108 protein-coding genes and 4 tRNA genes (1 of these 112 only partly in view) are annotated in these 114285 nt (G+C 68.8%); 81 read left to right on the top strand and 31 right to left on the bottom strand.

All coding sequences use genetic code 11. The features are described 5' to 3' along the window. The 24 genes from A4X17_RS03915 to A4X17_RS03805 form a co-directional block, all read left to right on the top strand. Positions 1-134, top strand: partial view of a hypothetical protein gene (locus A4X17_RS03915; RefSeq protein ID WP_197479011.1) — the 3' end only. The gene continues 160 nt to the left of window position 1, outside the view; 134 of the gene's 294 nt are visible here — the last part of the coding sequence; the start codon falls outside the window, past its left edge; the stop codon is at positions 132-134. Further along, positions 88-1569 (top strand): terminase large subunit domain-containing protein, encoded by a 1482-nt coding sequence (locus tag A4X17_RS03910; protein ID WP_197479010.1) that lies wholly within the window; start codon positions 88-90, stop codon positions 1567-1569. The genes A4X17_RS03915 and A4X17_RS03910 overlap by 47 nt, the downstream gene beginning before the upstream one ends. After that, positions 1566-2969, top strand: a complete 1404-nt coding sequence (locus tag A4X17_RS03905) for a phage portal protein (RefSeq protein ID WP_064294357.1) — start codon at positions 1566-1568, stop codon at positions 2967-2969. Before A4X17_RS03910 ends, A4X17_RS03905 begins: the two co-directional genes overlap by 4 nt. Then, positions 2956-3615 (top strand): hypothetical protein, encoded by a 660-nt coding sequence (locus A4X17_RS03900; RefSeq protein WP_064294356.1) that lies wholly within the window; start codon positions 2956-2958, stop codon positions 3613-3615. Before A4X17_RS03905 ends, A4X17_RS03900 begins: the two co-directional genes overlap by 14 nt. An 82-nt stretch (positions 3616-3697) precedes the next feature. Beyond that, positions 3698-4168 (top strand): hypothetical protein, encoded by a 471-nt coding sequence (locus A4X17_RS03895; RefSeq protein WP_064294355.1) that lies wholly within the window; start codon positions 3698-3700, stop codon positions 4166-4168. Between the two features lie 15 nt (positions 4169-4183). Beyond that, positions 4184-5080: a phage major capsid protein gene (locus A4X17_RS03890; protein WP_064294354.1), complete on the top strand. Its 897-nt coding sequence runs from the start codon at positions 4184-4186 to the stop codon at positions 5078-5080. Between the two features lie 165 nt (positions 5081-5245). Next, entirely contained in the window at positions 5246-5719 is a 474-nt protein-coding gene (locus A4X17_RS03885) for a hypothetical protein (RefSeq protein ID WP_064294353.1), read from the top strand. Next, the gene (locus A4X17_RS03880) at positions 5716-6123 is read left to right on the top strand and encodes a DUF6093 family protein (RefSeq protein ID WP_064294352.1); all 408 of its coding nucleotides are present in this window, start codon (positions 5716-5718) and stop codon (positions 6121-6123) included. The genes A4X17_RS03885 and A4X17_RS03880 overlap by 4 nt, the downstream gene beginning before the upstream one ends. An 8-nt stretch (positions 6124-6131) precedes the next feature. After that, positions 6132-6533 carry a hypothetical protein gene (locus A4X17_RS03875; protein WP_064294351.1) on the top strand — a complete coding sequence of 134 codons (402 nt, stop codon included), beginning with the start codon at positions 6132-6134 and terminating at the stop codon, positions 6531-6533. A 16-nt stretch (positions 6534-6549) separates the two neighbouring features. Continuing rightward, entirely contained in the window at positions 6550-6939 is a 390-nt protein-coding gene (locus tag A4X17_RS03870; protein ID WP_157583315.1) for a hypothetical protein, read from the top strand. Between the two features lie 56 nt (positions 6940-6995). Beyond that, entirely contained in the window at positions 6996-7157 is a 162-nt protein-coding gene (locus tag A4X17_RS19125; RefSeq protein ID WP_157583312.1) for a hypothetical protein, read from the top strand. After that, entirely contained in the window at positions 7147-7638 is a 492-nt protein-coding gene (locus A4X17_RS03865) for a hypothetical protein (protein ID WP_157583310.1), read from the top strand. Before A4X17_RS19125 ends, A4X17_RS03865 begins: the two co-directional genes overlap by 11 nt. Before the next feature lie 81 nt (positions 7639-7719). Further along, complete coding sequence (locus tag A4X17_RS03860) at positions 7720-8319, top strand: hypothetical protein (RefSeq protein WP_064294348.1); 600 nt, start codon at positions 7720-7722, stop codon at positions 8317-8319. 101 nt (positions 8320-8420) lie between these two features. Continuing rightward, entirely contained in the window at positions 8421-8726 is a 306-nt protein-coding gene (locus A4X17_RS03855; RefSeq protein ID WP_064294347.1) for a hypothetical protein, read from the top strand. A gap of 22 nt (positions 8727-8748) precedes the next feature. Continuing rightward, a complete protein-coding gene (locus tag A4X17_RS03850) occupies positions 8749-11433 on the top strand; it encodes a phage tail tape measure protein (RefSeq protein ID WP_157583308.1) in 2685 nt (894 codons plus the stop codon). After that, positions 11433-12335: a hypothetical protein gene (locus A4X17_RS03845; protein ID WP_064294345.1), complete on the top strand. Its 903-nt coding sequence runs from the start codon at positions 11433-11435 to the stop codon at positions 12333-12335. Before A4X17_RS03850 ends, A4X17_RS03845 begins: the two co-directional genes overlap by 1 nt. After that, positions 12335-13438: a hypothetical protein gene (locus A4X17_RS03840; RefSeq protein ID WP_064294344.1), complete on the top strand. Its 1104-nt coding sequence runs from the start codon at positions 12335-12337 to the stop codon at positions 13436-13438. Before A4X17_RS03845 ends, A4X17_RS03840 begins: the two co-directional genes overlap by 1 nt. Continuing rightward, on the top strand, positions 13435-14334 hold the full coding sequence (locus A4X17_RS03835; RefSeq protein WP_064294343.1) for a hypothetical protein: 900 nt from the start codon (positions 13435-13437) through the stop codon (positions 14332-14334). The genes A4X17_RS03840 and A4X17_RS03835 overlap by 4 nt, the downstream gene beginning before the upstream one ends. Positions 14335-14396: 62 nt before the next feature. After that, positions 14397-14939 carry a hypothetical protein gene (locus A4X17_RS03830; protein WP_064294342.1) on the top strand — a complete coding sequence of 181 codons (543 nt, stop codon included), beginning with the start codon at positions 14397-14399 and terminating at the stop codon, positions 14937-14939. Positions 14940-14941: 2 nt separating this feature from the next. Then, the gene (locus A4X17_RS03825; RefSeq protein WP_064294341.1) at positions 14942-15826 is read left to right on the top strand and encodes a peptidoglycan recognition family protein; all 885 of its coding nucleotides are present in this window, start codon (positions 14942-14944) and stop codon (positions 15824-15826) included. A 28-nt stretch (positions 15827-15854) separates the two neighbouring features. Beyond that, positions 15855-16307, top strand: a complete 453-nt coding sequence (locus A4X17_RS03820) for a hypothetical protein (protein WP_064294340.1) — start codon at positions 15855-15857, stop codon at positions 16305-16307. Continuing rightward, positions 16304-16675 carry a hypothetical protein gene (locus tag A4X17_RS03815; RefSeq protein ID WP_064294339.1) on the top strand — a complete coding sequence of 124 codons (372 nt, stop codon included), beginning with the start codon at positions 16304-16306 and terminating at the stop codon, positions 16673-16675. Before A4X17_RS03820 ends, A4X17_RS03815 begins: the two co-directional genes overlap by 4 nt. A 103-nt stretch (positions 16676-16778) precedes the next feature. After that, positions 16779-17081, top strand: a complete 303-nt coding sequence (locus tag A4X17_RS03810) for a hypothetical protein (protein ID WP_064294338.1) — start codon at positions 16779-16781, stop codon at positions 17079-17081. 34 nt (positions 17082-17115) lie between these two features. Then, complete coding sequence (locus A4X17_RS03805; protein WP_064294337.1) at positions 17116-18729, top strand: SGNH/GDSL hydrolase family protein; 1614 nt, start codon at positions 17116-17118, stop codon at positions 18727-18729. A gap of 58 nt (positions 18730-18787) precedes the next feature. Here the strand turns inward: A4X17_RS03805 and A4X17_RS03800 are convergent, their stop codons facing one another. The 5 genes from A4X17_RS03800 to A4X17_RS03780 all read right to left on the bottom strand — a co-directional run bounded on the left by A4X17_RS03800 (position 18788) and on the right by A4X17_RS03780 (position 20597). Next, positions 18788-19570 (bottom strand): SGNH/GDSL hydrolase family protein, encoded by a 783-nt coding sequence (locus A4X17_RS03800; RefSeq protein WP_082915898.1) that lies wholly within the window; start codon positions 19568-19570, stop codon positions 18788-18790. Between the two features lie 27 nt (positions 19571-19597). Continuing rightward, the gene (locus A4X17_RS03795; RefSeq protein ID WP_064294336.1) at positions 19598-19888 is read right to left on the bottom strand and encodes a hypothetical protein; all 291 of its coding nucleotides are present in this window, start codon (positions 19886-19888) and stop codon (positions 19598-19600) included. A gap of 291 nt (positions 19889-20179) precedes the next feature. Further along, positions 20180-20252 (bottom strand) — tRNA-Phe (locus A4X17_RS03790). 78 nt (positions 20253-20330) lie between these two features. After that, positions 20331-20404, bottom strand: a tRNA-Asp gene (locus tag A4X17_RS03785). 117 nt (positions 20405-20521) lie between these two features. Beyond that, positions 20522-20597, bottom strand: a tRNA-Glu gene (locus tag A4X17_RS03780). A 291-nt stretch (positions 20598-20888) separates the two neighbouring features. On the opposite strand from A4X17_RS03780, the gene A4X17_RS03775 reads away from it, so the two are divergent. Then, positions 20889-22184 carry a M23 family metallopeptidase gene (locus A4X17_RS03775; protein WP_082915904.1) on the top strand — a complete coding sequence of 432 codons (1296 nt, stop codon included), beginning with the start codon at positions 20889-20891 and terminating at the stop codon, positions 22182-22184. An 87-nt stretch (positions 22185-22271) separates the two neighbouring features. Here A4X17_RS03775 and A4X17_RS03770 read toward each other — a convergent pair whose 3' ends face one another. Next, complete coding sequence (locus A4X17_RS03770) at positions 22272-22763, bottom strand: inorganic diphosphatase (protein ID WP_064294335.1); 492 nt, start codon at positions 22761-22763, stop codon at positions 22272-22274. Positions 22764-22892: 129 nt separating this feature from the next. On the opposite strand from A4X17_RS03770, the gene tilS reads away from it, so the two are divergent. From tilS to A4X17_RS03715, 11 genes are all read left to right on the top strand, one after another. Next, the gene (gene tilS / locus A4X17_RS03765) at positions 22893-23900 is read left to right on the top strand and encodes a tRNA lysidine(34) synthetase TilS (RefSeq protein ID WP_064294402.1); all 1008 of its coding nucleotides are present in this window, start codon (positions 22893-22895) and stop codon (positions 23898-23900) included. A gap of 61 nt (positions 23901-23961) precedes the next feature. Beyond that, the gene (gene hpt, locus A4X17_RS03760) at positions 23962-24513 is read left to right on the top strand and encodes a hypoxanthine phosphoribosyltransferase (protein ID WP_064294334.1); all 552 of its coding nucleotides are present in this window, start codon (positions 23962-23964) and stop codon (positions 24511-24513) included. 154 nt (positions 24514-24667) lie between these two features. After that, positions 24668-26686: an ATP-dependent zinc metalloprotease FtsH gene (ftsH, locus tag A4X17_RS03755; protein ID WP_064294333.1), complete on the top strand. Its 2019-nt coding sequence runs from the start codon at positions 24668-24670 to the stop codon at positions 26684-26686. A 5-nt stretch (positions 26687-26691) separates the two neighbouring features. Next, positions 26692-27354, top strand: a complete 663-nt coding sequence (gene folE / locus A4X17_RS03750) for a GTP cyclohydrolase I FolE (RefSeq protein ID WP_082915896.1) — start codon at positions 26692-26694, stop codon at positions 27352-27354. Positions 27355-27358: 4 nt separating this feature from the next. Further along, positions 27359-28162: a dihydropteroate synthase gene (folP, locus tag A4X17_RS03745; RefSeq protein ID WP_064294332.1), complete on the top strand. Its 804-nt coding sequence runs from the start codon at positions 27359-27361 to the stop codon at positions 28160-28162. Further along, positions 28155-28544, top strand: a complete 390-nt coding sequence (folB, locus tag A4X17_RS03740; RefSeq protein ID WP_079003845.1) for a dihydroneopterin aldolase — start codon at positions 28155-28157, stop codon at positions 28542-28544. The genes folP and folB overlap by 8 nt, the downstream gene beginning before the upstream one ends. Beyond that, on the top strand, positions 28544-29104 hold the full coding sequence (gene folK / locus A4X17_RS03735) for a 2-amino-4-hydroxy-6-hydroxymethyldihydropteridine diphosphokinase (protein ID WP_064294330.1): 561 nt from the start codon (positions 28544-28546) through the stop codon (positions 29102-29104). Before folB ends, folK begins: the two co-directional genes overlap by 1 nt. After that, complete coding sequence (locus A4X17_RS03730) at positions 29101-29580, top strand: DUF3180 domain-containing protein (RefSeq protein ID WP_064294329.1); 480 nt, start codon at positions 29101-29103, stop codon at positions 29578-29580. The genes folK and A4X17_RS03730 overlap by 4 nt, the downstream gene beginning before the upstream one ends. Further along, positions 29537-30151 carry a PH domain-containing protein gene (locus A4X17_RS03725; protein WP_369808444.1) on the top strand — a complete coding sequence of 205 codons (615 nt, stop codon included), beginning with the start codon at positions 29537-29539 and terminating at the stop codon, positions 30149-30151. Before A4X17_RS03730 ends, A4X17_RS03725 begins: the two co-directional genes overlap by 44 nt. Then, the gene (locus tag A4X17_RS03720) at positions 30148-31962 is read left to right on the top strand and encodes a PH domain-containing protein (RefSeq protein ID WP_064294328.1); all 1815 of its coding nucleotides are present in this window, start codon (positions 30148-30150) and stop codon (positions 31960-31962) included. The genes A4X17_RS03725 and A4X17_RS03720 overlap by 4 nt, the downstream gene beginning before the upstream one ends. Next, positions 31959-32672 carry a Rossmann-like and DUF2520 domain-containing protein gene (locus A4X17_RS03715; protein WP_064294399.1) on the top strand — a complete coding sequence of 238 codons (714 nt, stop codon included), beginning with the start codon at positions 31959-31961 and terminating at the stop codon, positions 32670-32672. Before A4X17_RS03720 ends, A4X17_RS03715 begins: the two co-directional genes overlap by 4 nt. A 71-nt stretch (positions 32673-32743) precedes the next feature. Here A4X17_RS03715 and A4X17_RS03710 read toward each other — a convergent pair whose 3' ends face one another. Beyond that, the gene (locus A4X17_RS03710; RefSeq protein ID WP_082915894.1) at positions 32744-33241 is read right to left on the bottom strand and encodes a DoxX family protein; all 498 of its coding nucleotides are present in this window, start codon (positions 33239-33241) and stop codon (positions 32744-32746) included. 217 nt (positions 33242-33458) lie between these two features. Here A4X17_RS03710 and lysS point away from each other — a divergent pair, with 217 nt between their 5' ends. The 7 genes from lysS to A4X17_RS03680 all read left to right on the top strand — a co-directional run bounded on the left by lysS (position 33459) and on the right by A4X17_RS03680 (position 44710). Next, entirely contained in the window at positions 33459-34979 is a 1521-nt protein-coding gene (lysS, locus tag A4X17_RS03705) for a lysine--tRNA ligase (RefSeq protein WP_064294327.1), read from the top strand. A 41-nt stretch (positions 34980-35020) separates the two neighbouring features. Continuing rightward, positions 35021-35167 carry a hypothetical protein gene (locus tag A4X17_RS19120; RefSeq protein WP_153303387.1) on the top strand — a complete coding sequence of 49 codons (147 nt, stop codon included), beginning with the start codon at positions 35021-35023 and terminating at the stop codon, positions 35165-35167. A 100-nt stretch (positions 35168-35267) separates the two neighbouring features. Then, on the top strand, positions 35268-35465 hold the full coding sequence (locus tag A4X17_RS03700; protein WP_213014309.1) for a hypothetical protein: 198 nt from the start codon (positions 35268-35270) through the stop codon (positions 35463-35465). A gap of 78 nt (positions 35466-35543) precedes the next feature. After that, on the top strand, positions 35544-37013 hold the full coding sequence (cls, locus tag A4X17_RS03695; protein WP_157583306.1) for a cardiolipin synthase: 1470 nt from the start codon (positions 35544-35546) through the stop codon (positions 37011-37013). Positions 37014-37152: 139 nt separating this feature from the next. Then, positions 37153-40692: an SdrD B-like domain-containing protein gene (locus tag A4X17_RS03690; RefSeq protein ID WP_064294326.1), complete on the top strand. Its 3540-nt coding sequence runs from the start codon at positions 37153-37155 to the stop codon at positions 40690-40692. 179 nt (positions 40693-40871) lie between these two features. Next, positions 40872-42008, top strand: coding sequence for a hypothetical protein (locus A4X17_RS03685; protein WP_064294325.1), 1137 nt, complete (start codon positions 40872-40874; stop codon positions 42006-42008). Positions 42009-42181: 173 nt separating this feature from the next. Beyond that, entirely contained in the window at positions 42182-44710 is a 2529-nt protein-coding gene (locus A4X17_RS03680; protein WP_064294324.1) for an ATP-dependent Clp protease ATP-binding subunit, read from the top strand. Between the two features lie 127 nt (positions 44711-44837). On the opposite strand, the gene A4X17_RS03675 is transcribed toward A4X17_RS03680, so the two are convergent. Beyond that, on the bottom strand, positions 44838-45764 hold the full coding sequence (locus A4X17_RS03675) for a Ppx/GppA phosphatase family protein (protein ID WP_064294323.1): 927 nt from the start codon (positions 45762-45764) through the stop codon (positions 44838-44840). A gap of 287 nt (positions 45765-46051) precedes the next feature. Between A4X17_RS03675 and A4X17_RS03670 the strand changes: the two genes are divergently transcribed. From A4X17_RS03670 to A4X17_RS03650, 5 genes are all read left to right on the top strand, one after another. Continuing rightward, complete coding sequence (locus tag A4X17_RS03670) at positions 46052-47428, top strand: glucose-6-phosphate dehydrogenase (RefSeq protein ID WP_064294322.1); 1377 nt, start codon at positions 46052-46054, stop codon at positions 47426-47428. Between the two features lie 255 nt (positions 47429-47683). Next, complete coding sequence (locus A4X17_RS03665; protein ID WP_064294321.1) at positions 47684-48202, top strand: amino-acid N-acetyltransferase; 519 nt, start codon at positions 47684-47686, stop codon at positions 48200-48202. Positions 48203-48462: 260 nt separating this feature from the next. Then, a complete protein-coding gene (locus A4X17_RS03660; protein WP_064294320.1) occupies positions 48463-53376 on the top strand; it encodes an ExeM/NucH family extracellular endonuclease in 4914 nt (1637 codons plus the stop codon). Positions 53377-53486: 110 nt separating this feature from the next. Next, entirely contained in the window at positions 53487-54152 is a 666-nt protein-coding gene (locus tag A4X17_RS03655) for a hypothetical protein (RefSeq protein WP_064294319.1), read from the top strand. Between the two features lie 123 nt (positions 54153-54275). Continuing rightward, on the top strand, positions 54276-54683 hold the full coding sequence (locus tag A4X17_RS03650) for an SseB family protein (RefSeq protein WP_064294318.1): 408 nt from the start codon (positions 54276-54278) through the stop codon (positions 54681-54683). Positions 54684-54853: 170 nt separating this feature from the next. On the opposite strand, the gene radA is transcribed toward A4X17_RS03650, so the two are convergent. Next, the gene (gene radA / locus A4X17_RS03645; protein WP_064294317.1) at positions 54854-56230 is read right to left on the bottom strand and encodes a DNA repair protein RadA; all 1377 of its coding nucleotides are present in this window, start codon (positions 56228-56230) and stop codon (positions 54854-54856) included. Positions 56231-56339: 109 nt separating this feature from the next. Between radA and A4X17_RS03640 the strand changes: the two genes are divergently transcribed. Continuing rightward, a tRNA-Ser gene (locus A4X17_RS03640) sits at positions 56340-56429 on the top strand. A 99-nt stretch (positions 56430-56528) separates the two neighbouring features. Continuing rightward, the gene (locus A4X17_RS19115; protein ID WP_157583304.1) at positions 56529-56801 is read left to right on the top strand and encodes a hypothetical protein; all 273 of its coding nucleotides are present in this window, start codon (positions 56529-56531) and stop codon (positions 56799-56801) included. Here A4X17_RS19115 and A4X17_RS03635 read toward each other — a convergent pair. Both A4X17_RS03635 and A4X17_RS03630 read right to left on the bottom strand, forming a co-directional pair. After that, positions 56768-57058 carry a hypothetical protein gene (locus A4X17_RS03635; protein ID WP_064294316.1) on the bottom strand — a complete coding sequence of 97 codons (291 nt, stop codon included), beginning with the start codon at positions 57056-57058 and terminating at the stop codon, positions 56768-56770. The genes A4X17_RS19115 and A4X17_RS03635 overlap by 34 nt on opposite strands. A gap of 24 nt (positions 57059-57082) precedes the next feature. Beyond that, entirely contained in the window at positions 57083-57325 is a 243-nt protein-coding gene (locus A4X17_RS03630) for a hypothetical protein (protein WP_064294315.1), read from the bottom strand. Positions 57326-57503: 178 nt separating this feature from the next. Here A4X17_RS03630 and A4X17_RS03625 point away from each other — a divergent pair, with 178 nt between their 5' ends. From A4X17_RS03625 to A4X17_RS03610, 4 genes are all read left to right on the top strand, one after another. Further along, positions 57504-58469, top strand: coding sequence for a nuclear transport factor 2 family protein (locus tag A4X17_RS03625; protein ID WP_064294314.1), 966 nt, complete (start codon positions 57504-57506; stop codon positions 58467-58469). A 198-nt stretch (positions 58470-58667) separates the two neighbouring features. Further along, on the top strand, positions 58668-59045 hold the full coding sequence (locus A4X17_RS03620) for a hypothetical protein (RefSeq protein WP_147427080.1): 378 nt from the start codon (positions 58668-58670) through the stop codon (positions 59043-59045). A 52-nt stretch (positions 59046-59097) separates the two neighbouring features. Next, positions 59098-59466, top strand: coding sequence for a hypothetical protein (locus A4X17_RS03615; protein ID WP_064294312.1), 369 nt, complete (start codon positions 59098-59100; stop codon positions 59464-59466). A 9-nt stretch (positions 59467-59475) separates the two neighbouring features. Then, positions 59476-59739, top strand: a complete 264-nt coding sequence (locus A4X17_RS03610) for a DUF1653 domain-containing protein (RefSeq protein ID WP_064294311.1) — start codon at positions 59476-59478, stop codon at positions 59737-59739. Between the two features lie 18 nt (positions 59740-59757). Here the strand turns inward: A4X17_RS03610 and A4X17_RS03605 are convergent, their stop codons facing one another. Next, positions 59758-60075, bottom strand: a complete 318-nt coding sequence (locus tag A4X17_RS03605; protein WP_064294310.1) for a hypothetical protein — start codon at positions 60073-60075, stop codon at positions 59758-59760. 71 nt (positions 60076-60146) lie between these two features. On the opposite strand from A4X17_RS03605, the gene A4X17_RS03600 reads away from it, so the two are divergent. Continuing rightward, on the top strand, positions 60147-60497 hold the full coding sequence (locus A4X17_RS03600; protein WP_064294309.1) for a DUF6804 family protein: 351 nt from the start codon (positions 60147-60149) through the stop codon (positions 60495-60497). Between the two features lie 56 nt (positions 60498-60553). Then, a complete protein-coding gene (locus tag A4X17_RS03595) occupies positions 60554-61837 on the top strand; it encodes an FAD-binding protein (protein WP_064294308.1) in 1284 nt (427 codons plus the stop codon). Between the two features lie 200 nt (positions 61838-62037). On the opposite strand, the gene A4X17_RS03590 is transcribed toward A4X17_RS03595, so the two are convergent. The 4 genes from A4X17_RS03590 to A4X17_RS03575 form a co-directional block, all read right to left on the bottom strand. After that, positions 62038-62700, bottom strand: coding sequence for a pentapeptide repeat-containing protein (locus tag A4X17_RS03590; protein ID WP_064294307.1), 663 nt, complete (start codon positions 62698-62700; stop codon positions 62038-62040). Positions 62701-62782: 82 nt separating this feature from the next. Beyond that, on the bottom strand, positions 62783-63088 hold the full coding sequence (locus A4X17_RS03585) for a hypothetical protein (RefSeq protein WP_064294306.1): 306 nt from the start codon (positions 63086-63088) through the stop codon (positions 62783-62785). A gap of 9 nt (positions 63089-63097) precedes the next feature. Next, on the bottom strand, positions 63098-63367 hold the full coding sequence (locus A4X17_RS03580; RefSeq protein WP_231884283.1) for a hypothetical protein: 270 nt from the start codon (positions 63365-63367) through the stop codon (positions 63098-63100). Between the two features lie 16 nt (positions 63368-63383). After that, positions 63384-64877 carry an SDR family NAD(P)-dependent oxidoreductase gene (locus A4X17_RS03575; protein ID WP_064294305.1) on the bottom strand — a complete coding sequence of 498 codons (1494 nt, stop codon included), beginning with the start codon at positions 64875-64877 and terminating at the stop codon, positions 63384-63386. A gap of 193 nt (positions 64878-65070) precedes the next feature. On the opposite strand from A4X17_RS03575, the gene A4X17_RS03570 reads away from it, so the two are divergent. Together A4X17_RS03570 and A4X17_RS03565 are read left to right on the top strand one after the other, a co-directional pair. Further along, complete coding sequence (locus A4X17_RS03570; RefSeq protein WP_064294304.1) at positions 65071-68682, top strand: DEAD/DEAH box helicase; 3612 nt, start codon at positions 65071-65073, stop codon at positions 68680-68682. Positions 68683-68745: 63 nt separating this feature from the next. Then, entirely contained in the window at positions 68746-70482 is a 1737-nt protein-coding gene (locus A4X17_RS03565) for a sodium:proton antiporter (protein WP_064294303.1), read from the top strand. A gap of 396 nt (positions 70483-70878) precedes the next feature. On the opposite strand, the gene A4X17_RS03560 is transcribed toward A4X17_RS03565, so the two are convergent. The 9 genes from A4X17_RS03560 to A4X17_RS03520 all read right to left on the bottom strand — a co-directional run bounded on the left by A4X17_RS03560 (position 70879) and on the right by A4X17_RS03520 (position 80160). Further along, a complete protein-coding gene (locus A4X17_RS03560) occupies positions 70879-71118 on the bottom strand; it encodes a hypothetical protein (RefSeq protein WP_064294302.1) in 240 nt (79 codons plus the stop codon). Between the two features lie 113 nt (positions 71119-71231). Beyond that, positions 71232-72215 carry an SDR family NAD(P)-dependent oxidoreductase gene (locus A4X17_RS03555; RefSeq protein WP_064294301.1) on the bottom strand — a complete coding sequence of 328 codons (984 nt, stop codon included), beginning with the start codon at positions 72213-72215 and terminating at the stop codon, positions 71232-71234. A gap of 103 nt (positions 72216-72318) precedes the next feature. Further along, on the bottom strand, positions 72319-73086 hold the full coding sequence (locus A4X17_RS03550; protein ID WP_217634971.1) for a polyprenol monophosphomannose synthase: 768 nt from the start codon (positions 73084-73086) through the stop codon (positions 72319-72321). 77 nt (positions 73087-73163) lie between these two features. Then, positions 73164-73835 carry a class F sortase gene (locus tag A4X17_RS03545; RefSeq protein ID WP_064294300.1) on the bottom strand — a complete coding sequence of 224 codons (672 nt, stop codon included), beginning with the start codon at positions 73833-73835 and terminating at the stop codon, positions 73164-73166. After that, positions 73832-75016 (bottom strand): glycosyl hydrolase family 8, encoded by a 1185-nt coding sequence (locus A4X17_RS03540; protein ID WP_064294299.1) that lies wholly within the window; start codon positions 75014-75016, stop codon positions 73832-73834. The genes A4X17_RS03545 and A4X17_RS03540 overlap by 4 nt, the downstream gene beginning before the upstream one ends. Before the next feature lie 2 nt (positions 75017-75018). Beyond that, complete coding sequence (locus A4X17_RS03535) at positions 75019-75867, bottom strand: DUF4397 domain-containing protein (protein ID WP_064294298.1); 849 nt, start codon at positions 75865-75867, stop codon at positions 75019-75021. An 80-nt stretch (positions 75868-75947) separates the two neighbouring features. Beyond that, positions 75948-77978, bottom strand: coding sequence for a glycosyltransferase family 39 protein (locus tag A4X17_RS03530; protein WP_064294297.1), 2031 nt, complete (start codon positions 77976-77978; stop codon positions 75948-75950). Further along, positions 77975-79495 (bottom strand): glycosyltransferase family 2 protein, encoded by a 1521-nt coding sequence (locus A4X17_RS03525; protein WP_064294296.1) that lies wholly within the window; start codon positions 79493-79495, stop codon positions 77975-77977. Before A4X17_RS03525 ends, A4X17_RS03530 begins: the two co-directional genes overlap by 4 nt. Next, positions 79495-80160 carry a GtrA family protein gene (locus A4X17_RS03520; RefSeq protein ID WP_064294295.1) on the bottom strand — a complete coding sequence of 222 codons (666 nt, stop codon included), beginning with the start codon at positions 80158-80160 and terminating at the stop codon, positions 79495-79497. The genes A4X17_RS03525 and A4X17_RS03520 overlap by 1 nt, the downstream gene beginning before the upstream one ends. A 297-nt stretch (positions 80161-80457) precedes the next feature. Here A4X17_RS03520 and A4X17_RS03515 point away from each other — a divergent pair, with 297 nt between their 5' ends. From A4X17_RS03515 to A4X17_RS03505, 4 genes are all read left to right on the top strand, one after another. Then, positions 80458-80820, top strand: a complete 363-nt coding sequence (locus A4X17_RS03515; RefSeq protein WP_064294294.1) for a hypothetical protein — start codon at positions 80458-80460, stop codon at positions 80818-80820. Continuing rightward, positions 80817-81650 (top strand): SDR family NAD(P)-dependent oxidoreductase, encoded by an 834-nt coding sequence (locus A4X17_RS03510; protein ID WP_064294293.1) that lies wholly within the window; start codon positions 80817-80819, stop codon positions 81648-81650. The genes A4X17_RS03515 and A4X17_RS03510 overlap by 4 nt, the downstream gene beginning before the upstream one ends. A 71-nt stretch (positions 81651-81721) precedes the next feature. Further along, positions 81722-81895 (top strand): hypothetical protein, encoded by a 174-nt coding sequence (locus tag A4X17_RS19110; RefSeq protein WP_153303389.1) that lies wholly within the window; start codon positions 81722-81724, stop codon positions 81893-81895. A 58-nt stretch (positions 81896-81953) separates the two neighbouring features. Beyond that, complete coding sequence (locus A4X17_RS03505; protein WP_064294292.1) at positions 81954-82943, top strand: SDR family oxidoreductase; 990 nt, start codon at positions 81954-81956, stop codon at positions 82941-82943. Between the two features lie 35 nt (positions 82944-82978). Here the strand turns inward: A4X17_RS03505 and A4X17_RS03500 are convergent, their stop codons facing one another. Continuing rightward, a complete protein-coding gene (locus tag A4X17_RS03500) occupies positions 82979-84583 on the bottom strand; it encodes an AMP-binding protein (protein ID WP_197479009.1) in 1605 nt (534 codons plus the stop codon). Positions 84584-84655: 72 nt separating this feature from the next. On the opposite strand from A4X17_RS03500, the gene A4X17_RS03495 reads away from it, so the two are divergent. Both A4X17_RS03495 and A4X17_RS03490 read left to right on the top strand, forming a co-directional pair. Beyond that, positions 84656-85558, top strand: a complete 903-nt coding sequence (locus tag A4X17_RS03495) for a hypothetical protein (RefSeq protein ID WP_064294290.1) — start codon at positions 84656-84658, stop codon at positions 85556-85558. A gap of 2 nt (positions 85559-85560) precedes the next feature. Then, positions 85561-86223, top strand: coding sequence for a TMEM175 family protein (locus tag A4X17_RS03490; protein ID WP_064294289.1), 663 nt, complete (start codon positions 85561-85563; stop codon positions 86221-86223). Positions 86224-86308: 85 nt separating this feature from the next. Here the strand turns inward: A4X17_RS03490 and A4X17_RS03485 are convergent, their stop codons facing one another. Together A4X17_RS03485 and A4X17_RS03480 are read right to left on the bottom strand one after the other, a co-directional pair. Further along, positions 86309-87082 (bottom strand): DNA-formamidopyrimidine glycosylase family protein, encoded by a 774-nt coding sequence (locus A4X17_RS03485; protein WP_064294288.1) that lies wholly within the window; start codon positions 87080-87082, stop codon positions 86309-86311. Between the two features lie 80 nt (positions 87083-87162). Beyond that, positions 87163-92007 (bottom strand): ATP-dependent helicase, encoded by a 4845-nt coding sequence (locus A4X17_RS03480; RefSeq protein WP_064294287.1) that lies wholly within the window; start codon positions 92005-92007, stop codon positions 87163-87165. 152 nt (positions 92008-92159) lie between these two features. Between A4X17_RS03480 and A4X17_RS03475 the strand changes: the two genes are divergently transcribed. Further along, positions 92160-92729 carry an NUDIX hydrolase family protein gene (locus tag A4X17_RS03475; RefSeq protein ID WP_064294286.1) on the top strand — a complete coding sequence of 190 codons (570 nt, stop codon included), beginning with the start codon at positions 92160-92162 and terminating at the stop codon, positions 92727-92729. A gap of 37 nt (positions 92730-92766) precedes the next feature. Here the strand turns inward: A4X17_RS03475 and A4X17_RS03470 are convergent, their stop codons facing one another. Continuing rightward, positions 92767-93261 carry a GNAT family N-acetyltransferase gene (locus A4X17_RS03470; protein ID WP_064294393.1) on the bottom strand — a complete coding sequence of 165 codons (495 nt, stop codon included), beginning with the start codon at positions 93259-93261 and terminating at the stop codon, positions 92767-92769. Between the two features lie 109 nt (positions 93262-93370). After that, positions 93371-94951 carry a DEAD/DEAH box helicase gene (locus A4X17_RS03465; protein ID WP_064294285.1) on the bottom strand — a complete coding sequence of 527 codons (1581 nt, stop codon included), beginning with the start codon at positions 94949-94951 and terminating at the stop codon, positions 93371-93373. 478 nt (positions 94952-95429) lie between these two features. On the opposite strand from A4X17_RS03465, the gene A4X17_RS03460 reads away from it, so the two are divergent. The 15 genes from A4X17_RS03460 (at position 95430) to A4X17_RS03390 (ending at position 113210) form a co-directional block, all read left to right on the top strand. Beyond that, positions 95430-97448 (top strand): glycoside hydrolase family 127 protein, encoded by a 2019-nt coding sequence (locus A4X17_RS03460; RefSeq protein ID WP_139205335.1) that lies wholly within the window; start codon positions 95430-95432, stop codon positions 97446-97448. A gap of 77 nt (positions 97449-97525) precedes the next feature. Beyond that, positions 97526-99220 carry an ABC transporter substrate-binding protein gene (locus A4X17_RS03455; RefSeq protein ID WP_064294284.1) on the top strand — a complete coding sequence of 565 codons (1695 nt, stop codon included), beginning with the start codon at positions 97526-97528 and terminating at the stop codon, positions 99218-99220. 45 nt (positions 99221-99265) lie between these two features. After that, a complete protein-coding gene (locus A4X17_RS03450; RefSeq protein WP_064294392.1) occupies positions 99266-100201 on the top strand; it encodes an ABC transporter permease in 936 nt (311 codons plus the stop codon). Further along, positions 100198-101193 (top strand): ABC transporter permease, encoded by a 996-nt coding sequence (locus tag A4X17_RS03445; RefSeq protein WP_064294283.1) that lies wholly within the window; start codon positions 100198-100200, stop codon positions 101191-101193. Before A4X17_RS03450 ends, A4X17_RS03445 begins: the two co-directional genes overlap by 4 nt. Next, complete coding sequence (locus A4X17_RS03440) at positions 101190-102071, top strand: ABC transporter ATP-binding protein (protein WP_064294282.1); 882 nt, start codon at positions 101190-101192, stop codon at positions 102069-102071. The genes A4X17_RS03445 and A4X17_RS03440 overlap by 4 nt, the downstream gene beginning before the upstream one ends. Next, positions 102068-102946 carry an ABC transporter ATP-binding protein gene (locus A4X17_RS03435; RefSeq protein WP_064294281.1) on the top strand — a complete coding sequence of 293 codons (879 nt, stop codon included), beginning with the start codon at positions 102068-102070 and terminating at the stop codon, positions 102944-102946. Before A4X17_RS03440 ends, A4X17_RS03435 begins: the two co-directional genes overlap by 4 nt. Then, entirely contained in the window at positions 102943-104256 is a 1314-nt protein-coding gene (locus A4X17_RS03430; RefSeq protein ID WP_064294280.1) for an alpha/beta fold hydrolase, read from the top strand. The genes A4X17_RS03435 and A4X17_RS03430 overlap by 4 nt, the downstream gene beginning before the upstream one ends. Continuing rightward, on the top strand, positions 104253-105743 hold the full coding sequence (locus tag A4X17_RS03425; RefSeq protein ID WP_369808443.1) for an aminopeptidase P family protein: 1491 nt from the start codon (positions 104253-104255) through the stop codon (positions 105741-105743). Before A4X17_RS03430 ends, A4X17_RS03425 begins: the two co-directional genes overlap by 4 nt. Before the next feature lie 41 nt (positions 105744-105784). Continuing rightward, a complete protein-coding gene (locus A4X17_RS03420; RefSeq protein WP_064294279.1) occupies positions 105785-106462 on the top strand; it encodes a GntR family transcriptional regulator in 678 nt (225 codons plus the stop codon). Positions 106463-106580: 118 nt separating this feature from the next. After that, positions 106581-107777, top strand: coding sequence for an FAD-binding oxidoreductase (locus A4X17_RS03415; RefSeq protein WP_064294278.1), 1197 nt, complete (start codon positions 106581-106583; stop codon positions 107775-107777). Then, on the top strand, positions 107777-108127 hold the full coding sequence (locus tag A4X17_RS03410; RefSeq protein WP_064294277.1) for a (2Fe-2S)-binding protein: 351 nt from the start codon (positions 107777-107779) through the stop codon (positions 108125-108127). The genes A4X17_RS03415 and A4X17_RS03410 overlap by 1 nt, the downstream gene beginning before the upstream one ends. Next, on the top strand, positions 108124-109641 hold the full coding sequence (locus A4X17_RS03405) for an NAD(P)/FAD-dependent oxidoreductase (protein WP_064294276.1): 1518 nt from the start codon (positions 108124-108126) through the stop codon (positions 109639-109641). The genes A4X17_RS03410 and A4X17_RS03405 overlap by 4 nt, the downstream gene beginning before the upstream one ends. Before the next feature lie 41 nt (positions 109642-109682). Continuing rightward, positions 109683-110597: a dihydrodipicolinate synthase family protein gene (locus tag A4X17_RS03400; protein WP_064294275.1), complete on the top strand. Its 915-nt coding sequence runs from the start codon at positions 109683-109685 to the stop codon at positions 110595-110597. Positions 110598-110652: 55 nt separating this feature from the next. Continuing rightward, positions 110653-111654 (top strand): proline racemase family protein, encoded by a 1002-nt coding sequence (locus tag A4X17_RS03395; protein ID WP_064294274.1) that lies wholly within the window; start codon positions 110653-110655, stop codon positions 111652-111654. Between the two features lie 26 nt (positions 111655-111680). Further along, on the top strand, positions 111681-113210 hold the full coding sequence (locus tag A4X17_RS03390; protein ID WP_064294273.1) for an aldehyde dehydrogenase (NADP(+)): 1530 nt from the start codon (positions 111681-111683) through the stop codon (positions 113208-113210). 34 nt (positions 113211-113244) lie between these two features. Here the strand turns inward: A4X17_RS03390 and A4X17_RS03385 are convergent, their stop codons facing one another. Beyond that, positions 113245-113772, bottom strand: coding sequence for a hypothetical protein (locus A4X17_RS03385; RefSeq protein WP_231884282.1), 528 nt, complete (start codon positions 113770-113772; stop codon positions 113245-113247). Positions 113773-113845: 73 nt separating this feature from the next. On the opposite strand from A4X17_RS03385, the gene A4X17_RS03380 reads away from it, so the two are divergent. Continuing rightward, positions 113846-114285, top strand: a 440-nt coding sequence (locus A4X17_RS03380; protein ID WP_064294271.1) for an EVE domain-containing protein, incomplete at its 3' end; no start/stop codon positions are given.

Raw genomic sequence — 114285 nt, 5'->3', positions numbered from 1 at the left:
GTGATCTTGCTTCGTTGACGCGGCGGCAGATGGAGATCTCGAAGGAGATCGAATCGTTGAAGCGTCAGCGTGTCGAGGAGTCGAAGAATGGTAGCGAAGTCACCGACAGCGCCTTCGACGCTCAAGCTATCTGAGGTTGCCCGTCATGTTGTGATGCCTGAGGGGATTGTGACGACGGCGTGGCCGCGGGTTGTGGATCAGTGCTCGAAGATGGGCGTTGAGTTCGATTCGTGGCAGCACGGCTTGGGCACGATCGCTTTAGGGAAGCGCAAGGACGGCAAGTACGCGGCGACTGTCGGCGGTGTTGTTCTGAGCATTCCTCGACAAGTAGGCAAGACGTTCTTCGTTGGCATGATCGTGATTGCCCTGTGCATCCTGTTTCCGGGCATGACGGTGCTGTGGTCGGCGCACCGGACGAAGACGGCTACAAAGACGTTCTCGTCGTTGAAGGGCATGACGTCTAAGCGGAAGATCAAGCCGTTCATGCTTGAGCCTCGCAACACGAACGGTGAGCAGGAGATCCGGTTCCGTAATGGTTCTGTGATCATGTTCGGCGCTCGTGAGCAGGGTTTCGGCCGTGGTTTCGATGAGGTTGACATTGAGGTGTTCGACGAGGCGCAGATTCTCACGGAGAAAGCGCTCGAGGACATGGTGGCGGCGACGAACCAGTCCCGCCAGGAGGCCGGCGCCCTACTGTTCTTCATGGGCACCCCGCCTCGCCCGACTGACCCTGGCGAGGAGTTCACGAACCGTCGAGCGAAGGCGTTGGACGGCAAGTCCAAGAACATGGTCTACGTCGAAATGTCGGCGGATCCTGATGCCGACCCGGACGACCGAAAGCAGTGGGTCAAAGCGAACCCGTCGTTCCCTCACCGCACTCCGGTCGAGTCGATGGAGCGGATGCGGGAGAACCTCACGAACGAGGACTCGTTCAAGCGCGAGGCTCTGGGCATCTGGGATGCAGTCAGCTCTGCGCAGGTCATCGACGAGGTGTCGTGGGCGAATCAGGCAGATGCATCGTCTATGGCCATCGATCGTCTGACGATCTCGGTTGAGGTTCCCCCGGGCCGCGGGTATGCGGCCGTTTCGCTCGCCGGCCTGCGTGCCGACGGTCGTTGGCATGTGGAGTTGTACGAGGAGCGCAAGGGCGTCGATTGGGCTATCCCGTATGTCGTCGAGCGCGCGTCTCGGAACCGTCTCCATGCGGTTGTTGCCGATGAGCTGTCTGGGCTTGTGGAGGAGCGGCGCGGTCGTCATTACCTGATCGGCACTGACGTCTTGGTGACGTTGGCTGCGAGGGAGGGCAAGGACATGGCGATCGCTTGCTCCAAGTTCTATGACGGCATTTTGGATGGTTCGGTGTTCCACACGGATCAGCCGCAGGTGAATGTGGCCCTGTCGGTTGCGACGAAGCGTCCTCTTGCTGGCTCGTGGGCTTGGAACCGTAAGGATGCCATGTCGAACATCAGTCCGATCGTCGCGGAAACTCTTGCCCTTTGGGGTGCTCAGAATGACAACGTGAAGCGTCCTACGCGGCGCACTACTTCGAGGACGGCGGTGATGCTTTGACGTACGAGAAGATCACTGTCCCGGGGCTGACTGAGGACGAGAATGGGACGCTGAACACGCTTGCGGAGCAGCTTGAGTCGAAGCGGCGCCGGAATGAGTTGCGTTCGGCGTATTACGACGGCAAGCGGGCGATCACGAGCATTGGTGGTGTCATTCCGCCGCAGTATGCGCAGATTGGTATCGCGCTCGGTTGGGCGGCGAAGGGTGTTGACGGGCTTGCTCGTCGGTGCAACCTGGACAAGTTCGTTTGGACTGATGGTGACCTGGATCAGCTTGGTATGTCGGCGCTCGAGGACAGCAACTTCCTGCTGTCTGAGATCGCGCAGGCTCGGACCGATTCGCTGATCCACGGTGTCTCCTACTTGGTGACGACGCGGGGCGCCGAAGGAGAGCCCGCAGCTTTGGTGCACGCGCGCGATGCTCTGAGCGCGACCGGTGAGTGGAATGTTCGTACTCGTCGGCTGCAAAACCTGCTTTCGGTGACGAGTCGCAAGGACAACAAGATTGACGGTTTCGTTCTGTATTTGGACGGGCTGACGATCGTTGCTGACGTGGTTGATGGCAAGTGGGAGGTGTCACGGTCCGCGCATTCGTTCGGGGTTCCGGCTGAGCCTCTTGTGTACCGTCCTCGTTCGTCTCGACGGATGGGCAAGAGCAGGATCAGTCGACCGTTGATGTCGCATCAGGATTCGGCTTTGCGTGCTCTGGTGCGTCTTGAGGCGCACATGGACATCTACACGATCCCGAAGCTCATCATGTTGGGTGCCGATGAGGGGATCTTCAAGAACGCTGACGGGACATCGAAGACGTCCTGGCAGGTTGCTTTGGGGCGCGCGTTTGGCATCCCGGACGATGAAGAGGCCACGAATCCGCGGGCTGATGTGAAGCAGTTCTCAGCCGAGTCTCCCGAACCGCACCTCGCAGACCTGAACGCGCTCGCGAAGTTGGCTGCGCGCGAGACGGATCTGCCCGATGCGGACTTCGCGCTGAGTGATATGGCGAACCCGACGAGTGAGGGTTCGTACATCGCGGGTCGCGACAACTTGATTGCTGAGGCCGAGGGGGCGATGGACGATTGGTCCATTTCGATCCGGCGCAGTGTCACTACGGCGTTGGCTATCCAGAATGGCGAGTCGAGTGTGCCCGAGAGTTGGGCTTCGATTGATACGAAGTGGCGTTCGCCGTTGTACCTGTCCCGTTCCGCTGCTGCTGACGCTGGTGCGAAGCAGATCGGCGCCGTGCCGTGGCTTGCTGAGACCGAGGTTGGTCTCGAGCTGCTCGGGCTTGATGAGCAGCAGATCAAGAGGGCGATGGCTGACAAACGGAAGGCTTCGGGGCGTGCTGTGCTAGCTGCCCTGCAGCCGGCTAAGCCTCCGGTGCAGTCGGATGTCGGCGCGTGAGTCTCGTGCGGCTCTGCAACTGGTTACGGCTGAGGCTGTCGCGTATGCGACGGAGCTCGCGAACCGTGTTTCGGGGTCGCCCGAGGTGCGCCGCGCAGCGTTGCTCGACGGTGTGCCTGAGCTGATTGCGTACTACTCGGAGGGATCGGCGGCTTTGGCTGCGGACTTCTACGAGGAGGAGCGCGAGCTCGCGGAAGTTCGGTCACGGTTTGCTGCCGAGGCTGTGGTACTTGACCGGACCGTGAAGATCCGTCGCGCTATCGCTTGGTCGACCGCACCGTGGTTCGACGACTCAGGTGACTCTGCTGACGGACGACTGGCTGAGGTTGTGCAACTCGAGACGGCTCGACCGTATCGGGACACCATCACCACGAACCGTCGTCAGGACCCGGATGCGGTGGGTTGGCGCCGGGTCACGGCCGGCGGGTGCAAGTTCTGCCGCATGCTCGCCGACCGTGGCGCTGTGTACAAGGCAGATACGGCCCGGTTCGCTGCCCATACCAATTGTCACTGTGTCGCCCAGCCAGTCTTCACGACCAATGACACAGGAGTTGAGGCGTCCGTTGTCCAGTACCGGGCATCGCGTCGCTCAAGAAGCCCGGAGCAGCGTGCTGCGCTCCGTGAGTACCTCGACTCCTTCTACTAAGACTTCCCCGAATTGGGGAGAGCGCTACGGCCGCGTTTCAAGGCCGGTCTGATGTCCGACGGGACAGAAACGGAGAACCGGAATGCCCGAGAACGAAGCAACCTCAAGCGGCGCTGAGACAGGCGCTGAGGGGGGTGGGCAGCAGGAACAGTCGCTCACACAGGCTGACGTTGACCGCATTGTGAAGGACCGCGTAGCACGCGTCCAAGCGAAGTATGCGGACTACGAAGACCTGAAGGTGAAGGCAGAGGGCGCGAAGACCGTCGAGGAGAAGCTTGCTGAGCTTGAGGGCAAGTATTCGGCGGCTGAAGCGCGTGCTCTGCGCAGCGATGTGGCCGCGAAGTATGGCCTGAGCGTGGAAGATCGCGACCTGTTCTTGACCGGTACGGATGAGGCAACTCTGACGGCGCAGGCGAAGCGTCTCGCTGATCGAGAAGCAGACCGGAAGAAGCAAGGCAATGTTGCACCCAAGGAGGGTGCGACTGACACGACTGGTGGACCGACCAAGGATCTTCGTGAGTTCACGAAGGGCTTGTTCGGCGCTGCCGACTAACCGAAAGGCACAATCATGGTTGCACTCGCAACTGGATCGCTCTCGATCCCAAAGCAGAAGCTCGACCCGTGGCTGGGCAAGATCCAGTACGGCTCCACCGTTGCCACACTCTCGGCACAGACCCCGATGACCTTCGGCGAGGGCGAGTCGTGGACGTTCGACATCGGTGAGGCCGAGTACGTCGCTGAAGGCGCGCAGAAGGGCGCTTCGACGGTCACCTCGACCACGAAGGCAGTCAAGCCCTTCAAGTTCCACAAGACGCTTCGTTTCAACGAAGAGGTTCTGTGGGCTGATGAGGACCGTCAGCTCGAGGTCGTGGACGAGATCCTCGCACTCATCCAGCCGGCGCTCTCTCGTGCGCTCGACTTCGGCGTGTTCCACGAGATCAACCCGACTGGCGGCGCTGTCGTTGCTGCCATGAACGGCGGCATCACGGACACCACCAACCTCGTCGAGTACGCGGCTGCGGATAAGCCGTACGTCAGCCTCGACGCGGCCGACAGTCTGGTTCTCGCGGATGGCTTCGTGCCCCGCGACATCGCGCTCGACCCGACGTACGCTGCGAAGTTCTCTTCGCTGCGCGGGATCAACTCGGAGCAGAAGCTGTACCCGAACTTCCGCCTCGGTATCGAGACCAGCGAGCTTGACGGCCACCGCGCTTCCGTGTCGAACACGGTTCGCGGCACTGGTGTCCTCGCGGTGGACACGAAGGTTCTCGGCTTCGTCGGTGACTTCTCTGCCATTCGTTGGGGCATCCAGAAGTCGATCGGCCTCGAGCTGATCAAGTACGGCGACCCGGATGGTGGCGGTGACCTCAAGCGCAACAACCAAGTCGCGTTCCGCGCTGAGGTCGTGTACGGCTGGGGTATCGCTGACCTCAACGCGTTCGCCAAGATCCACGACCTCGTCTGATCGTGGTTCGTCTGAAGAACGTCACGACAGGTGCTGTCGTGAGTGTTCCTGAGGAGAAAGCCGCACGGCTTGGGTCCGAGTGGGAGCCAGCGGAGACGCCGGTGAAGCGTGGTCCTGGTCGTCCGAAGAAGTCCGACGAGTCCTAACTGGGGAAAGGGGGCGGTTATGGCTGTGACTCCCAGCATGATTGCGGTTGCTCTTGGGCAGGCCGCCCCCGAACCTGGCTCAGTCACTGAGCAGCAGTGGGAGATGTGGATCGCCGACGCGGAGATGCTCATCGAGGACCGTAGGACGTCGTTCACGCCGCCTCGGGAGCTGAGTGAGGCGAAGGTTGACTACGCCGTACGTGAGGCTGTCGTATCGCATGTGAAGAAGCCTGACGATGCGACGCAGGTAACCGTGTCTGTGGATGACGGTTCCACGTCGAAGACGTTCCAGTCGGGCAAAGGACGAGTCACCGTCGATGGATGGTGGGACTTCCTAGGTCTGTCCGATGCGGTATCTGGTGCGTTCTCGGTTGACATGCTCGGGTTCGCGAACGTGCATCTTCCGTGGTGTGCGTCGATGTTCGGTGCGCTCTACTGTTCGTGCGGGGTGGACATCGCGGGCACACCCATCTATGAGGGCGGCGAGCCGTGAGCCTCGGGCAGGACATCGACGCGACGCTGCCGTTCCTTCGGGGGCAGGCTGAGTCGCGGATGAAGGAAACGGTGGTGTTCTCCCGGGTGACCGGTGAGGTGACGACGGACCCTGAAACGCTCGAGGTTGTTGAGGTTCGCGAGACGGTCGCCACGACGGTGGCGCGGATCAAGTACCGCACGCTGAACGTGCAGGACCGCGACCAGGGCACCCAGTTGATCGCCCTGCAGTCCCCTGAGGTGCATGTGCCGTTTGGCGCGGCTCCAACAGTGCGAACGGATGACCGGGTGCAGGTTACTGCTTCGGAGGATCCGACGCTGGTTGATCGTCTGTTCCGGGTGACTGGGCGTCCGCAGGCTGGTCAGACGACGGCGCATCGGTTTCCGGTGGAAGAGATCAGCTAGGGGTTGTCATGGCGAGCATTGAGTTCGATTTCTCTGAGGTGCTGAATCTGACGGCTGCGATTGAGGGTGCGCCGGAGGAGGCGATTCCGAAGATCCGTCAGGCGGTGGAGATCACTGCCCGTCATGTGAAGGACGATTGGCGTGATGATGCGCGCCGGCAGAACCGGGGACAGTCGAAGTACTACGCGGGCTCTGTCGACTACGACATGAAGCTGGACACTGACGGCGAGATCGGTGCTGAGGTTGGTCCGAAGCCTGGCGGGCGTTGGGGTCAGGGTTCTCTCGGGTTTCTCGAAGACGCGAACGGTGTTGGTGCTCGTCCGCAGAAGTCGGGTCAGAAGGCTGCCCGGAAGAACGAGGATGATTTCCAGCGTGGTCTAGAGCGGGCGGTGGCTGATGTCCTCGAGTAGGCCGCATTATCTGGCTGTGAAGTCGATGATTCAACGGGACGCGGCTTTGGCTGTGTCTGAGGTGATTCGGTTGAACGCTGACGGGAATCCGTACCGCGGTTCGTACATCATCTTGTGGCCGGCTGGCCCGGAGACGATTGATGATGGCCGGTTGTCGAAGAATCAGGCGTTGGATTCGGATGCCGAGTATGTGATGGACGGCCAGTGTGTCGCCGTAGACGCTCTCGGTGTTCTGAGTGTGATGGACCGTCTGGTTGCTCAGGTGATCGGTCAGCGTCCTGTGGTTGAGGGTCGTAACTGTGATCCGATCCGCGTGACGGTTGATCCGGTCGACATTGACTCGAAGGTGTTGCCGCCGTTGTTCTACGCACGGTTCGAGCTCTCGTTCTGGTCCCGGCGCCCCTGACCCAACCTGTCTACTTGCCCCGCCTTGTGCGGGGTTTTCGTGTTTAAGGAGATCCCATGTCTGCAGAGATCGTGACCGTCTACGACAACGACGGGAATGAGGCCCGAGTGAGCCGCGAATGGCTCGACCGTTGGCCCGATGACTTCACGGAGAAACCTCCCGTGAGTAAGGCCGCGTCCGCGGCACACAAGAAGAAGGAGATCACTGATGGCGCTTGAAACCGCTGAAGCATCAGTAGCGTCCGATGGCAATCTCCGGATTGCTTTCGTGCCGTCTGGAAATGCCAAGTCTGTTGCCGTCCTGGCTGCAGTGACCACGAAGGCTCTGACGTACTCGCTGACGCCGTCTGGGTTCAACCGTGCGATCACGGAGAACTCGATCGATGACCCGCGTCTGACGCTGAAGATCACGCTGTCTCGCCCGGGTACGTCCTCGCAGACGCTCGAGCTGCAGTACGTGTACGGCGGCGCCTCTGAGGTCGCACGGCCGGCGCTGGTTGAGGGCACGTCTGGGTTCATCGTGGCCCGGTACAGCCTCCCGAACGCGACGGATTGGGCGGTCGGCCAGAAGGTCGATGTGATCCCTGTGCAGGCAGGTAAGCAGCGCAAGGACGCCCCGACTGCGAACGGGATCCAGACGATCACGCAGTCGTTCTACGTCACCGGCATCCCGGAGGACGACGCGCTGACTGTCGCGTAACGGTTCCTGCGCGGGCGGTCCCACCAGAGCCGCCCGCGCAGGTCTCAACTCATCTGGTGAATCTGGTGAAGGAGTAACACTGTGGTGACTTTTCAGGAGCGGTTGGCTGCGCGGAAGAATGCGCGCCCGTTCAAGGATGTTCAGGTGTTGTTGGATGACCATTTGCAGGGTGAGCGTGAACGGCTCGAGGCGGAACTGGCGAAGCTTGGGAACGTCAGCGACAAGCGGCTCGCGTCGAAGTCGCCGGCCGATGAGATCCAGGAGCAAATCGACGCCCTGTACAAGGACGACAACGGTCTCATCACGCTGCGGTTCCGCCGCATCCCCGGGAACGTCTGGGCGCGGCTGACGTCACGTAACCCTGCCCGCCTGGACTCGCCGGTTGACCGCCAGTACGGGTACAACATCGACGGCGTCTGCGAGGCCGCTGTCCGATACGTAGACGCTGATGGTGCCGCATACGCGTGTGTGATCGACAACGGTGAAGAGATCACGTTGAAGGTCGAAGAGAAGACGATCCACAACCAGAAGCCTGTCGACGAGTGGGGCGACCTACTTGCGGGGCTGACTGGCACGGAAGTGCAGGACATCCGTGATGCGGTGTGGGAGCTCAACGAGTATTCGACGCAGAAGCGTATCGCTGAACTGGTAAAAGCCTCAGGGGCAGCGACGCGCTCCTAGCTGATGTGGCTCTTGCCGCGCGTCTCGGAGTCGCCCCTCGGCGGCTTTGGGGGTGGGAGCCTTCGACGTTTACGGAGCACGTCTATGAGGACGGTGTTCTGGTGGGGACGGTTTCGTTCCCTGAGCCGGAGTTTGACGACGAGCAACGTTCGTTGTTGCTGGCTTACGAGATTCACCAGTCGCAGCTCGGGCCGCATGGGTTCCTGATGCCGGAGACGACGTCTCCTGATGCCGACCCGAACAACCCGGAGGGCACGATCCGGTTCTACGCGGATCCTGTGCCGACTGTGGATTACGCCGAGAAGGCGAAACGTAACGCGGAAGACGCGTACCGGAAGATGTACGAGGGCGCCGACATGGCTGGCCTGATCTTCCGGGTGCACCGCGAAGAGCGAAACCAAACCTAAACACTGACAGATCGGAGAAATCGTGGCCGATCGTGTCGTGCGTGTACGCCTCACCGCTCAGGTCGCTGAGTATGTGCAGGGCATGGAGCAGGCCGCGGATAGCACCCGTCGGGTGGGCGACGCTGCAGCATCGTCGGCAGAGCGCGCTAGGGCGTTGGACACCGTTGGCAAGTCGATGCTCGCCATCGGGACGATCGCCGCTGTAGCTGTGGGTATTGCGGTGTCGAAGTTCATGGAGTTCGACCAGGCCATGTCGAATGTTGAGGCTGCGACGAATGAGTCCGCGGACAACATGGATCGGCTGCGTGAGGCTGCTCTGGATGCTGGTGCTCGGACGGTGTTCTCGGCTACTGAGGCTGCGAACGCGATTGAGGAGTTGGGGAAGGCTGGCGTTTCGACGCAGGACATCCTCGACGGTGGACTCGACGGGGCTTTGGATCTTGCTGCGGCTGGCGGGCTTGGTGTTGCTGAGGCTGCTGGGATCGCCGCTGTGGCCCTGAAGACGTTTGGTCTTCGCGGTACGGACATGGCCCATGTGGCTGACTTGCTGGCTGCTGGTGCGGGTAAGGCGATGGGTGACGTCACTGACCTGTCCGCAGCACTGAACCAGGCTGGCCTGGTTGCTGAGGGCACGGGTCTGTCAATTGAGGAGACCACTGCTGGGCTTGCTGCGTTCGCGTCTGCGGGCCTGTTGGGGTCGGATGCGGGTACGTCGTTCAAGTCGATGTTGCAGCGCCTCACACCGCAGTCTGCGGAAGCGAAGAGCAAGATGGAAGAGCTCGGGATTTCGGCGTATGACGCACAGGGTCAGTTCGTTGGCCTGTCTGCGTTCGCCGGCAACCTGAAGGAATCACTGAAGTCTCTGACGCCGGAACAGCGCAACGCTGCCCTCGCGGTGATCTTCGGTTCCGATGCTGTCCGTGCCGCGAACGTTCTCTACAACGAGGGCGCCGAGGGCATTGACGAGTGGACGACTGCAGTCAACGACCAGGGGTACGCGTCCGAGCAGGCAGCGAAGCGTCTCGACAACCTGTCTGGTGATGTTGAAGCGCTGGGTGGAGCGTTCGACACGGCCCTGATTCGTACTGGGTCGGCGGCGAACGAGTCGCTGCGTCAGATCGTGCAGTCCGCGACCGGTGTTGTGGATGCGATCGGTGACCTGCCCGGTCCTGTGCTCGGTGTCGGTCTCGCGCTAGGTGGTGTCATCGCGGTCATCGGCCTGGTCGGTGGCGCCGCGCTGGTGGCTATCCCGAAGATCGCTGAGTTCAAGGCGGCAATGGCAACCCTGAACCTCAGTGGTGGCCGTGCAGCTCTCGGGCTGGGGTTGGCGTCTGGTGCGCTGCTTGCAGCCGGTGTGGCGTTCTCGATCTGGGCGGCACGTCAGGCTGAGGCAACGTCACAGTCGAACGAGTTCCAGGCGTCCCTCGACAAGTCCACGGGTTCGCTGACCGACTACACCCGGAACCTCGTGTCGAAGAAGCTCGCCGAGAAGGGCGCATACGAGGCTGCGAAGGAAGCCGGTGTCAGCCAGAAGGAACTCACGGACGCTGTCATTGAGGGTGGCGACGCCCTCGACAGCGTGCTCAAGAAGTTCGGCGACAACAACACCCCGGCAACGTTCTTCACTGGTGTTGGTATCCGTGCCGGTAACGCGTCGCAGGCTGTCCGTGACCTCAACAGCGACCTGAACACTGGCAAGGAGAACTTCAAGGATCAGGCTGCTGCTGCGGACGATTCCGCGAAGTCGCTCGAGCAGATCCAGGGTGTCGCGGTTGAGACGTCGGATGCGGTCAATGACCTGTCCGATGACATCCGCAACTTCGGTTCGGCACAGTTCGACGTCGAGGAATCCACAGCTGGACTGTACGAGGCGTTTGATTCTCTGAAGGAGAACCTGGATGCTGGTTCGGCGTCGCTCGATGTGACGACTGAGGCTGGCCGGCAGACGCAGTCAGCGATGCTCGACACTGCTCGAGCTGCAAACGAGAACGCCGCGGCCATTGCGTCGGTCGGTGGCACGAACGATGAGATCGCTGGTGCTTTGAACGCTGGGCGTCAGCGAATCATCGACGCCCGCATTGCCCTTGGTGATTCAGCGCAGGCTGCCCAGGCATACGCGGACAAGCTCATCGCCACTCCCGCGACTGTGCAGACGTCGGTGACCCTGACGGGCACGGATGCTGCGGTCGCGAACTTGGAACGGGTGAAGGACGCCATCCGAGAAACCATCAGGCTCATCGACAGCATGCCGTTGTTCGGTGGTAGTTCTGGTGGATCGCAGGCGGGGCGGGCAACTGTTGCTCAGGCGAACGGCGGCGTTCTCGATTTCTACGCGAATGGTGGTCTGCGTGAGAACCATGTGGCACAGATCGCCCCTGCTGGTTCGTTCCGGGTGTGGGCTGAACCGGAGACAGGTGGGGAGGCGTACATCCCGCTCGCTCCGGCGAAACGTGCACGGTCGTTGGATATCTGGCAGGAGACAGGTCGCCGGCTCGGAGTTGATGGTTACGCGGGTGGGGGCATGTACGCCCCGGACCGGTACATGAACGCATCGTCGGGCACGCCGCAGATCACTATCAGCGCACCAATCATGACCCCGCAGGGCGACCTGATCGGGCTCGTTGAGGGTGTGGTTGAGAGCGGCCTGACGATGACGTTCGCGGCACAGAAGCAGGCTCGAGGGTCTGGCTATAGGACGGGGATCTGATGCCTGAGGACGGTCTCTATGGTGTCCCAGGTGGGGCGATTCTGGTTGAGCCGGGACTGTACTCCACGTCGAACTTTGTGGAGTCACCGATCCCTGGCTTGTACGAGGTGATGGGTCCGCTGATGGTGACGGCGTTGCCTGACGCTGACCCGTCGCCTCGTATCCGCATTGACCTGGATGGGTTGCCGGCGAACGCGCGTGTGACGGTGTTCCGGTTCTGGGATTCCTCCGAGGGCACTGTTCGCGGGGCGTTGAACGCGTTCGCTGACGGCAGCTTCACGATCATCGACTACGAAGCCCCCATCGGCACTCCGGTGTCATACCGGGCGGCGATCTACGTTGATGGTGAGTTCGTGGAGTACACGAACACGGCGACGGCCACGTTGGCGGAGAATCCGTCGTACGCGTGGGTCTCTGACCCGCTGGCCCCTGGGCGTGCTGTTCGGGTGGAGTTGCGGACCGATTTCGCGGAGAAGTTGACGCGGCGTCGGGAAGTGACGAAGCACCGTGTTGGGTTCCGGACGATCGCGTTGTCTGGGCCGATGGGGTTGCTTGAGAACGTGCAACTGTCGTCGCAGGTGAAGACGCTTGAGGATGCTGCGAAGTATCAGGAAGTCCTCGACGCGGATGTGGTGTTGGTGCGTGCACCGAAGCTGCTCAGGTTGCCGGTGCTGCTGTACGTGTCCATTGAGACGGTCAACGAGATCGCTCAGGACGTGCAGTACGGCGGCGGTTGGGTGGTGTGGGACATCTCAGCTGATGAGGTTTCCCCGTCGCCGTTGAACATCACCATCCCCGTTGTGACGTATGGGACGTACTCGGCGGTGTTCCCCACGTACGCGGACTTCAACGCCGCGTACTCAACGTATGTCGATGCTCTTCGAAACCCACCGGGGGACTAATGGTGCTGCAGCTTGAACCTGAACTCCTCGCCGCGTTGGAGGAGAACCACGAACCGGGTTGGCGTGCGGATGCGTTCTACGGTCCCACGTTGACGGCAGCTGATGTGCCGTTGACGTGGGATGGGTCGTTGACGTTCGCTGGTGACGCGCAGGTGCAGGGTCGTGGGACGGTTCGGCTGGCTCGCGACAATGACTCGTTGGTGCCGAAAGCGAAGACTGACCCGCTGGCGCCGTTCGGTCAGGAACTGGCGATCACCCGTACGGTGACGGTCGGGTCGAAGACGTGGGATATCCCGATGGGGAGGTTCCGCATATTCGAGGTGCCGTCGATGCGCGAGTACCTGCGGCTGTACCCGTCGCAGGCTCAGGTCATCGGGTGGGATGCTGAACTGTCCCTCCGCGACCGGTTCGAGGCGATCATCGCCGACGACTTCCTGCAGACCGAAGCCCCGAAGCCAGGGAATACGGTGTGGCAGGAGATCCGCCGGCTGTCCCCGTACCCCATCGTGCAGTCGCTTCCGGATGCGACGATCCCTGCCGGGGTGGCGTACAAGTCCCGCATCGACGCCATTGAGGTGTTGATGGCAGCGTTGGGTGGGGTTCCTCACCTGACCCGTCAGGGTGCGTTGACTGCCCGGCCCGCTGACGTGTGGTTGACGGCAACGGAACCGGTGGCGACGGTGAAGGGTGTCATCGACCTGGACGATTCGTTGTCGATGGACTTCTACAACCAGGTTCAGGTGACGTCCTCGACGGGCGGCAATGATCTGGTTGCTGTGGCACGCATCACCGACATGTCGAACCCGATCGCTGTTGGCCGGCCGATCGGTGGGCGCACGTACCGGTATTCGTCTCCGCTGTTGGACACGCAGGAGAAGGTGAACGCTGCGGCGAAGACGGTTCTCGCTCGAGTGTCGGGCCGTCAGTCGCGTTCTGTGCGGGTGTCGTGTCTTCCTCGTCCTGACTTGGAGCTCGGCGACTACATCAAGGTGGTCGATGAGGGTCAGGGCCGTGAGGTGGTTGGGGAGGTGACGTCGATGACGTTCCCGATGAATCCGACTGATGCGATGACGGTGGAGCTGATCGCTGCGGAGACACGATGAGTGCGCTCGCTGACCTGGTTCGGAAGGATGCTGAGACGCAGGAGGCGGCGAATGCTGCAGCCCGTCAGGGCATGTCGTCGTACACGCAGGGTGTGTGCATGTCGGTTGACTGGGTGAATTCGTTGGTGGTGGCGAACATCAAGGGTGCTGAGGTTTCGGTGCCGATGGTTGGTTCTGCCCCGTTCCCCGCGGACCGGGTGCTGATCGGGTATCTGGGCGCGTTGCCGGTGTGTTTGGGGCCGATCCCGAAGTCTTCGACGGGGACGGTGACTGCTGACCCGGTTGGGTCGCTGGTTGCTGTGACCACCGACGATTCACAGGCGCGCGTGTTGCCGTTCGTGCAGGGGTACACGCCCGCTTTGGGGCACCGGGTGATTGTTGACTGGCCGGCGAACGGTGTGGTCATCGGTCAGATCTCAGCTGACCCTGCAGGTGTGATCCCTGTGGTGCCGCCGTCTGCTGGCGTTGCGCCGTCTGGTGGGTCTGGGGTGTTCTTGCCGACCGATTCGGCGACGTGGCGTGGCGGTTGGGTGGACAACCTGTTCGGGGTGTCTGAGTCTCGGCGGGGTTTCTACTGGTACGGGTTCCAGATCAGGGACACGATCCCGAACACGGCAACGATCAACAGTTTCGGGATGACCGTCCAGGAGGACTGGAACCGGCTGTCGAGCGTGACGTTGACGCTTCACAGCGATTCGTCGCGCACTGGTGCACCACCCAACCCGTTGGACACGTTCAACGTCTCGGGCGGGTCTGGCCTGAAACCTCTCCCTCTGCCGTGGGCTGCTGCTCTGCGTGATGGTACGGCGTTCGGTATCGGGTCTGTTGAGGATTCCGGTTACCTGCAGTGGCAGTCGTCGGCGACGTCTGGTGGGTTGTCCATCAGCTGGTCGTAACCCTCTTTCCTGTTTCGTTCTGTCGCGCCTCCATCGTGGGGCGCTTTTTCTTTGGAGGTTTCATGGCTGGCACGACACCGAAGGGTTTGCCGACTCGGGCGAACACGGATCCGGCTGACTTTGCTGCGGATTTGACGGCGATCGCGAGTGCTGCGGACGCGAAGTTGGATCCGGCTGTTGCGACGTTGGCTGAGTTGCCGGCGTTGGGGAACTGGTTGGGCCGTCAGGTCAGTGTTGCCGGTAAGGGCGTGTATGAGGTCACTGCGCTCCCGGGGACGTGGACGCCTGTGGGTGTGCAGTTGTTGGGGAACAACGGTCTGATGGCTGGTTCTGGGTCTCCTCGGGCTGCGTTCATGCAGACCGGGTACCAGGTGGTCACGACGTCGGGTTCTGGTGGTTTCACGTTGCCGTTCCCGACACCGTTCCCGAATGGTGTGTTGGCGATGTCGGTGGTGAATGGTGACCCTGACGCGACACCGGGGTATTCGGTGGGTGTGATTGTCGGGTCGGTTTCGGCGTCTCAGTTCGGCATTCGGGTGCGTAACGCGGCTGGTGCTGCGTTCGCTGGTTCGTATCGGCTCATCTGGACAGCGTGGGGGTGGTGAGCATGACCATCAGCGCACTCACCACACAGGCGTACGTCACCTCGCAGAAGTCCTCTCGGGGCGATCGGACCATTGACCGGTTCATCCAGCATCATGCGGTCTCTCGAGACTGGCGTGCAGTGCTCGGTCTGATGATGGGCGCGAAGGAAGTGTCTGCGAATTACATCATCGGCAACGACGGCGAGATCATCTCGGTGGTCCCGGAGGAGTTCCGAGCATGGACTTCTTCATCTGCTGAGTGGGACGGCCGTGCGATCACCGTCGAGGTGTGCAACGAGACCCTCGCTCCGGCTTACACGATCAGCGCTGCCGCTCAGGAGTCCCTGTCCGCGCTCATGGCTGACGTGTCCAAGCGGTACGGCTTCCCGCTGGTTCGTGACGGCGCCGACTCCACAGTCCTCGGGCACCGGGAGCTGTACCAGTTCTACGGCGCCTCCTACGCGACCGCCTGTCCAGGCGGGCTACCCATCGACGCGACTGTTGTGCGCGCGAACACCATCAAAGCGGGTAAGCCCGCACCCCGGAAAGAGGAGGACGACATGCCCAAGACGCAGCTCATCCGCAACGCCACCCCGACAGACAAGACCTTCGGCCGTGTCGCCGCAGTGAACCCGGCGACGGGTTTCTACTTCGGCCTGCCGAACTGGGAGTACCTGCCGCTGCTCACGAAGTACGGCATCATCGACCAGCCTGTTGGCGCAGACGGTCAGCTCCGGAACCTGGCACCCACTGACGCGCGTGATGTGCCGGCGAACGAGTTCAACTTCGTCGTGAACCTCGCAGCCACGGTCCGAGCCGCGAACGAGTCTGCTGGTGCCGTGGATGCGGCCCTTGCTGACGACTTCGCGAAGCTGGCCCCGACTTCTGCCGCGAACGCGATCAAGTAGCCCGCTTCCATCCCGGGAGGGGGATCCCATGTTCAAACGATTGTTCGCCGCGTCCATCTGGGCGTCGGGCAACATCCGGCCTGAGGATTGGCGGTTCCGTGGGATCTTCCGGGTCGTCCTGCCAGTCGGCAACCTCATCTTCCTGTACTTCGGGGTCGTCGGGTTCGTGCGAGGGGTGGGATCGGTGACTGATGCGACGTCCACCATGTACGCGGCGTTCTGGTCCGGCGCGATCGCGCTGACGTCGTTGGCGTGTCTGGTCGGGGTGTCGTTCCCGAAGCTGGGGAGGCTCGAGCTGGGTGCGAAGCTCGTTCTCATCGGCCTGGTGGCGTCCTACGTCGCCGTGTTGACTGCCAGGAGCTTCGAGATCCCCGGTTCGCAGGCCACCGCCGGCCTCATGTCCGCGTTGGTCGTGTTGCCCATCTGGCGCGTCTTCGACCTTGGCATTCAGCTGCGTAAGAGCAAGGCGGTGGAGAAGTGACCGGCGCGGAGATGATCTCCGCGGCCGGCCTCATCGTCACAGCTCTTCTCGGGCTGGGCGTGTACATCAACAACAAGCGGTCGAACCGCACTGCGGAGACCCGCAACCAGGTGGATGCCGGGTCGCAGTTGTTCGACAACAACATTGAGCTCGCCGAGTACGTGGACAAGCGCATCGCGATCGCGTTGCAGCCGGTGCAGGCGGAGCTTGATGCATTCAAGGAGTGGAAGAAGTCCACGAACGCGATCATCCGCCGGTTCTTCCGGCAGCTGATCACGTGGGATCGGAATGGCCGTCAGGGTCAGATGCCGATGCCGTCCGCTGAGGACATGACTCAGTTGGAGATCGAGGATCTGCACGCTGATTGAGCGGGCTTCGGAGTGCTGTTGACACCCCGAAGCCCTACCCCCTGCAGGAGGGTGAGCGCGAGCTTACCCACTTCCACCCATCACCGATATAGGAGACATCCCCATGAGCAAGCACGCAGCAGTCCCCGAGATCTGGTTCAAGTCCCAGCGGGTCATCCGCACGGTCCTCGTGAACCTGATCGTCATTCTCCCCGTCGTGAACATCTCACTGCCGCTGGTGGTCGATGCGTTCACCGGCAATGGCGTTCCGGCTGAGGTCACCGTCCTCGTCAACGCGATCGTCGCCGGGATCCTCGTCGTCACTGGTGTGGTGACCCGCATCATCGCGATCCCCGCAGTGAATGGCTTCCTGACGAAGCTCGGTGCCGGTTCGGTTCCGAAGTCTGCTGTCGAGACGTCTGTCTAACCCCTACCCGCACGTATCCCTTGAAGGGGGCAGCATGGTCAACTATCTCGTATCCGTCGACTCCGAAACGAAGGAGCTGCCCGATAGCGTCAAGAATGCGCTGCCCTTCAACCCGCAGACCATCGTGGACGCACGTGTCGACGGTGGCAATGTGTGGCTCGTCAGGGACAACGAGTCTGAGATTCCTTTGGGCGACCTCACGGGTCCAGCAGGGCCGAACACTGTGCCCACTGAGACCGCCATCGCGACCGCCCTGACCAACCCCGGCGCGCCTCGAGATGCACTCGAAGCTGCTGTAAACGCCGAGCTGGTGGATGCGCTTGTACCGTACCCATCTATGGTCACCGCGGGCGAGAACTTCGCGGCTAAGGTCGACCTCCTCGCGGACAACATGGCGGTCGGTCTCGCAGGGGACTCGACCGGAGACGAGAACGCTGAGTGGTTCCGCCGTGGACATGAACTGTGGCTGCCGTTGAACCCTGCCCTCGCGTGCGACTACACGCGCTGGGACATCGCAACGGAGACCAACTCGCCGGCAATCGCCTTGCAGACGAGCACGGGCTCGCTTGTTGTTGCTGCTGAGGACTCGTTCTCGAGGACCGCAGCCGACCTCATCGGATCTGGGTCGCCCGAGGCTGGCAACAGTTGGTCGGGCGAGACGGGGAAGTTCTCTGTCGATGGTTCCGCGGCGGTCGTCACTGCAGCGCCGGGAAACGTGCAGGCAGTCGGAACCGTCCAGGGTGGCGATCGCCTCAGCACGTGGAGCGTGACCGTTGACACGAACGCGAAAGCTGTCGGCGGCGTACTCAACCTGCATGCGGGTGCGAGCGCAAGCAACCGAGTTTGGGTGTATATCTCCATCGCTGCATCCGGGGCAGTCACATGGGGCATTCAGAAGCAGATCGCTGGCGTCTTCGCTAACGTCGTCAATGGAACAGGGACGCCGCTCACAGCATCATCGGTTCAGACCGTTCCTGTGACACTCCGTCTCAATGGCACAACCGTGACCGCCACCCTGAACGGGGTCAGCGTCACGGCGACACTTTCCGCAGGTGACGTGTCAGCCCTCGCGACGGCGACCAACACCTACATCACGACTACCGGTGCTGGCGCGGTCGGATGGAAGATCGAATCGGTGAAGGTCGTCGTGACGGTCGCGCCTAAGAAGCTGACGATCTACAACGCCTCGAAGGCAGGATCGACGCTGGATTACCAGGCCGCTCACATCGCCGCGATGTTCCCCGCACCGCTTGACCTGTTGTTCATCTCGTCCTGCCACAACTACGGAAGCGACAGCGCGGAGGTCTACCTGACCAAGGTCCTTACCTTCATCGATGCGTTCCGTGCCATCCACCCCGAAACAGGAATCGTCGTCGTTGCACAAAACCCGGAGTTTCCGCCGAATGCTACGCACGAGGCTCACCGGAAGCGCCTGGCCAGTCTCCGAGGCTTTGCCAAGCGGCATAACTTCGGCTACCTTCCCGCCGCTGAGGCGTTCCAGAAGCGTCCGGATGGCGGCGTGGCTGCGGTTCGCGTGGACGGGGTGCATCCCAAGGCAGCCTTCGAGCTCGCCGACCCAAACAATGGCTCATACATCTGGGCCGCTGCGCTCCGGGACTGGTATACGAAACTGTCGCTCCTAGTGTAGATGCGACAAACGCCCCTCGCGGGCCTCCGTAGAGGCCCGCGAGGGGCGTTTTGTCGTTCTATCCAAGGATGTTCCGCAGCGCTTCGATCGTCTTGTCAGCAAGGTACCGGTGCCCAGCGGTGCTTGGGTGACCTGCCGCAGTCTCGTCGATGACGGATTGATAGTTCTCCGCTGTGATCCAGTTCTCGGCGATGGGGGAGACGTAGTGGATGCCAGCGGAGCGGGCGGCTCCGCGAAGATCATTATCGACCGAGGAGAGGTTCGCCTCTACTGGCAGGGCAGAGGGTGCCGGGCCAAGGAGGACGATCTGCGTCGTCGGGTACTTCGACCGGACAGCTGCGAGCGTGGCGTCGATCGCCTCGCCAAGCGTGCTCTGGTCTTGGAATGCATCGTTGATGCCGCCCTGCATGATGAACAGAGATGGCTCGGCGTCGGGTAGCTCGGCGATCCGCTGCGCGTATGTACCTTCAGCATTCGGGCCTGCATTCAGATAGCCAGTTCCCGAGACTCCACGCACTGACGTCTCCCATCCCATGTCCGCGCCGGTGAGGTAGGCGTAACCCTCGGAGGACGGTGTGGCGGCGTACCCTGCTGTCCATGAATCACCGAAGATGATGACGCTCGCACCTGCTGGCGCGTTGATGGGAGGCAGCGCCGGGTCGGTGTTAGCCGTACCGAAGCTCGGGATGGGGCGCTGCTCGCCGTTCGAGGCGACCGTGCGAGTGTTGCCGAGGGCTATCCCGGTGAGTGCGACCGCCGCGACCGCCAATAGCGCTAGGAATATGTACTTCACGTTGGCGTCGAACCATGATGCAGGCGTGTGGCGTCGGCGTTTCCCCATGCGACGAATCCTAGCCCCGCGACGCGGTCAGATGCGCCGCCGCTGCACTCCGTCGCCGTCGATCCCGTTCGGTGGCCCGTCACGCCCGTCACGCTTCGTTGGCAGGTCGTACCGCACGAAATCATCCGCCTCAGCTAGTGACCCCTTCGTCCCCATCAGCACCCGCGCACCCGCATCCAACGCCCAACGCGACACGAAGAACACATCCTCACCACGACCGTCACGGCGACGTTGGATGATCGCCTTCGGATTCACCGGGTCGTTGCGCATCACCAACCACGTGTCCTGGTCGTAACGGATCGGATTCGGACGAGTCACACGCGCCCGATCGTGTTGACCGCGATAAAGATGATGAGGGCGATCAGGATGAGGCCGGCGACACTGCCGATGATCTTCGTCGACAGGGGACGCTTACTCGATGGGTCAGTCATGGGTGGAGCCTAGCCGCGGGGGACGACATGCAGCCAGGGGCGCATCTATCCCGAGTTGCACGAAAAGCTACTTTCAGTGAATCGGATACACGCACGGATACACCGGGACGTTTTGCACCGCTCACCTGGGAGAATGAATAAGGCCCCAATCTCAGTAGAAGCCTGAGAGAGGGGCCAGTGGCTCCGACGGGCGTCGATCCCGTGACCTCACGATTTTCAGTCGTGCGCTCTACCAACTGAGCTACAGAGCCGAGTACATCAGCTGCACGAACGGCGACGATGTCTCAAAAGCAGAAGCCCTCCCTTGCGAGAGGGCTTCCGACCTTTTGCGACCCTGACGGGACTTGAACCCGCGACCTCCGCCGTGACAGGGCGGCACGCTAACCAACTGCGCTACAGGGCCATACATGTTGAATTGCTGGTGATACGAACTGCGGTGATGCTGGTGTTCCTCGGTGCTTCTCGCAGTCGCGCAGACTCACTATACCTGAATCCGAGCGGCTGTTTTTCCAGTAGTCGGTGGTGACCCCAACGGGATTCGAACCCGTGCTGCCGCCGTGAAAGGGCGGTGTCCTAGGCCGCTAAACGATAGGGCCGCGAAGCCCTGAAGCTTCATGACTACCGAGCGACAAGCATACGGATGAAACCGCCGAATCCAAAATCGGGTTCGCGGAGCTGCGGTCGGCACTCCATGCCGGATGTGGCGACAGGCGCCGAATGACCACTGCACGGCCCCCGGCCGGGGTTAGCCTCTGGCGTGGACCACTCCCGGATGCCGCGGCCGACGGGGGTGTCTGCAGCCAGTCCCGACCCCCGTCGGGCTAGCGTGGACAGTGGTACCGATGTGACCGATGTGACTGCAGCGAACCGAGATGGGCCCCTACTTCATGAGCAAGAAGCTTGCCGGCGCTTGGCGCCGAAGCCGGACGACCAACGCCGGATCGGCGTCCTCCGTGCGGTGGCGAGGACGCCTCACCGCCGCCATCGTCATGTCGCTCGCGATCGTCGGCTCGTTCGGCGTCGCCGGTCCGGCGTCAGCAGCCGACTACCCCTCGTGGGATGACGTCCAGGCCGCGAAGGGCAACGAGGCCGCCAAGGCCGCCGAAGTCACGAACATCAAGAACTTCATCGTCCAGCTGCAGGACGAACTGCAGGTCGCCCAGGACGAGGCCGAGAAACGCGGTACGGAGTTCCAGGCCGCTGAGGAGGCCTTCTTCGAGGCCGACGCCCGGGCCACCGCGATCCAGTCGCAGGCCGACGCCAAGACGACCGAGGCCGACACCGCCACGAAGCAGGCCGGTCGGGTCGCCTCGCAGCTCTACCGATCCGGCGGCGCCGACCTCAGCCTGAGCCTCTTCCTCGACGGCGAGAGCAAGGGCGCGACCGACCTCCTGTCCAAGCTCGGCAATATGAACCAGGTCGCCGAGCACAGCAACGGCGTCTACGAGCAGGCGGTCGCCGCACGCAACACCGCGGCTGCGCTCGGTGAACAGGCCGGTGTCGCCCGCGACGAGCGCGAGTCCCTGCGTCAGGCCGCCCAGGTGGCGATGGAGGCAGCACAGGCGGCTGCGTCCGCGGCAGCCGACAAACTGGAGCAGAACCAGGAACTGATCGTCACACTCAACGCCCAGCTCAGCGCTTTGCAGGACTCCACGGCGAAGACCGTCAAGGACTACGAGGCGGGCGTCGCGGCCGCGAAGGCGAAGGCCGCGGCCGAAGCCGCCGCGCGGGGACAGAGCGCCGACGGCGGTCAGCTCAGCAGCCAGGGCTGGGCTATCCCGGCCTCCGGCAGCATCTCGGGCACCTACGGCTACCGCGACCCGATCTCCACCGGCGGCGGCAGCTCGGGCAGCTTCCACCGCGGCACCGACATCGCGGGCGGCTGCGGGATCCCGATCTACGCGGCGACCGGGGGCACCGTCAGCTACGCCGGCTGGTACGGCACCTACGGCAACTTCATCCTCATCGAGCACGGGGCCGGCGTCTCGACCGGCTACGCACACATCGTGAACGGTGGCATCCAGGTCGCTGTCGGCAGTCAGGTCTCCGCCGGACAGGTCATCGCCTACGTCGGCACGACCGGTGCCTCGACCGGCTGCCACCTGCACTTCGAGGTCCGCATCAACGGCAGCGCGATCGACGCGCAGCCGTTCATGGCCGACCGCGGTGCGCCGCTCGGCTGATCGAGCACCTCGACCCGCACGACGAAGCGGCCGACACCCGAGGGTGCCGGCCGCTTCGTCATGCGGGGTGCGGAGGTCCGCAGGGGGTCAGTGACCCTCCGCCTTGAGCTTGTCGAAGCCCGCGAGGATGATCTTCTCGGCCGCAGCGGCGTCGCCCCAGCCGTCGATCCGCGCCCACTTGCCGGGCTCGGTGTCCTTGTAGTGGACGAAGAAGTGCTCGATCTCGTCGCGCGTCGCCTGCGGGATGTCGTTCAGGTCCTGGATGTGCGACCAGCGCGGGTCCTTGTACTGCACGGCGATGACCTTGTCGTCGCCGCCGCCGTCGTCCGTCATGTGCAGCACACCGACGGGGCGGACCTTGATGCCGACGCCCGGGAAGGTCGGGAAGTCGAGCAGGACCAGGACGTCGACCGGGTCGCCGTCCTCGCCGAGGGTGTTCTCGAAGAAGCCGTAGTCGGCGGGGTAGACGAAGCTCGTGAACAGGACGCGGTCCAGGAAGACCCGACCGGTCTCGTGGTCGATCTCGTACTTGTTGCGGCTGCCCCGCGGGATCTCGATGACGGCGTCGTACTCGGCCATAAGCCTGCTCCTTGCGCGGTTGGATGACGTGGAGTCGGCGCGGTCGCCGACGAGGACCAACCATAACCGATGCGTCCCGGAGCGAACGGTGTGGGGAGGCGCTCGGCGCGGTGCAATAGCGTGGTCCGCGTGAACGACGTCCGACCCCCGCTCCACCCGTCCGTCGCCGCCCTGCGGAAGGCGGTGCGCGATGCGATCGCGGGCACGGCGCCAGCGGCGTCACGTGACGTCGCCGGTGCCGACCTGCTCGTCGCGCTGAGCGGTGGTGCCGACTCGCTCGCGCTCGCCGCCGCGACCGCGTTCGAAGCCGGAAAGGTCGGTCTACGGGCCGGCGCCGTGATCGTCGACCACGGATTGCAAGCGGGCTCGGCCGACGTCGCGGCGCGTGCCGCGGACCAGGCGCGTGCCCTGGGGCTCGACCCCGTCCTCGTCCGCGTCGTCGAGGTGGGCTCCGAGGGTGGACCGGAGGCCGCGGCACGGGCGGCCCGGTACACCGCGCTCGACGCCGCCCGGGTCGAGGTCGGTGCGTCCCTGGTGCTGCTCGCGCACACCCTCGACGACCAGGCGGAGACCGTGCTCCTCGGCCTCGCTCGCGGGTCGGGCACGGGTAGCCTGCAGGGCATGGCGCCCGTCTCCGGTCCACTTCTCCGGCCACTGCTCGGGATCCGACGCTCCCAGACCCGCGAGGCGTGCGCGTCCGAAGGACTCGAACCGTGGCACGACCCGCACAACACCGACGACGCCTACGCGCGGGTCCGGGTCCGGGAACGGGTCCTGCCGGTGCTCGAGGCGGAGCTCGGACCGGGGATCGCCGAGGCCCTCGCCCGCACCGCCGACGCCGCCCGGGAGGATGCGGACGCCTTCGAGGAGATGATCGAGGAGACCATCGAGGAGCTCGTCGAGCACGCTGAGGCCGGGATCTCCGTCAGCGCCGGGGCACTCGCCGCCAATCCGGCGGCGCTCCGCCAGAGGATCATCCGGTACATCGTGCAGAGCGAGTTCGGCGTCTCGCTCACGAGGTCGCAGACGATCGAGGTCGCGCGGCTCGTCACCGACTGGACCGGTCAGGGTCCGATCGACCTGCCCGGCCTGACGGCGTCCCGGCACGCGGGACGCATCGTCTTCGCGGCCCGCTGATCACGGCGCTCCCGAGCAGGAGGCGCACGGGCGTCCGGGTCATCTCGCATACACTCGACGCATGGAGCAGAGCGACATTTCCGACGACCTCACGACCATCCTCGTCACCGAGCAGGAGATCCGCGACAAGCTCGCCGAACTCGCCCGGCAGATCGAGACCGACTACGCCGGGAAGGACGTCCTGCTCGTCGGCGTGCTGAAGGGCGCGGTCATGGTCATGGCCGACCTCGCGCGCGAACTCCGCATCCCGCTCTCGATGGACTGGATGGCGGTCAGCTCCTACGGCGCCGGCACGAAGTCGAGCGGTGTCGTCCAGATCCGCAAGGACCTCGACGCGGACCTCACCGGCCGCCACGTCCTGATCGTCGAGGACATCATCGACTCCGGCCTCACCCTCTCCTGGCTGCTCGAGAACTTCGCCTCGCGCGGAGCCGCGTCCATCGAGGTCTGCGCGCTCCTCCGCAAGCCCGAGGCCGCCAAGGTGCACGTCGAGTGCAAGTACGTCGGTTTCGACATCCCGAACGACTTCGTCGTCGGGTACGGCCTCGACTTCGACGAGAAGTACCGCAACCTCCGCGACGTCGGCGTCCTCGCCCCGCACGTCTACGCCTGAACCACTCCACCGACCTCACACCGCACCCCCGTTAAGCCCACGGCAAACACAGGGGAGGCATCCAGCGGCGAGGGGGTAGCCTGATTCGCGACGCGGCTCCGCCCGTCGACCCCTCCTGCAGAAAGGGAACGGGCCAGCCCCGGCCTCTCAACTTATGAACGTCAAGCGTCTCTTCAAGGGTCCCATCCCGTACCTCATCATCGCCGCCCTGGTCTTCTGGATCGGCATCAGCCTGATGAGCATGAACGGCTTCCGTGAGGTCTCCACGCAAGAGGGTCTCGCCTTCCTCGAGAAGGGGCAGGTCAAGGAGGCCGTCATCACCGACGGCGACCAGCGCGTCGACCTCACGCTGACGAAGGCCGACGACGAGTTCGGCAAGCAGGTGCAGTTCTACTACGTCGGCGCCCGTGCGGCCGACGTGGTCGAGGCCGTCGACGCCGCAGACCCGTCCGGTGGCTACAACGACAAGGTGCCCCAGCCGAGCTGGCTCCTGTCGATGCTCGGACTCCTCCTCCCGCTGCTCCTCATCGGTGTCTTCTTCTGGCTGATGCTCTCCGGCATGCAGGGTGGCGGCAACAAGGTCATGCAGTTCGGAAAGTCCAAGGCGAAGCTCGTCTCGAAGGAGTCGCCGAAGGTGACCTTCGACGACGTCGCCGGTGCCGACGAGGCGATCGAGGAGCTCGAGGAGATCAAGGACTTCCTCAAGGAGCCCGCGAAGTTCCAGGCCGTCGGCGCGCGCATCCCGAAGGGCGTCCTGCTGTACGGCCCTCCTGGAACGGGCAAGACGCTCCTCGCCCGCGCCGTCGCCGGTGAAGCCGGTGTGCCGTTCTACTCGATCTCCGGTTCCGACTTCGTCGAGATGTTCGTCGGTGTCGGTGCGAGCCGCGTCCGCGACCTCTTCCAGCAGGCCAAGGAGAACTCGCCCGCGATCATCTTCGTCGACGAGATCGACGCCGTCGGTCGTCACCGCGGCGCCGGCATGGGCGGCGGTCACGATGAGCGCGAGCAGACCCTCAACCAGCTGCTCGTCGAGATGGACGGCTTCGACGTCAAGACGAACGTCATCCTGATCGCCGCGACCAACCGCCCCGACATCCTCGACCCCGCGCTGCTGCGCCCGGGCCGCTTCGACCGCCAGATCGGCGTCGACGCCCCCGACCTCGCCGGCCGCAAGAAGATCCTCGAGGTGCACGGCAAGGGCAAGCCGCTCGCCGCGAGCGTCGACCTCGAGGTCGTCGCCCGCAAGTCGCCCGGTTTCACCGGTGCCGACCTCGCCAACGTCCTCAACGAGGCCGCACTGCTCACGGCGCGCTCCAACGCCCAGCTGATCGACAACCGCGCACTCGACGAGGCCATCGACCGCGTCATCGCCGGTCCGCAGCGCCGCACGCGCGTCATGCGCGAGCAGGAGAAGCTCATCACCGCGTACCACGAGGGCGGGCACGCGCTCGCTGCAGCGGCGATGAACAACACCGACCCCGTCACGAAGGTCACGATCCTTCCGCGCGGCCGTGCCCTCGGTTACACGATGGTGCTCCCTCTCGAAGACAAGTACTCCGTCACGCGCAACGAGCTGCTCGACCAGCTCGCCTACGCGATGGGCGGCCGTGTCGCCGAGGAGCTCGTGTTCCACGACCCGACCACGGGCGCGTCGAACGACATCGAGAAGGCGACAGGTATCGCCCGCAAGATGGTCACCGAGTACGGCATGACCACCGACGTCGGTGCCGTCAAGCTCGGGCAGTCGTCGGGCGAGATGTTCCTCGGCCGCGACATGGGCCACCAGCGCGACTACTCGGAGGAGATCGCGCAGCGGGTCGACGCCCAGGTCCGCGAGCTCATCGAGGCCGCGCACGACGAAGCCTGGCAGGTCATCACGACCAACCGGGCCGTGCTCGACCGCCTCGCCGCCGAGCTGATGGAGAAGGAGACCCTCGACCACGTCCAGCTGGCCGAGATCTTCAAGGACGTCAAGAAGCTCCCGCCGCGCCCCGTCTGGCTGTCCAGCAAGAAGCGCCCCGTCGGGTCGGGTTCGGCCGTCGGTTCCGCATCGTTCACCGCACCCATCGACTCCGGTGCGGCTGACGGCGGCGTGAGCTCCGAGCCCGAGCCCGAGGCTCCCGCGAAGCCCAAGCGCACCCGCGCGACGAAGCCGCGACCGGCGACCGCCTAGCCCGCATGACCCACGGCGAGCACACCGCGGACGACGCGGTCGCAGCCGCGCAGGCCGAGCCCGATCAGGGCTCGGTCTCGCGGTCGTCGGTGGACCGCGAACGGATCGCCGCAGCGGTCCTCGAGATCCTCGAGGCGATCGGCGAGGACCCCTCCCGCGACGGCCTCGCCGACACCCCCTCGCGCGTCGCCGATGCGTACGCGGAGTTCTTCGGCGGCGTCGGCCAGGACGCCGGCGTGCACCTGGCCCGCCCCATCCCGATCGAGGAGGGCGCGACCAGTGATGTCGTGCTCGTCCGGGACATCGCCTTCCGTTCCGTGTGCGAGCACCATCTGCTCCCGTTCCTCGGCACGGCGCACATCGCCTACCTGCCTGACGAACTCGTCATCGGCCTCGGTGCCCTGCCGAAGCTCGTCGACACACTCGCCTCGCGCCCGCAGGTCCAGGAGCGGCTGAGCGAGCAGATCGCGGACACCCTCGTCGAGCGGCTCGCGCCTCGCGGCGTCCTCGTCGTGCTCCAGGCCGCGCACGGCTGCGTCTCGATGCGCGGATCGCGCCAGCTGTCGAGCACCACCGTCACCATCGCCAGCCGTGGAGCCCTGGCCGATCCGGCCGCGCGGGCCGAGCTGATGGTCCTGATCGGCGCGTCCGCCGACCAGGCGGGGTGATCGCATGTTCCAGATCATGGGCGTCGTCAACGTCACCCCCGACTCGTTCAGCGACGGCGGCCGGTACCTCGACGTCGACGACGCCGTCGCCCACGGGCTCGAGCTCATCGCGGCCGGCGCCACCATCATCGACGTCGGCGGCGAATCGACGCGGCCCGGTGCCGCCCGGGTCGACACCCGCGAGGAGCAGCACCGGGTCGCACCCGTCATCGCGGCGTTGGCCGCCGCTGGTGCGCGAGTGAGTATCGACACGATGAACGCGGACACCGCCCGTGCCGCGGCCGACGCCGGTGCCTCGATCATCAACGACGTCTCCGGTGGCCTCGCCGACGACCGGATGCCGGGCGTGATGGCGGCGTCCGGGCTCGACTGCGTCATCAGCCACTGGCGCGGGCACTCGGCCGACATGGCGAGCCGCGCAACGTACACCGACGCGGCGGTCGACGTCGCTCGGGAACTCGACGACCGGGTGACGACCCTCCGCGGTCAGGGCGTCGACCCCGGCCGGATCGTCGTCGATCCGGGCCTCGGGTTCTCCAAGCACGCCGAGCACAACTGGCGCATCCTCGCCCGACTCGACCTGCTGCGCGAGCTCGGGTACCCGGTGCTGGTGGGCGCGTCCCGCAAACGGTTCATCGGAGCGCTCCTCCCCGAGGACGCCCCGATGGAGGCGCGCGATCTGCCGAGCGCCGTGGTGAGCGTGCTGGCCGCGCAGGCCGGAGCCTGGGGTGTGCGCGTCCACGACGTCGCCGCCACCAGACTCGCTCTCGATACCCTCGATGCATGGCAAGGTGGAGCCGATGACTGATTCGATCACCCTCACGGGCCTGCGGGCGTTCGCGCACCACGGCGTCTTCGACTTCGAGCGCGAGGCCGGACAGGAGTTCGTCATCGACGTCACCGTGTCGCTGGACCTCCGCCCGGCCGCCGGCGGCGACGAGCTCGGCGCGACCATGCACTACGGGGAGCTCGCCGAAGCGGTCGTGGCGGCCGTCGAGCGCGACCCGGTCGATCTCATCGAGACCGTGGCCGAGCGCATCGCCGACGTGGTGCTCGCGAACGAGCGCGCGGAAGCGGTCCGGGTCACCGTGCACAAACCGAGCGCCCCGATCACGGTGCCCTTCGCGGACGTGGCGGTGACGATCGAGCGCACCCAGGCCGACCGTACTGCGACCGGGCGGGCCGTCTGATGGTCTCGCGCACACCGATCCACGACCCCGCCCGTCGGCCCGGACCGCCGAAGCCTCGTGCCGTCTGGGCCGTCGTGGCCATCGGGGCCAACCTGGGGGACCGCCGCGCGACGATCGCACAGTCGGTGGAAGACCTCGCCGTCGTCGACGGGGTGCTCGAGGTGCGCCCGTCGCCGCTCGTCTCGAGCGCGGCCGTCAAGCCTGCCGGCGTCGACGAGTCGGCTCCGGCCTACCTCAACGGTGTCGCGGCCGTCCGCACCCGCCTCCAGCCGCACGCGCTCCTCGACGAACTCCAGCGGATCGAACTCGCGCACGGCCGCGTCCGCGAGGAGCGCTGGGGCGACCGGACGCTCGACCTCGACCTCATCGCCTACGACGACGAGACGATCGACGACGATCGCCTGACGGTCCCGCACCCGCGAGCCGCCGAGCGCGGATTCGTCGTCGTGCCCTGGCTGCTCCTCGACCCCGACGCGACGCTGCCCGGCGTCGGCCGCCTCGACACCCTTGCGGCCGCAAAGGACGGCTCCGTGGTCCCCGACGACGGCACGCACCCGTGAGCCGCACCACCGCGACACCGCTCATCGTCCTCGCCGGGGTGGGCGTCGTCGTCGGCTTCCTCGTCGAGGTCGCGATGGTCTCCGGCGGACGCGCGTCGATCATCCCACCCGTCACCCTCGCGGTCTCGCTCGTGGCGGTCGCGATCATCCTCATCGCCCTGTCCTGGCCGATCCGCCGCAGCACGACCGGTCGCGCCACCCGCCGGATCGATCCGTTCCGCGCCATGCGGGTCGCCGCGCTCGCGAAGGCCTCGAGCCATGCCGGCTCCCTGGTGGCCGGGGCGACCGTCGGGATCCTGCTCTTCGTCCTGACCCGCCCGATCCTGCCCGCGATAGGCTCGTTGTGGCTGGTGATCGCGTCCATCGTGGGATCGGTCGCACTCGTCGTCGCCGCCTTGGTGGCCGAGTGGTTCTGCACCGTTCCGAAGGATGATGATGACGACGCCGCACCCGGGGGAGCCCCGTCCCACACCTGACCAGCCCGCCGAACGGCCGCTGATCGAGACGCCGCTGGAGGAGCTGTCGTCGCCGGAGGCGGACCAGGTCGGCCCTGCGGAGCAGAGCGGCAAGCGGCTGGAACTGCCCGATGCCGAGTGGCGCCGCGTGAGTCGCAAGCTCATCGCCGTCGAGTTCATCTCCGAGGGCGCCGGCCTCGTGCTCGTCACGGCGGCCGTGGTCTTCGTCGCGCTCGTCTGGGACTGGACCTGGATCTGGTGGCCGTTCGCCGCGTTCGCCGTGATCTCCCTGATCGCCGCGGCATTCATCCCGCGCCGGATCCGATCGATCGGGTACCAGCTGCGCGCGGACGACCTGTTGTTCCGCCGGGGGATCATGTGGCAGCGCTTCGTCGCCGTGCCCTACGGGCGCATGCAGCTCGTCGACATCAACCGCGGGCCCCTCTCGCGGGCGTTCGGCCTCGCCGACCTCAAGTTCGTGACCGCCTCCGCCTCGACCGGTGTGGTGATCAACGGGTTGCCGGAAGCCGAGGCCGAGGGGCTGCGCGACCACCTCGTCGCCGTGGCGGAGAGTCGGCGGACCGGACTGTGAGCGAGCACCAGGCGGCAGGACCGCCGGAGCGGTTCGAGGCTCCGGCCGCGGGTCCTCGGGTGAAGCCGACGGCCGAGGCGATCGTCCCACGGGTGGCCGGACAGAGTCTCGTCGACGGACAGTGGCACCGGCTGCATCCGGCGACGCCGTTGCTCCGAGGTGGGATCGCGTTCGTCGCCATCCTCGGCATCGTCATCGCGAACCTCCGCGAGCGACTCATCGAGTTCTTCATCCCCGCTCCCGGGATGGAGCAGCCGACCGACCCGATCGACTACATCCTCAACCACGGCTTCGTCGGGTGGGTGCTCCTCGCGATCGCCGTCGGGCTCATCGTGGTGATCGCCGTGTTCTGGTTCTCCTGGCGCATGCACACCTTCCGGGTCACCGACGAGGCGGTGGAGGTGCGCAGCGGGATCCTGTTCCGCACGAACCGCAAAGCCAAGCTCGACCGCATCCAGGGCGTCTCGATCGAGAAGCCGCTCCTCGCCAGGCTCATCGGGGCCTCGCGCATCAACGTGAGCGTCGCGGGCCAGGACGCGAACGTCAAACTCGAGTACCTGTACGGTGTCGACGCCGACGGCCTCCGCCGGGACGTGCTCACGCTCGCGAGCGGGGTGAAGCTCGCCGAACGCCGGCAGTCCGCAGCAGCCGTCGACCCGGCCGACCCGACCCTGCCGCCGCAATCGGCGCCCGACGGCGCCGGCGGGGTGTCCCGGTTCGTCACCGAGCGCGTCGACGACTTCATCTCGCCCGAACTCGACCCGGAGGAGGCGGTGCCGGACTCCGTCGTGCGCCTGACGCTCGGGCGCCTGGTCGGGTCCACGCTGCTCAGCCCGTTCACCGTGATCGTCCTGATCTCGGTCGTGGTCGGTGTCGTGCTCCTCGTCAACGGCCTGGACTGGGCCTGGTTCTGGCTCGTCCCCATGGTGCTGAGTCTCGGGGCCTTCGTCTGGTCGAGCGTGACGAAGTCGTTGCGCTACAGCATCGCCGCGACACCCTCGGGCGTCCGCATCGGCTTCGGGCTCTTCTCGACGACCAACGACACCGTCCCGCCCGGCCGGATCCACGCGATCGAGGTGTCGCAGCCCATCATCTGGCGCCCGTTCGGCTGGTGGCGGGTTCGGATCAACAAGGCCGGCCTGTCCCTGGAGCAGGCCGCTCGCGGTGCGACGAGCAATACGGTGTTGCCGGTCGGGTCGCTCGTGGACGCCGCGCAGGTCGTGGAGTTGATGCTCGCGGGCCGCATCGACGGCAGCGCCTGGGCGCCCCTGCAATCGGCCCTCGCCACACGCGACGGCGTCGGTTTCGTGGGCTCGCCCCGTCGCTCGCGATGGATCAACTGGTTCTCCTGGCGTCGTACCGGCTACGCCCTGCGGGACGGGATGCTGCTGTTCCGGCAGGGGGTGGTCTGGCGCAAACTCCACATCCTCCCGCTTGCACGCCTGCAGAGCATCCGGATCGACCAGGGGCCGCTCCTGCGCGCGCTCGACCTCGCCTCCGCGACCGCGCACACGGTCCCCGGCCCGGTGATCGCCAAGCTTCCGGCCATGGCCCGCGACGAGGCGGTGCGGATGTTCGACGCGGCGTCGGCGGCGATCGTGGTCGCACAGTCGAACGATCGCAGCCACCGGTGGGCGAGTTTCGACCCTGAGCACCAGCCGTCCGAGGCGCAGGCGACGGCCCCCTACCTCGATGAGCCGACGGCGCAGTCCGCGTCGGCGACGCGGCCGGACGCCGAGCCGTGGCAGGAGCAGCGGCCGACTCCGTCCGTCTCGCTCCCGACGACCGACCACGACCGGAGGACCACGTGAGCGCGGAACGACGGAGCGCCAGACTCGGCATCGGGATCATCGGGAGTGGTCGCGTCGGCCCGGTCATCGGAGCGGCGCTCGGGGGAGCCGGACACGCGATCGTCGGCATCACCGCGGTGTCGGAGGAGAGCCTCGAACGGGCGAACGCCCTGTTGCCGGACGTCCCGGTGCTCGATCCGACCGAGGTGGTCGAGCGGAGTGAACTCGTCGTCATCGCCGTACCGGATGCGCAACTCGCGTCGTTGGTCGAAGGGCTCGCGGCGGTCGGTGCGTGGCAGCCGGGTCAGCTCGTCGCCCACACCTCGGCTCGGTTCGGGACCGCAGTCCTCGCTCCCGCCGCGAAGGCCGGCGCCATCCCGTTGGCATTGCACCCCGCGATGGTGTTCACCGGGACGAGCCTCGACCTCGCCCGGCTCCACGAGACGTCGTTCGCCGTGACCGCACCGGCCCCGGTCCAACCGATCGGGCAGGCGCTCGTGGTCGAGATGGGCGCGGAGCCCGTGATCATCGCCGAGGCCGATCGAGCGGCCTACGCCGAAGCTGTGGAGACGGCCGCGAGCTTCTCCCGCGCGGTCGTGCAGCAGGCGACGGGTCTGCTCCAGGACATCGGCGTGGAGAACGCCGGCGGCTTCCTGTCGTCGCTCGTGCGCTCGTCCGTCGACGAGGCCCTGCGCGGTGCGACCACGCCCGACGTCGACGAGCTGCTCTAGCCGGGTGCACGGACCACCGCCCGCCCACCCGAGTCGGGGCAGGCGGGCGGATCCGAGTCAGCCGACCCGTGTCAGCGGCTGCGGCGGCGTCGGATCAGCGCGTCGATCGCGAGTCGGCCCGGGCCCGCGAGGGTGAGCGCGAGCGACGCGAGTGCGAGCAGCATGACGTACTCGAAGCCGCCGTCGGCGGCGTAGAACCCCGCCGGCAGATGCACGAGCACCATCGCCACGGCCATCGTCACCGCGAGCAGGGCTCCCACGATGCGCGTGCCGAGGCCGACGATGAGCAGCAGGCCACCGACCACCTCGAGACCGGCGACGACGACCGCCGCGACCTCGGGAGCCGGGATGCCCATGCCGCCGAACCCGGAGGCGACGCCCGGAATGGAGTCGACGAGGAACTTCTGGAGCCCGTGCGCGATGAAGACCACGCCGAGCGCCAGGCGCAGGAGGAGGAGACCGGCGTCGATCCCCGCCTGTCCGCGCGTCGCGGCGGGGGAGGCCGGGACCGGTGGGACGGTGGTGGCATCGCGGTGGTCGGTGTGCTGGTGGTCGGAGAGCGTCGTCATGACGAGCCTTTCGAGTTCGTTTCCGGCGTCGGTGCCCCCGATCGGGACTCCTGTCCTTCGAGCCAAGCACGGCCCGGGTACCCGGCGATGTCCTCCGAATGGTTGTTCGCAGACCCTTGTCAGGCCGTCGATAGCCGGTTCATAGGAAGCCGGCCGTGCGCACGGCGTGCACGGTCCCCGGTAAACTCCAGTGACCGCACGAGGAGAATCCCACCGCATGACTGACACGACGCCAGAGCCGATCGACGACGCAGCAGAGCAGGCAGAGCTCTCCGAGCAGAAGGCCGTCCGGCTCGCGAAGCGCCAGCGCCTCATCGACGAGGCGACGTCGGGTGCCGGTGGCGCCTACCCCGTCACCCTCCCCATCACCGACACGATCCCGGCGGTGCGTGCCCGCTTCGGCGACCTCCAGCCCGACGAGGCGACCGGCGTCACGGTCGGCGTCGCGGGCCGCGTCGTGCACCTGCGCAACACCGGCAAGCTCTGCTTCGCCAGCCTCCAGTCGGGCGACGGCAGCCGCATCCAGGCGATGGTGAGCCTCGCCAGCGTGGGCGACGAGCAGCTCGCGGCCTGGAAGGAGCTCGTCGACCTCGGCGACCACGTCTTCGTCTCCGGCGAGGTCATCTCCAGTCGTCGTGGCGAGCTGTCGATCATGGTGGCCGAGTGGACCATCGCGGCCAAGGCGATCCTGCCCCTGCCGAACCTCCACAACGAGCTCAACGAGGAGACGAGGGTCCGGAGCCGGTACCTCGACCTCATCGCCCGCGACCAGGCGCGCAAGAACGTGCTCGACCGGGCCAAGACGGTCGCGAGCCTCCGCCAGACCTTCACGGAGCGCGACTTCGTCGAGGTCGAGACGCCGATGCTCCAGGTCATGCACGGTGGAGCCTCGGCCCGCCCGTTCGTCACCCACTCGAACGCGTTCGACACCGAGCTCTACCTGCGCATCGCGCCCGAACTGTACTTGAAGCGCGCCGTCGTCGGCGGCATCGACCACGTCTACGAGATCAACCGCAACTTCCGCAACGAGGGCGCCGACTCCACGCACAGCCCCGAGTTCGCCATGCTCGAGGCGTACGAGGCCTACGGCGACTACGGCACCATGGCCGACCTCACGCAGACCCTCATCCAGAACGCCGCGCTCGCGACGAGCGGGAGCCACGTCGTGACCTGGGCCGACGGCACGCAGTTCGACCTCGGTGGCGAGTGGGACCGCATCTCGATGTTCGAGAGCCTGTCGGCCGCGGCGGGTGTCGAGATCACTCCGCAGACGCCGATCGAGGAACTCAAGGCGCTCGCTGAGCGTGAAGGCGTCGAGGTCCCGCACCCCATCCACGGCAAGTACGTCGAGGAGCTGTGGGAGCACTTCGTCAAGGGTGGCCTCGAGCGCCCGACCTTCGTCATGGACTTCCCCGTCGACACGAGCCCGCTCGTGCGCGCCCACCGCTCGATCGAGGGCGCCGTCGAGAAGTGGGACCTCTACGTCCGCGGCTTCGAGCTCGCCACCGGCTACTCCGAACTCGTCGACCCGGTCGTGCAGCGCGAACGGTTCATCGAGCAGGCGAAGCTCGCCGCACAGGGCGACGTCGAGGCCATGCGTCTCGACGAGGAGTTCCTGCGGGCGCTCGAGTTCGGGATGCCGCCGTCCGGCGGCATGGGGATGGGCATCGACCGTCTCCTCATGGCGCTCACCGGCCTCGGCATCCGCGAGACGATCCTCTTCCCCCTGGTCAAGTAGCTGCCGCCCGGCAGCACGACCACCGACAGTCAGGCGCGACGATGAGCATGATGGACCCCGGCGACCACCAGGACCCGAAGAAGCAGGGACCGACGACGGCGCGCATCACGATCTGGATCGTGGTCGGCGGGATCGGCCTGTACCTCGTCGTCAGCGGTCTGTGGGGCGCTCTCGCCGGAGGCTCCTGAGCCGGCTGCGCGCCCGTTCGGGATCGCGCCACCACGTCGTTCCGGTCGCTGAGCCAGCTCTCCGGTCCCTGAGCCTGTCGAAGGGCGGTACGATTGACGGGTGATCGAAGACTACTGGCTCAACGCGCTCTGGTCGCTGCTGCCCACCGTGGTCGTCGGCATCATCTTCTGGGTCGTCATGCGCGCCATCCTGCGGTCCGACCGCAACGAGCGCAAGGCGTACGCGCAGGTCGAGGCGGAGCAGCGCGCGAAGCTCGGTCTCCCGCCGGTCGAGCCCTCCGGCCCCCGCGAGGTCTGACCCGCACGTATCACGTGGCGAGGTCACCCCACAGCTGTCCGGCATGGTCAGTAGGCTGGAGCCTCGGCAGCTGAGCGGATGGGCGACATGACGATCGAGTTCTCCTGGAACTGGCTGGGCATCACGGCCCTCGTCCTGGACTTCATCATCCGTGTCGTCGCGGTGATCGTCGTCCCGCGCAACCGGCGCCCCACCGCGGGGATGGCCTGGCTGCTCGCGATCTTCCTCATCCCGTATATCGGTGTCATCGCCTTCCTCCTCATCGGGAACCCGAAACTGCCGCGGGCGCGCCGGCGGAAGCAGTACGACATCAACGTCTACATCCGCCAGACGACGCGCGACCTCGTCAAGGCGAACCTGACGTCGAACGCGCCGGCCTGGTTCCGCTCGGTCGTGACGCTCAACCGCAATCTCGGATCGATGCCGCTGCAGGGCGGGAACACCGCGAGTCTCATCGGTGACTACGAGGCATCACTCCACGCCATGGCCGAGGAGGTCGACCGCGCCGAGCAGTTCGTGCACGTCGAGTTCTACATCCTCACCTGCGACCGCACCACGAAGCCGTTCTTCGACGCCCTCGAGCGTGCGGTGGCCCGCGGCGTGACGGTCCGAGTGCTGCTCGACCACTTCGCGAGCTGGCGGACCCCCGACTACAAGCACACGCTGAAGCGCCTCACCACGATGGGTGCCCAGTGGGCGCTCATGCTGCCGCTCCAGCCGTTCAAGGGCAAGTTCCAGCGTCCCGACCTCCGGAACCACCGCAAGATGGTGATCGTCGACGGCGCGGTCGCCTACATGGGCTCGCAGAACATGATCGACCGGAGTTACAACAAGCCGGGCAACATCAAGCGTGGTCTCCAGTGGCAGGAGCTCATGACGCGGGTGGAGGGCCCCGGGGTCGCGGGGATCAACACGATCTTCCTGAGCGACTGGTACAGCGAGACGGGCGACGTCCTGTCCCACGAGGTCGGCCTGCTCGACGCCCGACCGGTGGGCGACCTCGAACTGCAGGTCGTACCGAGCGGGCCGGGGTTCGACGGCGACAACAACCTCAAGTTGTTCCTCACCCTCATCTACGCGGCGCAGCGGCGCATCGTCATCACGAGTCCGTACTTCGTACCCGACGAGTCGTTGCTCGCAGCGGTCACGACCGCCGTCCAGCGCGGTGTGCCGGTCGACCTGTTCGTCTCGGAGATCGGCGACCAGGCGATGGTGTGGCACGCGCAGCGCTCCTACTACGAGGCGCTCCTGCGGGCCGGCGTGCGGATCTTCCAGTACCCGGCGCCGTACATCCTCCACGCGAAGCACTTCACGATCGACGACGACGTCGCCGTGATCGGATCGAGCAACATGGACATGCGTTCCTTCGGCCTCAACCTGGAGGTCTCGCTGATGGTCCGCGGTCGCGAGTTCGTCCAGGAGATGCGGGGCGTCGAAGACGGATACCGGGAGATCAGCAAGGAGCTGACGCTCGCGGAATGGTTGAAGCAGCCGCTGCGGTCGACGGTGCTCGACAACCTCGCGAGGCTCACCTCCGCGCTCCAGTAGGCGTCACCCGTCGACGCACCGACGCCCCGATCATCCGACAGCTGCCCGTCTTCGTCCGGCCCTGTGGATATCCCAGATATCAGTCGACCACATTGTGTAACGTGTGACCGCCCCCTCTCGTCAAGAAGGTCGGACCCACGTGAACACCATCCTCTTCCGCAGGGCGCTCGGCGCCCTGTCCGTCGCCGCCGTGACCGGGGGCGCGCTGCTCCCGGCCGCGACGCCTGAACCCGCGGCCGCGCCGGCGCCCGAGATCGTCTCGGCCGCCACCGACGTCTCGGACCGGGCGCTCGGGCTTACCACCGTGCTCCAGCGGACCGCCACCGGCAGCGTCCCGTTCGACGCCGAGCCGGGGCCCGGGCTCGACGTCTCTCCGGACGACCCCGTGCTGCGTTCCCACGACGCGGTCACCTACACGATCGAGGTGCAGCTGCGCGGTGCCGCCGAGGACGACCGGGTGGTCGTCCGTCAGCGCCTACCCGAGGGACTCCGATGGCCGCCCGTCGCCCAGCTCCCGGGGTACTGTGCCGCGGGCTCGACCGTCAGCGACGATCGCTCGGTCGTCGACTGCGTGCGGACCGACGTCCTGCCGAACTCGGTGAGCGCGATCGACCTCACGGCCGTGCTCGCATCCTCCCCGCCGAACGGCACGGTCATCACCGCGCCGCAGAGCGGGATCGAGACCATCGCGATCGACGCGGCCGACGGCTCGGAGATCCGTGCCAGCACGACCGCACCCGATCTCGTCGTCAGCAGCGCTCCCCGCGTCAACGTGGGTGTGAAGCGCGGTCCGATCGTCGCCGACGTCACGGAGCGCGACGGCACGCGAGGCTGGTACGTCGCGCACGACACCGCCCTCTCGGTCACCGGGTTCGGCACCGACGAGGGCCGAGGCGCCCGAGGTTCCGGCAACGTGGTCGAAGACGTGACCTTCCGGATCGACCTCGGCGGGTACCCGGCCGGCACCCGCCTGGCCACGGTGAACCCCGAGGGGCGACCGGTCTCGAACAGCTGCCTCGTCGGCGCCTTCGACACCGCGGTCTTCCCGAAGGCCGGCGGCGGGGGCACCGACGCGGTCACGGACTCCGGGACCTGGTCCTGCGAACTCGAACCCGATGGTCGTTCCGCGCTCGTCACCATCAGCGGCGCCGATCTGAGCGGCGACCACATCCCGACCCGGTCCGCCTCGGGCGCCGCGATCACCGCGCAGGGTTACCTCGCGATCGGCCGGTTCGGCGTGTTCGTGCCGGAGTCCGCGGTGCCGTCGAACGGCTCCCTCCCGGTGCGGCTCGACCTCACCGACCTCGACGTCCGGGGTGTCACCGCCGACGGGACACCCCTCCCGAACGCCCCCGAACCGCTCGCCGACAACACGGCCAACGCGACGATCGCCCAGCGCACCGGTGGCGGCGAGCACACGACGCGCTACGTCGACCGCCGGACGGAGAACCGTCTGGTACCGGGGCAGAGCACGGCCGGCTCCGGAGACGGGCCCGTCGCCGGCGGACAACGCTTCGAACAGACGGTCGCCTGGAACAACACCACGACGAGCCCCCTCACGGGAGCGGTGCTCTGCGCGGTCTTCGACCCGGCCACGCAGCGCGTCGGTGAGCGTCCCGGAGGCGGTGCCCCGGCCGAGTCCCGGACCACCGGTGGGCCCGTGATCGTCGAGTACGGCACGACGCCGAGCGTCGACACGACGGCCGACGCGGATACCCGCCAGGCGCAGATGGACGCGACCACCTGTGAGGACGCCGACGACACCTGGGTCTCGGACCCGTCGCTCGTCGACACCGAGGACATCACCAGGGTCCGTCTCCGCCCGGTCGACGGTGTGCTCCCGCCCCGGACGGGCGTCACCCTGTGGGTACAGCTCCAGGCGGTGCAGGGCCTCGAGGTGGGTACCCGTCTCACCGAGACCTACAGTGTGAAGTCCTCCGGCAATGGGGAGGACCGTGAGTCGGCGAGCTCCTGGGTCGAGGACGGCTGGTGGCACGGACGGTATCGCGCCACCGACGACAACGCCCAGTACCCGCGAGGCGATCAGCTGGTCGCCGCGAACGCGGCGGTCGCTCTGAACAAGCGCGCGACCTCGCCCCAGGTCGCTCCCGGCGCACCGGCCCCCATCGCCGCCGGCTCCCCGATCACCTTCGAGGTCCGGCCGGAGATCGTCACGCCGGACGGCGTGGCCGACCGGGCTGCGGGTGTCACCGTCTCGGACTCCCTACCGGCCGGCTTCGTCTTCGACGCCGAATCCGCGACGCCGCCCGCGACGACCGCTGTGGCGCAGCCCGATGGGAGCACGCTCCTCACCTGGGACCTCGGTCGGATCAGGCAGGGCGCGGAGCCGGTGATCACCTACACCGCGATCTCGGATCGCTTCGTGGTGGGCCAGTTCCTCAATCGCGCGATCGTCGCGAGTCCCGACGACCCCGGATCGCTGTCGGACTTCCCGGCGGACGCCGGCAGACTCGACGCCCACTACTCCTGGCAGTCGATGGTGGTCAGCACCCCCTCGGGGCTGCAGATCGACAAGCACGTCGCCCGGTCCGTCGTCGAGTTCGGCGACGCGGTCGAGGTCGACGTCGTCTTCGGGAACATGAGCGCCGGGGCCGTGCAGCGCGAGGTCCGGATGATCGACGTCCTCCCGTACCCGGGCGACGAACGCGGCTCGACCGGGCAGGGCGTCCTGGCGGGTCCGGCCACGTCGGACGGAGCGGACCTCCGCTATACGGCGGCCCCCGGTGACGCGGTCGCGAGCCACGTCGACCCCGTCGTCGACGACGGCTTCGGCACCCTGCCGGACGGAGCACGGTGGTGCGCGGCGGACGAGTTCGGCACGACCGGGTGCCCGGCGTCCATCGCAGCGGCGACCGCGATCGAGGCCACCGTCGCCGAGCTCGCGCCGTTCGCGCCGGTGGTCGTCGACTACGAGCTGACGACCACCGGTGCCGCGGTCGACGCCCGGTTCGTGAACGACGCCGTCGTGCACTCCGCGACGCAATCGCTCGGCGCGCAATCGCCGCAGGTCGCGGCTCAGTTGGTGAGCTCGGCGCTCGGGGAACGCATCTGGTGGGATCTCGATGCGAACGGGCTCGACGACGACGGGCTCGACGGGACGCCGGGGCCTGGTGTCGCAGACGTCGAGCTCGAACTGATCGGCACCGACAAGCACGGTGAGCCCGTCACCCGGGCCGTCACGACCGACGCCGACGGGCGGTACCGGTTCGATGCGCTCCGCTCCGGTGCCTACCGGATCGACGTGCGACTCCCGGACGACCTGGTGGCCGATGCCACGTCGCCTCGGGTCGGCGACGACGATCTCCGGAACTCCGCGATCGACCCGGCGGAGTGGGTCATGCCGGACATCGTGATCGCGGACCCGTCGCCGAGCGGAGCCGACGGCGAGGATCTCCGTTGGAACGGTGGGCTCATCGCGACCGAGCCCGGGACCGGCCCGGATCCTGAGGGGCCGGGCGTGACGCCGGGTGGATCGGAGGGCTCGACCGGTCGGGACACCGCGAGTCCGCTCGCCGTCACCGGCGCCGGGCTCACGACCGGGGCACTGCTCGCGGCCGGCCTGCTCGTCGTCGCCGGCCTGCTCGTCTTGGCACTGCGGCGGACGCGACGGCTCGTCGCATCGGAGCAGCCGACGGACGGCCCGGTCACGACCGAGTGACGAGGCTGTGAGTCGGGCCGCGGGATCGATGTCCCGCGGCCCGACCCGGCTCCGAATGTCCGCAGAATCGACCCCGGGTCAGCGGGTGGGCGCTCCCTATACTGGGGTCAAGTCAGGCCCACGACGGCGTCGCCTGCTCCCGGTCGACCCTTCGCCTGACGCGATCGAAGGAGGCATCAGTGCACCACACCGATATTCCGACCCGCTCCGACATCGTCGAGCTCGCCACCGCTCGCGAGCCCGGCAGCGTGTCGATCATCCTCGCGACGAGCACCAACCCCTCGGATACGAGCCATATCCGCTTGGACCTCAAGAACCAGGTGAAGGTGGCGGTCGAGCAGCTGACGGCTGCGGGAGCAGACCGGGCGGCGATCGCGGCGTTCACGCAGACGGTCGACGACCTCCAGGAGGATCCGGACTTCCTCCGCTACCTGTCGTCGAGCCTCGCGCTCTACATCAGCCCGAGTCTCACGCGCTACTTCCGCGTGCCGAACATCCTCCAGTCCTGCACGGAGGTCTCGGACCGCTTCTTCATCAAGCCGTTGATGCGCGCGCTCACCTTCCCGCAGTCGGCCTACGTCCTGGCGCTCGCGCAGAGCGGTGTGCGACTCGTCGCGGTCTCGCGTGATCTCCCGGCCACGAGCATCGAACTCGAGGGTGTCCCCGCCGACGTGGCCGCAGCCGCGGGTGTCGACTCGATCCGGGGTCGCGGTTCCGACGGACGCAGCCCCCAGGGACGCATCCAGGGTTCCGAGGGACAGAAGGTCCGGATGCAGGAGTACGCGCAGGCGATCAACAAGGCGTTGTCGCCCGTGCTCGCCGGCTCGAAGGAGCCGCTCATCCTCGCAGGCGCCGAACCGATGACGGGGATCTTCCGGTCCGTCTCGAGTTACAAGCACCTCGTGAAGCCCGAGATCGAGGGCAACCAGCAGGAGCGCTCCGACGAGCAGCTCGCCGCAGCAGCCCGCCCGATCCTCGACGAGCTCTACGCCGCCGAACTGCACGCGCTGTGCGAGGAGTTCGGCACCCGCGCGTCGAATGGTCGTGCCGTGACCGACCTCGGCGACGTCGCACGTGCCGCGACGGCGAACGCGGTCGACACCCTGTTCGTCGACATCGACAGCAACCTGCCGGGCACGGTCGACGAGACCACCGGTGTCGTCACGCTCGCCGACGACGCCGACGCGACGAACTACGGCGTGATCGACGAGATCCTCCGCCGGGCGCTGCTCTCCGACGCCCGGATCCTCGCCGTCCGTGCCGACGACGTCCCCGGTGGGGGCGCCCTCGCGGCGACCGTCCGGTTCCCGGTCTGACCGAGCCGCGATCAGCCGACACCCGCAGCGCACGTGCCCGGTGCACGTGCGCTGCGGCGTTCCCGGTGGCCGCGCATCACGCCCACGGCGAACAGGGGCGAAGAGAGCTGCGGCGGTCGTTACGCTCCTACTAACGGCATCACCACCCTGCCCGGTGCCGGAGGAGAGTGATCATGTTCGAGAGATTCACCGACCGTGCGCGTCGTGTCGTCGTCCTGGCCCAGGAAGAGGCCAAGATGCTCAACCACAACTACATCGGGACCGAGCACATCCTGCTCGGCCTCATCCACGAGGGAGAAGGAGTCGCCGCCAAGGCGCTCGAGTCCCTCGGGATCTCCCTCGATGCCGTGCGCGAGCAGGTCACCGACATCATCGGCACCGGCCAGCAGCAGCCGACGGGACACATCCCGTTCACGCCGCGCGCCAAGAAGGTGCTGGAGCTGAGCCTGCGCGAAGCGCTGCAGCTCGGCCACAACTACATCGGCACGGAGCACATCCTGCTCGGCCTCATCCGCGAGGGCGAGGGCGTCGCAGCCCAGGTCCTCGTGAAGCTGGGCGCCGACCTCAACCGTGTGCGCCAGCAGGTCATCCAGCTGCTGTCCGGCTACCAGGGCAAGGAAGCAGCCCCGGTCGGCGGCAACCAGAGTGAGCAGCAGGCGCAGGGCGGGTCGCAGATCCTCGACCAGTTCGGCCGCAACCTCACGCAGGCCGCGCGCGACAACAAGCTCGACCCGGTCATCGGTCGCGACAAGGAGATGGAGCGGGTCATGCAGATCCTCTCCCGTCGCTCGAAGAACAACCCGGTCCTCATCGGTGAGCCCGGCGTCGGCAAGACCGCCGTCGTCGAGGGTCTCGCCCAGGCGATCGTCAAGGGCGATGTCCCGGAGACGCTGAAGGACAAGCAGCTGTACTCGCTCGACCTCGGCTCGCTCATCGCCGGTAGCCGCTACCGCGGTGACTTCGAGGAGCGCCTGAAGAAGGTCACCAAGGAGATCCGCACCCGCGGCGACATCATCGTCTTCATCGACGAGATCCACACCCTCGTGGGTGCCGGTGCCGCCGAAGGCGCGATCGACGCGGCCTCCATCCTCAAGCCGTTGCTCGCCCGCGGTGAGCTCCAGACCATCGGTGCCACCACGCTCGACGAGTACCGCAAGCACTTCGAGAAGGACGCCGCACTCGAGCGTCGCTTCCAGCCGATCCAGGTCATGGAGCCGTCGCTGCCCCACACGATCAACATCCTCAAGGGGCTGCGCGACCGGTACGAGGCACACCACAAGGTGTCCATCACCGACGGCGCGCTCGTCTCGGCGGCGAACCTCGCCGACCGGTACATCTCCGACCGCTTCCTGCCCGACAAGGCCATCGACCTGATCGACGAGGCCGGTGCACGCCTGCGTCTGTCGATCCTCTCGAGCCCCCCGGAGCTGCGCGAGTTCGACGACAAGATCGCCGGCGTCCGCGAGGCCAAGGAGACGGCCATCGAGGAGCAGGACTTCGAGAAGGCCGCTTCGCTCCGTGACGAGGAGAAGAACCTCCTCGGTGAGCGTCTGCGCCTCGAGAAGCAGTGGCGCTCGGGCGACGTCAAGACGACCGCCGAGGTCGACGAGGGTCTGATCGCCGAGGTGCTCGCCCAGGCGACAGGCATCCCCGTCTTCAAGCTCACGGAGGAGGAGTCCTCGCGACTCGTCTTCATGGAGAAGGCGCTGCACCAGCGGGTCATCGGTCAGGAGGAGGCCATCTCGGCGCTCTCCAAGACCATCCGCCGCACGCGTGCCGGCCTCAAGGACCCGAAGCGTCCCTCGGGCTCGTTCATCTTCGCCGGCCCCACGGGTGTCGGTAAGACCGAGCTCGCGAAGGCGCTCGCCGAGTTCCTGTTCGACGACGAAGGCGCGCTGATCTCCCTCGACATGTCGGAGTACGGCGAGAAGCACACGGTCTCGCGACTGTTCGGTGCTCCTCCCGGGTTCGTCGGCTTCGAAGAGGGCGGCCAGCTCACCGAGAAGGTGCGCCGCAAGCCGTTCAGCGTCGTGCTCTTCGACGAGATCGAGAAGGCCCACCCCGACATCTTCAACTCGCTCCTCCAGATCCTGGAAGAGGGCCGGTTGACGGATGGTCAGGGTCGCGTCGTCGACTTCAAGAACACCGTCATCATCATGACCACCAACCTCGGTGCTCGCGACATCGCCGGTGGTCCGGTCGGCTTCCAGATCGAGGGCAACGCCTCGACCGGGTACGACATCATGCGCGGCAAGGTGAACGAGGAGCTGAAGAAGCACTTCAAGCCCGAGTTCCTGAACCGTGTCGACGACATCATCGTGTTCCCGCAGCTGTCGAAGCCGGAGCTCCTGCAGATCGTGGACCTGTTCACGAAGCGTCTCTCGGAGCGTCTGCTCGACCGCGACATGACGATCGAGCTCACGCTGCCGGCGAAGGAGCGCCTCATCGAGGTCGGTTTCGACCCGACCCTCGGTGCTCGTCCGCTGCGTCGTGCGATGCAGCGCGAGGTGGAAGACCAGCTCAGCGAGCAGATCCTCCACGGCGAGCTCAATGCCGGCGACCACGTGCACGTCGACTTCGTGAACGGCGCGTTCGCCTTCACGACCTCGGCTCGCGGTGAGTCGGTCGGTGCCGGCGTCAACGCGCAGGCGTCGCTCGGTACGGGTTCGGCCACGCCGGACCTCGCGATCACGGGCGAATAGCCCCGAGTCACCGAAGGCCCCCACTCCGCGGAGTGGGGGCCTTCGTCGTGCCGGAACGTGTTGGTTCGCCCATCCTCGGGCGATTCGGCGCTCACTCGCCCGAACCTGGGCGAGCGAACGATGGCGGTCAGCCGAGGCGGTCGAGGTACCGGAGGATGATGCCCTCGCGGAGCGCCCAAGGGGAGACGTCGAGCTCGCGGACGCGGAAGGCGGCCATCGCCTCGGACAGGACGATCCCGCCGGCGACGATCTGGAAGGTGCGGTCGGCGGTGATCCCGGGGAGCGCGGGGCGGGCCTCGGCCGGAATGCGGGCGAGCCGGGGGATCCAGTCGTCGAGCTGGCTGCGCCGGAGCAGCGACCGTTCGGTGCCTCCGATGCCGTCGGCCACCGATCCGGCGAGGCGTGCGAGGGAGCGGATGGTCTTGGACGACCCGACGACGTGGTGGGCGTCGGGCTCCTCGGCGAACGCGGGGAGTGCTGCGGTGAGCACCTCGCGGGCGTGTAGGCGGAGTGCCTCCTGCTGTGCGGCGGTCGGCGGGTCGTCGTGGAGGAAGCCCACGGTGGAGCGGCCGGCGCCGAGCGGGAGGGAGATCGCGACATCGGGATATTCGTCGCCGCCGGCTGCGATCTCGAGTGAGCCGCCGCCGATGTCGAGGAGGAGCATCTCGCCGGCCGACCAGCCGTACCAGCGGCGGACGGCGAGGAAGGTGAGCTTCGCCTCGTCGTCACCGGAGAGGACCTGCAGGGCGATGCCGGTCCGTTCCTCGACGAGGGCGAGGACCTCCGGCCCGTTCGTCGCCTCACGGATGGCCGAGGTCGCCATCGAGAGCAGTTCGTCGAGGCCGCTCTCGCGGGCGATCGCTGCCGCTGCACCGATCGACTCGAGGATGACCGCGACGCCCTCGTCGCTGATCGATCCGTCCGGGGTGAGGTATCGCATGAGCCGCAGCACCGACTTGTGCGACGACTGGGGGATCGGCCGCGCTCCTGGGTGTGCATCGACGATGAGCAGGTGGACGGTGTTCGATCCCACGTCGAGGACTCCGAGTCGCATGCGCTCACAGTACTGCCTGCCCGCCCGCGTCCGCTGTGGTCGGTCGCCAGCGCGGTGCGCTGACGTGAGCGCGGGTCCAGTGCGTGAGCGCGGGTCTCCGGAGGGGTGCGCTCACGCGCTGGACCCGCGGTGAGGCCGATCCCGCGCCACTCGCGTCGGCGCACCGCGCTGACGCCCACAACCCTGCGCTCGCGTCGGCGCACCGCGCTGGCCTGGGTCGGGTGGGGTGAACCTCGGGAGGATGCAAGGCCGCGCGACCTCGTCGGCGCACCGCGTAGGATCGCCGCATGACCGCCGCCACCTCGGAATCCTCCGCCCCTCGAACCCTCGTGATCCTCGGTGCCGGGGGCGATCTCACGGCCCGACTCCTGCTGCCTGGACTCGCGTCACTCCTCGCCTCCCCGCGTGGCGAGGCGGTGCGCCTCATCGGGGTCGACCGGTCCGAGTCGAGCGACGAAGCCTGGAGGAAGCGCGTCGAGACCGCCTTCTCGGACGCCCCGTCGAAGCTCGCCGAGACGATCGTCGCCGAGACCACCTACGTGCAGGCCGACGTCTCCGACCCGGCGTCACTGGAACACGTCCTCGCGGCCGCCGGACCGAACGTCGCCCTCTACTTCGCCCTGCCGCCCGCCATCACCCTGCTCGCGTGCAAGGCGCTGCGGAAGCTGGAGCTCCCCAAGGGCATCATGCTCGCCCTCGAGAAGCCGTTCGGGACCGACTACGCCTCCGCCCGCTCGCTCAACCGCCTGCTCCAGCACCTGGTGCCGGAGGAGCAGGTGTTCCGCGTCGACCACTTCCTCGGCAAGTCGACGGTCCTCAACCTGCTGGGCCTCCGCTTCGCGAACCGCATCTTCGAACCGCTCCTCTCCGCCGACAACGTCGAACGTGTCGACATCGTCTTCGACGAGCAGCTGGCGCTCGAGGGTCGCGCCGGGTACTACGACCGCGCGGGCGCCCTGATCGACATGATCCAGAGTCACCTGCTCCTCGTCCTCGCGTTCGCGGCCATGGAGCCACCGGCGAGCGTCGATGCCGAGGATCTGCGTGGCGGCATGGCCCAGGTGCTGCGGGCGACCCGACCGTGGAAGACGAACGGCACGGAGAGCCGGCGTGCACGCTACGGCGCCGGTACGATCGGCGATCGCGAGCTGCCCGCTTACGTCGACGAGCAGGGCGTGGACCCGTCGCACCACACGGAGACGCTCGCCGAGATGACGCTCGCGATCGACAACTGGCGTTGGGCTGGTGTCCCGTTCGTGCTGCGGTCCGGGAAGGCGCTGGCGGACACCCGTCAGGAGATCGTCTTCACCTTCAAGCCGGTGCCGCACCTCCCGTCCGGCCTGCACGGGATGAAGACCCCGGCGCGGCTCCGGATCGGCCTGAAGCCGGCGTCGCTCGACCTCGACCTGATGATCAACGGTGAGGACGACCCCTTCGAGCTGGACCCGGTCGCCCTCCACGCGGAACTCCAGGCCGGGCAGCTCAGCGCCTATGGCGAGGTCCTGTCGAGCATCCTCGAGGGTGATCCCACCCTGTCGGTGCGCGGTGACGTCGCCGAGCAGTGCTGGCGGATCGTCGCGCCGGTCCTCAAAGCGTGGCGCAAGGACGAGGTGTCGATCGACACCTACCCTGCCGGCACCGCGGGTCCGAGGTCCTGGCACTGATCCGCACCTCGTGATCCGATGTCGTCACTCCGGTGTCCGGCGTCCGGCGCCAGCGCGGTGCGCTGACGTGAGCGCGCCCCACTGGACCGAGCGCGCCCCTCTGGAGGCCTGCGCTCGCGCGGCTGGGTAGCGCTCACGCCGCTTCGGCAGCGCTTGCGCGAGCGCACCGCGCTGGCGCCCACCAACCCGCGCTGGGTCGGGAGCACCGCGCTGGCGTCAGTAGACTGCTCGGAGGTTCTGACAGGAGGAGGCGGGATGGTCGAGCAGGCTCAGCAGGGGTATGTCGTCCGTCGCGCCCGCACGAGCGACGTCCGCCGCATCCAGGCGCTCGTCGAACCACTCGTGCAGCAGCGCATCCTCCTCGGCAAGGACGACGTCGTGTTCTACGAAGCCGTCCAGGAGTTCCGCGTCGCCGAGACGCCCGACGGCGAACTCATCGGCTGCGGCGCTCTGCACGTCATCTGGGAGGACCTCGGTGAGGTCCGCACCCTCGCCGTCTCCGCCGACCACCTCGGTACCGGGGTCGGCCACGCGCTCGTCGAGCGCCTCGAGCACGACGCGATCGAGCTCGGCCTGCGTCGCCTGTTCTGCCTGACCTTCGAAACCGGCTTCTTCACGAGACACGGCTATCAGGAGATCGGCGAGGAGATCGTCCCACCCGAGGTCTACGCACAGCTCGTGCGCTCGTCGGACGAAGGTGTTGCGGAATTCCTCGACCTCGCGCGGGTCAAGCCGAATACGCTCGGTAACACCCGGATGCTCAAGCTGCTCTGAACCACAGCTTGAAGGTTGGCGCTCGTCGGAGCGACCGGTGAGACCGTTCACATCGCCGAGCTGATCAGCACTTTTTCCGATTTCCGACGCGAATCCGCTGCTCACATGAGCACGCCCGGATTTACGTGCCGTTCACATTCGCGGTGGTCTTCCGTCACGCATGTCGGTTAGCTTGTGAGGCACTACCCATCGTCTGTGCCTCGAATGGGGGGTGCGTTGTCGCGCGCTCCGAACGGGGACGGCCCTCGATTCGGAGCCACATGTCGTTCAAACACCCGTGGAGGCTGTCCGCCTTCGCTGCCCTTGCCGGGCTCGTCGCCGCACCCCTCGTGGCGACACCAGCCGTCGCCTCCACCGACGGCCTCGGCGTCGTCATCAACGAGGCCTACCTCTCGGGTGGAAGCGCGAACGCGCCCTACCTGAACAAGTTCGTCGAGCTCTACAACCCGAGCGACGCGGCAGTCGACGTCAGCGGCTGGTCGATCCAGTACCGCAAGCTCGACGGCGTCGGCGCCTCGTCCACCGTGGTGCCCCTCACCGGCTCCATCGCGGCCGGCGGCTACTACCTCGTGTCGGGCTCCTCCAACGGTGCCAACGGCGTCGCGCTGCCGACCCCCGACGTCACGAGCACCCTGAGCCCCCAGGGCCAGAACGGCACGCTCGCGCTCGTCGCCTCGACCGCGGCGGTCACGCTCCCGACCGGTTCCGTCGTCGGTAACCCGGCGATCGTCGACCTCCTCGGCTACGGCACCTCGAACACCTTCGAGACGGCCGCTTCACCGTCGCCGTCGGGCAACAGCGTCCCGAAGTCGATCGTGCGTACCACCTTCGCCGACACCGACAGCAACGCCGCCGACTTCACGCTCAGCGACACCGTCACCCCGCAGAACAGCGCCGGCGACACCCCGGTCGACCCCGAGCCCACCCCGGAGCCGACACCTGAACCCACCGACCCGACCACCCCGGTCGAGCCCGGCACGGCGACGATCGCCCAGATCCAGGGCACCGGCGCCGCGAGCACGATGGTCGGCCAGACGGTCACCACCACCGGCTTCGTCACCGCGAGCTTCCCGACCGGTGGCTTCAACGGCTACTACCTGCAGACCGCGGGCACCGGTGGAGCGATCGACCCCGCGACGCACCTCGCGTCCGACGGTGTCTTCGTCTACTCGCCGGCCACCGTCGGTTCCGTCACCGTCGGCCAGTACCTGCAGGTCACCGGCGTCGTGGACGAGTACTACGGCCTGACGCAGCTGAAGGTCACGGACGCGGCCGCCGTCACGGCACTGGACGCCACCGGCGTCACCGCACCGACCGCCGCGAGTGTCGCCTTCCCGGCGACCGACGAGGAGCGCGAGCGCCTCGAGGGCATGCTGCTCGCCCCCGCCGGCGACTACACGGTCACCGACAACTACAGCACGAACCGCTACGGCGAGATCGCGCTCGCGGCGTCGACGACGCCGTTCGTCACGCCGACGGTCCTCGGCAAGCCCGGTTCCGCTGAAGCGCTCGCCGCCGCGGCACGGGTCCCGGCGGAGAAGGTCGTCCTCGACGACGGCGCGACCGTCGACTTCTCGAAGGCGGAGAACACCGGCATCCCGCTGCCGTACCTCTCGACCACCGCGCCCGTCCGGGTCGGTGCCGCCGTCGACTTCACCGCTCCGGTCGTCTTCGACTTCCGCAACAGCAACTGGAAGTTCCAGCCCACGCAGCAGCTGACCGGTGCCAACACGGCGACCGTGCAGCCGGCCACGTTCGAGAACACCCGCTCCACCTCACCTCGCGGTGTCGGTGGCGACGTGTCCCTCGCGACCTTCAACGTCCTCAACTACTTCGCCACCACCGGCGACTCCCGCACCGGGTGCACCTTCTACACCGACCGTCAGGGCGGCAAGACCACGGTGAACAACTCCGACGCCTCCGGTTGTGGCGTCCGGGGAGCGGCGACGGCCGAGAGCCTCGCCCGTCAGCAGGCGAAGATCGTCTCCGCGATCAACGCCCTGGACGCCGACGTCGTCTCGCTCGAGGAGATCCAGAACTCCGCCTCGATCGGGCTCGACCGCGACGAAGCCCTCAAGACGCTGACCGCGGCGCTCAACGCCGATGCCGGCGAGGGCACCTGGACGTTCGTCCCCTCACCCGCGAAGGTCCCCGCGGACGAGGACGTCATCCGCACGGCCTTCATCTACAAGTCGGCCACCGTCGAGACCGTCGGTGAATCGCGCATCCTGCTCGACTCGCCCGCGTTCGACAACGCCCGTGAGCCCGACGCGCAGGCGTTCAAGCCCAAGGGTGCGGACGACGCCGCGACCTTCCTCGTGATCGCCAACCACTTCAAGTCGAAGAGCACCTCGGCAGCGGCCACCGGTGACAACGCCAACACCGGGCAGGGCGCCTTCACCGGCGACCGCACGCGTCAGGCCAAGGCCCTCGTGACCTTCGCGGACACGGTCTCGAAGGACGTCGGCACGAAGAAGGTCTTCCTCGTCGGAGACTTCAACTCCTACGACGCCGAGGACCCGCTGGACGTGCTCCGCGACGCCGGCTACATCAGCCAGGAGGCCAAGACCGGCGAGTACACCTACGCGTACGAAGGCGCGGTCGGATCCCTCGACCACATCTTCGCGTCGCCGGAAGCCGACCAGAGCGTCACCGGTGCCGACGTGTGGAACATCAACTCCGTCGAGTCGATCGCCCTCGAGTACTCCCGCTACAACGCGAACGTGACCGACTTCAACGTGCCGGACATGTTCCGCTCGAGCGACCACGACCCCGTGATCGTCGGCATCAGCGCCGACGCGAGCGAGTCCGCGACCGTCAACCTGCTCAACATCAACGACTTCCACGGTCGGATCGACGCCAACACGACGAAGTTCGCGGGCACGATCGAGCAGCTCAAGGCGATGTTCGCGCCCGACCAGACGGCGTTCATCTCCGCTGGTGACAACATCGGCGCCTCGCTCTTCGCCTCGTCGGCGCAGCAGGACCAGCCGACGATCGACGTGCTGAACGCGCTCGGTCTGAAGGCCTCCGCGGTGGGCAACCACGAGTTCGACCAGGGCTACGGCGACCTCGTCGACCGCGTCATGGCCGACGGGAAGAACGCGGCCTGGCCGTACCTCGGTGCCAACGTCTACGAGAAGGGCACGAAGAAGCCCGCGCTCCAGGAGTACACGATCCTCGACATCGACGGGGTGAAGGTCGCCGTCGTCGGCGCCATCACGCAGGAGACGCCGACCCTCGTGTCGCCCGCCGGCATCGCCGACCTCGACTTCGGTGACCCGGTCGAGGCCGTGAACCGCGTCGCGGCTCAGCTGACCGACGGCGACGAGTCCAACGGTGAGGCGGACGTCATCGTCGCCGAATACCACGAGGGCGCTGGAGCCGGCACGCCGGACGGCGCGACCCTCGAGCAGGAGCTCGCCCAGGAGAGCGCCTTCACCGAGATCGTCACCACGACGAGCGCGGACGTCGACGCCATCTTCACCGGCCACACGCACAAGCAGTACGCATGGGACGCTCCGATCCCCGGCGTGACCGGCAAGACCCGCCCGGTGCTCCAGACCGGCAGCTACGGCGAGTTCATCGGCCAGATCACGCTGACCGTCGACCGCGCGTCGGGTGACGTGACCGCCTACACGGCGAAGAACGTCGCACGCACCACGGTGGCCGAGGCCGACCTGGTCAAGCAGTTCCCCGCGGTCGCAACGGTCAAGACGATCACCGACAAGGCCCTCGCGGTCGCGGCGGAGATCGGCAACCAGAAGATCGGTGAGGCGACGGCCGACATCACCCGCGCGTTCAACAACGGGGTGAAGGACGACCGCGGCGCCGAGTCGACGCTCGGTGCGCTCGTCGCCGACTCCCTCCGCGCCTCGCTCTCGAGTGCCGACCGTGGCGGAGCCGACATCGGCATCGTCAACCCGGGCGGCATGCGTGAGGAGATCCTCGCGGGCGACATCACGTACGCCGAGGCGAACGCGGTGCTGCCGTTCCTCAACAACCTGTGGACGACCTCGCTCACGGGTGCGCAGTTCAAGACCGTGCTCGAGCAGCAGTGGCAGCTCGACGCGGCCGGGAACGTGCCGTCCCGTCCGTACCTGCAGCTCGGACTGTCGTCGAACGTGCAGTACACGTTCGACCCCACGAAGGCCCAGGGACAGCGCATCACGAGCATCACGGTGAACGGCGCTCCGATCGACCCGAACAAGAGCTACCGGATCGGCTCCTTCAGCTTCCTGCTGCAGGGTGGCGACAACTTCCGTGAGTTCGCGAACGGCACGGACACGCGCGACTCCGGTCTCGTCGACCGCGACGCGTGGATCGCCTACCTGACGGCGAACAGCCCGGTGTCCCCGGACTTCGCCCGCCAGAGCGTGCAGGTCACGAACGCGCCGACCGCAGCGGTCGCCGCAGGGAAGACGGTCTCGTTCGACGTCGCGAAGCTCGACCTCACCTCGACCGGCAGCCCGGTGAACACCTCGCTGGCGATCGAACTCAACGGCTCGCCGATCGGAACGGTCCCGGTCACCGCGGGGGCCGCGACGGTGTCCTTCACCGTCCCGGCGGGTACCGCTGACGGCGCGGCGACGGTGCGCCTCACGGCACTCGAGTCGGGGACGACGCTGACGGTGCCGCTCACGGTCGCGACGCCGCCCGTGGTCACGCCGCCGACGCCCGCACCGGAGTCCGCGCTCATCCAGGCGCTCAAGGACCTCATCAAGGCGATCACCGATTTCATCATCGGCAAGCTCGCCACGATCCACGTCGGCAAGGAGTACGCCGGCACCTGGGTGAGCGTCTGGCTGCACTCCGACCCGATCCTCGTCAGCGACGGCCTCGTGCAGGTCGACGCGGACGGCAACGTGCAGGTCACGGTTCCTGAGGACGCGCCGGTCGGTGCCCACCGCCTCGTCGTCCAGGACGCCGACGGCAACGTGATCGGTTGGCAGGACATCGTCGTGCAGGCCGCGGCGGTCGACCCCGGCACCGACCCGGGCACCCAGCCCGGTGCAGGCGGCGGGACCGGTTCGGGAACGGCCGGCGGCAGCCAGGACGGCAGCCTGAGCAAGACCGGTGCCGAGCCGTGGGGGAACGCGGCGCTCGCCGCGCTGCTCCTCGTCGGTGGTCTCGCGCTCGTGATCGCCCGTCGTCGCTCGGCGCAGCAGCTCTAGGCGCTCGCACCACCCAGCACCATCCCGATGCCCCGTCATCGGTCGGACCACGGTCCGCACCGACGGCGGGGCATCGGGCGTTTCCGAGCCACTGCACTTAATCTGTGAGCATGTCGAGCCTCACGAATCCCCGCGGACCGGAGCGGCCCGCCGTCTACTGGCGACGCAGGCTGATCGTGTTCGGTGTCCTGCTCGCCGTCATCGTCCTGGTCATCGTGCTCATCGTCCGTCTCGCGTCGGGTCCGGGCACCGAGAACACGGCCGCGACGTCGACCCCGACGCCCACCGCGACCCCCGCGCCGACGCCGGCTCCTGAGGCGTCGACGGCCGCGCCGATCGATGAGGCCGCGACCACCGACCCCGGTTCGGCGGCCGCATGCACCGCCGACCAGATCCGCGTCGAGGCGGTCGTGAACGGCACGAGCTTCGCGGCGGACGAACTCCCGCAGCTCTCGCTCAGCGTGACGAACACCGGCTCGGCCGCGTGCACGATGAACGCCGGTACGAGCCAGCAGGTGTTCACGGTCTCGAGCGGCGAGGAGCCCTACTGGACGTCGACCGACTGCCAGACGGCACCGAGTGACCAGCAGGTGCTCCTCGAGCCGGGGAAGACGGTCTCGTCGAACCCGCCGATCACCTGGGACCGCACGCGGTCGGCGCCCGACACCTGTGACCAGCCGCGCGACCCGGTGCCCGCCGGTGGCGCCTCGTACCACCTGAACACGTCGATCGGTGGCTTCGCCTCCGCTGACAGCGCGCAGTTCCTGCTCAACTGACCGAACCTGCTCGCCGAGCCGTCCCGGTCTTTGAGTCGCCCCCGGTCGCTGAGTCGCCCTCGGTCACTGAGCCTGTCGAAGTGCTCGACCCGTGGCCCCGCACCGGCCTGCGACAATGGACGCATGGCGAAGCAGAAGCGACCCGAGTTCCGTTCCGAGCCCCTGGCCGCGGCCCTCGCCGCCGGCGACATGGTGGCCGTGGCACTCGCGTTGCGGAACGGCCGGTTCGTCGTCCCGCTCATGAAGCCGGGCAACCCCGACAAGCCGACGGAGACCGGCGAGGTCTGGATGTTCCGTCAGCCTGAGACCGCGAGGCTCGCGCTGCTCCTCTTCTCCGATGCGAAGAACAAGCCGGCCGCCCTGCCTCCTTACGTCGGTCTGCACGACGGTGTCTGGCTCGCGAGCTTCCTCCGCACCTACGGTGACGACATCGAGACGGTGCTGTTCGACGTCGCCGGCCCGCACTCGCTGCAGGCGTCGCCGGAGGAACTGCTGCGGGTGCTCGAGCTCGAGGCGCCGGCCGCCGACTAGCCCGACCCTGACTGCGGATCCTGTTCTCGGCGGCGTCTGCGGTTCACAACTCCCGCAGGTCATCGTCCGAACGCGGGCAGGTCCCGTTCTGGGGCCCTGCGGGACCAGTCCGCAGGAGTTGTGAACATCACGCCCCGGGCCTGGTTCGTGGAGCAGGCGGGTGGGCGCGCTCAGAAGGCCGCGTCGAGCTCGCGTTCGCGTCGGGCAGGCCGTGCGGCCTCGGCTGCGGTCTTCGCGATGCCCAGCACCGACTTGAGGTCGTTGCTGACGTCGGAGTTGAGCAGCAGCTTGTAGCCGAGGCGGTTGCCCTCCGAGCCGCGTTGCTTCGCGACGCTCACCGGGCGCACTTCGCCGCTGAGGCTGATCTCGCCGTAGGCCGCGAGGTCGCGGGGGAGGGCGAGGTCGCGGATGACGGAGACGAGGGCGAGGGCGATCGCGAGGTCGGCCGCCGGTTCGCTGATCTTCACGCCGCCGACGGTCGAGATGTAGACGTCGTGGTCGGTGAGGTCGTAGGAGTAGCGGCCGTGCAGCACGGCGAGGATCATCGCGACACGTGAGGGATCGACGCCGTTGGTGACGCGACGGGGGTTCGGTGCCTGCGTCTTGTTGATGAGCGCCTGGACTTCGACGGGGAGTGCACGGCGTCCCTCCATGACGATGGTGACGCAGGTGCCTGCCACGGGTTCGTTCTGGCTGAGGAACAGGGCGCTGGGGTCGGGGACCTCGGCGATGCCGTCGCCGGCCATCTCGAAGCAGCCGACCTCGTCGGTGGCGCCGAAGCGGTTCTTCTGTGCGCGGAGGAAGCGGAGCGCGGTGTGGCGGTCGCCTTCGAACTGGCAGACGACGTCGACGAGGTGTTCGAGGAGCCGGGGGCCGGCGATGGACCCGTCTTTCGTGACGTGGCCGACGAGCAGGATCGGGAGGTCGCGTTCCTTGGCGATGCGGGTGAGGACGGCAGAGACCTCGCGGACCTGGCCGGGTTGTCCGGCGAGGCCGTCGGACTGCGAGGAGGAGACGGTCTGGACGGAGTCGACGATGAGGAGCTTGGGCTGCACCTGATCGATGTGGCCGAGGATGGTGGCGAGGTCGGTCTCGGAGGCGAGGTAGAGGTCGTCGTGGAGGGCCCCGGTCCGTTCGGCTCGGAGGCGGACCTGGCTGACCGACTCCTCGGCGCTGACGTAGAGGACGCGGGCGCCGGTCTTCGCCGCGCGGGATGCGACCTCGAGCAGCAGGGTCGACTTGCCGACGCCCGGCTCACCGGAGAGGAGGATCGCGGCGCCGGGGACGATGCCTCCGCCGAGCACCCGGTCGAACTCGGCGATGCCGCTCGACCAGCGGGGTGCCTCGTCGGCGCTGGCCTGGGTGATGGGGCGTGCGGCGCGCTCGTCGGTGGCGCGGATGGGCGTCAGCTTGCCGAGGACACCGGTGGGAGCCGAGGCTTCGACGACCGTTCCCCACTGCTGGCATTCGCCGCATCGACCGGCCCATTTGGCGGTGGTCCAGCCGCATTCGGTGCAGCGGAACGCGGGGGAGGGTGCCTTGGCCATGCGGCCAGCCTAAGCGCGGCCACCGACACCGCCGGCCCTCCGCGCCGCCTGTGGATGACCGGCTTCGCTCAATTCGCGTCGGCGCTCGTCTTCTATTACACTCGACCCCGGTACCGTGTCCGAGCGGCCGAAGGTGCAACTCTCGAAAAGTTGTGTGCTTGAAAGAGCACCGTGGGTTCAAATCCCACCGGTACCGCCACGAAGAAGCCCCCTCCATCCCCGAGTAACACCGGGACGGAGGGGGTTTTTCGTCGTCATGCCCGTCCGTCGGCGGGCGCAGCCGGAATAGCATCGAAGCGTGCAGACGGGGACAGGAGCGGAGTTCGAGGTCGAGCCTCGCTGGAAGGAAGAGGTCGTCTACTGGGAGGGGGCCGAGGGCTTCGTCTTCGACGCCGGGTGGGGCGTGGATCCGCCCGTGCTCTACATCCCGTTCCCAGAGGAGTGGGACGCCGTCGCCGCGCCATGGATGCATGGCAGACGCGATGAGATCGTGGAACGGCTACGTCGACACTCCCGGCACCGGATCGAGGCTGGGCCTTATCCCGGCTCTGGGCGCCGAGTTACACGCTGACCGAGAGCTGAGGAGCGCGACAGCCATTTCGTCGCCTGCTCTGCGACGGCGGACAGCATCAGCCCGGGCGTCATGATCAGCGCGACCGCTGCGATGCCGATGAGCGACACGAAGGCGTCGGAAGCCGTCGCCGCTTCCCAAACACCGGCGGGGATCTCGCGCAGCATCGCGTTCCGGAGCATCTCCCAAAGGAGGTAGCCGATCCCGAGACCAAGCAGACCGCCGAGGGTGCGACCGAGCGCGTACCGGTTCAGCATGCACAGAGCCTCTCGTCGAATCGATCAGGCATCATCACGGGTCCGGGACACCTGGATCGCGTCGGCGACCTCGTGCTCGGAGAAACCGTCCTCGAACAGCTGCGCCCGGAGCTCGGCGTCGGCACGAGCCTGCTTCCCCTGCGGCCGTCGACGGCGCATCCGCGCGTACTGGGTGCCCAACGCGAGGACGAGGAAGAGCACGAGCCCGGCGAGCAGGAGCCCGAGCGCCAGCAGCAGCCCACCACCCACGTCTTGGATCAGGCCCACGATGCCCCCCCGGATGTCACGGTCGTTGCATCCAGGGTAGAGAACGGATCGAACGGATGCGAGCTGCGAGGGCAGACTGCGGGAGGCTTCAACCGCCGCAGAACTCAAAGACACGGATTCCCAGCGAAGCCCAGAAACACCTCACCTGAGGTTCAGAACGCCGTCGCACAGTGATTCCATGACCAGATCGCGTGCCCTCGTCGTCCCCCTCGTCCGCACCGCCGCCGTCCTCGCCGGCGTCTCACTCCTTGCGGGGTGCCAGGCCACGTCGGCAGCCGTGCCCGATCCGTCGTCCTCGGTCTCGCCGGCGCGGAAGGGAAGTGCCGACGGCGGCTCGACGGGCGACCGCAGCGACTCGAAGACCGAGCAGAAGAACCTCGCCGCCGTGCTCAAGCTCTACACCGACGCCTTCCCGGACCCCGCCTCCTCGAAGGCTGTGGCCACGACCGACAAGCTGGTCGCGGCCGACGCCGTCGCGCACGGTTCCGGGCAGAAGTCCGGTCCGAGCGGCGTCCTGGCGGAGTTCACCGCCGACCGGACGCGGGTCCCGGGCGCGCAGGCGGTCGTGAAGCACACCGCGGCCGACGGCGACCTCGTGGCCGTGCACTACCAGGTCGCCCCCGACCCGTCCGACGAGCGGACGGGCGAGGCGGCCGTCGACCTGTTCCGGGTGCGGGACGGCGCCGTCGTGGAGCGCTGGGCGTTCGATCAGCCGATCGCGACCGGGACGCCGGCGAGCGGGAACACCAACACGATGTTCAGCGACCTCTACAGCCCGGCGAAGCCCGCGGTCGCGCCGTCGGAGTCGCAGGAGGAGCAGAACCGGACGTTCGCGGTGAGCGCGTACGACACGCTGTTCCGCGACCAGGACGTCTCGATCCTCGACAAAGCGTTCGACCCCGCCTACCTCCAGCACAACCCGGTCGCACCGAACGGCACGGCGGCGCTCAAGTCGTTCTTCTCCGGGTCTGCCACCTTCCCGCCGCAGGAGTCGGTCATCTCGCTGAGCGACGGCGACCTCGTCTGGACCTTCTCGCAGAGCGTCGGCGCGAAGGCCGACGACCCCGTTCTGGCGGCGGACATCTTCCGGGTCGACGACAAGCTCATCCGCGAGCATTGGGACGTCGTGCCGACCGCCGGGTGAGTCACTGCGGCGGTGCTCCCAGGATGCGGTCCTCGGGTCGCAACGCGGCCTCCCGATGCGGTCGCCCTCTCGACGTCTCCGCCGAATACCGCGCGCTGGGCCTTCCGCTCCACCCCTGGCGGTCTCCGGTAGCACACCGCTAGGGTCGGGGACGGTCCCGATCCGGGATCGTCGAACGACGAACGAGAGGTGTGCAGGATGGCGAAACGACCAGGGGGAGTGACCATCGTCGCGGTGATCGTCTGGATCCAGGGCTTCTTGAGCGCCCTCGGCGGCGCGCTCCTGATGATCGGCGCGAACACGCCGAACGGCAACCTCCAGGGGATGCAAGTCGCCGGTCTCGTCTCGCTGATCCTCGGGATCATCACCATCATCGTCGGCGTCGGCCTCCTGCGGGGGAGCGGTGTGGCGAGGGTGCTCACCACGATCGTCCTCGTGCTGTCGATCGCCAGCGCCGTCTACGCGATGGTCACCACCGGCAACGTCGCGACGCAGATCATCAGCCTGCTGCTCGCGGTCATCGGCCTGATCCTCCTCTACACGAAGGCCGCTTCCGACTACTTCCGCTCGGCCTGAGTCTCTCCCTCCGAGTGAGGAGGGCGTCGACGGCGGTGGCTAGGCTCTGGGGATGACTCAGGACTTCGCAACGCTGAACGCCCACGCCATGGAGGTCGCCGCCGCCTACGACGATCTCAGCACGAAGCGGATCGGACGCCCGTGGACGAACCAGGAGGTCGCCCTCGGATTCGTCGGCGACGTCGGTGACCTCGCCAAGATCGTGATGACGCTCGAGGGGACGCGCCGCATCGACGGCATCGGACTCGAACAGCTCGAGCACGAGCTGTGTGATGCCATCTGGTCCTGTCTTGTGATCGCCGATCGGTTCGGCATCGACATCGGCGAGGCGTTCCCCCGCCAGATGCAGGATTTGGTGGAGCACGTGTCAGAGCTCCGTGCCGACGAAGCGAGCACTGACTCCGCGACGCCCGCTGGCTAGAATCGCGGCATGAGCGACGACAACACGGCCAGCACCGCCGACGGCGAGTCCTTCGGCGTCGAGCCCGGCACCTACCGGCACTTCAAAGGTGCGCGGTACGAGGTCATCGGCGTCGGACGCCACAGCGAGACCGAGGAGCCGTACGTCTTCTATCAGACGACCACGACGCCGCCGACGTCGTGGGTACGACCGCTCGTGATGTTCGTCGAGCCCGTCTCACGCGACGGCTACGAGGGACCGCGCTTCGCCCGCGTCGAGGACGCAGCCGACTGACCCCGTCATCGTCGGATGTCAGCCCTCCCGCTCATCCGCCGATGCGTCGGGTTCGGACGTCAGGATCATGCCGCCCGGCGTGTAGGAGGAGTCGAGCAGGGCGCGCACCCACGCCTGGTTGACCGGCGGCTCCGCCTGCGCGAACCGGAACTGCAGCGGGACGTCGCTCGTGATCCAGAGACTCACGCGCCCACCGCCGTCCACAGCGCCCTTCGTCCATTCGACGAAGAAGGACTCCCGACGACGCAGCTTGTTCCCGACCGCCGCCCTGAGATGGGCGAGCACGCGGTCGTCGAAGTCGTAGTGACTTCCGGCACCGTAGATGAGAACGCCCATGCAGTGATTGTGCCGCATCGGCCCCGCCGCACCGCTCGGCGACGCCCCGCCGCTCCACGTAAACTCGTGGGATGCCGAGTCCGACCCCCGCACCCGCTCCCTTCGCCCTTCGCCCGGCGCTCATCCCGGGCATCATGGGTGCGGTCGCGCTCATGTTGGGCCTCGCGCTGCTCGAGCTCGACGCCTTCACGATCGTGCTGTTCGTGGTGAGCATCCTCGCGCTCATCATGGCCGTGTTCGCCTGGCAGGCCAAGCAGCCGCTCTGGATGATCCCGACGCTGCTCGTCGCGATCGTGTGGAACCCGGTCCTCCCGCTCCCGTTCGGCGGCATCCCCTGGATCATCGCGCAGTTCCTCGGCGCGGTCGTGCTCGTCGCCGTCGGTGTCCTGCTCGAGAACAAGCACGCCGCTCCGCCCGCCTGACTGGAAATGTTTCGGGAACGCCTGCGGGTCGTCCCGGCTCTGGCAAGCTTGCGCTCATGACGCTTGAACGCAACTGGGCCGGCACGCACACCTTCGCAGCGCCGCGGATCGTGAACGCCACGTCGATCGATGAGGTCCGCGCACTCGTCGCCGAGGCCGCCAGGACGGGCACGCGTGTCCGCGCCCTCGGCACCCGACACTCGTTCACCGACCTCGCCGACTCCGACGGCACGCTCATCACGGTGCTCGACATCCCCGCCGACCCGGTGTTCGACGAGGCTGCCGGCTCGGTGACGATCGGAGCCGGGACGCGCTACGGGATCGCCGCCGCCTGGCTCGCCGGACAGGGCCTCGCCTTCCACAACATGGGGTCGCTCCCGCACATCTCCATCGGCGGCGCGATCGCGACCGGCACCCACGGATCCGGCAACGACAACGGCATCCTGTCCTCAGTGGTGAGCGGCCTCGAGTACGTCGACGCCACGGGCGAACTCGTCCACGTGCGTCGCGGGGACCCCGGCTTCGACGGCCTCGTCGTCGGGCTCGGCGCGTACGGCATCGTGGTGCGCGTGACGGTCGACGTGCAGCCCGCCTACCGCGTGCGTCAGGACGTCTACCGCGACGTCCCGTGGGATGCCGTGCTCGCCGACTTCGAGGGCGTCACCGGCGGTGCCTACAGCGTCAGCATCTTCACCAACTGGCTCGGCGACACCGTCGAGCAGATCTGGTGGAAGACCCGCCTTGTCGCCGGTGACGACGAACTGCCCGTGGTCCCGGAGTCGTGGCTCGGTGTGCAGCGGGACTCCCTGACCGCCGGCAACCTCGTCGAGACGGACCCCGACAACCTCACCCTGCAGGGCGGTGTCCCCGGCGACTGGTGGGAGCGGCTGCCGCACTTCCGGCTCGAGTCGACGCCGAGCAACGGTGACGAGATCCAGACCGAGTACTTCATCGACCGCGCTGACGGACCCGCCGCGATCACGGCCCTGCGTGCGCTCGGCGACCGCATCGCCCCGCTGCTGCTCGTGACCGAACTGCGCACGGCCGCGCCGGACAAGCTCTGGCTGAGCGGCGCGTACCACCGGGAGATGCTCGCCGTGCACTTCACCTGGCGCAACCTGCCCGAGGAGGTCCGAGCGGTGCTGCCCGCGATCGAGGAGGCGCTCGCACCCTTCGACGCCCGCCCGCACTGGGGCAAGCTCAACCTCCTGACCGCCGAGCGCATCGCCGAGGTCGTGCCGCGACTCGCCGACGCGCGGGACCTCTTCGAGGAGCTCGATCCCGCCGGAACCTTCTCGAACGCGCACTTGGAGCGCATCGGGGTCCGTCTGCCCCGGTAGCGGGTGTCGGTGGAGCGGGTGCCAGCGCGGTGCGCCGGCGCGAGCGCGGGTCATCGAGCGTCAGCGCGGTGCGCTGGCGCGAGTGCGGGGGAAGCGGCGTGGGCGCGGGGTACACGCGTGAGCGCGGGTCTCCGGAGACCCGCGCCCACGCGCCAGACCCGCGGTGACGTCAGCGCACCGCGCTGGCGCAACCCGGGAGGTCAGTCCTCGACTCGGATGCCGAACTGCTCCGCGAACATCGCTGCGAGCTCTCCGACCTGGAACGGCGTCATCGTCGCGCCCCGCAGATGCTCGATGCCGGCGATGCGGCGGAGCTCGAGCGTCCGGAGGTCGACGTCCGTGAGCCTCGCCCGCGTGACGTCGAGACTGTTGAGCGTGCAGTCGACGAACCGGACCCGGGTGGCCGTCGCATCGGCGAGGTCGAGTTCGTCGATCGTGCAGTCCTCGAACAGGACGTCCTGCAGCACGGCCCCGCGCAGGTTCACGAACCCGAGCTTGCATCCGGTGACCCGCACCGACTGCCAGTTCGCGTCGTAGCAGTCGGCGGAACCGACCCGGGACCCCTCCAGTTCGACGTCGCGCAGGCGACTTCGAGGGGCGAGGAGGATGGGCGCGTCCCACCGCTCGAGCCGGGAGTCGAGGAACGACGCGGCCCTGAAGTCGGTCTGGTCGGCTCGAATGCCGGCAAGCAGGGACTCGGAGATCGTGATGCCCGAGAGGTCACGGTGCGACAGGTCGAGGTCGGCGAACCGCAGGCCTTCGACACTGTCGTGCGCGTCGAGGGCGCCCTCGTCGCCGTCGGTCAATCCGATGAGACGGACGGGGTCGAGCCGTGGTGCCGTCGTTCCGGTGCGTTTCGCCATGCCGTGTTCTCCCGATGCCCGTGCGTGAAAGGGTGATCCGGCCAGCCTAGGGGCGGCCGCCGACGGGCTTCCGAGCCACCGCTCAGCTCGCTGTGAACCGACCTGGGAGGAACGGCAGGAGCGGCGCGCGATAGACGAGCGACGTGTCGACGCCGGCGGTCAAGGTGGTCCGGGCCGCGCCGTACCGCCAGACCCGATTGAAGAGGAAAACCTCGAAGGAGACCTCCGTCCCGCCGAGCCGCCAGCTGCCCGTACCCCACTGCGCCGGCTGGCCTCGCCCGTCGAACACCACCGTCGGACGCTGGAACGCGCCGTACCAGGGACGTCGGAGCGTCACTTCGACGCGATGCTGCGTCGGCGACGGGTCCTGGGTGACTTCGCTGCTCATCGGCCCAGCCTAGGCCGAGCGGCGGCGTTCCCGTGGTGCCGGCGCAGGCGGGACGGGCTTCGCCGCGATGACGTCGGCGTCGGCGATCACGACCGGTCCGCGCTTGGTCTCGACCGTGCAGCCCGTGTCCGACCGCTCGACGAGCTCGCCGAGGGCGTCGGTCGCACTCGCCTCGGCGCCCTCGGGCAGTGCGAAGCGCACGACGACCCGCGAACCGAGCGGTGCCTCCCGGAGGAAGCGGACGGCCGCCAGACCGATCATCTCCGGGTCCTCGACCACGACCGCGAGTCGAAGCTCACCAGGAGCTCGGGCGGTAGTCCTTGAGGAAGACGCCGAACAGGTTCTCGCCGGCCTCGCCGCGGACGATCGGGTCGTACACCCGCGCCGCGCCGTCGACGAGGTCGAGCGGGGCGTGGAAGCCCTCCTCCGCCAGCCGCACCTTGGTCGGGTGCGGGCGCTCGTCGGTGATCCAGCCGGTGTCGACGCTCGTCATGAGGATGCCGTCGGTCTCGAACATCTCCCGCGCGCTCGTCCGGGTGAGCATGTTCAGCGCGGCCTTCGCCATGTTCGTGTGCGGGTGGCCTGGGCCCTTGTAGCCGCGACCGAAGACGCCCTCCATCGCGGAGACGTTGACCACGTAGGTGCGCGGGAAGTCGGACGCCGCCATCGAGGCACGCAGGCGGCTGATGAGGATGAACGGGGCGGTCGCGTTCGCCAGCTGGACCTCGAGCATCTCGATGGGCTCGACCTGGTCGACGTTCTGCACCCAGCTGTTGCTGTGGTCGACGTCGGGGACGAGTCCGCCGGCGTCGATCGCGGTGCCGGCGGCGAGCCGTTCGAGCGAGGATGACCCGGCCGTCATGGCCGCTTCGGTGAGCGCATCGGCTTTGGCCGCCGCTGCGGCGAGGATCGGGTGGGCGGACACCGACGCCGCGAGCGACAGCGGGTGTGCGTCGTTCGTGTGGCCGAAGGTGACGAGCTCGGGCAGCGGGCCGTCGGGCAGTGGGGCGAGCTCCGCGTCGACGAGCGGCTGGTAGGCGCCCTTCGTGCGGCGGACCGTCTGCGCGGCGTTGTTGATGAGGATGTCGAGCGGACCCTGCTCGGCCACGGAATCCGCGAGGGCGATGACCTGGGCCGGGTCGCGGAGGTCGATGCCGACGACGCGAAGCCGGTGCAGCCAGTCGGCGCTGTCGGGGAGCGCGCTGAAGCGGCGGACGGCGTCGCGCGGGAACCGCGTCGTGATGGTGGTGTGTGCTCCGTCGCGCAGGAGTCGCAACGCGATGTACATGCCGATCTTCGCGCGGCCACCGGTGAGGAGGGCGCGCTTGCCGGTGAGGTCGGTGCGGGCGTCTCGCTTCGCGTGGCTCATCGCCGCGCACTGCGGGCAGAGCTGGTGGTAGAAGGCGTCGACCGTCGTGTAGGGCTGCTTGCAGATGTAGCAGTTGCGCGGGACCAGCAGCTCGCCGGCGGTCGGAGCCGTCGTGGTGGTGGCGAGCGGGATGCCCCGGGTCTCGTCGTCGATGCGGTCGGGGGCGCCCGTCGCGGTGGCGGCGATCACGGCGCGGTCGGCGTCGGCGATCCGGGCACGACGGTCGAGCCGGCGCTCCTTCTTGACCGCCTTGAACATCTTGGCGGTGGCGCGGCGCACCTGGAGGTAGTCGGGGTGCTCCTCGTCCATCGTCGCCATGGTCTGGAGGACGCGCAGCGTGACCTCGAGATCGGTGGGATCGATGCCCGCGTCGTCGCCGGGAGCGTGGTTCGCAGGCTCGTCGTGGGGGAGAGAGGTCATTACCTCATTCTACGAGCCGCCGGACGTGCCTCGGTCGGAGCTGTGGTCAGCGCGGGGCGCTGGACCGACCGCGACCCACAGACGTGAGCGCGCCCCTCCGGAGGGGCGCGCTCACGTCGCAGACCCGCGCTCGCGTCAGCGCACCGCGCTGGCTCGAGGGAGGGGTGTCCGTCGTGCGTGAGACCATGGGGCGATGACTCCCGAGCCCGCACCACTGGTCGACGTGGCCGACCTCGTCCGGCTCGTCGGGCGGGTGGCGTTCGACCGCGGCCGGGTCTACGCGAGAGACGGCCGGGTCACCGCTGCCGACTGGGACCCCGACAAGCGTCGGCTCCACGGGATCGTCGAAGGCTCCACCGACGTCCCGTACGCCTGCATCATCGACCTCGGCGACGACACCGGTGGGTTCGCTCGCATCGAAGGCAGCGCGTGCTCCTGCCCCCTGCGCGGTGACTGCAAGCACATCGTCGCCACCCTGCTGCACAGCAACGCGGCCCATCTCCGGGCCGAGGGTCGCTCCGACCGGTGGGTGGCACCACAACGGCCGCCTTCCGGGAAGGAGGCGTCCTGGCGCTCCGACCGACGTTGGACCGCGCCCATCAACGACCCCGTGCTCGACGAACCGGCCGAGCACCGGCCGATGTACGCCCTGGACGAGCTCGACGACCTCCCTGACGCCTGGCGTCCGGAGGCGGAACGACGAGCAGCGCGATGGACCCCGAGTCCGCAGACGCCGCCGGCACCGCCCAGTTGGCGGAACCGACTCGACTCCCTCGCCGGCGATGCCGGTCGTGCCACGGCGCCGACGGCCATGGGGCTGCAGTTCGAGGTCCGCGAGAGCATCCCGCGCACCGCCGAACGCTGGCGCGGACCGACCTCCCGCACGGCCGAAGGCCCGCCCGAGCCCCGGCACCCCCGCCGGATCGCCGTCCGACCCGTCGTCAAGAAGGCCGGCGGCGGCTTCGTGAAGTCGACGATCTCGTGGACCTCGTTCACGCACCAGGGCCACCGGCTGTCGCTCGATCCGGCGCACCAGCAGTGGTTCACGCAGTTCCAGGCGCTCCTGCGTGCCACCCGTCCACCGGCCGGTGCCTACGCCGGCGCCGGCGATTCGGACTGGCTCGTCCTCGACGACTTCGGCAGTCCCGTCCTCTGGCATCTGTTCGAGGAGGCGGCCCAACTCGGGATCGAACTCGTCGGTACGCGCAAAGGCACGGTCGTCCTCGGCACCACCGCCGCCATCCGGTTGGACGCCGCGCACGACGACGAGGGCGTGGTCCTCCGATCCGTCGTGACGATCGACGGCACCGACGTCGACGCGGCCACGAGCGGAGCCCTCGGCGACCACGGGCTCTACCACTACACGCTCGAACCCCAGCAGGCGATCGTGCTCGCCCCGCTCGCCGAACCGCTGACGGACGAGGCCCGCGGACTGCTCGGGCCTGGCGAGCCGGTCGTCGTCCCCGAGGCCGAGGTGCCGGAGTTCCTCGAGCACTACGTCCCACGACTCCGCCGCAGCATCTCGCTGAGTTCGACGGACGGCACCGTGGCCCTGCCCGAGATCGTGCCGCCGGTCCTCGTCCTCACGGCTTCCTTCGAACCGAAGCAGACCCTGCGCCTCGCCTGGTTCTGGCAGTACGCCCCGGCGCAGCGCGTCCCGATCGGTGGCGGCACCCCGGCGGTCGCCGCAGGACGACCACTCGTGTCGACGGTGCCGCACGGCGGTCCCACCGACGCCGCCGCAGCGGAGGTCCTCCGCGACGAACGCGCGGAGCGGGCCATCCTCGACCGGGTCGGCGCCGCCATCGCCGCCGCGGCGGAACCGGAACGCCGGGCGCTCGCCGCGGGCTCGTTCGACGAGCTCACGACCCCGGGCGTCTGGCCGCCCCGGCCGCAGGTCCTGACGGAGTTCGACGCGGCACTCGTCACCGAGCGCACCCTCCCCGTCCTCGAGTCGCTCGACGACGTCCTCGTCGAGGTGTCCGGCGACCGCCCCGAGTACCGGGAGCTCACGGGCACGCCCCACATCTCGGTCACCACGGTGGAGACGGAGCAACGCGACTGGTTCGACCTCGGGATCGTCATCCACATCGGCGACTACAGCGTCCCCTTCGAGCCCCTCTTCAAGGCCCTCTCGAAGGGGCGCACCAAGCTGCTCATGGTCGACCACACCTACCTCTCGCTCGAGCACCCCGCCTTCGACCGCCTGCGCGAGCTGCTCACCGAGGCGGCCGCGCTCAAGGAGTGGGAGACGAAGCCGAGCATCAGTCGCTATCAGGCGAGCCTCTGGGCCGACTTCGAGGACCTCGCCGACGAGACCCAGCAGGCCGTCTCGTGGCGCGAGGCTGCAGCCGGACTCAACGCGATCGAAGCGGTCCCCGACACCGCCTTGCCGTCGGGACTCCACGCAGACCTCCGGCCTTACCAGGTCGAGGGCTTCCGCTGGCTCGCGTTCCTCTGGCAGCACGGACTCGGCGGCATCCTGGCCGACGACATGGGCCTCGGGAAAACGCTGCAGACCCTCGCCCTCGTCGCCCACGCGCGCGAGACCACCGGGACCACGGCACCACCTTTCCTCGTGGTCGCCCCGACGTCGGTCGTCTCCAACTGGGTCGCCGAGGCCACCCGCTTCGTGCCCGACCTCGTCGTCCGCAGCATCACAGCCACGCAGGCGAAGGGGAGCGCGTCGATCGCGGACCTCGCGGCGGGCGCCGACATCGTGGTCACGAGCTATGCGCTGTTCCGGCTCGACGCAGCGGCGTACCAGGCGGTCGACTGGTCGGGGCTCATCCTCGACGAGGCGCAGTTCGTGAAGAACCACCGCGCCAAGCTGCACGAGTGCGCGGTCGACCTCAGAGCACCGTTCAAGCTCGCGATCACCGGCACACCCATCGAGAACACGCTCATGGAGCTGTGGTCGCTGCTGTCGATCGTCGCGCCGGGCCTGTTCGCGTCGGCGCCGCGCTTCACCGAGCACTACGTCAAGCCGATCGGCAAGGGTCTCGACTCGAGTCGGCTGCAGACCCTGCGCCGACGCATCCGTCCGCTGCTCATGCGACGCACCAAGGAGATGGTCGCGCCCGAACTGCCGCCGAAGCAGGAGCAGGTGCTGCGGATCGAACTCGCGCCGGCCCACCGCAAGCTCTACGACCTCGTCCTCCAGCGCGAACGACAGAAGCTCCTCGGACTCGTCGACGACCTCGACCGCAACCGGTTCATCGTGTTCCGCTCGCTCACCCTCCTCCGCATGCTCAGCCTCGACGCGAGTCTCATCGACGCCGAGGAGCACGCGGGCATCCCCTCGAGCAAGCTCGACGCACTCCTCGAGCAGCTCGACGACGTCGTCGCCGAGGGCCACCGGGCGCTCATCTTCAGCCAGTTCACGAGCTTCCTCGGTACCGCTGCTCGTCGGCTCGAGGAGCAGGGCATCGCGTACGAGTACCTCGACGGGTCGACCCGTCGTCGGGGTGAGGTCATCGACCGGTTCCGCACCGGTGACGCCCCCGTGTTCCTCATCAGCTTGAAGGCCGGCGGGTTCGGCCTCAACCTGACCGAAGCGGACTACGTCTTCCTGCTCGACCCGTGGTGGAACCCGGCCGCAGAGGCGCAGGCCATCGACCGCACGCACCGCATCGGCCAGACCGAGAACGTCATGGTCTACCGGCTGGTCGCCGCCGACACGATCGAGGAGAAGGTGATGGCGCTGCAGGCGAAGAAGTCCGAGCTGTTCGCCGCGGTCCTCGACGACGACGCGGTGTTCAGTCAGGCCCTCACCGCGGAGGACATCCGGGGCCTGCTCGAATAGTCTCCCGGCACCCACGACAGCCGTCGGGGTGTGGCCGGCCGAGCGACCGATAGCCTGATCGCTATGGAACTCGGGGTGTATGCGGTCGTCGGCATCGCGGTGATCGTGGCCGTCGCGGCCTTCTCCCGCAAGCTCGGTGTCGCCGCGCCGATCATCCTCGTGATCGTCGGCGTCGGGCTCTCGTACCTCCCGGGCGTGCCGGAGATCGAGGTCGAACCGGAACTCGTGCTCGACGTCGTCCTGCCGCCGATCCTCTACGCCGCGGCGATCAGCGTCCCGATCATGGACTTCCGCCGCAACCTCGCCACCATCACGAGCCTGTCCGTCGTGCTCGTCATCGTCACCGCCTTCGGTGCCGGCTTCCTCCTCTTCAGCCTCCTGCCGGACCTCAACCTGGCCGCCGCCATCGCCCTCGGCGCGATCATCAGCCCGCCCGACGCGGTCGCGGCGACGTCCATCGGACGCCGTCTCGGCCTCCCACCCCGCCTCCTGACGGTGCTCGAGGGTGAGGGGCTCGTGAACGACGCGACCGCACTCGTGCTCCTCCGATCGGCGAGCGCTGCGGCGGCCGGCGGCATGCTCACGCCGTGGGCGACGGTCGGCGACTTCGTCTACGCGGTCGTCCTGGCGATCGTCGTCGGCTTCATCGCCGGGTACGTCACCGTCTGGTTGCGGTCGAAGCTCAACGACTCCGTCCTCGACACCGCGATCTCCATCGCCGTCCCGTTCGTGGCGTTCATGCCCACCGAGGCGCTCGGCGGGTCCGGCGTGCTGGCCGTCGTCATCGCCGGCCTGTACACGGGACACGCGAGTTCGGCCGCGTTCTCGGCCCAGGCGCGGATCAGCGACCGCATCAACTGGCGGACCATCCAGTTCCTGCTCGAGAACGCCGTGTTCCTCCTCATCGGCCTCGAGATCCGCACCCTCATCGGCGCCGTCGACGCCGAGATCCTGTCGGTCGAGGAGTCCATCGGGATCGGTCTCGTCGCGACGGCCGCGCTCATCGCGCTGCGGTTCCTGTGGGTGGGCCCGCTGGTGCTCGGGCTCCGTGCACGAGAACGCTGGGCGGAACGCCAGACCCTGCAACGGTGGCTGTCGATGGGGTACTCGGAACGGTTCCCGAGACAGAACCGCCGATGGCACCGACGGCGGCGTCGGGAGCGCGCCTACGAGCGGCAGCGCGCCGATCTCGAGCAGTTGCGGCTGGAGCAGATCGACTGGCGAGGCGGCGTGATCCTCAGTTGGTCGGGCATGCGCGGCGTCGTGACGCTCGCCGCCGCACAGTCACTGCCGCAGAGCACCCCGTACCGCGAGCAGCTCGTCCTCATCGCCTTCACGGTGGCCGTCGTGACGCTCGTCGTCCAGGGCGGCACGTTGCCGTGGCTCATCCGGCTGCTCAAGGTGCAGGGGATCGACGAGTCCGAGGACCGTCGCCAGCTCGCGACCCTCCTCGACGAGATCAGCTACGCGGGCATCAGCGTGCTGGAGGATCCGGCCTCGGCGGTCGGCATCGAGGAGGAGATCGACCCCGATCTGCTCGAACGCGTCAGACAGTCCACGTTCCTGCGGGCGGAAGCCGCCTGGGAACGCTCGCGCGAGTCGGTCTCGCCGAGTGAGACGCACGCAGAGACACCGCACCGGCTCTACCGCCAGCTCCGCCTCGCCGTCGTGCAGGCCGAACGCGAGCGGCTCCTCGACGCACGGGCGCGCGGCGCGTACCCGTCGCGCATCCTCGCCGAGGCGCAGACGATGCTCGACATCGAGGAGACGCGCCTGCGGCCGCCCCGCGCCGACCACTAGAGCTGGGCGACCTTACTCAGGAGTCCTCCGGTGCGCCGCCCGGGGAACGGATCGACGCGCCGACGAACTCCTGAGAAAGGGTCGGTGGGGTCAGGAACTCGGGCCGGGGTTGGTGATGTTTGCGACGCGCTCCGCCTCGCGCTCGGCCGTTGAGGCTGCTTGACCGTTTTCAGGAGTCCTCCGGTGCGCCGCCCGGGGAACGGATCGACGCGCCGGCGAACTCCTGAGAAAGGGTCGGTGGGGTCAGGAACTCGGGCCGGGGTTGGTGATGTTCGCGACGCGCTCCGCCTCACGCTCGACCGTTGAGGCCGCTTGACCGTTCTCAGGAGTCCTCCGGTGCGCCGCCCGGGAAACGGACCGACGCGCCGACGAACTCCTGAGAAAGGGTCGGTGGGGTCAGGAACTCGGGCCGGGGTTGGTGATGTTCGCGACGCGCTCCGCCTCGCGCTCGGCCGCAGCGTCGCGTTCGGTCTCCGAACCGGGGTTCGTGATCTCGGCCTCGCCGCTCGCCGCCGGGTCGTCCTCGGTGACGTGCGGGCCGGGGTTCGTCGTGGACGCCACGCGCTCGGCCGCCGCGTCGTCGACGGCCTCGTCGTGCGGGCCCGGGTTGTTGATGTCGGCGTTCTGGTCACTCATGGGGTGCTCCTTCCGAGATCCGCCTGGGCGGTCTCCGTCTCGCGCATCGTCGCGCTGATCCGCTCTCACGGTAGGTCCGTGGGCGGGTGGCTGCAAGGGGTGGCGCCGGCCGATCAGTCGCGAGCGGCGAAGGCGTCGACCCCGGTGAGTTCGGCTGAGAGCGCCCAGAGTCGGGCCGCCTCCTCCGGATCGGTCGCGTGGTCGGCGACGCCGGAGGCCGGGGAGACCGCGGTCTCCGCCGGGCCGGCGATGTCGCAGTCCTCGCAGAACACCCCACCGAGGCCGTCGAGCGACGGCGAGGTCGCGGCCCACACCTCGGTTGCGGCACCCTGCTCGGGCGACTTGAACCCCGAGACGAGGAGGTTGCCGTCGGCGTCGACCCAGCCGAGCGCCATCATCTCCTCGCGCGGCAGGTGCCGCTGCAGCGGCGTGAGGATGCCACCGGGGTGGACGGAGAACGCGCGGACACCTTCCTCGGCACCGAGCGTGTCGAGCTGGAGGGCGAAGAGCGCGTTGGCGGTCTTCGCCTGCCCGTACGCCTCCCACTTGTCGTAGCCGTGCTCGAACTGGACGTCGTCCCAGCGGATCCCCGAGCGCTTGTGGCCGCTGGAGGACAACGCGACGACCCGCGATGACCCGCCCTTGACGATGGCGGGCCAGAGGCGGTTGACGAGGGCGAAGTGGCCGAGGTGGTTGGTCGCGAACTGGAGTTCCCAGCCGGGACCGACGCGCGTCTCGGGAGCAGCCATGACGCCGGCGTTCGTGATGACGAGGTCGAGGCCCCGGCCCGTGGCGAGGAAGCGGTCGGCGAACGCCTCGACGCTCGCGAGGTCGGCCAGGTCGAGTTCGTCGACCTCCACACCGTCGATGCCGGCGAGCTCCGCGCGAGCGGTCTCCCGGCGCCGCGCGGGGACGATGACCTGGGCACCCGCGCCGACCAGGGCACGGACGGCCTCGCGGCCGATACCGGAGTAGCCGCCGGTGACGATGGCGAGCTTGCCGGTGAGGTCGATGCCTTCGAGCACCTCCGCCGCGGTGCTCGAGTGGCCGAAGCCGGAACCGATGGGGTGCTGCGGGGTGCGCGTGCGATTGGTCATGCCCTCACGCTACGACTCCGGGGAGGGCGGCGGAACCGGAAGGACCTGGGAAGATGTGCAGCCGTCGTCGGCCCGTGGTCGTGGCCGCCCGCACCACCTGGTCTCAGCGGGTGGACAGCACGCGCACGGATGGGAGCGGGTGGCCGTGCAGCAGTGCGCGGACCTCCTGGAGGCGACGACGCACGCCCCACATCGTGACCTTCTTGAGCGACTCGGAGACGATGCCGCCGCTCATCTTCGACTCGCCAGACACCCGCTCGGTGAAGACGATGGGCGTCTCCACGACCCGGAGCCCGCGTTGCAGCGCCCGCCAGAGGAGGTCGACCTGGAAGCAGTACCCCTGTGACGCGACGTCGGCGAGGTCGATGCGGCGCAGTGCCTCGCTGCGGAATGCGCGGAACCCGCCGGTCGCGTCGGCGACACCGATCCCGAGGGCGAGTCGCGTGTAGAGGTTGCCGCCGCGACTCAGCGCGAGCCGGTGGGCGGGCCAGTTCTCGACGACGCCACCCGGGACCCAGCGTGAGCCGAGCGCGAGGTCGTGATCGTCGAGGAGCGCGATGAGGCGGGGCAGGTCCTCGGGGTGGTGGGATCCGTCCGCGTCCATCTCGACGACGACCTCGTACCCCCGGGCGAGCGCCCAGGCGAAGCCCGCGAGGTACGCGCCGCCGAGCCCGTCCTTCACGGCCCGGTGGAACACGTGCACCTCCGGGTGCTGCGCGGCGAGCTGTTCGGCGAGGAACCCGGTGCCGTCGGGGGAGGAGTCGTCCACGACGAGGATGTCGACCCCCGGGACGGCGAGCGTGCGGTTCACGATCGGCTGCAGGTTGTCGAGTTCGTTGTAGGTGGGGATGACGACGAGTGAGCGGTTCACGTCGGTTCCTTTCGGGTCGGTGGGAATGGTTCGGAGCGGGGCCGCGCCGCGACGGGCGCGCGGAGCAGGGAGCGGCGCTACGGGGTCGTGCCGACGAGCGACGCGAAGACGACGTAGTTGTTCGCGTAGGTGTTCGCGGCGTCGTCGAAGGGGCCGTTGCAGGTGATGAGCCGGAGCTGCGCGTCGGGCGTCGGCCCGTAGACCTCCTCGGTGGGGAAGGTCTTCTTCTCGACGTCGATGGCGCGGTCCACGGCGTACGTGGCGGTCGAGCCGTCGGACATCGTGACCGTCACCTGGTCGCCCGCCACGAGCTGCTTGAGGTGGACGAACACCGCCTCGCGGAGGGTCGTGTCGAGGTGGCCGGCGATGACCGCCGGCCCCACCTGGCCGGGCATGACGCCGGCGCGGTACCACCCGGCGTCCTCCCACTCGACGGGTGGCAGGAGGACACCCGACGCATCGCGTTCGAGCGGTTCGACCGCCGCGTCGACCCCGATGGACGGGATCTGCACCCGGCTCACGCTCAGCGCGCTGACATCGGCCGCCGGCGCCTGGGCGACCGGGTCCTGCTTCGCGCCGGCGGCGCCACGGTCGGCCGCCTCCGAGGAGGTGATGGGGCCGTCGGCGGCGTTCGGCGAGGTCGGCGTCTGCCCGGCGTGCGTCGTGGCGCAGCCCGAGAGGGCGAGCGCCGTGAGGAGCGCTGCGGCGGCGGCGAGCGTGCCGATCCGACGGCGCTGTGCGCGGATCATGAGGTGGCTCCCTCGGTGAGCGGTGGACACCCGTCCAGCTCACCGGTCGTGAGCATCATCGGTGCGAGGGCTGCCCAGGCGGCGCCGAAGTAGCTCGGCACCTCCTGCGCGAGTTCGTCGGCGGCCCGGAGGTCGTCCGCCGACTCCGGCAGGTTGCCCACGGCGGCGCGCGCGGCCGCTCGGGCCTGGAGGGCGAGCGGGTGCACGTCCGAGGTCAGCGGTGATCCGCCGAGATCGGTCTCCGCACGCAGCTCCTTCGAGCGCGCGAGGGTCGAGGCGAGGCGGGCGGCCGTCGCCCGGTCGGCGGTGTCGCACGACTCGGCGTAGCGGATCGGGAGCCGGGCCGCGTCGTAGCCGTAGCGGACGCTCTGCCCGGTCCCTGCCGCACCCGGCATGGCGTCGACGGTGCCGTCGGCGTGCACCTGGGCCCAGTCGGGCGGGAGCGGGCTCTCGTAGAGCAGGGTGGTCGTGACCGCCGCGGAACCCGCCTGCAGTTCGGCCCACCGCGGGTCACCGGTCGCCGCACCCAGCACCGAGAAGGCGACGGGGGAGGCATAGGACGGGTTGTACGCGTAGGGCTCGGTCGCAGCGGCCCAGACACCGGGCAGCAGGATCCGGCCCGCGGCGGTCTCGGCGGTCATGCGGTCCGCGATCACACCGGCGAGCGTGACGCCGGCCTCGGTGAACCGCGGCTCGTCGAACCGGGTGCCGGCGACGACGAGCGCGCGGGCGGCGTCGAGGTCCGCATCGCTGGCGGGTTCGTCGTCGACGACCTCGCCATCGCGCCACTGCCAGGCGAGCAGCCCGTCGGGCCGCTGCAGGTGCTGCTCGGTCCAATCCCAGATCTCGGTGAAGGACTGCTCGTCCCCGACCCCGGCCGCGACGAGCAGTCCGTAGGCCTGCCCTTCGCTGACCGTGTCGTCACCCTGGTCCCGGCGCACGACGCGGCCGTCGTCGACCCAGTCGGTAAGGAAGGCGTCGGCGGCCTCGGTGGTGGTCCGGTCCGTGACCGTCGAGGTCGGACCAGGCTGACCGTCGGCGTCGGTCGCGCCGGGTGACGCCGCGGTCGGGCCCTGGAGGAGGTTCGCCGGGAACCCGGTAGCCAGGGAGGCGATCACGGCGGTCGCGGTGGCCGCGGCGACCGCGGTCGCGGCGATACCGATCGTCTTCTTGGCACTCATGGTCAGCTCACCGCCGTCCCGAGGTCGCGCACGAGCCGGGCGAGCTTCGTGTCGAGGTCGTCGAGGACGCCCCGCAGCGTCGACGACTGCTCGGCGAGTCCACCACCACCGGTCTCCACCGGGCCCTCGGGAGCGTCGCCGGCGGCTGAGCTGTCGAGGACGGGCATGAGGGTGACGCCGCCTGCGGCGTTGTCGAGCACGAAGAGCGTGCTCACGGTGCCGGGGGCGAGGTTCACGGAGGCTTCGGCCGCCTGCTTGCCGCCGGTCAGCTCGAGATCCCACGGGCCTGCTGGGACGCTCGCGTAGTCGGTCGCCGTCCCGGTGGTGGCGCCCTTCGCGATCGGCATGCCGGTCGAGGTGCTGACGTCGACGCTTTTGACGTCGGTCGACGCCTGGATCAACCGGATGCGCGCCGCACCCTCGGCCGGACCGGTGAGGTCGTCCTCGAACACCTTCGTCTGCAGGTCCTTGTTGGGACCGTAGGCGGCGACGGTGGCCGCCTCCCCGGCGGTGATGGTCACGTTGGTGCTGATGACCGGCTTCGTGCTGTCGGGCGACCCGGCGGGCACCATCGACACCACGTAGGTGCCGGCGGCCAGGTCGGTGTAGGGGGAGACCTGGCCGTAGGCGACGTCGTCGAGTTCGAACACGGTCGCGCCGCCGGAGAGTGCCGACAGCTTCACGTCGACGGTCTTGGTGTCGGCCGAGAGGTGGCCGACGCGGATCCAGCCGGAGCCTGAGACCTCGGTGGTGGCGGCGCTCGCGGCGGTGGTGCCGAAGCCGATGAGCGCTGCCGTCGCGACGGCTGCGATGCCGCTGAGGGCGAGTCGCCTGGTGGTGGTGGTTCGCATGGTGGAACTCCTGTTCTTCGGGTGGGTCGGGGTTTCGGGTGGCCCGGGCGTCCGGCTCGAGCCGGTGCTCGGGAAGGTGGTCAGCGCACGACGTCGGGTTCGACGACCGAGTAGGTGACCCGCACGCCGGCCGCCGTCTGCTCGACGCGGTCGGCCGCGTAGTCGCCCTGGATCGAGCGGATGGAGTCGGCCAGACGGCCGTCGCCCACCTCGGTGCCGGTGCGGAGCACCATCGTCCGGCGCACGTCGCCCGTCTCGCCGTCGAGCACCGGGATGCTCTCGAGCCGGACCGGCGTCGTGGCGAGTACCTGGCCGAGCGCCAGGAGGGCGCGGGAGTCGAGCTGGCCGTCGCTGAGGGTCTGCGCGGCCTCCGCCGAGACGCTGAGCGAGGGGTTCAGCAGGAGCTGCGCACCGAGCGCCGCCCGAGCCGCCGTGCGCCCGGCAGCCTGTTCGGCCGCCGCGTCGAGACCGTCGGCGTCGATGCGGCGGACCTCGACGGCCTGCGTCCCGGAGCCGAAGGTCGCGACGAGCTCGGAGTTGTCGATCGCGCCCTTCACCTCGGGGAAGGTGGTCGGGAAGGTCCGCATCGAATCGGTCGTGACGATGTAGTCGGCGTCGCGCCAGCCGTTGGGCGACTGGGCCTGGACGGCGGAGTCGGTGTCCATCTTGTAGTACCAGATGACGTTGTCACGATCGAAACCGCTCTCGACGAGGTCGACCCACATCGCGTCGTCGACGATCACGCGGGACTCCTTCGGCACATTGGTCTGGACCCACTGCTGGGCCTGCCGGACCGGCTTGTCGAGGTCGGCGAGGAGGAAGCCGCGGAGCTGGGTCGCCGTGTTGGGGACGGCGACGACGGCTGCAGCGAGCACCGCGGCGACCCAGACGGCTCCGGCCGCACGTCCGCCGAGGAGACGACGGCGTTGTGCTCCGGCCTCGACGGTCGAGCGGCGACGGAACCGGCGGATGGCGGCGCCGGTCACGCCCATGATGAGGATCGCCATGAACGGCAGCAGCATGATGACGTACGGCACCGGCAGGTAGCCGCCCGGGCGCAGCATGAACAGGCCGAGGAAGACGGTCATCGCGGCGATGACACGCAGTCGCGAGATGAAGAGCCCGGCGACGGCGGCCACCGCTCCGGCGACGAGGAGTGCCGCGTCCAACTGCCACCACATGCTGAGGGTCTTCGCCGACAGGCTCTCCGGGTCGAACAGCGACCCGCTCGTGACGCGGGATCCGAGCTGGAAGAAGACGCCACCGAGGAGGCTCACCCGGTCAGGGCCGGGGATGAGTTCGCCCTTGATGGCGGCGAAGAGCACGTAGGTGAAGCCGATGACGACGACGATGGTCGCGGCGACCGGCAGCGTGTACCGGCGGGTCTCCTTCCGAGCAGCGCGCCACATGGTCCAGGCGAGGAAGGGCAGGGCGAGCAGGAAGGTCTCCTTGCTCAGCACGGCGATGCCGAACGCGGCGGCGGAACCCGCGAAGCCGACGAGCTGGTGCTTGCGGCTCGTCGCGAGGATGAAGGCGCCGAGGAGCCAGGGCACCGCGACGTTGTCGAGGTAGACGGTGCGGTGGAACTGCACGGCGAGCGGTGAGATCGCGAACACGAGTGCGGCGACGGCGGCCATGGCCCGGCTGAGGTGCAGGCGGCGTGCGAGGACCCACACGAGCACGACGGCGATGAGCGTCGCGACGACCATGGCCTCACGTGCCGCGATCACGGCGATGTCGTAGCGGTCGAACGCACCGGTCAACCCCGTGTAGGCCGCGATCTGCAGCCAGCCGAGGGGCGGGTGGTCGTACCAGTAGGTGTAGTGGGCGAGTTCGCCGAGCTTCAGGACGCTCCACGCCTGGGCGGTGTAGGTGCCCTCGTCGTCGATGCGCTGCGGGGAACCGCCCAGGTTCATCGCTTGCACGACGGCGGCGATGGCGAGCACGGGCAGGAGGAAGGCCAGGGTGCGACCGTGGCGTGAGAGCCAGCGGCGCACGACGCCGGGGCCTCGCTTCGTCGGTGGCCCTGAGGCGAGCCAGCTGAGGCGGTCGTTCTCCAGGTGGAGCTCTGGTCGGCCGGGGGCGGCCGGGCGTTCGAGGATGCCGGTCATCGGGTTGCTCCGTTCTGGAGGACGAGCTCGGGTGCGCGGTCGGGCAGGTCGACGGAGACGGGAGCGGCCTCGGTGGCCTCGGCGACCTCCTCGCTGCGGTGGGCACCGGTGTGTTCCGTCTTCTCCCAGGAGTGGTCGCCCTTCCACTCGCGGAAGACGGAACGGACGGCGGCCAGGCCGAGGAAGATCTGGTACGGGAAGGTGCCGAGGATCAGCCGGGCGTAGTCGCGGAGGCGGACCTTCTGGCCGTAGAGGCGGCCGAACTCACCGAGCCCGGAGGCTTCCACCGCGAGGGTGACGATCGTCGGCGCGAGCGGGATGAAGGTGAGAAGGGCGATCGGTGCGGGCACCTTCGCGAACAGCACCAGCAGGACGGAGACGGGGATGAGGAGGCCGGTCGCCGCCTGGAGGAACGGCATCGACAGCAGGTATCGCGCGAACATGCGCTGACGGAACGTCGGCAGCTTGCGCCACTCGCCCTTCTTCAGGACCTGCAGGAACCCCTGGTTCCAGCGCGTGCGCTGCTTGTAGAGCGACTGCAGGGTGCCTGGGGTCTCCTCGCGGGTGACGACCTCCGGGCTGTAGGCCACGACGACCGTCGCGCCGGCGCTCGAGAGTCGGACGCCGAGCTCGCAGTCCTCGGCGAGGCAGCCGTCGTCCCAGCCCTCCGACCAGTCGAGCCAGGTCTTCTTCACGAACACCGTGTTGCCGCCGAGCGGGATGAAGCGGGAGTTCGCGTGGAAGTGCAGGCGCGACCGGAACCAGAAGTAGTACTCGAGCACGTTCCGGAGCGACCACCAGCTCGACTGGAAGTTCATGAGCTGCACGCCACCCTGGACGACGTCGGCGCCGCTCTCGGTGAAGCGGGAGTCCACGAGCGTGAGCAGGCGCGGATGCACCTCGTCCTCGGCGTCGAACACGCCCACGACGTCGCCCCGGGCGATCTGCAGCGCCCGGTTGAGCGCCTTGGGCTTGTTCTTCGGCACGCTGTCGTCGACGACGACTTTGATGAGGTCGGGGTGCCGCGCGGCGGCCTCGCGGACGACGCGCTCGGTCCCCGGGTCGTCGTGGCCCACGATCGCGATGATCTCGAAGTCGGGGTGGTCCTGTTCGGCGAGGCGGTCGAGGGTCTGACCCATGACCTCCTCCTCATGCCGACCGGGGACGAGCAGGGTGAAGGAGTGCTTGGCGGGCAGCGGGACCGCGGCGAACCCCGTGTTCTTCAGGTGGCCGGTCGACCGCCAGGCGTGGAGCATCCAGTAGAGCGTGGTCACGGCGATGATCGTCAGCGCGGCGGCGAACAGCAGCATGGTGCCGTAGCCGAGCCACTCGCCGATGCTCCAGGAGCCGGGGTCGGCCGCCGACGCCGGGTCCACCAGGGTGCCGCGGTTCGGCAGCGGTTCCGTGGGTGCCGCGGGCTGCGGGGTCAGCAGGGGAGCGGGCTCGTCCGCGGCGGCGAACGGGCGGGCGGGGATGAGCGCGAGCGCTCCGAGCAGCGGTGCGAGTGCGGGTGCCATCAGGACAGGCCTCCAGAGGTCGGCAGTGCGTGGGTCGGTGCGGATCGACGAGTGGTCGTGGTGCGCGGTGCGGCGGCGGGTGCCGGCGCGGCCGGGCTCGAAACGGAGGTTTCCTGCGACGTCGTGCTCCGACGGCGACCGGTCGCCGACTCGGCGGGTCGGAAGACGACGTAGCGGTAGGCGAGGAACCGGAACACCATGCCGAGGACGAGTCCGACGCCGTTGCCCGCGATGTTGTCGGCAAGCGGCGTGGTGTAGCCGAGGACGTAGTGCGAGACGAACAGACAGCCCGCGGCGATCCCGAGGCCGAGGACGTTCATGAGCGCGAAGAGGGCGCCCTCCTTCCACACCGCGCGGCGGTGCTCGGTCCGGAAGGTCAGCGCCCGGTTGCCGAGCCAAGCGACGACCGTGGCGACGGCGACGGAGATCACCTTCGCTCCGATCGGCTTGTCGTCGAGCACGGTGAACCGCAGGAGGTTGTACACACCGACGTCCACGACGAACGCGGTGCCGCCGACGAGGCCGAAGGTGACCAGCTGGGAGACGAGCTTGGGCAGTCGCAACGGCTGGCGTGCACGGCGTGGACGTGTTCCCGGAGCGACGGATCGTTCGGGAAGGGACGGCTGGCTCGGGTGCACGACGGAAGATTCGGGCTTCACGGTCATGCACGCCGTTCGGGGGCAGTGGGAAGCCCGGTTTGGTCGAGGCGACCGCAGCTCAGGGCTTTGCCAGGTTCATGAAACAGGGCCGAAATACCTTGATTTTCTGCGGAAGTTGACGTACTCGCGAGGCCATGGGGGGCAACACCGCGGACCCCTGAACTGGGCTGCCGCCCGCCCGTCAACCGGCACGACGGCGATCCCTCGGTCGCCTACGATGGGGGCAACGCCCGGTGTGCTCGGGCGTCGCGTCGCCCTGATTCCCGGGTGCGCGAGGACGACCGGCACAGAGGGAGACATCTGGTGGGAAAGCTGATCTACGGGAGTTCATCGCGTGAGCTCGAACTCGACGACCGGATGCTCGCGCATGTGAAGTCGATCGCGGTCATGAAACTGCGGCGCAACGAGTCCTTCACGATCTCCTGGCCGCGCTCGCTCGAGACCGGTGGCGGACGCGTGACGATCTGGGTGCACCCGTCGATCTCGCTGCAGTTCGAGTTCGACCAGGAGCAGCGTCCCGAGCTCAACCGCAGCTGGCTCGAGTCGATGATGCAGGACGCCAACAAGACCGGCGACCTCGCGATCGGCCGTGAGGTCCCCGACATCGACGAGCGGGCGCGCCCGACCAACGTCAGCGAGCCCCGCCCCCGGAAGTCGTCCGCGTGAGCGATCGGGTGATCGTCCTCACCGGTGCGAGCGACGGCATCGGCGCTGCGGCTGCAAAGGCGTTGATGGACGCGGGCGAGCAGGTCGTGGTGGTCGGGCGGTCACCGGAGAAGACGGCAGCCGTCGCGCGACGGATCGGGGCTGCATCGTTCATCTGCGACTTCGCCGAGCTGGCACAGGTTCGCCTCCTCGCCGAGCATCTCCTCGAGCAGTACCCGCGGATCGACGTCCTCGCCAACAACGCCGGCGGCATCTTCGGTGCCGACCGCCGGGTCACGACGGACGGCCATGAGCAGACGTTCCAGATCAACTACCTGGCACCCGCGCTCCTCACCCATCTCCTGCTGGACCGCCTCGTCGAGTCCGAGGCGACGGTCATCAACACCTCGAGCGTCGCCAACCGCCTGTTCGGGAAGCTCGACCTCGACGACCTCGACGCCGAACGCTCCTATTCGCCCACGCGCGCCTACGGCAACGCGAAGCTCGCGCAGATCCTCTTCACGAAGGAGCTCGACCGCCGGTACGGCCCGCGCGGCCTGTCCGCGGCGGCGTTCCACCCGGGGGTCATCTCGACGAACTTCTCCAGCTCGCCCGACGGCGCGATGCGGTTCCTCTATGCGAACCCGCTCGGGCGTCGCCTGCTGAACACCCCCGAGGAGGGCGCCGACACGCTCTTCTGGCTGGCCGAGAGTCAGCCGGGACTCGACTGGACCTCGGGCGGCTACTTCGCGAAGCGGAAGCCCGCACGCACGAACAAGCTCGCCGCCGACGTCGCCCTCGCCCGCGGGCTCTGGGAACGGACCGAGGAGATGCTCGCCGAGCACCGCTGAGCGGTCCCGCCGGTTCACCGCAGCAGCTCCCGCGTCCCCGGGTCGTGGTGACGGGAGCCTAGGCTGGTGGGATGCGATGGAACGAATGGACGACGGCGCTCGTCGTCGCCGGGGTCCTCGCCCTCGCCGCGGTGCTGATGCTCCTGATCCTCGGACCCGAGGCGCCTGTCGTGTGGGGACTCGTCTCCGGGGTGCTGCTCGCCCTCGTCGTCGGTGCCATGGCGTTCGTCAAGCGCGAGCGCTGACTGGGGCGATCCTGAGAAGGCCTGGGCGAGTCGGGCGACGGTGCGCGAGGATGGACCAATGACGACGAAGCGCATCCTGTTCATCGGCGGCAGTGGCATCATCTCCTCGGCATCGGTCGCCAGAGCGGTGTCGCTCGGCCATGACGTCACCGTCCTGAACCGCGGCCTGTCCCACGTCCGCCCCCTCCCCGAGGAGGTCGAGCTCCTCCGCGCGGACGTGCGCGACACCGACGCGGTGACCGAGACGCTCGGCTCGCGCGAGTTCGACGTCGTGGCGCAGTTCACCGCGTTCACGCCACCGCAGGTGCAGGCGGACATCGACCGGTTCGCCGGTCGGATCGGCCAGTACGTGTTCATCAGCTCCGCATCCGCATACCAGAAGCCGCCACAGCGCCTGCCCGTGGTCGAGTCGACGCCGCTCAGGAACCCGTTCTCCCAGTACGCGCGCGACAAGATCTCCTGCGAGGACGTCCTCGTCCACGCTTACCGCGAAGAGGGGTTCCCGGCGACGATCGTGCGCCCGTCGCACACCTACGACCGCACGCTCATCCCGACGATGGGCCGACGCACCGACCTCGACCGCATGCGCGCGGGCAAGCCGGTGGTCGTGCACGGCGACGGGACGACCCTCTGGACCATCACCCACACCGCGGACTTCGCGGTCGGGTTCGTCGGCCTGCTGGGTCGCCGCGACGTGCTCGGGGAGGCCTTCCACATCACGGGCGACCACGCACCGAGCTGGAACGACATCACCCGGTGGATCGCGGAGGCGGCGGGCGTGGAGGCCGACATCGTGCACGTGCCGTCCGACGTCATCGCGGAGGTCCACCCACCGCTCGGGCCGACGCTCCTCGGCGACAAGGCGTTCCCGATGGTCTTCGACAACACGCGCATCCGCAGTCTCGTCCCGGAGTTCCGGCCCACCATCCCGTTCTGGGACGGCGCGGCGGAGATGGTGGCGTTCCACGACGCGAACCCGCACTGGCAGCCGGCCGAACCGGAGCTCGACGCGGCCTTCGACCGGATGGTCGCCGCCGTCGGGCGCTGAGCCCGTCGACAAGCTCAGGGACCGGCGGGTGCGGCTCAGGGACCGGCGGGGGTGGCCTCCGCGGCCCGGAGGTCCTTCCGGAGGATCTTCCCCGACGCCGACTTCGGGATGGCGTCGACGAACGCCACGCGCCGGATCTTCTTGTGCGGGGCGACCCGCTCGGTGACCCACGCCATGAGCGCCTCGGCCGTGACGTCCTGGCCCGGTTGCAGGACCACGAAGGCCTTCGGCACCTCCTGGCCCTCATCGTCGAGCACCCCGATGACGGCCGCGTCGGCGATCGCCGGGTGGCCGAGCAGCAGCGCCTCGAGCTCCGCCGGGGCCACCTGGTAGCCGTGGTACTTGATGAGCTCCTTCAACCGCTCGATGATGCGCACGGTGCCGTCACCGCGGACCGTCGCGATGTCGCCGGTGTGGAGGAAGCCGTCGGTCTCGAGGGTCTCGCGAGTGGCCTCCTCGTTGCCGAGGTACCCGAGCATGACGTTCGGCCCCGCGCAGAGCAGCTCGCCCGCCGCGCTCTCCTCGTCCGAGCCCTCGGCCGGGTAGTCCACCTCGGCGCCGGTCTCGGGATCGACGATCCGGCACTGCATGTTCGGCAGCGTCGTGCCGACGCTGTCGAGCGACGCCCCCTCGGCCTGGAACGCGATCGCGTGGCTGACCGGGCTGAGTTCCGTCATGCCGTAGCCCTGCCGCATCCGACAGCCGAGGCGCTCCTCGACCGCCCGCCCGAGCGTCGCGTCCAGCGGTGCCGCACCCGAGAAGATCGTGTGGACGCTCGAGAGGTCGAACTCGTCGACGAGCGGGTGCTTCGCGAGTGCCACCGCGATCGGCGGGGCGATGAACACGTAGCTGCACCGGAAGTCCTGGATGATCCGGAGGAACTCAGCCAGGTCGAACCGCGGCATGGTCACGAGGGAGGCCCGCCGCGACAGCGCGAGGTTGAGCAGCACCGTCATGCCGTAGATGTGGAAGAACGGCAGGACCGCGAGGATCCGGTCGTCGGCGACCATGCCGAGCTGCGGGATCGACTGCTGCACGTTCGCGACGAGGTTCCGATGCGAGAGCATCACGCCCTTCGGCCGACCCGTCGTGCCGGAGGAGTAGGGCAGCACCGCCACGTGCGTGGCCGGGTCGAACGAGACGTCCGGCGCGGGGAGGCGGCGCATGAGGAGGTCGCTCAGCGACGCGTGCCCCTCGGCGCCGTCGAGGACGACGACGCGGTCGGAGGGGATGCCGCAGGCGCTCGCCGCAGCCCAGGCCTGGGGGAGCAGCGGCGAGACGGTGAACAGCATCGTCGCGCCGGCGTCGCGCAGCTGCGCCTCGATCTCCTCGGCGTTGTAGAGGCCGTTCACCGTCGTCGCCGTCGCGCCCGCGCGCAGGATGCCGTGGAACACGGTCGCGAAGGCGGGGACGTTCGGCGCGTGGAGGGCGACGACGTCGCCGACCCCGATGCCGGCCGCCGCGAGGGCGCCGGCCAGGGCGTTGATCTGGCCGATGAGCTGTCGATAGCTCGTCTCGGCGCCGGTCGTGCCGTCGCGGAGGGCGATGCGGTCGAGGTCGCTCGGGGCGATGCCGCCGAACAGGGCGTCGTAGACACTCACGTCGGGGATCTCGACGTCGGGATGCGGGCTGGTGAACACGAGTGATCTCCTTCGAACACCGGTGATGGTGGAGTGAGTCTATCCACGCCGGGTGCTCGTTAGGCTGAACCCGTGAACGCGTCCCGCCCCATCCTCGGTCTCCTACTCGACGTCGACGGCCCCATCGCCAGTCCGATCACTCGGACGATCAACCTCCCGAGCATCGCGCAGGACCTCGCGACGCTCGCGAACGCCGGGGTCCCGATCGCCTTCAACACCGGGCGGAGCGACGCGTTCCTCCGCGAGGTGGTCGTCCCACCGCTCCTGGCCGCCGGGCTCGCGGACGACGTCCGGCTCTACGGCATCTGCGAGAAGGGTGCCGTGTGGTTCGGCTTCTCGGCGGCCGGGGTCGACGAGCTGAGCCTCGATCAGGACGTCGCGATGCCGGAGGGCTACGGCGACGCCATCGAACGCCTCGTCGACGAACGGTACGCCGAGACGGTGTTCTTCGACCACACCAAGCGCGCGATGGTCTCGGTCGAGCAGCACGTCGAGGTGCCGGCAGCGGACTACGCCCTCGTGCGGAAGCACTTCGACGACGACGCCCGAGCCGAGCTCGCCCGACGCGGGTTCGGCGTCGATCACGCCCCCGGCCGCTACCCGGACGACGCCGGCCTCGTGCAGTACCGCATCGATCCCACGATCATCTCCACCGACATCGAGTCGGTCCGGCTCGGCAAGGACCTCGGCGCCGAGCGCGCGCTCGAACTCCTCGAAGCCGACGGTGGTGCGCTCCCACTCGCCTGGCGCACGGTCGGCGACTCCCGGAGCGACTACGCGATGGCCGACTGGTTGTTCGAGCACGGGTACGAGGTCGCGCACGTGGACGTCCGTCCCGCCGACGGCGTCCCCGAGAAGCCCTACCCGGTGCTGACCCACCCGACGCTCATCCACGACGAGGCCGGCGCGGCCTTCCTGGCCCGCTGGGTCGCCATGGTGCAGGGGACCGCGACCGACGACGCCGACGTGAGCTGACCATGGCCGGCGACGAGGGACGTCCGACGGGCCGCCGTCGACCCGGTCCGACGACGGAGCGCGGGCTCGACCGCGTCGTCAACTTCAGCGACGCCGTCGTCGCGATCGCGATCACGCTGATCATCCTCCCGCTCGTCGACCTCGCCCAGGAACACGACGACGGCTCCGTGGTCGCGTTCTTCGGCCACAATTGGACCGGCCTCGCCGCGGCCGCGCTGAGCTTCGTCGTCATCGCCAACTTCTGGCGCGACCACCACCGCCTGTTCGAGCGCACCGCCGGATACTCGACGCGGCTCGTGACCCTGAACTTCGTCTGGCTCGCCGGGATCGTGTTCCTGCCGCTGCCGACGGTGCTCCTCTTCGACGGGACGGGCGACGACCGCGGAGCCCCCACGCTCTACATCGCGACGATGCTCGTCTCGATGGTCGCGGTACGACTCCAGCAGGTGGTCGTCGAGCGGGACGGGCTGCTCAGCGAGGAAGCGGCAGCTGCGCCGCGCCAACCATGGGTGCTCGTGTGGTTCCCGACCGGCCTGATGCTGCTCGCCGGCGTCCTGGCCGCGACGGTGCCGGGGCTCGGCGCCCAGGCGCTGTACCTCCTACTGCTGTCGATCCCGATCGGGTGGATCGGCAGTCGGCGGCACCGGGCCGACCCCGGTTCCTGAGCCCGTTCCGATCCCTGAGCCTGTCGAAGGGCGGAGTGGGTCGGGTGTGGGCTGCACTTCGACAGGCTCAGTGACCGGTGGTGGTTCAGGTCTGGCAGTGGGGACACCAGTAGGTGTCGCGGAGGGCGGTCGGGTCGGCGCCGAGCTTGCCCCGCTGGATCCGGGTGCCGCACCGCAGGCAGCGCTGGCCGTCGCGCCCGTACACCCAGGTCTTCCGGCCGGGCCTCGTGTCGCCCGTCGTGACCCGGTTGCGGCGGTCGCGATTGGCGTTGATGAGCCGGTAACCGAGTCGCACGGCACCCGGCAGGTCGACCTCGGCGGTGGGTCGCGTCGGCAGGACGCCGCGGATGAAGCACAGCTCGTTGACGTACTCGTTGCCGAGTCCGGCGAGGTTGCGCTGGTCGAGCAGCGCGACGTGGATCTCGCGGCCGTCGGCCTCGAGGTTGTGGATGGCACGCTCCTCGTCCCAGTCCGGACCGAGGAGGTCGGGACCGAGCCAGCCGAAGCGCTCCTCGTCCTCGCGGGAGGGGAACACCTCGACGAGGCCGAGTTCGAACCCGACCGTCACCCAGTGCTGCGTCGACACGATCGCGCGCGCCTTCCAGGCCGGCCGCCGCCAGTGCTCGCCCGGCTGGTAGACGTGCCACAGCCCCTCCATCTTGAGGTGCGTGTGGAGGGTGTGGTCGCCGATGTGGTGCAGGAGGTGCTTGCCGCGGGGGATGACGTCGTGGACGACGTCGCCCCGGAGGTCGACGGTCGCGAAGGCGGGCACCCGCAGGTCGAAGCCGGTGACGACCTCGCCGGCGAGCGCCTGCCGCAACCGGTGCGCGGCTTGGAAGACCGTGTCACCCTCTGGCATGAACCGCTCCGTCCGTTCCGGCTACGGTGCCACCGGCAGGGTGTCCGGCGCAACCCGTGGCGGAACGGTAGCGCGCAAGTTCACCCACGCCGGAGCCGCAATCCACGTGGCGTCTCGACGAACCCGGCGTCGCGGAGGGCGTGGCCCGTCGGGGTGCCGAGCACGAAGGCGCCGTTGACCTGCTCGATGCCGAGCTTCTCGATGCGACCCGCCCGCACCGTCGCCGCCAGGGAACGCGCCCCGGCACGGAGCTGGTCGTCGTCCTCCGAGAACACGAGCGCCGTCTTGCCGCCGCGTTCAAGGTAGTAGACCGGTGCTCCGTCGACGAGGACGACGAGCGCACCCGCCTTCCGACCCGGGCGGTGTCTCACCCCGGTGACCTCCTGCCCCGGCCACCCGAGGGCGGCGCCGTACGGGTTCGCCGGGTCGGTCGCGGCGAGGGTGACGGCGTCGAGCGGTGGTTCGTCATCGGTCCGGATGAATCCGCGCAGGCGGTCGACGGTGCCCGAGGAGGCGAACTGGGCCCCGCCGAGGCGCTCCACGAAGTACCCGCGACGGCAGCGGCCGTTCTCCTCGAACTGCTTGAGCACGCGGTAGGCGAGGGCGAAACCGCCCGTCACCCCCTCCGCGACGACGGAGCCGCGGGTGACGACGCCGTAGCGCTCGAGCAGGGTCTCGCCCGTGGCGACGGCTCGGATGGTGGCGTCCTGCTCGGCCAGCGGCAGGATCGACCACCGTCCGCCGAGCGTCTGACTCGCCCGCGTCGACATCGAGGGACGTTGCAGGTTGCGCGCGCGGTACAGCTTCGATCGCGGGGTCTGCCGTTGCACCCGGTGCGCCGAGTTCCCCGAACCGGAGCCGACGAGCGTGCGGAGTGGGGAGAAGGTGTCGTTGGTGACGAGCCCGGCCCACACGAGCTCCCAGAGGGCGTCGACGAGAAGTTTGTCGTCCGTCGAGCCGACCGACTCCGCGAGCTGCCGGAAGAAGTACGCACCGCCCCCACCGAGCGTCGCGAGCAACTCGGTCTGCAGGGCGTCGGGGGTGTGCGGCGTCGGAGCGAGCGGCAGCGTGAGTGGTGCCGTGTCGGCGAGGTGGAGCGCGACCCAACCGTCGTTGCCGGGGATCGACCCGCTGCCCGACCACACGACCTCGCCCGTCGCGGTGAGCTCGTCGAGCATCGCGGGACTGTAGTCGGCGACGCGCGAGGGCAGGATCAGCGACTCCCAGGCCGACGCCGGGATGGGCGCACCGGCGAGCTGGTCGATGACCGTCGCGACGCCGTCGACACCGCGCAGCGTCCCGCCGAGGTGCTGCCACACCGGCAGGAATCGGGCGAACGCCTGCTGCTCGACCGGCTCGACCTCGTGCCGCAGAGCGGCCAGCGATCGGATGCGGAGCTTGCGCAGCACGCCGGCGTCGCACCACTCCGTCGCGTCGGTGGGGCCGCGGTCGGTGTCGTCGCCCTCGCCCACCTGCTGCCTGCCGGCGGGGAGGAATTCGCCCTTGACCACGCGTCCGGCGTCGGCCAATCGGGCGAGCGTGTGCTGGACCACCGCCGTCCCGAGACCGAAGCGCCTGGCCGTCTGTCCGGTCGTGAACGGCCCGTGCGTGCGCGCGTGGCGCGCGAGGAGGTCGCCCAGCGGGTCGGCGACCGGCTCGGTGAACGCGACGGGTACGCCGATGGGCAGCGGGGTGCCGAGGGCGTCGCGGAGTCGTCCGGCGTCCTCGATCGCGGCGAAGCGCTCTTCGCCGGCGATCGGGACGCGGATGACGCGCTTCGAGCGTTCGAGTTCGGCGACGGCGGCCGCCGAGCGAGCCGGATCCGGGGACCAGGCTTGCGGGTCGTCGCCGCGACTCGCCTCGCCGTCGGTGGAGACGGTGACGCCGTCGAAGGTCGTCCGGGCTGCTATCTCGTCGATGGTGAGCGGGCCGAGCATCCGCAGCGCGTCGGCGACGCCCTCGACCCCCTTGAGTCGTCGCTCGGGGTCGAGACGCTGCAGCTCGAGCGCGGTCTGTTCGATGACACCCGGGTCGAGCAGCTCGCGGAGTTCCACGCGGCCGAGGAGTTCGCCCAGCATGGTGCTGTCGACCGCGAGCGCGGCGGCCCGGCGCTCGGCCAACGGGCTGTCGCCCTCGTACATGAACGCGCCGACGTAGCCGAACAGGAGTGAACGGGCGTAGGGCGAGGGCTGATCCGTCGTGGTCTCGACGATGCGGATCGCGCGCGACTGCAGCTCGCGCGCGAGGTGGTCGAGGGCCGGGAGGTCGTAGACGTCCTGCAGACACTCGCGGAGCGTCTCGAGGATGATCGGGAACGTCGGGTACTGCTTCGCGACCTCGAGGAGCTGGGCCGAGCGCTGGCGCTGCTGCCAGAGCGGCGAGCGTTTCTGCGGCGAGTAGTTCGGGAGCAGCAGCGCACGGGCGGCGCACTCGCGGAACCGTGAGGCGAACAGCGCCGAGCCACCGACCTCCTGCGTGACGAGGGCGTCGAGCTCCTCCGGTTCGAAGACGAAGAGCTCGGCTCCCGGCGGCTCGCTCTCGGTGTCGGGCAGGCGGACGATGATGCCGTCGTCGCTCGCCACCGCCGAGCCGTCGACCCCCAGACGCTCCTGCACCCGGGCTCCGACCGCGAGCGCCCAGGGCGCGTGCACACGGAGTCCGTAGGGGGAGTGGAGGATGACCCGCCAGTCGCCGAGTTCGTCGCGCGAGCGTTCGACGACGAGCGTCGTGTCGTTGGGGACGACGCCGGTGGCTTCGCGCTGCTCACGGACGTACGCGATGAGGTTGCTGATGGCCCGCTCGTCGAGGCCGGCTGCCTCGAGACGTGGGGTGGACCCCGTGCCGGTGGTGTCGAGCTCGCGCACGAAGGCGCCGATGGCGCGACCGAGCTCGGCCGGGCGACCGATGCCGTCGCCCTTCCAGAACGGCAGTCGCCCCGGCTGGCCGAACGCCGGGGTCACGAGCACGCGGTCGTGGGTGATCTCCTGGATGCGCCAGCTCGTGGCGCCGAGGGCGAAGACGTCGCCGACGCGGGACTCGTAGACCATCTCCTCGTCGAGCTCGCCGACGCGCGCGCCGGCGCCGGACTCGCCGACCATGAACACGCCGAAGAGCCCGCGGTCGGGGATGGTGCCGCCGCTCGTGACGGCCAGGCGCTGGGCTCCCGGCCGACCGGTCAGCACCCCGGCGTCGCGATCCCAGACGATCCGCGGCCGCAGTTCGGCGAAGGCGTCGGAGGGGTAGCGTCCGGCCAGGAGGTCGAGCGTCGCCTCGAAGGCCGAGCGGGGCAGGGAGGCGAACGGGGCACTGCGCTTGACCGTCTCGAACCAGTCCTCCACGCCGAGTTCGTCGAGCGCGACCGCCGCGACCGTCTGTTGCGCGAGGATGTCGAGCGGGTTCGAGGGGACCTCGATCGCCTCGATGAGCCCGGCCTCCATCCGCTCGGTCGCGACCGTGGTGCTGATGAGGTCGGCGCGGTGCTTCGGGAACAGGACGCCTCGGGAGACCTCGCCCACCTGGTGGCCGGCGCGGCCGACCCGCTGCAGGCCGCTCGCGACGCTCGGCGGGGACTCCACCTGGATGACGAGGTCGACCTCGCCCATGTCGATGCCGAGCTCGAGGCTCGAGGTCGCGACCACGCAGCGCAGGCGGCCGGACTTGAGGTCCTCCTCGATGCCCGCGCGCTGCTCCTTGGAGACGGATCCGTGGTGGGCGCGTGCGAGGAGCGGGATGTCGTCGTCGCTCTCCTCGGTGGCCGGCCGGGCGGCTGCGGCCGCGACGCTCGTCGAGCCTCGGGTCTGGCCGCTCTGGGCCATGAGCTGCGCCGGTGGACGCCCCGCACCCGGGATCGTGAGGGTGGCGTCGCTGAGTCGGGCCTCGTTGATCTCGTTGAGCCGGGCCGTGAGCCGCTCCGCCAGACGACGGGAGTTGGCGAACACGATGGTGGAGCGGTGCGCGAGCACGCGGTCGACGATCGCCTCCTCGACGTGCGGCCAGATGCTGCCGACGCGGTCTTCGCCGCCGCCGTCGCTGTTCGGGGTGTAGCCGGTGAACCCGCCACCGCTGCCGTCGTCGTCGGCCTCGCCGGGCGTCCGCATGCCGGCGTCGGGGTCGGTCATGTCGTCGACCGGGACGACCACGTGCAGGTCGAAGGTCTTCGCGGCCGGCGGGGCCACGATCTCGACCGGTGCGCGGCCCCCGAGGAACCGTGCGACCTCCTCGGCGGGGCGCACCGTGGCGGAGAGCCCGATGCGCTGCACCGGCTTCTCGAGCATGGCGTCGAGCCGCTCGAGCGACACCGCGAGGTGCGCGCCTCGCTTGGTCGAGGCGACGGCGTGGATCTCGTCGATGATGACGGTGTCGACCGTGCGGAGGGTTTCCCGCGCCGCACTCGTGAGCATGAGGAAGAGCGACTCGGGGGTGGTGATCAGGATGTCCGGTGGCTCCTTGGCCATCGCCCGGCGGTCGGCGGACGGGGTGTCGCCGGAGCGGACGCCGACACTGATGGTGGGTGGTTCGGTGCCGAGGCGGCGCGCCGCCTGGGCGATGCCGACGAGCGGCGTGCGGAGGTTGCGCTCGACGTCGACGCCGAGGGCCTTCAGCGGCGAGATGTAGAGGACGCGGGTGCCGCGGGAGCGCTCGCGCTGGGCGGCGGCGGCCTCCGCTTCGTCGGCCTCGAGCCCGGTGAGCGGGACGCCGCTGCGTGGCCGGACGGCGTGCTCGGCGATGGCCTCGGAGAGCAGGCGGTCGATCGACCAGAGGAACGCGGACAGGGTCTTGCCCGAACCGGTCGGCGCGACGACGAGGGCGTTGGCGCCGCGGGAGATCGCGTCCCAGGCACCCGCCTGCGCCGGCGTGGGCTCGACGAACGCCCCCTCGAACCAGTCGCGCGTCGCGGGGGAGAAGCGCTCGAGCACCTCGGTCATGGGTTCCATCATCCTGCACCCCACCGACACCGCGACCGGCGTCGCGCGCGGCCGCGTGGCCCCGTATGATCCCGCCGCGCGTCGGGCGCGGTGTCCGGTCGAACCGCCGCCCGCCTGGATCGCCGCTCGGCTCCATACGGTATGAAGGAGCTATGAGCGTTCGCACCCCTGATCCCAACCCGGAACCCGATCTCCCCGGCAATTCCAATCCGGGCTGGCTGTCGGACGTCGAACTCGAGGAGATCCGCCGCCGGCTCCCGCTGCTGTACGTGGAGGCCGTGCCGGTCCGCGTCGACGGCTTCGGCGTCGTCACCGAGGTGGGCGTCCTGCTCCGGGCCACCGCGCTCGGCGAGATGACGCGCACGCTCGTCTCCGGTCGCGTCATGTACGGCGAGACGATCCGCGACGCGCTCTTCCGTCACCTGGAGAAGGACCTCGGTCCGATGGCGTTCCCGTTGCTCCCCGCCTCGCCCGTGCCGTTCCAGGTGGCCGAGTACTTCCCATTGCCCGGATTGTCGCCGTACTCCGACGACCGGCAGCACGCCGTCGCGTTGGCGTACGTCGTCCCGGTGACCGGTACCTGCGAACCCCGCCAGGACGCGCTCGAACTCACGTGGATGACGCCCGAGGCGGCGTCCTCCGACGCGATCGCCGCCGAGATGGAGGGCGGCCGCGGCACGCTCCTCCGCGCGGCCCTCGCCTCCGTCGGCCGGCTCCGCTAGCCCTTCGACAAGCTCAGGGGTCGGGGACCGGGGTGCGTCAGCGGGTGTAGCGGACCTCGTCGATCATCTCGCCGAGGAACGGCTCGGTCTTGGCTCCACCGTCGAGGACGAACCCGTTGCGCTGGTAGAAACGGTGCGCACGCGGGTTGTCCGCGGCGACCCACAGGAACGACGGCTGACCGTCGGGGATCGCGGCGTCGAACAGCTGCTGACCGATCCCAGTGCCGTGCCACGCGTCCAGCAGGTAGATGAAGTACAGCTCGCGCTCGCGGGGTGCGTCCTCGTCGCGGGCCGGACCCGAACCGGAGAACCCGACGATCTCGCCGTCGACGAGGGCGGCGAAGTGCGTGTACTCGGGGCCCTGTGCGGCCCAGTGGGTCCAGAGCTCGGCCATGCGACGCGGCGACAGCTTCGCGAGCGTCGCAGCGCTGATGAGGTGGTCGTAGGTCTCGTGCCAGGTGGTGGCGTGGACGCGTCCCAGCGACTCGGCATCGACGTCGCGGACGGGGCGGACGACTGCGTTGACGTTCATGGTGGAACCGTATCCCGAGCGCCCCCGTCTCGCGAAATCGAGCGGGTCCGCGAACGGCGAAGCGCCGCCCACCCTGCGGTGGACGGCGCTTCGTTCGAGCGGTTCGCTACTAGTTGCCGCTGGACGCGCGACGGTTGGTCCGGGGACGCGAGGACTCGGCGGGAGCGCCTGAGTTCGCGGCGTAGCCGGTGCTGTAGTGCGTGCGGCTGCCACCGGTGGCGGCACCCGCACGGGCACCGCCCGAGCGACCGGCGCCGGAGCGCTGTCCGCCCTGACCGCCGTTGCCGCCAGCGGGACGACCGCCACGACGACCGCCGCCGCCCTGGCCTCCCTCGCGGGGAGCGCTGTCGCGGCTCGCGCCGGCACGGGCGCCGTCGCGGTCGCGGTGACCGTTGCCGAGGCCGTTGCCGTCGCGGGCTGCGCGCTTGCGCTGCGCGTTGGCACCCTGCGAGCGACCGCCGCCGCCACCCTGCTGCTGCACGGCCGCGCGCGGCGCCGGCTTCACGTAGGGGGCGACGTCGCCGATGAGCTCGAGGACCGCCGGGGAGGTCGCGGTGACCGCCTGCGGGGTGACGGTGATCTCGGCCTTGCGGAGGAGCTTCTTGAGGTCGTCCATCTGGCCGGGGATCGCGAGGGTCACGACGTCACCGGCGCTGCCCGCGCGAGCCGTTCGGCCCGAGCGGTGCAGGTACGCCTTGTGCTCGGTCGGCGGGTCGACGTGGATGACGAGCTCGACGTCGTCGACGTGCACACCGCGTGCGGCGACGTCGGTGGCGACGAGGACCTTGGCGGTGCCGGCGCTGAAGGCCGCGAGGTTGCGGTCGCGGGCCACCTGCGAGAGGTTGCCGTGCAGGTCGACTGCGGGGATGCCGGAGTCGGTGAGCTGCTTCGCGAGCTTCTTGGCGTGGTGCTTCGTGCGCATGAAGAGGATGCGACGGCCGCTACCCGAGGCGAGGGCCTGGATGAGGTCCTTCTTCGACTCGACCGAGGGGGTCGTGAAGACGTGGTGGGTCATCGCGGCGACGGGCGAGTTCGCCTCGTCGACGGAGTGGAGCACCTCGTTCTGCAGGAACTTGCGGACGAGCTTGTCCACGCCGTTGTCGAGCGTCGCGGAGAACAGCAGACGCTGCCCGCCGCGAGGCGTCTTGTCGAGGATGCGCGTGACGACCGGCAGGAAGCCGAGGTCGGCCATGTGGTCGGCCTCGTCGAGGACCGTGATCTCGACGGCGTCGAGGCTCACGAAGCCCTGCTTCATGAGGTCCTCGAGACGGCCGGGGCAGGCGATGACGATGTCGACGCCGGCGCGGAGCGCCTCTTCCTGACGCTTCTGCGAGACGCCGCCGAAGATCGTGGTGGTCTTCAGCGAGTAGGCGTCGGCCAGCGGCTGCATGACCGCGGCGATCTGGGTGGCGAGCTCGCGGGTCGGGGCGAGGACGAGTCCGAGCGGGCGACCCGGACGGCGCTTGCCGCCGGCGAGGGCGCCGCCGAGACGGGCGACCATCGGGATGCTGAAGGCGAGGGTCTTGCCGGAGCCGGTCTTGCCGCGGCCGAGGACGTCGCGTCCGCCGAGGGTGTCGGGGAGCGTGTCGATCTGGATGGGGAACGCGCTCGTCTTGCCGTCCTTCGCGAGGGAGGCGACGAGTGGTGCCGGGACGCCGAGGGCGTCGAAGGTGATGGTTGCTTCGGTCATGGGTGTGTGTCTCTTTCAGGCACGGCCACGAGCTTCGATGACGGCTGCCGGCGCACTCGTGTGCGGTAGCGGGCACTGCCGGGATGACCGCGCACGTGATGACTCACGTGGATGGTACGGCGTGCTTCCGTCGGCGTCGTCGCTGGTGGGAGGTGGCGAAGGCGCAGGTCGCGCATCCGTTCGCCGTATGAAGTGTCATCGACCCTGGCATGCACCGCTGGGTGCCGTGCAGGGGAGAGAGGGAGCGTTCTACGACGCAAGCGACTACCGCACCGGATGGCACGGTCGCACGCAAGTTCCTCAAGCGTAGCGCATCCGGCGAGGAGTCTGCTGGGAGTGGCGCGTTACGGCTGTGTTTCCATCTCCTGGAATCGATCGTCGGCGCTTGACAGTGCGCCGGAGCGGGTGAGTAATGTGTCACCCACCACAAACCCGGATCCGTGTACTGTGTCACACGGTACAGAAAGGCCTGTCGCCCATGAGCTTCGACGAAGACGCCCGAGCAGCGAGCACCGCGGTGCACGCGGGAGGCCGTTACGCCGCCGTCGCACCGATCGCCGGAGTCCGCATCCCGCTGGGTGCCGGACAGGTCGCGCTGGGCGACGGCGAACTCGGTGCGTGGCAGCGTCGGAACCGGGGCGCCACCGTCCCGCACTCGATCGAGCAGCTCCGCCTCGCCGGCAACCTCGACAACCTCGCCCGGATCGCCGACCCCGGCGACGGCACGTCACGCTTCCGCGGGCGCTACCCGTTCCTCGACACGGACGTCTTCAAGACCCTGGAAGGCCTCGCCTACCTGCTCGCCGAGGACGAGGTCGTCGGCGCGGCACCCGGCGATGTCCGCGACTTCTACGAGGAGGCCGTCGGTGTCATCGAAGCCGCGCAGCGGGAGGACGGGTACCTCAACTCCTATTTCCAGGCTCCGGAGATCGAGAAGGAACCCTGGGAGGACCTCGCCTGGGGCCACGAGTTGTACAACCTCGGGCACCTCATCCAGGCGGCGATCGCCGCGAAGCGCCGTCTCGGCGACGACCGTCTGCTGAACGTCGCCCGGGCCTTCGCCGACCTCGCCGTCGATCGGTTCGGACCGGACGGCGACCCGCAGGTGTGCGGGCACCCCGAGGTCGAGATGGCCCTGGTGGAGCTGTTCCGTGAGACCGGCGTGCGGTCCTACCTCGAGCTCGCGACCGCGTTCGTCGACCGCCGCGGCCACGGCACGGTCGAGCTCCGGGTCTTCCCCGCCGAGTACTTCCAGGACTCGGCCCCACTGCGTGACCTCGACTCCGTGACCGGACACGCCGTCCGCATGGCGTACCTGGCCGCAGGAGCGACCGACGTCGCCCTCGAACACGGCGACCAGGAACTGCTCGCGTCGCTGCAGCGGCTCTGGGACGACATGGTGGAGACGAAGCTCTACCTCACGGGCGGCCTCGGGAGCCGACACTCCGACGAGGCGATCGGCGACCGCTACGAGCTGCCATCCGAACGCTCCTACAGCGAGACGTGCGCCGCGATCGCCGTGATGCAGTGGGGCTGGCGCCTGTACCTCGCGACCGGGTCGGCGGCCGTCCTCGACACCGTCGAGACCGTCCTCTACAACGCCTACGCCGCCGGCCTCTCCGCGGACGGCACGGCCTTCTTCTACGACAACCCGCTGCAGCGTCGCCCCGACCACCTGCAGCGGTCGGGGGCGGAAGCGGACGGCGAACTCCTCAGGCGGAGCTGGTTCGGGTGCCCGTGCTGCCCGCCGAACATCGTGCGCTGGACCGCGGAGCTGCAGGACCACCTCGCGACGTCGACTCCCGCCGGTGTCGAAGTCGCGCACCTCACCGCGGCGTCGATCACGACCGAGCGGCTCTCCGTCACCGTCGACACCGCGTATCCGTGGGACGGAGTGGTCACCGTGACGGTGGACACCGCCGCCGACGACGAGGTCGAGCTCGCGATCCGCATCCCCGCGTGGGTCGTGGGCGGCTCCATCCGCGTGGGTGGATCGGCCGCGCCGCTCGAACCCGTCGACGGATGGATCCGGGTCCGGCGCTGGTGGCGTGCGGGCGACACCCTGGAGCTCGACCTCCCGATGCCCGTCCGGGCGCACGGCGCGCACCCCTCCGTCGACGCCCTCCGCGGCTCGATCGCCTTCGCCCGCGGACCGATCGTCTCCTGCGCCGAGCAGCAGGACACGACGGCGGACCTCGACCTCCTGCGGTTCTCCGGAGCCGACGCGGATCTCGCGGTCGTCGAGCACCGTCGGATCCTGGCCCGGGAGGGGATCGACGCCGTCGCACTGCTCGTCCCGGCGGCCGTCGACGCTCCCGCTCCGGCCGTGCTCTACCCGGTCCTCTCCGGTGCGCCCGAGGCCGAGCCCGCCGCGGCACCGCTCGTCGGTGTCGCGACGACAGCCGCGGCGACGCAGACCACCGCGACCCTCATCCCCTACGCCCTCTGGGGCAACCGCGAACCGGGCGCCATGCGCGTCTGGTTCCGCGCCCGCTGACCTCCTCCCGTCCCCGACCCCGCTCCACCCTCTCCACCCGCGGGCGACCCGCCCGATCGACACGAAAGCAGAGCGTCATGAAGCAACGATTCTCCATCCCCGCCCTCGCGGCGGCGGCCGTCCTCCTCCTCGCGGGGTGTACCTCCGCGGGTTCGGGCTCGGGAGGTGACGGACCGTCCAGCACCCCGGTGAAGGGCGGCACCGTCGACGTCCTCTTGAACGCGGACTTCTCGCACCTCGACCCGGTCCAGGGCTTCGACGGCGGCGTGAACAACTTCTACCGTCTGATCTACCGCACGTTGACGACGCAGTCCACGGGCGAGGGCGCCAAGGGCACCGAGATGGTCCCCGACCTCGCGACCGACCTCGGCACGGTGAGCGACGACGGCCTCCAGTGGACGTTCACGCTCAAGGACGACCTGAAGTTCGAGGACGGCACGCCGATCACGAGCAAGGACGTGAAGTTCGGCGTCGAGCGCTCCTTCGACCCGGCCATCGCCGTCGGATCGCCCTACGCCCGCCTCACGATCGCCGGCACGGACTCGTATGAGGGCCCGTACATCACGGGTGACCTGCCGTCCATCCAGACGCCGGACGACCAGACCATCGTCTTCACGCTCAAGGAGCCGTTCGCCGACTTCGCGAGCGTCGTCGGGCAGAACAGCTTCACACCCTTCCCCGCCGACACCGAGCGGGTGACGACGACGAGCCTCGACAAGATGCCGATCGCCTCCGGCCCCTACAAGGTCGACAGCTACGAGCGCGGTTCGCAGCTGAAGCTCGTCCGCAACGACTCGTGGGACCCGAAGACGGACGACGTCCGCAAGGCCTACCCGGACGGCTTCGACTTCACCTTCGGTCTCGACGCCTCGACCATCGACGAGCGCATGATCGCCGGCCAGGGTGACGACGCGAACGCGATCGCCGGGTCCGTCCAGGCGGCCTCCATCTCCCGCATCCAGACGCCGGCCCTCAAGGCACGCACCATCGCCGGTCTCCAGGGCTGCACCACGTACATGGGTCTGAACACGACCAAGCCGAACATGGACAACCCGCTGGTCCGCCAGGCCATCGCGTACGCCATCGACCGCGAGTCGGTGAAGGACGCCTCGGGCGGGTCGCAGCTCGCGGACGTCGCGACCACCATGCTGCCGCCCACCGTCGCCGGTCACACCGAGTTCGACCTCTACCCGAGCAAGGACAACGCCGGCGACCCGGAGAAGGCCAAGGAACTCCTCACCGAGGCGGGCCTGCCCGACGGCTTCTCCTTCACGCTCGACATCCGCAGCCAGCCCAAGATGCAGGCGCAGGCCGAGGCGGTGCAGCAGGCGCTCGCGAAGGCCGGCATCACGGTGAACTTCAACCTCATCGACACCTCCACCTACTACGAGGTCATCGGCACGACGTCACAGCAGAACGACGCCGCCATCACCGGCTGGTGCCCGGACTGGGCCTCAGGCTCGACCTTCCTGCCGCCGCTCTTCGACGGTTCGCAGATCTTCCCGAAGGGCAACTCGAACATCGCGCAGCTGAACGACCCCGCCGTCAACGAGCGCATCGCCGAGATCCGCGCGATGACCGACACCGACGAGGCCAACGCCGCCTGGGGCGCGCTCGACGAGCAGATCCAGAAGCTCGTACCGACGGTGCCGCTGCTGTTCGAGAAGACGGTCATGGTCGTCGGAGCCAACGTCGCGGGTGCGTACTCGCACGCCGGGTACTCCGGTGGCATCGACTACGTGTCCGTCGGCCTGTCCTCGGCCGGCAAGTAGTCGGAAAGCCGGTAGCCGCAGATGTCGTCGTCCGTTCCCAGTGAGCTGACCACCGTCGCCGAGGAGGTGGGTGCGCCGGTCGGTGCGCCCACCCCCGCGCGGCGGGTGATCGCCACCCTCCGTTCCAGCCCACCGGTGCTGCTCAGCGTCGCGTTCATCGTGCTCGTCGTGCTGCTCGCGATCCTCGCCCCACTGATCACCGCGATCAGCGGCTGGGGTCCGTACACCTTCGACAAGTCGGCGGTGGACTCCGACCTCGGCGGCGTGCCGATCGGCAACCTCGGCGGGATCTCCGCCGAGCACTGGTTCGGGGTCGAACCCGGGAACGGACGCGACATCTTCGCGCGCATCGCCTTCGGTGCGCAGGTGTCGCTGTCGATCGCCGTCTCGGCGACCATCGTCACCACCGTGCTCGGCGTGGTGCTCGGCATGCTCGCCGGCTTCTACGGCGGGTGGGTCGACCAGGTCGTCTCCCGCGTCATGGACTTCCTCATGGCGTTCCCGTCGCTCATCTTCATGATCGCGCTCCTGTCGGCCCTGCCCGCCGGCAACCGACCGGTCCTGCTCGTCGTGGTGCTGAGCCTCTTCGGCTGGCCGTACACCGCCCGGGTGGTGCGCGGTCAGGCGATGTCGCTGCGGACGAGCGAGTTCGTCGAATCGGCGCGTGCGTCGGGCGCCGGGGGCATCCGCATCGTCTTCCGCGAGATCCTGCCGAACCTGCGCGGCACCATCATCGTCCTGGCCACCCTCGCCGTTCCCGGTTACATCGGCACGGAGGCTGGCCTCTCCTTCCTCGGCGTCGGCGTCACCCCGCCCACGCCGAGCTGGGGCCAGATGATCGCGACCGCGGTCGGCTGGTACGCGGTCGATCCGATGTACTTCCTGATCCCCGGCACCTTCCTGTTCCTCACGGTGCTGTCCTTCACCGTGCTCGGCGACCGCCTGCGCAAGGCCCTCGACTCGGGAGACGCCGCCTCATGACCCTCTACCTCCTGCGCCGCATCGCGTCGGCGATCGGCATCCTGCTGCTCATCAGCCTCTTCACCTACGCCATCTTCTTCCTGCTGTCGCCCGACCCGGCGGTGCAGATCTGCGGCAAGACCTGCACCCCCGACCGCATCGACCAGATCCGGGCGCAGCTCGGGCTCGACCAGCCGTTCTGGCAGCAGTACCTCGAGTTCATCCGGGGGATCGTCATGGGCCGGAGCTACGGGGAGGGTGCCTCGGCGGTCTCCTGCGCGGCGCCGTGCCTCGGCTTCAGCTTCCAGACGAACGAATCCGTCATGGACATGATCACCGCGCGCTTCCCCGTGACCGCGACGGTCGCGATCGGTGCGGCGGTCCTCTGGCTGCTCGTCGGCGTCAGCGGTGGCCTGCTCAGCGCCGTCAAGCAGGGGACCGGCTGGGACCGTGGGGCGATGATGGTCGCGCTCGCCGGCATCAGCCTGCCGAATTACTTCCTCGCGCTCCTCCTGCAGTACGTCCTCGTGGTGCAACTGCAGATCCTGCCGTTCCCGCAGGCCGTACCGTTCGCCGAGGACCCGGTGCGCTGGTTCCAGAACTACCTCATGCCGTGGATCGTGCTCGCCCTCGGATACGCGTCGATGTACGCGAGGCTCGTCCGGTCGAACGTCATCGACACCCTCGGTGAGAACTTCATGCGGACCGCCCGGGCGAAGGGCCTGCCCGCGCCGCTCATCCTGCGCCGCCACGCGCTGCGCCCGGCGCTCACCCCCGTCGTCACGCTCTTCGGCATGGACTTCGCGGGCCTCCTCGGTGGCGCCCTCATCACCGAGACGGTGTTCGGACTGAACGGCGTCGGCAAGCTCGCCGCCGACTCGATCGCGAAGAACGACCAGCCGGTCATCATGGGCGTCACCCTCCTGGCCGCGTTCTTCGTGGTCATCGGCAACGTCGTGGTCGACGTCGCGTACACGTTCCTCGACCCGAGAGTGAGAGTGAAGAGCGCATGAGCCCCACCGTCACCAGGACCATCTCCCTGCCCGTCCCCGGGGCGGCGCTGCTCGAGGTCGACGACCTCACGGTCACCTTCCCGACCACCTCCGGTGACGTCGACGTGGTGCGGAAGGCGTCGTTCACGGTCCAGCACGGCCAGACCCTCGGCATCGTGGGCGAGTCCGGCTCCGGCAAGTCCATGACCTCGCTCGCGATCATGGGACTGCTCCCGAACGGCGGGCGCACGACCGGCAGCGTCCGACTGAGCGGACACGAGCTCGTCGGGCGCAGCGACCGTGAGATGCGCCGCGTGCGCGGCGACCGGATCGCGATGGTCTTCCAGGATCCGCTCTCCTCGCTCAACCCGTACTACACCGTCGGACTGCAGATCGAGGAGGCGTACCGCGCCCATCGCGGCGGTTCCCGGAAGGCCGCCAGGGCCGTCACGATCGAAGCCCTCGAACGGGTCCGCATCGCGGACGCCTCCCGGCGCGTCGACCACTACCCGCACCAGTTCTCGGGCGGCATGCGGCAGCGCATCATGATCGCCATGGCGCTCTGCCTGGAACCCGACCTGCTCATCGCGGACGAACCGACGACAGCACTCGACGTCACCGTCCAGGCGCAGATCCTCGACCTCCTCTCCGAACTGCAACGGGAGACCGGCACCGGCATGATCTTCATCACCCACGACCTCGCCGTGGTCAGTCAGGTCGCCGACGACGTGCTCGTCATGCGTGGCGGCGACCCCGTCGAGATGGGCACCGCCGAGCAGATCTTCTCCCGCCCGCAGGCGCCGTACACCCGTTCACTGCTCGACGCCCTGCCGCGGATCGACGACCCGTTCTCCGAGCGGCCGACGGCACCCGCCACGACCGGAGAGGGACGGGCATGAACGACGCACCAGTGCTCCTGCAGGCCACCGGGCTCACGAAGGACTTCACGACCAAGGGTGACGGGGCGTTCCGCGCACGCACCACCCGGTTCCGCGCCGTCGACGACGTCGGGTTCGCCGTCCGCGCCGGCGAGACGCTCGGCATCGTCGGGGAGTCGGGCAGCGGCAAGTCGACGACCGCGCGGATGATCGCGAAGCTCATCGAACCGACCGCCGGCACGATCACCTTCGACGGCGAGGACGTCACCACCGCGCGTGGCCCGGCGCTCGCCGCGTTCCGGACGAAGGTGCAGGTCGTCTTCCAGGACCCGTTCTCCTCCCTGAACCCCCGGCACACCGTCGAGCGCATCGTGTCGGCGCCGCTCGACTACCAGGGCATCACCCCGAAGCAGGGCAAGCGCGCCCTCGTGCGCGACCTCCTCGACCGCGTCGGCCTGAACCCCGACCACCTCCAGCGCTACCCGCGGCAGTTCTCCGGCGGCCAGGCCCAGCGCATCGGGATCGCCCGGGCGCTCGCCGTCTCCCCGAAGCTCGTCATCTGCGACGAGGCGGTGTCGGCGCTCGACGTGTCGGTGCAGGCACGCATCATCGACCTGTTGCGCGACCTGCAGGCCGAGCGCGGCCTGAGCTACCTGTTCATCGCGCACGACCTCGCCGTCGTGCGGCAGATCGCCCACGACGTCGCCGTCATGCACCGGGGCAAGGTGGTCGAGCAGGGTGACCGCGAGGCGATCTTCGACTACCCGCAGGACGAGTACACGAAGACCCTGCTCGCCGCCGTGCCCACGATCGACCCGAGCTGGGAGGCCGCGCGTGCCACCATGCTCGAACAGGAGCGGACGCACGGATCGACCGCCGGAAGGACAGAGGCATGACCCACCGCACCACCACCTACCTACTGCCGGGGATCCATGTGACCGACCACACGGTCGACGTCCCGCTCGACTGGCGGCGCCCCGACGACGGCCGCACGATCAGCCTGTTCGCCCGCGAACTCGTCGACCCTCTGCGTCGCGACGAGCAGCTCCCGGTCCTCGTGTTCCTCCAGGGCGGACCGGGCGGCAAAGGCCCGCGTCCGGTGTCCAGGGACGGCTGGGTCGCCGAGGCCCTCCGCACCTTCCGGCTCGTGCTGCTCGACCAGCGCGGCACCGGCCGGAGCACCAGGATCGACGGCCGGTCCATCGCGGCCGTCGGTGACGCTGCCGCACAGGCCGAGTACCTGGAACGCTTCCGGGCCGACTCGATCGTCGACGACGCCGAGTACCTGCGCCGCACCGTCTTCGGTGGCCGTCGCTGGTCGACGCTCGGTCAGAGCTACGGCGGGTTCCTCACCCTCACCTACCTCTCGCGAGCCCCGGAGGGACTGGCCGCCTGTTACGTCACGGGCGGTCTGGCAGGCATCCACCCGTCGGCGGCTGAGGTCTACCGCCGCACCTATCCGCGCACGGAGCGCAAGAACCGGGCCTTCGCCGAGCGGTACCCCCAGGACGTCGACACCGTCGCGCGGATCGCCGACCGACTCGCCGCCGATGAGGTGCTCCTGCCGGACGGCGACCGACTCACCGTGCGGCGCTTCCAGAACCTTGGGATCGACTTCGGGATGAAGCCCGGTTACGAGCGTCTCCACTGGCTGCTCGACGAGGCGTTCGACAGCGGCGACCGCTTGAGCGACACCTTCCTGGCGCAGGTCTGGGGGAGGACGTCCTACGTCGACAACCCCCTCTTCATCGCCCTGCAGGAGAGCATCTACGGTGCCGCCGGCTCGGGGGCGACCGCGTGGGCGGCGCAGGCCGAGCGCGATGCACGGCCGGCGTTCGCCGAGACGGCCAGGCCGCTGCTGTTCACGGGGGAGATGGTCTACCCCTGGATGTTCGAGGAGATCCGCTCGCTCCGGCCCTTCCAGGGCGCGGTGGAGCGACTGGCGGCCAAGACCGACTGGGACCCGCTGTACGACCCCGCTGTCCTGGAAGCGAGCACGGTGCCGCTCGCCGCGGCCGTGTACCACGACGACATGTACGTGGACGCGCAGCTGCAGTTGGAGACGGTCGACGCGGTCGGCGGGGCGACCGCCTGGGTCACGAACGAGTACGAGCACGACGGGATCCAGGACGCCGCCGTGGTGCGCCGCCTGTTCTCGATGGTGGACGAGCGCGGCGGCCGTCGCGCGGATGAGGAGCAGGCATGACCGACACACAGCAGCAGGCACCCGAGCAGACGGCGGGCCTCGCGCCGGCGACCACGGAGGCACCCGCCACGTCCATGCCGCGCCCGGCGAACCCGGACCCGAAGCTGCCCCGTCTGGCCGAGGTGCCGGCGTTCCGCAAGTTCCTCAGCACCGGCTGGGGCACCCCCGACCGCACGCCGCCGGTCGAGCCCGGGATCGCCGCAGCCGCAGCCGAGCACCGTCGTCGGTTGAGCGAGGCGTTCGTCGGGCGGACGCTCGTCGTCGCCGCCGGTCGCGCGCCCGTCCGGGCCAACGACTCGAACTACGACTTCCGCCCCGACAGCGACTTCTTCTGGCTCACCGGCTGCTCCGCCGAGGACGCGGTCATCGTGCTGCGTCCGAGCGGCACCGGTCACGACGCGACGTTGTACATCCCGGCACCGGCACACCCGGGCGAGACCGGATTCTTCGCCGACGCCAACCACGGCGAACTCTGGGTCGGTTCGGCGCCGGGGCCGGCCGACTGGTCCGCGGTCCTCGACCTCCGGGTCGAGGTGCTCGCCGCGCTGCCCGACGCGCTCCGAGGCGTCGAACGACCACTCCTCGCGGGGACCCTGACCTCGCGGCATCGTGCGCTCGAGCCCCTGACGGTCGCGCCGGAACTCGGCCGCGTGCTCTCGGAACTGCGCATGATCAAGGACGACTGGGAGATCGCGGAGCTGCGGCGGGCGGTCGACGCGACCGTCGGCGGGTTCTCCGCCGTGATCCGGGAGCTGCCGACGGCCCTCGCCGGCAGCGGTGAGCGTTGGCTCCAGGGGACTTTCGACCGGCACGCCCGCACCACGGGGAACGGCCCCGGCTACTCGACCATCGTCGGCAGCGGTGCGCACGCACCCACGCTCCACTGGGTGCGCTGCGACGGCCCGGTCCGCCCCGAGGACGCGATCCTGCTCGACATGGGCGTGGAGACGCGTGCGTTCTACACGGCGGACGTCACCCGCACCTTCCCCGTCTCGGGCACCTTCAGTCCGGAGCAGCGTCGCGTCCACGACCTCGTCGAGGCGTCCCACCGCGCCGGGATGGCCGCCGTCCGCCCGGGCCGCGACTTCACCGACTTCCACCACGCGGCCATGGAGGTCATCGCGCAGGGACTCCACGACTGGGACCTCCTGCCGGTGTCCGTCGACGAGGCTCTGAGCCCGGTCGGGCAACAGCACCGGCGGTACCTCGTGTGCGGCATCGGTCACCACCTCGGCCTCGACGTGCACGACTGCGCGAAGTCCTCCTACGAGGCCTACCAGGGCGGCTCGATGGCGCCCGGCATGGTGCTCACCGTCGAGCCGGGGCTGTACTTCCACGCCTTCGACGAGACGGTTCCACCGGAACTGCGCGGCATCGGCGTCCGGCTCGAGGACGACCTGCTCGTGACGGCGGACGGCGCCGAGGTGCTGTCGGATGCGCTGCCCATCGACGCGTCGGGCATCGAAGCGTGGATGCGCGCCCAGTAACCTGAGCGGACCGTGGTGGGAGACGAAGGATGGGAGTCGCGATGAGCATGTCGGCGATCCGACCGGCCGAGGAACGGCTGAGCCTGCGGGCGCAGGTGGAGCGGGCGGTGTCCGCGGCGATCATCTCGGGCGAGCTCGCGCCGGGGACGATGATCTCGGTACCGACGCTGGCGGTGCAGTTCAACGTCTCGGCGACCCCCGTCCGCGAAGCGATGCTCGATCTCGAGAAGCGCGACTTCGTGGAGGCGGTCCGGAACAAGGGGTTCCGCGTCACCGTCGTGAGCGAGGCCTCGCTCCGCAACACGGCGCAGATCCGCCAGCTCCTCGAGCCGCCCGCGATGGCGGACCTGGCCGAGGTCTTCGACCACGGCTCGCTGCCCGAGCTCCGGCAGCAGGCTGACGACATCGTGGCCGGTGCCCGTGACGGCGACCTGACCCGGTACCTCGAAGCCGACCAGGCGTTCCACCTCGCGCTCACCGCGAAACTCGGCAACCCGCTGCTCGTCGAGCTCGTCGCAGACCTCCGCGGACGCACCCGGCTCGTGGGGTTGGCCGCCATGCTCGATTCGCAGCAGCTCGACCGCTCGGCCGTTGAGCACCACGAGCTCCTCGACGCCCTCGAGCGGGGGGACGGGGTCGCAGCTCGCGAGCTCATGCACCGACACATCGGGCACACCACCGGCTGGTGGGCCGGCAAGCCCGAATCCGACGCCGAGTAGCCCCTGGCGTGCGTGCGCGGACCTCGACCAGGATCCGCGATCGTGCACGCTTGCCTGTTCAGTGAATGTGTGACACATTACTGAAAGCCCTTCCCCGCATCGACCGAGAGGACCGCCCGTGACCCGCATCGTCATCGTCGGCGCCGGCATCGTCGGTGCGGCCTGCGCGCGGACCCTCGCCCGACGCGGTGCCGAGGTCGTCGTGCTCGACCGTTCGGCGGCCGCCGGCGGCACGAGCGGCTCGGGGGAGGGGAATCTCCTCGTCTCCGACAAGGGGCCCGGCCCCGAACTCGACCTCGCGCGGTACGCCTCACGCCTCTGGCCCGTCGTCACCGCCGAACTCAGCGCCGAACTGGGACCGACCTTCCCGAGCATCGAGTTCGAGCGCAAGGGCGGCATCGTGGTCGCCACCACCGAGGCCGGCGCGCAGCCCCTGCTCGACTTCGCCGCCGCCCAGCGCGCCGCCGGTGTCGACGCCAGACCCCTCACCGAGGACGAGCTGCTCGCGGCGGAGCCGTCGATCACCCGCTCGTCCACGGCGGCCGTCCACTATCCCGAGGACGCACAGGTCCAGCCCGTCATCGCCACGGAGGCCCTGCTCGCCTCGGCCCGGCGTGCGGGCGCTGTCGTGCGCACCGGCGTCACCGTGACGGGCGGCGTCCGGAGCGCGACCGGTCGCCTCACGGGTGTCCGGACCTCCGTGGGCGATGTCTCGGGCGACGCGGTCCTCGTCTGCGCCGGACCGTGGTCGGCCGAGCTCGGCGACCTGCTCGGCGCACCCGTCCCGGTCCGTCCCCGTCGCGGCATGGTGCTCGTCACCACCCGCATGCCGCACCGCGTGCACCACAAGGTCTACGACGGCGACTACTTCGGTGCCACGCAGTCGAGCGACGCCTCGCTCCAGACCTCGAGCGTCGTCGAGTCCACCGCCGCGGGCACGGTCCTCATCGGCTCGAGCCGACAGCAGATCGGATTCGACGCGCGTCTCGACGTCGACGTGCTCCGCGAGGTCGCGGCGAAGTCCCTGCGCCTCTTCCCGTTCCTCCGCGACGCCTCGGTCATGCGCAGCTACGGCGGCTTCCGGCCGTACATGCCCGACCACCTCCCGGTCATCGGCCCCGACCACCGTGTCGACGGCCTGTGGCACGCGACGGGCCACGAGGGCGCCGGCATCGGACTGGCCCTCGCGACCGCTGAACTCATCGCCGCCCGCCTGCTCGGTGGATCCACCGACCTCGACGGCGCCCCGTTCCAACTCGACCGCCCGGGGCTCGCCCCGCACCTGCGCGTCGACCGTCCGGCGGAGGTGGCCTGATGGTCTCGAGACGACTGCCCGCGACGCACGACCGGATCCTGCCCGGCACGGAGGACGCGCTGCGCATCGACCTCGACGGGACGCCCGTCGACGGACTCCGCGGCCAGACGATCGCCGGCGTCCTGTTGGGCTCCGGCGTCCTCGCCTGGCGCCGCACCAGCGGCTCCGGGAACCCACGCGGCGTCTTCTGCGGCATCGGGGTCTGCTTCGACTGCATCGTCACGGTGAACGGCCAGCGGGACGTCCGCGCGTGCCAGCGTCGCGCCGCGGACGGCGACCGCATCGAGACACAGCACGACGCCCTTCCGGAACCCACGACCGAGAACGACCCGTTCGGGGACCGGACATGAGCGCCCGGCAGCGCGAGGTCGTCGTCGTCGGCGCAGGGCCAGCCGGCCTCCAGGCCGCGCTCGCCGCCCGGGCGCTCGGCGCCGCCGTCACGCTGCTCGACGCCTCGGACGAGCTCGGCGGTCAGTACTGGCGGCACCTGCCGGCCAGCCGGCCGTCGGAAGCAGAGGCCTCGCTGCACCACGGGTTCGAGCGCTTCGTCTCCATGCGCGCGGCGCTCGACGCCGACGACGCCTGCACGGTGATCACCGAGGCGCAGGTGTGGGCGATCGACGTCGACCGCGCCGCCGCCGACCACGGGTCCGACGACACCTCCGGTGCGACCGGCCTGCGCCTGCACGTCCTCGTCGGACCGCCGGACGGCACCGACCGCTCGCCCCTCACCCTCCGGCCGGACGCGCTCGTCCTCGCGACCGGCGCGCACGACCGCACGCTGCCGTTCCCCGGCTGGGACCTCCCCGGCGTCTTCTCGGCCGGTGCCGCCCAGGCGCTCGCGAAGGGCGAGCGGGTCACCGTCGGTCAGCGGGTGGTCGTGGCCGGTGCCGGACCGTTCCTGTTGCCGGTGGCCGCGTCCCTGACCGCGACCGGATCACGCGTGCTCGGGGTCTACGAGGCCACGACCGTCGGCGGCCTCGCGAGGGGCTGGCTCCCCAAGCCCTGGCAGCTGTTCGGCGTGACCGGGAAGGCCGGTGAACTGCTCGGTTACGTCGGTGGCCACCTCCGCCACCGGATCCCGTACCGCGTCGGTCACGCGGTGGTCGCCGCGCACGGCGCCGACCGGGTCGAGCGCGTGACCATCGCCGCCGTCGACGCCGACTGGTCGCCGATCCCCGGCACCGAGCGCACGGTCGAAGCGGACGCCGTGTGCGTCAGTCACGGGTTCACCCCGCGGCTCGAACTGCCCGTCGCGGTCGGCTGCGCGCTCACCGAAGCCCGGTTCGTCCAGGTCGACGCCGAGCAGCGCACGAGCGTCCCGACCGTCTTCGCGGCGGGGGAGATCACCGGGATCGGGGGTGTCGACGCCGCGCTCGCCGAGGGCGCGATCGCGGGACACACTGCGGCCGGCGGCCTCCCCGGTGCCTCCGGGATCCGCGCCGCCGTGAGCCGACGCGACACGTTCCTCGCCTTCGCCGACCGGCTCGAACGTGCCCACGGCATCCGCGCCGGCTGGAGCGACTGGCTCGACGACGACACCACCATCTGCCGCTGCGAGGAGGTCGACTACGGCTCCCTGCGAGCGACGGCGACCGCCACCTGCGCGACCGGTCTGCGCTCCCTCAAACTCAGCACGCGTGCCGGGCTCGGGATCTGCCAGGGCCGCATGTGCGGTCGCACCGTCGAGGAGCTCCTCCACCGCGTCGCCTCCGAATCCGGTGGCAGCGGCCTCATCGACGGCGTCTCGAGCGACCGCCGGCCCATCGCCTCCCCACTGCGCATCGGCGAACTCGCCGCGCAGGCACCGGGACACCCTCCCCACGAACCGCCGTCGACCCCGACGGCCGAACACCCAGGATGACCGACCGGTCTCCGCACCACTCCCTCGGAAAGGAACCACCCATGGCCAAACAGTTCGACCTCGGCGGCGTCATCGTCGCGACCACCCTCGCGTTCAAGGAGGACGCCTCGGCGCCCGCAGGCCTCGCCGTCGACTACGACCGCTTCGCCGAGCACTGCAACTGGCTCATCGAGAACGGTTGCCGCGGCGTCGGCCCGAACGGCTCGCTCGGTGAGTACTCGTCGCTGACGGACGCCGAGCGTCGCAAGGTCATCCAGGTCGCGGTCGACACCGTCGGCGACCGCGGCCTCGTCGTCGCCGGGGTACACGGGGTCGGCTGGCACCAGGCCCAGCAGTGGGCCGAGTACGCGAAGGAGGACGGCGCGGACGGCGTCCTGCTCCTGCCGCCCACCATCTACCGGGCGAACGACGACGAGGTCATCGAGCACTACAGCCGCGTGGACGAGGTCGGCCTGCCGATCATGGCCTACAACAACCCCATCGACACGAAGGTCGACCTCACGCCCGACCTGCTCGTCGAGCTCGCCAAGCTCGAGCACGTGGTCGCCGTGAAGGAGTTCTCGGCCGACATCCGTCGGGTGCTCGAGATCCAGGACAAGACCGACCTCGACGTCATCGCGGGAGCGGACGACCTCCTCTTCGAGTCCCTCGTCGCCGGTGCGGTCGGCTGGTTCGCCGGCTACCCGAACGCCTTCCCCCGCGAGGCCGTCGAGCTGTACACGCTCGTCACCTCCGGTCGCGTCGACGAGGCCCGCACCCTCTACCGCGAGCTCGTGCCCGTCTTCGGGTGGGACTCGAAGACGGAGTTCGTCCAGGCCATCAAGCTCTCGATCGACATCGCCGGCGAGAGCTACGGTGGTCCGACGCGTCCGCCGCGCGGTCCGCTGAACGCGCTCCAGACGGAGCAGGTCACGACGCAGACGCGTCGCGCGCTCGACTACCTCGCGGCACGCTGAGCCTGGTGGCCGACGCGACACCCCGACCACGACCACCAGTCCTGAGAGGCACACCATGAAGTCCTCCCGCATGATCAGTGCGGTCGATTCGCACACCGAGGGCATGCCGACCCGCGTCGTCACCGGCGGGGTCGGCGTGATCCCCGGCGCGACCATGAACGAGAAGCGCCTCCACTTCATGGAGCATCTCGACGACCTGCGGCTCTTCCTCATGAACGAGCCCCGCGGTCACGCGGCGATGAGCGGGGCGATCCTGCAGCCGTCCACGCGTGCGGACTGCGACTGGGGCGTCGTGTACATCGAGGTGTCCGGCTGCCTGCCGATGTGCGGGCACGGCACCATCGGGGTCGCGACGGTCCTCGTGGAGACCGGCATGGTGGAGGTGGTCGAGCCGGTCACGACGATCCGGCTCGACACCCCCGCCGGACTCGTGATCGCGCGGGTCGACGTCAGCGACGGGCACGCCGACCGCGTGACGATCGAGAACGTCCCGAGCTACGTCGACCGCCTCGACGCCACGATCGAGGTGCCGGGCCTCGGCACCGTGCCGTACAGCCTCGCGTTCGGCGGCAACTTCTACGCGATGGTCGACCTCGACGACGTGGGCCTGCCCTTCGACCGCGACCGTCAGCAGGACATCCTCGACACGGGCCTGCGGATCATGGCGGCGATCAACGAGCAGGCGCCGCCCGTGCACCCCGAGATCGCCGGCCTCGACCACTGCCACCACGTCGAGTTCATCGCGCCGGGATCCGACGCCGTGCTGTCCCGGCACGCGATGGCCATCTTCCCGGGGTGGTTCGACCGCTCGCCCTGCGGCACCGGAACCTCGGCCCGCATGGCCGAGCTCTGGGCCCGCGGTGAGCTGCCACTCGATCAGGACTTCGTCAACGAGTCCTTCATCGGCAGCCGGTTCACCGGCCGGCTGATCGCCGAGACGTCGGTGGCGGGCCGGCCGGCCGTCATCCCGACCATCTCCGGTCGGGCCTGGGTCACCGGTATCGGCTCCTACCTCCTCGACCCCGCCGATCCGTTCCCGACCGGCTTCCAGTTCTGAACCACACCACGATCCCGGAGGATCACATGACGACCACGCCAGCCCCCGACGCCCCCATCGCGGAGACCACCCCCGAGCAGCTCGAGGAGGTCCTCCGGGGAGCCGCCGCGGCTGCACCCGCGTGGGCCGCGACGCCGGCGGACGCCCGTGCGCGTGCGCTCGTCGCCGTCGCCGACGCCCTGCAGGCCCACGCGGACGAGCTCGTCCCGGTCGGCATGGTCGAGACGGGGCTCGCCGAGGCCCGGCTCCGCGGCGAGCTCCTCCGCACCGCCGTGCAGCTGCGGCTCTTCGCGGAGACGATCGTCGACGGCTCCTACCTCGACGTCCGGATCGACGAGGCCGACCCGGACTTCGCACTCGGCGCGCGCCCGGAGCTCCGCCGCGTCCTCGTGCCGCTCGGCCCGGTCGTGAACTTCGCTGCGAGCAACTTCCCGTTCGCCTTCTCCGTCGCCGGTGGTGATACCGCGTCGATCCTCGCGGCCGGATGCCCGGTGATCCTCAAGGTGCACGACGGGCACCCGCGGCTCTCGCTCGCGACGGCGGCCGTCCTCGAGGCCGCGCTCCGGGCGTCCGGGGCTCCTGACGGCGTCTTCCAGACGATCATCGGCCAGGAGGCCGGCGTCGTCGCGCTGCAGGACGAGCGCGTCCGGGCCGGCTCCTTCACGGGCTCCCTCCGGGCGGGTCGGATCCTCGCCGACCTCGCGGCGGCACGCCCCGTCCCGATCCCGTTCTTCGGCGAGCTCGGCAGCGTCAACCCCGTGTTCGTGACGCAGACGGCCCTCGACGAGTCCGCGGCGACCATCGCGACGGGGTTCGTCACGAGCGTCGCGGGGTCGGCCGGTCAGCTCTGTACGAAACCTGGTTTCGTCTACCTGCCGGAGGGTGCGGGGCTCGACGAGTCGATCCGTGAGGCTGCTGCCGCGGTCCCCGAGCACCGACTCCTGAACGACCGCATCACGGCCGGGTACCAGGCGAGGCGCGACACGATCCTCGGAACCGACGGCGTGCGGGTCATCGCCGAGGGTTCGCTCCGGGTCGACGAGGACGGCGAGGGCTGGGCGACCCCCACGATCGTCGCGGTCCCACTCGACGCGCTGCGGGCCGGTCGGGACGCCCTGCTCGACGAGGCCTTCGGTCCGTTGTCGATCCTCGTCGAGGTCCCGGCAGGTGCGGCGCTCGCACCGCTCGTGCCGGAGTTCTGCGAGGGCAACCTGACGGCCACCCTGCACGCCGGTGCCGACGAGACGAGCGACGACCTCGTGGAACTCGTCCAGCAGCTGTCTGCGCACGCCGGACGGGTGCTGTTCGGCGGTTGGCCCACCGGCGTCGCGGTCACGCCCGCCATGCAGCATGGCGGGCCATGGCCGGCGACGACGAACGACTCCAGCACCTCGGTGGGGACGGCCGCGATCACCCGTTTCCTGCGGCCGGTCGCGTTCCAGAACATGCCGGACCGGTTCCTGCCCGAGGTGCTGCGGTCGTCGGCCACCGGCGTCCCGCGGACGATCGCACCCGCGGGCGAGTCGACGCACTGGGGCGAGGCGGCTCAGCGCTGATGCGCGGCCGGCCGGGCCTCCGGACGGCGAGGCGTCAGATGGCGCCCTCGACCGTGGCGCCGACCTCGTCGTCCTCCTCGTCGCCGGGGAGCGGCGGGTCGTAGGCCCAGCTCGGCGCGAGCGCCTTGATCCGCGCACCGCGCCACTGCCATGTCGCCCACAGCGGGTACCAGTAGAGCGGGGCGATAGCGCCGGTGATCACGAGTCGGTCGCGGTACAGGGTCTTCGTCGGATCCTGCTTGTCGCGGGCCACCGCCATCTGGTGGTCCCACCCGGCGAGCTTGCTGAGCGGCCCGCTGACCGGGTCGCCCTGGTCGTGAAGGATGCGGGTGCCGTCACGGCGCTCGATGAACTCGAGGTCGATGATCTGGTCGCCGACCGGGATCGCGCCGGCGGCCTTCACGCGCACGCGGTGCGCTCCCGGCTCCCAGATGGTGGGGAACCCGTCGGCGTCGAGCGCCTCGAGGCCCATGACGGGGCTGTAGAGCTCCCGCAGGACCGCCGGGGAGCGGAGTGCCCGCCAGGCGACGTCGACATCACAGTCCAGGACGAGTTTCAGCATCACGCGCATGCCTCAGTGTCGCATGTGCGGCTCGGCGGCTGCAGGGGGTGCGCCGGTAGGGAAGACTGTGCCTATGGCGATCCGGTACTGGCTGGGCGTGATCCAGCGGGATCACGTCGTCCTCGGCGTCCGGCAGGGCTTCGTGCAGATCAACCACGGGCAGCGCGGCGGTCTCGACCAGATGCGCGAGTCCGACGGCTTCGTGTACTACTCGCCGAGGGTCAGCACCCCGGACGGCGCGCCGCTCAAGGCGTTCACCGCGATCGGGCGGGTCTCCGACGACACCGTCTACCAGGCGGCCGTGCCGCGACCGGACGGAGCCGATTGGCGGCCCTGGCGGCGGAGTGTCGACTGGTACCCGGATGCGGTCGAGGCGCCCATCCGTCCGATGCTCGCGCTCCTCGACTTCACGAGCTTCACCCGGAACTGGGGTGTCCAGCTCCGTCGGGGGTTCCTCGAGCTGAGTCGTCACGACTTCGAGCTCATCCGTAACGAGATGCGTCCGCCCCACCC

It is taken from the genome of Plantibacter sp. H53, assembly GCF_001650455.1.
In the GTDB taxonomy this organism is placed as follows: domain Bacteria; phylum Actinomycetota; class Actinomycetes; order Actinomycetales; family Microbacteriaceae; genus Plantibacter; species Plantibacter flavus_A.
The sequence above is the reverse complement of the archived record's forward strand: the minus strand, read 5'-3'. Positions and strand labels throughout refer to the sequence as shown.

Coding starts and splice junctions, on each gene's coding strand:
- A4X17_RS03540 (WP_064294299.1), bottom strand. CDS start 75,016: ATGAGTGCCAAGAAGACGATCGGTATCGCCGCGACCGCGGTCGCCGCG.
- A4X17_RS03395 (WP_064294274.1), top strand. CDS start 110,653: ATGAAGTCCTCCCGCATGATCAGTGCGGTCGATTCGCACACCGAGGGC.
- folB (WP_079003845.1), top strand. CDS start 28,155: ATGACTGATTCGATCACCCTCACGGGCCTGCGGGCGTTCGCGCACCAC.
- A4X17_RS19120 (WP_153303387.1), top strand. CDS start 35,021: ATGAGCATGATGGACCCCGGCGACCACCAGGACCCGAAGAAGCAGGGA.
- A4X17_RS03485 (WP_064294288.1), bottom strand. CDS start 87,082: ATGCCAGAGGGTGACACGGTCTTCCAAGCCGCGCACCGGTTGCGGCAG.
- A4X17_RS03525 (WP_064294296.1), bottom strand. CDS start 79,495: ATGGCACCCGCACTCGCACCGCTGCTCGGAGCGCTCGCGCTCATCCCC.
- A4X17_RS03710 (WP_082915894.1), bottom strand. CDS start 33,241: ATGACGACGCTCTCCGACCACCAGCACACCGACCACCGCGATGCCACC.
- A4X17_RS03805 (WP_064294337.1), top strand. CDS start 17,116: ATGGTCAACTATCTCGTATCCGTCGACTCCGAAACGAAGGAGCTGCCC.
- A4X17_RS03480 (WP_064294287.1), bottom strand. CDS start 92,007: ATGACCGAGGTGCTCGAGCGCTTCTCCCCCGCGACGCGCGACTGGTTC.
- A4X17_RS03505 (WP_064294292.1), top strand. CDS start 81,954: ATGACGACGAAGCGCATCCTGTTCATCGGCGGCAGTGGCATCATCTCC.
- A4X17_RS03820 (WP_064294340.1), top strand. CDS start 15,855: ATGTTCAAACGATTGTTCGCCGCGTCCATCTGGGCGTCGGGCAACATC.
- A4X17_RS03600 (WP_064294309.1), top strand. CDS start 60,147: ATGCCGAGTCCGACCCCCGCACCCGCTCCCTTCGCCCTTCGCCCGGCG.
- folP (WP_064294332.1), top strand. CDS start 27,359: ATGTTCCAGATCATGGGCGTCGTCAACGTCACCCCCGACTCGTTCAGC.
- A4X17_RS03520 (WP_064294295.1), bottom strand. CDS start 80,160: ATGACCGTGAAGCCCGAATCTTCCGTCGTGCACCCGAGCCAGCCGTCC.
- A4X17_RS03605 (WP_064294310.1), bottom strand. CDS start 60,075: ATGGGCGTTCTCATCTACGGTGCCGGAAGTCACTACGACTTCGACGAC.
- A4X17_RS03560 (WP_064294302.1), bottom strand. CDS start 71,118: ATGAGTGACCAGAACGCCGACATCAACAACCCGGGCCCGCACGACGAG.
- A4X17_RS03465 (WP_064294285.1), bottom strand. CDS start 94,951: ATGACCGAAGCAACCATCACCTTCGACGCCCTCGGCGTCCCGGCACCA.
- A4X17_RS03885 (WP_064294353.1), top strand. CDS start 5,246: ATGGCTGTGACTCCCAGCATGATTGCGGTTGCTCTTGGGCAGGCCGCC.
- A4X17_RS03825 (WP_064294341.1), top strand. CDS start 14,942: ATGACCATCAGCGCACTCACCACACAGGCGTACGTCACCTCGCAGAAG.
- A4X17_RS03655 (WP_064294319.1), top strand. CDS start 53,487: ATGTCGAGCCTCACGAATCCCCGCGGACCGGAGCGGCCCGCCGTCTAC.
- A4X17_RS03585 (WP_064294306.1), bottom strand. CDS start 63,088: ATGAGCAGCGAAGTCACCCAGGACCCGTCGCCGACGCAGCATCGCGTC.
- A4X17_RS03675 (WP_064294323.1), bottom strand. CDS start 45,764: ATGCGACTCGGAGTCCTCGACGTGGGATCGAACACCGTCCACCTGCTC.
- A4X17_RS03665 (WP_064294321.1), top strand. CDS start 47,684: ATGGTCGAGCAGGCTCAGCAGGGGTATGTCGTCCGTCGCGCCCGCACG.
- A4X17_RS03840 (WP_064294344.1), top strand. CDS start 12,335: ATGGTGCTGCAGCTTGAACCTGAACTCCTCGCCGCGTTGGAGGAGAAC.
- A4X17_RS03625 (WP_064294314.1), top strand. CDS start 57,504: ATGACCAGATCGCGTGCCCTCGTCGTCCCCCTCGTCCGCACCGCCGCC.
- A4X17_RS03800 (WP_082915898.1), bottom strand. CDS start 19,570: ATGGGGAAACGCCGACGCCACACGCCTGCATCATGGTTCGACGCCAAC.
- A4X17_RS03595 (WP_064294308.1), top strand. CDS start 60,554: ATGACGCTTGAACGCAACTGGGCCGGCACGCACACCTTCGCAGCGCCG.
- A4X17_RS03545 (WP_064294300.1), bottom strand. CDS start 73,835: ATGATCCGCGCACAGCGCCGTCGGATCGGCACGCTCGCCGCCGCCGCA.
- hpt (WP_064294334.1), top strand. CDS start 23,962: ATGGAGCAGAGCGACATTTCCGACGACCTCACGACCATCCTCGTCACC.
- A4X17_RS03770 (WP_064294335.1), bottom strand. CDS start 22,763: ATGGCCGAGTACGACGCCGTCATCGAGATCCCGCGGGGCAGCCGCAAC.
- A4X17_RS03440 (WP_064294282.1), top strand. CDS start 101,190: ATGAGCCCCACCGTCACCAGGACCATCTCCCTGCCCGTCCCCGGGGCG.
- ftsH (WP_064294333.1), top strand. CDS start 24,668: ATGAACGTCAAGCGTCTCTTCAAGGGTCCCATCCCGTACCTCATCATC.
- A4X17_RS03455 (WP_064294284.1), top strand. CDS start 97,526: ATGAAGCAACGATTCTCCATCCCCGCCCTCGCGGCGGCGGCCGTCCTC.
- A4X17_RS03460 (WP_139205335.1), top strand. CDS start 95,430: ATGAGCTTCGACGAAGACGCCCGAGCAGCGAGCACCGCGGTGCACGCG.
- folE (WP_082915896.1), top strand. CDS start 26,692: ATGACCCACGGCGAGCACACCGCGGACGACGCGGTCGCAGCCGCGCAG.
- A4X17_RS03910 (WP_197479010.1), top strand. CDS start 88: ATGGTAGCGAAGTCACCGACAGCGCCTTCGACGCTCAAGCTATCTGAG.
- A4X17_RS03470 (WP_064294393.1), bottom strand. CDS start 93,261: ATGAACGTCAACGCAGTCGTCCGCCCCGTCCGCGACGTCGATGCCGAG.
- A4X17_RS03555 (WP_064294301.1), bottom strand. CDS start 72,215: ATGACCAATCGCACGCGCACCCCGCAGCACCCCATCGGTTCCGGCTTC.
- radA (WP_064294317.1), bottom strand. CDS start 56,230: ATGGCCAAGGCACCCTCCCCCGCGTTCCGCTGCACCGAATGCGGCTGG.
- A4X17_RS03400 (WP_064294275.1), top strand. CDS start 109,683: ATGGCCAAACAGTTCGACCTCGGCGGCGTCATCGTCGCGACCACCCTC.
- A4X17_RS03570 (WP_064294304.1), top strand. CDS start 65,071: ATGACTCCCGAGCCCGCACCACTGGTCGACGTGGCCGACCTCGTCCGG.
- A4X17_RS03775 (WP_082915904.1), top strand. CDS start 20,889: ATGAGCAAGAAGCTTGCCGGCGCTTGGCGCCGAAGCCGGACGACCAAC.
- A4X17_RS03680 (WP_064294324.1), top strand. CDS start 42,182: ATGTTCGAGAGATTCACCGACCGTGCGCGTCGTGTCGTCGTCCTGGCC.
- A4X17_RS19110 (WP_153303389.1), top strand. CDS start 81,722: ATGCGATGGAACGAATGGACGACGGCGCTCGTCGTCGCCGGGGTCCTC.
- A4X17_RS03575 (WP_064294305.1), bottom strand. CDS start 64,877: ATGACCTCTCTCCCCCACGACGAGCCTGCGAACCACGCTCCCGGCGAC.
- A4X17_RS03895 (WP_064294355.1), top strand. CDS start 3,698: ATGCCCGAGAACGAAGCAACCTCAAGCGGCGCTGAGACAGGCGCTGAG.
- folK (WP_064294330.1), top strand. CDS start 28,544: ATGGTCTCGCGCACACCGATCCACGACCCCGCCCGTCGGCCCGGACCG.
- A4X17_RS03565 (WP_064294303.1), top strand. CDS start 68,746: ATGGAACTCGGGGTGTATGCGGTCGTCGGCATCGCGGTGATCGTGGCC.
- A4X17_RS03420 (WP_064294279.1), top strand. CDS start 105,785: ATGAGCATGTCGGCGATCCGACCGGCCGAGGAACGGCTGAGCCTGCGG.
- A4X17_RS03390 (WP_064294273.1), top strand. CDS start 111,681: ATGACGACCACGCCAGCCCCCGACGCCCCCATCGCGGAGACCACCCCC.
- A4X17_RS03830 (WP_064294342.1), top strand. CDS start 14,397: ATGGCTGGCACGACACCGAAGGGTTTGCCGACTCGGGCGAACACGGAT.
- A4X17_RS03635 (WP_064294316.1), bottom strand. CDS start 57,058: ATGCTGAACCGGTACGCGCTCGGTCGCACCCTCGGCGGTCTGCTTGGT.
- A4X17_RS03835 (WP_064294343.1), top strand. CDS start 13,435: ATGAGTGCGCTCGCTGACCTGGTTCGGAAGGATGCTGAGACGCAGGAG.
- A4X17_RS03430 (WP_064294280.1), top strand. CDS start 102,943: ATGACCCACCGCACCACCACCTACCTACTGCCGGGGATCCATGTGACC.
- A4X17_RS03385 (WP_231884282.1), bottom strand. CDS start 113,772: ATGCTGAAACTCGTCCTGGACTGTGATGTCGACGTCGCCTGGCGGGCA.
- A4X17_RS03530 (WP_064294297.1), bottom strand. CDS start 77,978: ATGACCGGCATCCTCGAACGCCCGGCCGCCCCCGGCCGACCAGAGCTC.
- A4X17_RS03475 (WP_064294286.1), top strand. CDS start 92,160: ATGAGCGTTCGCACCCCTGATCCCAACCCGGAACCCGATCTCCCCGGC.
- A4X17_RS03610 (WP_064294311.1), top strand. CDS start 59,476: ATGAGCGACGACAACACGGCCAGCACCGCCGACGGCGAGTCCTTCGGC.
- A4X17_RS03900 (WP_064294356.1), top strand. CDS start 2,956: ATGTCGGCGCGTGAGTCTCGTGCGGCTCTGCAACTGGTTACGGCTGAG.
- A4X17_RS03445 (WP_064294283.1), top strand. CDS start 100,198: ATGACCCTCTACCTCCTGCGCCGCATCGCGTCGGCGATCGGCATCCTG.
- A4X17_RS03670 (WP_064294322.1), top strand. CDS start 46,052: ATGACCGCCGCCACCTCGGAATCCTCCGCCCCTCGAACCCTCGTGATC.
- A4X17_RS03535 (WP_064294298.1), bottom strand. CDS start 75,867: ATGCGAACCACCACCACCAGGCGACTCGCCCTCAGCGGCATCGCAGCC.
- A4X17_RS03410 (WP_064294277.1), top strand. CDS start 107,777: ATGGTCTCGAGACGACTGCCCGCGACGCACGACCGGATCCTGCCCGGC.
- A4X17_RS03845 (WP_064294345.1), top strand. CDS start 11,433: ATGCCTGAGGACGGTCTCTATGGTGTCCCAGGTGGGGCGATTCTGGTT.
- A4X17_RS03590 (WP_064294307.1), bottom strand. CDS start 62,700: ATGGCGAAACGCACCGGAACGACGGCACCACGGCTCGACCCCGTCCGT.
- A4X17_RS03890 (WP_064294354.1), top strand. CDS start 4,184: ATGGTTGCACTCGCAACTGGATCGCTCTCGATCCCAAAGCAGAAGCTC.
- A4X17_RS03435 (WP_064294281.1), top strand. CDS start 102,068: ATGAACGACGCACCAGTGCTCCTGCAGGCCACCGGGCTCACGAAGGAC.
- A4X17_RS03865 (WP_157583310.1), top strand. CDS start 7,147: ATGGCGCTTGAAACCGCTGAAGCATCAGTAGCGTCCGATGGCAATCTC.
- A4X17_RS19125 (WP_157583312.1), top strand. CDS start 6,996: ATGTCTGCAGAGATCGTGACCGTCTACGACAACGACGGGAATGAGGCC.
- A4X17_RS03875 (WP_064294351.1), top strand. CDS start 6,132: ATGGCGAGCATTGAGTTCGATTTCTCTGAGGTGCTGAATCTGACGGCT.
- A4X17_RS03425 (WP_369808443.1), top strand. CDS start 104,253: ATGACCGACACACAGCAGCAGGCACCCGAGCAGACGGCGGGCCTCGCG.
- A4X17_RS03615 (WP_064294312.1), top strand. CDS start 59,098: ATGACTCAGGACTTCGCAACGCTGAACGCCCACGCCATGGAGGTCGCC.
- A4X17_RS03405 (WP_064294276.1), top strand. CDS start 108,124: ATGAGCGCCCGGCAGCGCGAGGTCGTCGTCGTCGGCGCAGGGCCAGCC.
- A4X17_RS03810 (WP_064294338.1), top strand. CDS start 16,779: ATGAGCAAGCACGCAGCAGTCCCCGAGATCTGGTTCAAGTCCCAGCGG.
- A4X17_RS03490 (WP_064294289.1), top strand. CDS start 85,561: ATGGCCGGCGACGAGGGACGTCCGACGGGCCGCCGTCGACCCGGTCCG.
- A4X17_RS03620 (WP_147427080.1), top strand. CDS start 58,668: ATGGCGAAACGACCAGGGGGAGTGACCATCGTCGCGGTGATCGTCTGG.
- cls (WP_157583306.1), top strand. CDS start 35,544: ATGGGCGACATGACGATCGAGTTCTCCTGGAACTGGCTGGGCATCACG.
- A4X17_RS03725 (WP_369808444.1), top strand. CDS start 29,537: ATGATGACGACGCCGCACCCGGGGGAGCCCCGTCCCACACCTGACCAG.
- lysS (WP_064294327.1), top strand. CDS start 33,459: ATGACTGACACGACGCCAGAGCCGATCGACGACGCAGCAGAGCAGGCA.
- A4X17_RS03650 (WP_064294318.1), top strand. CDS start 54,276: ATGGCGAAGCAGAAGCGACCCGAGTTCCGTTCCGAGCCCCTGGCCGCG.
- A4X17_RS03660 (WP_064294320.1), top strand. CDS start 48,463: ATGTCGTTCAAACACCCGTGGAGGCTGTCCGCCTTCGCTGCCCTTGCC.